Origin of the sequence: Vibrio sp. Vb1166, assembly GCF_033338695.1 — a bacterium.
GTDB classification, from domain to species: domain Bacteria; phylum Pseudomonadota; class Gammaproteobacteria; order Enterobacterales; family Vibrionaceae; genus Vibrio; species Vibrio alginolyticus.
Genome location: NZ_JAWOTE010000003.1, coordinates 141,291 through 256,633, shown reverse-complemented (window position 1 = coordinate 256,633; position 115,343 = coordinate 141,291). Strand labels below are relative to the sequence as shown.

The window sequence follows — 115,343 nt, the reverse complement described above, 5'->3', positions numbered from 1 at the left end:
CTCATTTAGCTCACCGTTCTTAGCCTTCTCGTTCAGCTCACGGTAGGAATACATAACAATTTCTACTTTACTGCCAACACTCGCCAAACGATTAGAAATAGCCCGCGCACAGCGACGCAATGCGGTATAGTTATATCCTGCTATCGTAATGTGTTTAGGTAACTTAAGCGGCTCACTGAACGGACGGAGCACTGGCTTCCAACCTGGTAGCAGGTTATAAGCGGGTATACTCCCAAACACAATATTCTCGCGGCGCATCACTTCGGCCAAGTGCTCAGGTTGAATTAGCTCACTAATATAACGGCGCTGCGCTAAAGAGAGTTTGTGCTTAGCGTGCTGATTAAATAAGGTGAATAAGCAACCATCTTCTATTCGGCTACGCTTGCTCGCCGATGAGTTTTCTCGGTTTTGCGTCGACATATAGTGTCCACACAAATCCTCCTCGGGCGAAGCATCCCTTTGCAACGTATTTGCTGCCAATGACGGGTTCTCCATTTGCTCGTCATTAACAATCCAGATAGTCACCAAATCCGTTAGAACTCTACATGCGTAGTAACCATTAAATGCTTGCAGTTTTAAACGACTTTCATTGTGCTCGACAACAGAGAATGGGCCACTTCCGACCACCAGCTTGTTATTCGCTACGTTAACTTGGCTTACTGGTTGAATGCCGTATTTCACCCCAGAAATAAGTCCAGCAAAGCCCAAGTCAGCTCGATTAAGCTTAAAAACAACTTTCAATGGCGTTGGCGCAGTGATGTTAGCGACATGTGCCAATTCTTTTTCGTAATACTGTAGTGAACTCAATTTTGCAAACAAGCTAACCACTGTTTCTGCATCAATGGAATTACCATTATGAAAAGTCAGACCTGGACGAAGGTAGAAAGTCCATTCGTAGGTGTCTTCGTCATAACGCCAGTGATGTGCGAGTTCTGGTTGCACTTTCCCATTGTGATCACTCGAAACTAAGCAACAATAGATTTGCCTTAATAAGAAACGTTCGCTGCTACGCTGAAGTTGATGTGGAACGACGCGCTCAAACATTCGCTTATAGGTTAATTGAATATTGAGCTGTCCTTCTTGAACAGAAGCACCAGACGTTGTTTTTAACAAACGGCCAAATGCCATTTCGTCTTCATCTAATATCGCCAGTGCTTTTTCATACTTGCCTAACTTGATACGTTCAAGAGCCAAGCTCTCTTTTAAAACGTCTAACTCCATATTCAGAATAAGAGTCGATCGTTGGTTCCGCCCAGCTTTCGGGTGCCAGCTCAACCACGCCTTCTGCTGCATCTGCGTTAGCAGGCTACGAGCATGCCGAGAAGAAGTGAACATGATGTCGGCAATGTCCTGTAACGTGGTTTTTGTTTCATCACCAACGCTAAACGAGAGTAATCGTTGGTAATAGCGAAACAAATTGAGATCAGACACTGAATCAACCTTAGATCTGTGAAGTTTGTGGATAGGAATAGTTTACTTAAGTTGGCGGTAATAAAATAAGAAAACTTCCTAATTATCTGTTCCCCTTTTCCACAATTAACCTCCAAATTCGGCTTTAAAGCCCCATATATTTACGTTATTAGGAAAAAAGCCAACAAAAGCACTCTCTTTTTTATATCCCCTTTTATACACATAATTTACTCGTCAGCGTAAAGGAGGAAGAAATGAAGAAGCCAATGATGGCGTACTTTTTTCAGCAACGCCTAGCTCAATCGAGTAATAAAATAGAAGTGATGACTCTGGTTTATCTTAACGATATGTTCCAGTGGTCATAGCCTAACCTCAAGCAGAACTTAGCTCCTGATACTACACCCCCACTTCGTTGTATCTTAAGTTCTGCTTTTTCATCTTTTGCACTCTACTACCTTATTGCAGGTTACTAAAAGTTAACTAGTTGAAACACAGCAAAACAGAGTCTACATTGAAGTCTCATCCCCCAATCGCTTTGTTGAGAAAGGGGCATTCATGGATATACACCACCAATTCGGGAGTCAATATGGCAACTTCAGTGAAACTTAAAGCGGGCGACAGCTTCCCTCATCTTCAAGCCACTTTGCTAGATGGTTCAAGCGTAACGTTGGGTCAGCCGCAAGGTGATGCGACTTGGCAAGCAGTATTCGTTTATCGTGGTAAACACTGCCCTCTTTGTACTAAGTACCTCAACGAGCTTGAGAGTTACAAACAGGCTTTCGCTGATGCTGGCGTCGATATTCTTGCCGTTTCTGGCGATTCAAAAGCACAGCTAGAGGGGCATCTAGAGAAACTCGAAATCAGCTTCCCTATCGCTTACGGCCTGACCGAAGAACAAATGAAAACGCTAGGCTTGTATGTATCTATTCCTCGATCTGAACAGGAAACCGATCATAATTTCGCAGAACCAGGTCTGTTTGTGGTGAATGAACACGGCGACTTACACGTGGTGGATATTTCAAACAACCCGTTTGTTCGCCCTGAGCTTGGCGCGCTATCACGCGGATTGGCATGGATTCGCGATCCAAACAATAACTACCCTATCCGTGGCACATTGGATTACTAATATCTTCTACACCCAAGTAAACTTTCTATCCTTAAATAAGCTAAGATTCTTGCCTTAGTGAGAATAACTTGGAATGCATATCAGATCCGTGAGATCTGATATGTATCAACAAGTTGGAAATAGAGTCCTTGTTCATTATACAACGCCTTGATGAAAAACAAGATCAGTGAAGCCCAGGCTCCCCTCAAACAACGTTAGTTATTTACTTCTAAGTCACTTTCGCGATAAATACATGAAATTAAGACTAAAAACTTAGACTTAACGGATATATAAATCATAACGGTACCTACACAAGTAGTTGGCTAGCGATTATTATCCTATTGCAACTCACAATTGTGCAAATCTAATAATTCATACCATAAATGAAAACATAGATACCGTAAGAGACAAAATAAAAGCAAACGATTAAATTACCAATAAAACACCGTTCAATTAAAATAAAAAACATTTCACTTTATAAAAATGTAATTAATCGTTATTTGCAATCACACATCTTAATTGAGAAATACAGTATGAATAAAATCTCTTTGCTTTATATGGCCGTTTGTATCGGATTAGTTGGATGCGGTTCAGGAGGAAGCGACAACGATCCAGCAAAAGATATACATCCCACCATTTCAAATCCGGAACAAGTCAACGCAATGACGGTGGACAAAGGTCATTTCTATTGTTCTGTAAACCAACAAAAACTGGAACACGGAGGGACATCTGCAACTATGTCCTACCTGATTGAAAAGAAAAGAAATTCTACGGTTGTCGACGATTATGAATGTACCGAATACGGTTTAAAGAAAGGTGAGTCAATTATCGTCACTAAAAGTGCAATTGAAAACTTTTCATACTCAAAACATTATAAAAGCACGAAGAAGAATGACATTAATAGGTTTAAAATCATCTACCCTACAGGGCTTACGACTCCGATTAATAAAGATTATGAAAAAATTACGATCACGTATAATACGGAGAGACCTGACGTTAACATTAAGATAATTCAATATTTTGACGAAAAGTCTAAATTATATACCATCAAAAAATATGAAAGCCACGTTAACGACAACTCACCAATAGGTTTAGTTGAGAAAGAGGAATTCGATAAATATTCCGATTTTGAAAAGAAACTGGAATTAAATAGTGCTTTTTTAAATTCAACTGAAGTGAGTGATTTATTCTACAACTTATTAAGCATGATAAAATAATAACTAAAAATCAAAAATTTAAAAAGTACGATTATGCTCAAGTAGCTTCGATATGCCTGACTAGAAAGAGTACGTTGTTTTACGAAACAAATTACGATTTGAATAAAGCACATCTAAGTTACTTGGGTATAAACGGCGATGTATTGTTAATCAGCTTTCAAAAGAGAGTGACGTTTGCGATTAACTACTTTGGTCTTAACGAAGCTCAATTTGATGCTTTTCAGACCAAATTCGCAAATCATCAAGAATCTTAAGTGCGGTACGGCCGAACTCTGTTAGCTCATAGCTGACTGCAATTGGGCGATCGCTGATCACTTTGCGTACCACCATACCTTCCGCTTCTAGCTCTTTGAGGCGCTGGTCGATCATCTTTTTGCTTGCGCCGCCTAGCATGCGTGCTAAGTCATTGAAACGAACTGGGCCGTCTTTCAAATGAAAAATCAAAGAGCCTTTCCATTTACCACCAATTAGACGCATCCCTTTCTCGATAGCACATGGCTCCGCACATACGTTCGCCACTGACTTACGACCTTTGCTATCTACACTGATTCTGCTTTCCACAATACACCTCAAGATACGCACCTAATCTAGGTAACGAAAAGTAAGCTAGATACATTTAGTGCTTTAGAGTAATAAAAACGTCACCTCGCCGCAAACAAATAAAAATGGACCGCATGCAGCAGTCCATCTCAATTCATCATTCAGTTCGCACTATGTTTCTAAAAGGATTAGAAGTTTTCGTTAATGTGCGCTTCGAAACGAACAAAATCGTTTTCGATATCTGCGTTCTTCATCACGTCGTAACAAGCGAATGTAGGCAGTGCTGACATACCAAAGAAGCGGAAGTTAGCGTGCATGTGGAACATCAAATCGTCCACGCCTTTACCTTGGAATAGGTATTCGTTCTCATCATCAAACGATTCTTCTGGCGCGTTGAATGTCAGTGACAGCATGTATTTGCTGTTGGTTTGAGTGCCGCCTGTACCATAGTTTTTCTTTGGTTCTTCTGCGCTACGGCCATCGAATGCACACAGTGCGCCGCCCATACCCGCAGTAAACACGTCGTCCATGTATTTTTTGAATGACCAAGGCACAGACATCCAGTTGATTGGGCTTTGGATGATCACGCGATCAGCCCATTCAAAGTGTGCGAGTTGCTCATCTACGTTGATCTCATCTTGCATTGTCACAACGCGAACCTCATGGCCTTTTGCTTGCAGAAGCGTCTGTGCTTTGTCGACAAGAGAAGCGTTTAGACGACCTTCTGAGTATGGTGATGGTTCGTGTGCATTGATGATCAGTACGTTGCTCATGGGATTACCTTTAAATAAGTTCACAAGATGACGCAATAACCATTGTGCGTCGGATGTGGTTTATTATGGTAACCTAGAAATATAGTGCAATTAGTTAACTTTTAGTAACCTACTTGAATTTTGATTATATTACTGTTTTTAAAAGAGATATTTTTTCAACTTTTTATTCATCGTTATTTTCCGATTAATTTTTTCATCGATTTGTTGCATCTTCCACAGAGCAGGCGTACACTTTATCGCAATTCGACGATTAACTATTAAGGCCAGCGAATGAGTGATAAGTGCAACGACACGTGCGAAGTTGTTTTTCAGACAACACAACAACAGCTCGAGAAAGAACAAACTCTAGCAGCACAAGCAAAAGCTTTGTCACATCCAGCACGTTTGCGCATTCTGCATATCCTGCACACTCTCGATACCATGGGCGGTTGTTTGAACAGTGATTTGGTTTCTGAACTCGGTCTTGCGCAATCTACTGTTTCCGAGCACTTGCGTATTCTAAAGCAAGCTGGCTTTATCAGCGCCGAGCCAAACCCACCTAAGGTGTGTTACCGCATTCAACGCGACGCGTTTGATCAGTTCAATCTAGGATTTTCCAAGTTATTTGATTAATTCCCTTTGCACGCTGGTCAGGCGTGCACAGATAAACTATACCTTTAACTATCGCCTTTCGACGATAAACGAATAAGAGAACACTATGACTACTCAAGTTTTAAATAGTGCCAGCGACAAAATGAGCTTCTTGGACCGTTACCTAACGGTGTGGATTTTTGTTGCAATGGCAATCGGTGTAGGTATTGGCGCAGCATTCCCTCAAGTTGCTGAGTGGAACGAGTCAATGTCAGTTGGTAGCACAAACGTACCGCTAGCGATTGGTTTGATTTTGATGATGTACCCGCCACTCGCAAAGGTGAACTACAACCTGCTAGGTACAGTGACGAAAGATAAAAAAGCGATCACGCTGTCTTTGGTCATGAACTGGATTGTCGGCCCTATTTTGATGTTCATCCTTGCATTGACTTTCCTAGGTGATCATCCGGGTTACATGGTTGGTATCATTTTGATCGGTCTTGCTCGTTGTATTGCGATGGTGCTTGTATGGAACGATATCGGTGGCGGTAACAAAGAATACGGCGCAGCCCTAGTTGCACTAAACAGCGCTTTCCAAATCGTGACTTACAGTGTGATGGCATGGTTGTTCATCACTGTGTTGCCACCAGTCTTTGGTTACGAAGGTTTCGTGGTTGATATCTCGATGATGGACATCGCGGAAAGTGTTCTGATTTACCTTGGTATTCCATTCCTAGCGGGCTTCCTAAGCCGCAAATGGCTGGTCGCTGCGAAAGGTGAACAATGGTACAACGACGTGTTCATCCCACGCATTTCACCAATTACGCTTATCGCCCTGCTTGCGACCATCGTACTGATGTTCAGCTTGAAAGGTGAAATGATTCTTGAACTGCCAATGGATGTATTCCGTGTAGCAATTCCACTGGCTATCTACTTTGTGTTGATGTTCTTTGTCAGCTTCTTCGTTGGTAAGAAAATGGGCATCGACTACGACAAAAATGCATCGATTGCTTTCACGGCAACAGGCAACAACTTTGAATTGGCAATTGCGGTTTCTATCGCGGTGTTTGGCCTAAACTCAGACCAAGCTTTTGCTGGTGTCATTGGCCCGCTGATCGAAGTGCCTGTGTTGATTGCTTTGGTGAATGTAGCATTGCGAATGAAAGCCAAATATTATGGCTAACCTAAAAAGCACAAAAAATACAAAAGCGGTAAAACATTAACTCACTACCGTTTTAATATACTCGCTGGGCGTTAGGCCGAACTTACTTTTAAAGCGTTGGCTAAAACGCCCCTCTGACTGATAACCACACAACTGTGCGAGCATAGCAACGTTATACGAGCCATTTTGCATCAAGTAAAGTGCGTGATTTAAGCGCACTTCCGCCAATACTTCACGATACTGGGTACCTTCTTGTTTCAGTTTGCGTATCAATGTTGCTCGGCTCATAGCAAAGTGCCCCGCGACCATGTCTAATGGATGCTCCTCCCCTGGAGAGCGCGATAAGTAACGACTAAGTTTCTGACTAAAAGAGATATGTGAACTCGAGAACAACCGATGCAATAACCCTCTCTCAGCTAGCTGCTGATATAGGCCCATAATCCAATAGCGTTGTGTCGCTTCACTTAAGCTTTCCCGCTCAAACGAAAACAAAGCATTTAACGTCGCTTTCAATGCTTTATCTGTCTCAACAACGGGTACATAGTTTCCTAATGCGTTGCTCATGCTTAGCTCCAACATTTCATCGCTAGGCACACAGTGAAAACTGAACATTCGAGAAAGAAATCGCCCTTGTAGAGGAAGGTTTTCAAAATTTAGGGATGCATTTGCTTCACAAAGCATGATATTTGGATCATGGATGTCGAGTACTTCATCTTTCCAGAAAAGATGTTTACTCCCCTTAACAATCTGAATAAGGCTTGGGGAGTGAATCCTGACATTACGAAGCTTCTGCTGCTGCTCCGCACGAAACAGCGTAACCTGATATTGGTGACCCATTCTCTCCCCTTATATTCAATTATCGCGTGTAAGTCGTGGTTAATGTCGCTTTACCCAAAGCAACACTATTCAAAGTAAACCCTACAATGGCTGGAGGCGTGTTTTCAGCCAAATTCAGTTCTTCAGTTGGCAATGACCACACCGTAAACTGGTAACGATGCATCCCATCATTCTTTGGAGGACACGCGCCGCCGAACCCCGTTGTGCCGTAGTCAATACGAGATTCTTTGCCGCCTAACTTGTTCATATCAATGCCTCGAGGCAGCTCGCTAACGGTGGATGGAATATTAAACGCTATCCAATGCCAAAAACCACTGCCTGTTGGCGCATCGGGGTCATACACGGTGATCGCAAAACTTTTTGTGCCCTTTGGAGCTTCTTTCCACATCAATTGTGGTGATTGATTCCCGCCATCACATCCCCAACCAGAGTATTCAAATGTCTTCGCCATCGGGTGGCCTTCTTGAATATCTCTACTCACGAGTTCAAATGCATGGGCAGAACCGACCGCAAAAACACTCAATGCCAAAACTGATTTGTAGATCGCTTTCATGTTTTTCTTCCTTTCAATGAATTCAACACTAGTGTAAGTACCCAGCAGTCCGAACCCTTGTCAGTAAGTATCAAAAAACACAAAATAATCTATAATTTTGACACTTTAAGATTCTAACACAAATTTCTTACTCTCTTAATTGCACTTGGTTTATGCTAATTAATCGCTCACGGAACAAGGAAGGAAAATGGAATTGGATATCTACGTGGTGGACGCCTTCACCGATACGCAATTCAAAGGCAACTCAGCAGCGGTGATACCATTAGAGGAATGGCTAGCCCCAGAATTGATGCAAAATATCGCGACAGAAAACAACTTATCAGAGACGGCTTTCCTAAAGTCCATTGGCGCAAACCAATATGAGATTCGTTGGTTCTCTCCGATTACTGAAATCGATTTCTGTGGACACGCAACACTGGCCTCTTCGTTAGTTCTGTTTGATGAGTTTGGCATTAATGGCACGATTGAATTTCATACTCTGGAAGTAGGGACCCTCACCGTAGAGAAGAATGCGCAAGGTAAGATCGAGATGACGTTCCCTGCTCGTCCTCCAAAAGCCGTTTCTGATATTCCCTCGGCATTGATTGAAGGCCTAAGTTGCGATGTGGAACGCGTACTGCTTAGCCCTCAAGCGTATTTCGTGGTGGTCGGCAACCAGCAGGAGGTACTTGAGGTTCAATACCGTTCAGAGCACCTCAAGACACTCGCTCCTTACGATGTGGTCGTTACCGCAAAAGGCGATCAACAAGACTTTGTATCTCGTTACTTTTGGCCTGCAAATGGTGGTGACGAAGACCCCGTAACTGGCTCGATTCACGCTGGGTTAGCACCGTTCTGGGCAGAAGCGTTAGGCAAAACATCACTGGTCGCTTACCAAGCTTCTCAGCGCGGAGGCATTTTGCACTGTGAAGTTACTGGCGAACAAGTAAGAGTATCTGGCGACGGCGTGCTCTACATGAAAGGCAAGATTTTTGTTTAAATGATTTTCATGTAATCAACTTAAAAGAGCCAAGTAAAGCACGGCTTCCGCAGGATCAAGCCAGCTTCAATAATTAATCAATTGATGAATATTGAAGGAATTAACTTCCTAGCCGGACAAAACTGACTCACGTTACACTGAATGCAGTCCCATACTCTTCTATAGCTTGATACGAGTTCGAGCTCACCTTCTTAGAGGAAGCGTCGCATGATGAAGCGAATCATTCTTGGCACCCTAGCCCTGACTCTTTTAACTGCCTGTTCCAAAGATGACGGACAGCAAGCCCTTGGCACATTAGAACGTGACCGCGTAACCTTCACTGCCACCTCTAGCGAGATAATTCGTGCCCTACCCATTAAGGAAGGCGGCCAAGTCACCGAAGGAGAAGTGCTGGTTCAGCTCGATACAAAGAACCAAGAAGCCGTTTTAGCTCACGCAGTTGCCGAACAAGCCAAGGCTGACGCCTATCTTTTGAAATTGACCAATGGTGAGCGACCAGAAGACATTGCCGCAGCGCAAGCACGCGTTGCCAGAGCGGAAGCTCAATTGGTTGAAGCGCAAAAGAACTACCAACGTAAAGCGGAGTTAGTCCGCAAGAAACTCATCAGCCAATCAGAAAAAGACACCGCTTTAGCAGCCAGAGATTCTGCCCGCGCTGAATTGGACTCCTCACAAGAAGAGTTCAGTAAACTGACGGCTGGCTCTCGCCCTGAAGATATTGAACAAGCGAAAGCCGCACTCATGGCTGCAAAAGCCGATGTAGCACTGCAAGAACAAAAGCTGGCAGAACTCACCATCACGGCCACGCGAGATGGCTTGTTAGATAACCTACCGTTTAACCTTGGTGAACGCGTTCCTGTTAATGGTATTGTTGCCGTAATTCAAGCCAGCCGCGTCCCATACGCTCGCGTTTATGTTCCTGCTAACTATCGAGTCGACTTTGTGCCGGGTAAAACGGTTAACGTGCATGTAGATGGCGTTGAGCAACCGTATAGCGGTACCGTTCGTTGGGTAGCAACTGAGCCTTCATTCACGCCTTATTTCGCGCTTACCGAGGAAGAACGTTCGCGTTTGATGTACTTAGCAGAAGTCGACCTTCAAGACTCCGCACAATCCTTGCCTTCAGGTATCCCAGCGCAAGTGGATTTGGTGGAGTAAGCCAATGACCGAATACGCGATTCAAGCTGAAAATGTAGTGAAAAAGTTTGGTGACTTCACCGCCATCAACAACATCACGCTTAATGTGCCCAAAGGCAGTATTTATGGTTTTCTTGGCCCCAACGGTTGCGGTAAATCGACAACCATTCGTGTGTTGACGGGCTTGCTTAGCCCAAGCGAGGGCAATGTCGATGTACTCGGGCTAGAGATCCCAAAACAATCTGAGCTTCTGCGCCTCAAGATTGGCTACATGACACAAAAGTTTTCCCTCTATGATGACCTGACGGTTCAAGAGAATCTTGAGTTTATTGGACAAATCTTTGGTATGGAAACCAAGACTCTGAAAGCTCGCATCGAAGAACAACTAGCCACCTACGGGCTCGACCAACTGCGTAAACAGCGCGTCGGCGGAATGAGTGGCGGCCAGAAACAACGCTTGTCTCTCGCCGCAGCCACTATGCACAAACCAGAGCTATTGTTTCTCGATGAACCCACATCTGCGGTTGACCCAGAAAACCGACGCGATTTCTGGGAGCAATTGTTTGATCTCTCTGACCAAGGTACGACGATTTTGGTCACTACGCACTACATGGATGAAGCAGAACGCTGCCATCGTCTGGCGATTATGGAAGCGGGCGAAATCCGCGCCGATGGTGAGCCAGAAGAACTCATGGCGCAAATGGGCGTTAACATCGTCGAAGTCAAAGCGGATAATTTACGCGAGCTAAAAGAGAAAGTCATTCGACGCGAAGAAGTACGCTCAGCCGCACAGCTCGGCATTCGCTTACGCATTTTAATCCACCAGCACATCGAAGAACCGATCGAATGGTTAACCCAGACCTTTCCTGAGCTTGATGGCTGCGAGATGAACATTGCTCGTCCTAGCTTGGAAGATGTGTTTGTCAGCGTTACGGGAGAAGGTCGCCAATGATGAAATCTATTGCCCGTATGAAAGCGGTAATGATCAAAGAGATCCGTCAGCTTTCACGTGACCGCATTACCTTTGGCATGGTCGTGATGATCCCGTTGATTCAGCTCCTGCTGTTCGGCTTTGCCATAAATACCGATATTCGCAACATTCCCGTTGGCGTCGTCGATCAAAGTGGCAGTACTGCCGGGCGTGTGATCACCGAGTCCGTCAAAGTCACGCAAGTGGTCGATGTGGTCGAAACCTTCGCTACCGCTTCAGAAGCCGAGCAAGCCATTCAAGACGGTTTGGTGCGAGCGGCTTTAATTCTGCCTAGCGACTTAACCCAACGTATGGTGCAAGGCAGAGAGCTTGGGCAGTGGATTGTGGATGGTTCAGACACCATGATCAGTTCTGCGATTCTCTCACTACAAACCATGCCGTTAACGGATTTTGATTTTGAGATACGCCCTGCCCCAACCAAAACCTTTGAAGTTGCGCTGTATTACAACCCGAGTCGGCGCTCGGCGGTAAACATTGTCCCTGGTTTGTTGGGTGTGATTCTGACCATGACGATGATCTTGTTCACCAGTGCAGCCATTGTCCGAGAACGAGAACGTGGCAATTTAGAGTTACTGATTACCACACCCATCCACTCCATCGAACTCATGGTGGCGAAGATCATTCCCTACATCTTTGTTGGTCTGATACAGGTGTTTATCATTTTAGGCTTGGGTCACTGGATATTTGGCGTGCCGATAAACGGCGCCATTAGTCAGATACTGTTTGGCACACTGTTGTTTATCGCCGCGAGTTTAACCTTAGGTTTGGTGATATCCACCATTGCAACGACACAGCTTCAGGCCATGCAGATGACGGTGTTTATTCTTTTGCCGTCGATTCTTCTGTCCGGATTTATGTTCCCTTATGAAGGAATGCCCGTCGCGGCACAATGGATATCAGAAGCCCTCCCAGCCACTCACTTTATGCGCATTATTCGTGGTGTGGTACTGCGCGGTGCAGATTTAATGGAGCTATGGCGAGATACAGTCTGGTTACTTGGATTCACTGTTATCGGCCTTATTGTCGCTTCATTTCGCTTCAAAAAATCACTCGACTAATCCCACGATATTGCGTTCATTCCTTAAAAACAAAAATAGCCCCAACGAAGGGCTATTTTTTGTTTGTGTATTCATACACTGTGCTATCGAGCTCAACTCTCAGACAATATTAATAGTACTCACCGTAGGAACAATCTCGTAAATCGGAAATATTGTAGTTTTTCAAAGAGTTTATTTTAAAGTTGAACACTACCTGTTTACAGACAACGCCTTCGCGATCCGTGTACGTGATAATACCTTCACTGTACGCTCGCTGACCATCAGAGGATGTCACGTCAGCAACAAGTTCCAAATGGCCCTTATGCGCGTCTACGCGATTCATCATCTCAAACACATCTACCCACTCTTCGCGATTTGCCATTTGTATTAGCATCGATTTCGCCTGTGTTTCCAACTGCTGGGGGTATACATAATAACGGTTGTAACCAAAGTATGCGCACATAAGTAATAAAACGAGTGCAAATGAGGTTGTTCTTGTCATACAAGCTTCCTCTTGTTGTTATAAAAATCTTGCTTCGTTAATTCAGTATAGGAAGCGAGCAAAGTTTAGGTTATAGAACTTGCCCAAATAACAGGGGACAGTCAGAGACAGTCAATTCTATGACAAGCTCAACAACAAACTTTATTGCACTCTCATCATGGGCTTGAACAAAAATACGCCACAGAGACAGCAAGAAGTAAGAAGTAAGAAGTAAGAAGTAAGAAGTAAGAAAGGAAAACTAACCGGAGCGCGGTGATAACAGAAAAGTAAAAGGAGTTTGAAGAAAAAGACAATCCGAGTGAATGTAGTGAGAGCGGAAATCAAGAGTAGATTATCCGCCCATCAACTAGGCTCAAATTGTCAGTGCCCACAACAACGTGACTCGCCGAATTTAAACGTGTTGGTAACTATCTTCGAGAGACTCTGTCTGCGTTGTCTTTTCGCTCACTTCCACTTTAACCGCAGCGACCTTGAACTCAGGGATCTTCGCATGCGGGTCAGTCGCCGTTGTCGTTAAACGGTTCACCGGCGATTCAACAAAGTGGAATGGAATGAACACCACTCCTTTTTGAATACGCTTAGTCACAAAAGCATCAATCTCAATGCTGCCGCGACGTGTAGACACCGTCAGACGCTGACCATTACTGATGCCAAGCGCTTCTGCGTCTTCCACGCTCACCATCGCACGAGGGCCAGCAAGATTATCCAACCCTTTGGTTTTGCGCGTCATGGTGCCGGTGTGGAACTGCTCAAGCACACGACCAGTCGTTAACACAAGCGGATACTCCTCATCTGGCAGTTCAGCCGCATAACGGAACGGTACGCCCACCATTTGCCCTTTACCACGAGTAAACTGGGTTTGGTGCATGATGCGAGTACCGGCAGGGTTGTTCTTGTTGCTCGGCCATTGCACACCGTTTGGCGTAATGGCATCCCAACGAAGACCCGCGTATTGAGGCGTCACTCGTGCGATTTCATTGGTGATATCAGACACGCAATGGTAATCCCAATCACTGCCCATGGCATTGGCGATTTCTTGAATAATCCACCAATCCTCTTTCGCTTCACCCGGCGCCGTTACGACCGGATTCACACGCTGAACACGACGCTCCGTATTGGTGAAGTGGCCCGCTTTCTCTGCAAACGAGCAAGAAGGCAGAACTACATCCGCGTATTGCGCAGTTTCCGTTAGGAAGATGTCTTGAACCACCAAGAAATCGAGTGCTTCTAAACCTTCAATCACATGCGCTTGGTTCGGGTCGCTCAATACTGGGTTCTCACCCATGATGTACATACCACGAACGTCACGATGGCAAGCCGCATCAATGATTTCTGTCAGGGTTAGACCTTGTTCAGAAGGCAGATTTGGTGCGTTCCATTCAATCGCAAACTTCTGACGCACAATTGGGTTATATACCTTTTGGTAGCCCGGGAAGCTGTTTGGCAAAGCACCCATATCACACGCGCCTTGCACGTTTGATTGACCACGCAACGGGTTGATACCACCACCTTCAATACCGATGTTGCCACACAGTAATTGCAGGTTAGCGATAGAACGCACGTTGTCATGACCTGTCGTATGCTGAGTGATACCCATCGAATAGTAAACAGCCGTACGATCTGCCGTACCGATCATGCGCGCCATTGCTTGAATGTCTTCGGCTTTTACGCCCGTAACCAACTCCACTTTATCGAGGTTGTAAGCTGGCGACATCACCTCTTGCAACAAGGTATCAAAGCCGTCGACACGTTCTTCGATGTACTCTTGATCGTACCAACCGTTCTTGATGATCTGCTGCATGACACCATTTAGGAGCATCACATCCGTACCCGGGCGGTGCGCCATATACAGCTCTGCATGCTCTGCCATATCGACACGTTTCGGGTCAGCCACAATCAAACGAGCGCCGTGGTGACGAATTGCTTGTTTGATATGTGAAGCGATAATCGGGTGCGCCGATGTGGTATCCGAACCAATAATAAAGATCACATCAGAGTGCTTAATGCTTGGAATGTCGTTGGTCATTGCACCACTACCCAGTGACGCCTCAAGACCGGTTACACTCGATGCGTGACACAAACGCGCACAGTGGTCGACGTTGTTAGTGCCCAGTTCACGACGGACAAATTTTTGGAACGCGTAGTTGTCTTCGTTGGTGGTTTTCGCTGAAGAGAAACCCGCTAATGCGTTGCTGCCAAAATCTTGCTTGATGCCAGAGAACTTGCTCGCAATCAGTTGAATCGCCTCTTCCCAGCTTGCAGGCTGCAACCAACCGTCTTTGCGGATCAAAGGCGTGGTAAGACGCTCTTCACTGCCTATGAAATCAAAACCAAAGCGCCCTTTCACACACAGCATGCCTTGGTTCACTGGCGAGTCACCGCCTTTCACGTAACGAATCGTATTGGTTGCTTCGTCCACGAACATAGTCAACTTACAACCCACACCACAGTACGTACAAATGGTGTCGACCGCTTTCAGATCTTCAGTACGACCTTGTGAACGGTCACGACTATCGACCATCGCGCCCGTTGGACACACTTGAACGCACGCGCCACATTGCACGCAGTTCGAATCGCTCATTAGGGTTAAGCCATTCTTGTTACTTCCAAAGTGTGGACGGTCGTCAGGACGTAATGCAGGACGACCTTGTTTGTCGCACACAAAGTTCAGTACGCCGTGCACGGCTTTGTCACGACACGCTTGGATGCACTGACCACAACTAATACAGCGGTTGGCATCAAACTCAATAAACTCAGAGCTACGGTCAACTTCGTACTTATGACGCAAGTCTTTCGCACGAAGATCTAACCAATCTTGATGCGATTTAATCTGCAAGGAGAAGTCAAAGCTTTGCTGAGCTTCATATTCGGTGGAGTAATCACGCAGCGCACAATCGGTATTTGCCTGACAGCCACATTCTAGACAGCGCGCGGCTTCCTTCATTGCTTCTTCGTTATCAAAACCCAACTCCACTTCAGCGAAGCTTTGCTCGCGTTGTGCTGGAGTCAGCTCAGGCATGATAGAGCGAGCGACTTTCTGGATGTTCTCGAAGTGAAGCGGATCGACTTGAGAGAGCTTCTTCTCTTTACGCGAGTTGAACGCTGCCTTTGGCATATCCGCCATATCGCCATTCAAAAATAGATCAATGGCTTTTGCCGCAACGCGGCCATCACCCACCGCTTCAACTGCCGTTGCTGGACCACGGCGGAAATCACCAATACTGAAGATGTTGCCCGTGCCGGTGTGCATGGTCTTTTCATCTGCATCAGAGGTATTCCAGCGCGTAAGTGGAATCGACAAATCTTCGCCCTCTAGGAAGCTCAGATCTGGCTTTTGCGATACTGCCGCAATCACGGTGTCGAACTCTTCGGTAAAGAACTCGCCGGTTGGTTTAGGGCTTCGACGACCAGATGCATCCGGCTCACCCAACGCCATGCGTTCTAGACGAATCGCATTCACGCGTCCGGTTTCATCGGCAAGGTTTTCTGCAGGGTTGGTCAAGAAGTGGAATTTCACCCCTTCGTGTTCCGCTTCGACAATCTCGTAGTCTTCTGCCGGCATTTCGTCACGGGTACGACGATAAATCAACGTGGTGTCTGCACCGGCACGACGCGCAGTACGAGCACAGTCAATTGCTGTGTTACCACCACCGATCACCGCGACTTTATGACCCGTTACATAGTTTTGCTCAGTAACGTAATCTTTAAGGTAATCAACGCCTAAGTAGCAACCTTCAAGGTCGCTGCCTGTGTAATGCATTTCAACCGCTTGAGACGCGCCAACAGCCAAACACACTGCGTCGTATTCTTCACTCAATTGAGAAAGCGTGAAATCCACACCCAGCTTTTGATTGGTGTGAACTTGCATGCCATTGCGGCACATCAGTTCGATTTCTTTATCGAGAATGTCTTTTGGTAAACGGTATTCTGGAATGCCATAACGCAACCAACCGCCCGCTTTTGGCATGGATTCAAAGACCGTAACGTCATAGCCTTCGTTCGATAGGTAGTAGCCAGCCGTTAGACCACCAGGACCACTGCCGACGACGGCAATGTTCAAACCTTTACTTGGTTTCTTTTCTGGCACGTAGGCTTCATGCGCAGACAAATCCGCATCCGCGGCATGACGTTTTAGCTGACGAATTGCAATAGGCTCATCGACTAGCGAACGGCGACATTCGCTCTCACAAAATGCAGGGCATACGCGGCCAATCGATAACGGCATAGGAAGCGTACGCTTAATCACTTCAATCGCTTTTTGATGATCGTTCTGTGCGATGTGATAAAGGTACGATTGGATATCCACGCCCGCAGGACACGCGGTTTTACATGGCGCTTCACAATCGGCGTAATGGTCCGTCATGATGCGGTTAAGTGCTTTTCTGCGGTGCTCGCTTAATTGTTCTGATTGCGTGACCACATTAAGGCCGCGGTAAACTTCGAGTTCACACGCACGCTTAGTACCGCCACTTTCGACTTCAACTACACACAAGTCACACGGTACTTTTTCATTACTTTTGTTCATTCCGCACAGCGATGGGATCTCGACCCCACACACTTTTGCTGCTTCTAAAAGGGTTAGACCCTCTTCTACAATTCTATATTTTCCATCGATGACAATTTCTATCATGCAACCCCCGCAGCAAAGCAAATCCAAATCTGCACAATTAAAACCATGCATTCTATAAGGATAATCATTTGTAAGACAAGTTAGTGTGATGTAAAACTTATAAACCACATTTTTCACGTGTCATAAAAAGCGAGGGCTTCTTTCGCTAACTTTCAACACTCGGTGTTTAACAAACGTTTTACTCCCTCGAAAGTGCGAAAACTGAAGGGTTGGACTATTTTGATAATAAGAGTAATAAATGATTGACCTTACCCTTAGGTTAACCTTTAGAATCGAAGGGTTTTCATCATTTTCATCATTTTCATCAAGCACATGGGAAAGGGTATGCACTTAAAATCGCTGCATACAATCTGGTTAACTCTCTTCACGACGCTAGTGCTATTGGTATCTAGTGTGGCGAACAGTGAGCCGTTGATGAATATTCAAATGATGTCTACAGGCATGGCTCACCATCCTTCCATGATGAGTGACAGCGAACACTGCGGTATGCCTGGCATGATGGACGTCTCCATGACAGACGCTTCTATGTCCGAAGATGGCAATGCAAGAAAAACCAGCATGAACTGTGGTGGAGGCTCCGGCATGGTTCATACCTGCTGTACTGCCGCGTGTACGATAGTTTTCGTCCCCCTACCGAATCCTGTCAATAGCCCGATGCCCGTCGTCTATCGCGCAACTATTACTCCTGAAGTTGCTTCCCCAGTCGTACACGTCAGCCGCGACCTGTACCGACCTCCTATAGCCTAAATCCGTCCTAGCATTCGACCCTGCACATGTATCGCAGGTTGTTTTAATGCGCCTGAACGATGAGGTAACAAGGCTTTACTGTTCCCGCAATAAAATCCGCACCTCCATCGATCCGGCGAACACTGGATTTAGATTATGGATATCAAACCATACCGCTTAGCTGCACCTATTTTTATGATGGCTCTGGTCGCTGCGCCTACCTTGGTAAACGCCGCAGGAAAAGAGACGCACGCAGCGCAAAATTCCGCATCAAGTGAGCGAGCTTCAACGACCAAGCTTGCCCAACTGATCAACGTCGCTTTGAGTAACGATGGCAATCGTAAGCAATACTCAGCGCAATCTGCTGCCATGCGTGAAACGGGCGTCGCGAGTGCGACCTTGATGGACCCAAAACTAAAAGTAGGTTTTGGTGGCTTGCCTGTCGACAGCTTCAAATTCGATGAAGACCCAATGACCAACATCTCCGTTGGTTTAATGCAACAGTTTGAGCGTGGCTCTACGCTTGATTTACAGCAGAAGAAAGCCAATCAACAAGCCGACGGCCTTGGGCTTCAAGTGCATGCTCGTGAGCTTGAGGTAGCCAACAGCATGACTCAACTTTGGTTAGAGCTTGGTTACCAGCAACGCGCTGAGCAAATCATGCTTGAGAATCGCAAGTTGATGAAAGAAATGGAAAGCTTTATTCAAACCAACTATTCGATTGGTAAGAGTGAAGCGCAAGATCTGCTCAACGCCCAACTTCAAGTCAGTAAATTGGATGAGAAACTGCAAGCCAACGCACAAATGCAACGTCGTCTTATCTCTCAACTCTCCGAATGGTTGGGATCAGACTGGTTGGCAAACGAAGAGGCTCTGCAAGCGAGCAATCAACTTAATTGGGACACACTGAACAGCAAACTTGCTGCCAGTCAGGGTTCCACCAAACATTATCAGCAACTCAGCCAACACCCGATGGTTAAGATGGCAGACGTCAGCATTTCTGCCAATAAAACGCAGGTGGAAATTGCTGAGCAAGCCTACAACCCACAATTTGGCGTCGAAGTAATGTACGCCTACCGCCAAGCCGACAACATGATGGGTGAGCCCGCCTCTGATTTGGTTAGCGCTTACCTCACCATGGACATTCCGCTGTTCACAGGTGACCGCCAAGATCGCAATCTTGCTGCCGCTCAATACCAAGTTGGCGCGGCACAATCGCAAAAAGACACCTTACTAACGCAGATGAATGCCAAGGTGAACACTTTGCTGGTTGATCGCGGCAACTTAACCCAACGCTTAGAACGTTATCAATCCACCTTATTGCCTCAAGCGAAAGCGCGCATTCAAGCCGTTGAGCGAGGTTATCAAAACAACACAGCGCAGTTTAACGATGTGATTTCTGCCACCACAGACGAGTTGGCTCTGCAATTAGAGCAACAACGTCTGCTGACCGATCTCAACATCGCAAACAGCAATTTAGCCACCCTACTCGGTGGTTTCGACTACCAAGTGGCTTCACCGGAAGCTCGCTCTATTTCGACATATTAATTTGTGATTCCCCAAGACAGTTGGGGCTACAGCTAGGCGGCAAACGAGAGAATCCCATGAGCACTTTCCCTAACAAACTAAGGGATCCTCTATGTGATTTGGGTGAACGAGAGCAGGCAACAACGCTGTAGCGTCAAATGTGAAGGGGAAAATAAGGTAAAACAATGAAAACATTAAAAATTGCAACTATCGCGCTGATTGTTGGTGGTGCTTTAGGGTTTGGTGCTAATCATTTTCTTGCGGGCTCGACTCACGACATGAGTGCGATGGGTGGCGAATCTGCTGCAAGCTCTAATGATCCGCTTTACTGGGTTGCCCCAATGGATCCGAATTACAAACGCGACAAGCCGGGTAAATCCCCAATGGGCATGGATTTGATTCCGGTTTACGCAGAAGACCTATCCGGCGAACAGGACGCACCTGGTACGGTGACTATTGACCCTTCAGTAGAAAACAACCTCGGGGTTAAAACCGCAAACGCGACACTGCAACAGCTATCACCACGCATCGAAACGGTTGGCTATATTGCCTTTGATGAAAGTCTGTTATGGCAAACCAACGTTCGTGTGGCGGGTTGGGTAGAAAAACTCTACATCAATGCCGTGGGCGAGAAAGTGAAGAAAGGCGATGTGCTTTTCACGCTTTACTCTCCAGAACTGGTTAAAGCACAAGAAGAATTGCTGAATGCGTACCGCACTGGCCGCAAAGGTCTTGTAAAAGGCGCGACCGAACGCTTGGTAACGCTTGGTGTTGACCGCGCTCAAATCAAATCCATTACTCGTAGTGGTAAAGCATCGCAAACCATTGAAATCAAAGCGCCTGCTGATGGCGTTATCGCGAGCTTAAACGTGCGTGAAGGTGGCTATTTGTCTCCTGCTCAAGCGGTGATCAGTGCAGGTCCTTTGGACAATGTATGGGTTGATGCGGAAGTCTTTGAGCGTCAAGCGCACTGGATGAAAGCGGGTTCTCAAGCCACGATGACCCTTGACGCGATTCCGGGCAATGAATGGCAAGGTGTCGTAGATTACGTGTACCCAATCCTCGATCCGAAAACACGTACGTTGCGTGTGCGCCTTAAATTCCCTAACCCAGATGGCGCATTGAAGCCAAACATGTTCGCCAATATTGCCTTGCAGCCTGTTACTGACCACGCAGTATTAACGATTCCTAAATCATCTGTTATTCGCTCTGGCGGTATGACTCGCGTTGTTCTGGCTGAGGGCGAAGGCAAATACCGCTCAGCTCGAATTGAAGTTGGCCGTGAAGCTGGCGAACAAATCGAAGTATTACAAGGACTTAAACAAGGCGATAAGATCGTTACTTCATCTCACTTCATGCTCGATTCTGAATCAAGCCAGTCGGCGGATCTGTCTCGCATCAATGGTGTAGAAGCAGCGGCAGAAACGGCATGGGCCAAAGGTGAGATCACGGATGTGATGAAAGATCACCGCATGCTGACCATCAACCACCAGCCTGTACCAGAATGGGATTGGCCGGGCATGGTAATGAACTTCACTTTCGCAGATGGCGTTGAAATGGGTGACTTGAAAAAAGGTCAGGCTATCGAATTTGAAATGCAAAAGACGGAGTCCGGTCAGTACCAAATCATCGACTATAAGGCAGACAACAGCGTCATTGCCGCAGAAGTTTGGCTAACTGGTGACATTAGCATGCTGATGACTGATTTTGGCATGATCACCTTAAACCACCTACCGGTTGCAGAATGGAACTGGGATGCTGGCGAGATGAACTTCTCTGTGGGTGAAGATGTTGATCTATCGGGTTTTGAAGAAGGACAGAAAGTTCGGTTTCTAGTTGAAAAACAAGGATCTGACTATGTTCTTAAACAGCTAGTTCCTGCAACAATAGCCGTCGAGGGTTAATTATGATCAATGCAATTATTCGTTGGTCACTGAGCAACCGATTCCTAGTGTTGGTCGCGACCTTAGCCCTTGTATTAGGCGGACTTTACAGTGTAAAGAATACGCCTGTTGATGCGATTCCGGATCTTTCTGATGTGCAAGTGATCATCAAGACAAGCTATCCGGGTCAGGCTCCTCAAGTCGTCGAGGATCAAGTCACTTACCCACTCACCACCGCCATGCTTGCCGTGCCAGGCGCTGAGACAGTTCGTGGCTACTCCTTCTTTGGTGACTCTTACGTTTATATCATTTTCAACGATGATACCGACATGTACTGGGCACGTTCACGCGTGTTGGAGTACTTAAGCCAAGTAGCACCAAAGCTGCCACCGAACGCAAAACCAACGCTAGGTCCTGATGCAACGGGTGTGGGCTGGGTTTACAGCTACGTATTACAGGACAAAACCGGCAAGCATGATTTGGCGGATCTTCGCAGCCTGCAAGACTGGTTCTTGAAATACGAATTGCAAACCGTGGATGGCGTTTCTGAAGTCGCGACCGTGGGCGGTATGGTGAAGCAGTATCAAGTGCAGATTGATCCTGCCAAGCTGCGTGCGTACAACCTCACTTTGCAACAAGTGAACATGGCAATCCAAAACGGCAACCAAGAAACCGGCGCGTCCGTTATCGAAGTTGCGGAAGCCGAACACATGGTTCGTACCACGGGTTACCTAACCAGCATTGAAGACATCAAGTCACTGCCGCTAAAAGTCACTGAGAAAGGCACGCCGTTGCTATTAGGTGATATCGCAGACATTAACCTTGGTCCACAAATGCGCCGTGGTATCTCAGAGCTGAATGGCGAAGGTGAAGCGGTCGGTGGCGTTATCGTGATGCGCTTTGGTGAAAACGCCAGTGAAGTGATTGCGAAAGTCAAAGACAAACTCGCAGACCTACAACGCAGCCTGCCAGAAGGCGTGGAAATTGTGGCAACCTACGACCGCTCTACCCTTATCGATTCAGCGGTAGAAAACCTATGGAAGAAGCTTGCAGAAGAGTTCATCGTCGTTGCGATTGTGTGTGCGTTGTTCCTATTCCACATTCGTTCTTCGTTGGTTATCGCTCTGAGCCTACCGGTTGGTATTCTTAGTGCGTTTATCGTAATGCATTGGCAAGGCATCAATGCCAACATCATGTCTTTGGGTGGTATTGCGATTGCCATCGGTGCCATGGTGGATGGTGCAATCGTGATGATTGAAAACGTTCACAAGCACATTGAACGAACGCCACTGACCGATAAAAACCGCTGGCAAGTGATTGGTAAAGCCGCAGAAGAGGTTGGCGCACCGCTGTTCTTCTCGTTGCTGATCATCACTCTTAGCTTCGTACCGGTGTTCGCCTTAGAAGGCCAAGAAGGCAAGATGTTCTCGCCACTTGCCTTCACTAAGACGTACGCCATGGCAGCGGCAGCAGGTTTGGCAATCACGCTCGTGCCTGTGCTTATGGGCTACTTCATTCGCGGTAAGGTGTTACCGGAGCACAAAAACCCAGTTAACCGTGGCTTGGTCGCATTATACCGTCCGCTGTTGAACACCAGCTTAAAATACCCTAAGACCATGATTGTTATCGCATTAGGTCTGATGGCATCGGCTTACTACCCAACCAGTAAACTGGGTAGCGAGTTCATCCCGCCGCTGGATGAAGGCGACTTGATGTACATGCCAACGACCTATCCGGGTATCTCAATTGGTAAGGCGCGTGAGCTTCTACAGCAAACCAACAAACTGATCAAAACCGTTCCAGAGGTGAAAACCGTATGGGGCAAGATTGGCCGAGCTGAGACCGCAACCGATCCAGCGCCACTCACCATGATTGAAACCGTGATTCAGTTGAAGCCACGCGATCAATGGCGTGAAGGGGTAACAACCGAGTCACTGCGCAAAGAGTTCGACAAGCTGGTTCAGTTCCCTGGTCTTACTAACGCTTGGGTAATGCCGATCAAAACGCGTATCGACATGCTGGCAACGGGCATCAAAACCCCTATCGGCATTAAGATCGCCGGACCTGACCTGAAAGTGATTGAGAAGATCGGTTCTCAGTTGGAGCCAATTCTTAATGGCGTACAAGGCACCGCATCGGTTTACGCTGAGCGTGTAGCAGGTGGTCGTTATGTCACGATCGACATTAAACGTCGTGCCGCAGCGCGTTATGGCTTAAGCATCAAAGACGTTCAGCAAGTGATCTCCACTGCGGTGGGTGGCATGAATGTGGGTGAAACCATTGAAGGCTTGGAGCGTTACCCAATCAACGTTCGTTACCCACAAGACTACCGTGATTCAGTGGTTAAACTGCAAAACCTACCTTTGGTGACACCAAATGGCGCCCGTATTGCGCTGGCTGATGTAGCGGACATTCGTTACGAAGACGGCCCTCCGATGATCAAAACGGAAAACGCGCGTCCAAACGGCTGGGTATTTGTCGACATCGATGGTCGTGACCTTGGCTCTTACGTCGTAGAAGCGCAACAGGTTGTTGCTGATCAATTGGAACTTCCTGCGGGTTACTCGCTGGCTTGGTCTGGTCAATACGAATACATGGAGCGTGCGAAAGACCGCTTGAGTGTCGTGGTACCAATCACCATCGCCATCATTATGCTACTGCTTTACTTCAGCTTCCGTCGCGTTGGCGAAGTGATGATCATCATGCTTACCCTACCGCTCGCTATGGTCGGTGGTTTATGGCTCATGCATATCCTCAACTACAACTTCTCGATTGCCGTTGGGGTCGGCTTTATTGCCCTAGCAGGCGTCGCGGTTGAAATTGGGGTCATCATGCTCGTCTACCTCAACCAAGCATGGCACTACAAAAAGCTGGATGCGGAAGAGAGCCAACAGAAGCTTGAAGCGAAAGACCTAACTGATGCCATTCGTGAAGGTGCAGGCCTGCGTGTTCGCCCAGTAATGATGACGGTACTGACGGTCATTATTGGTCTGATTCCGATCATGTACGGCGAAGGTACAGGATCAGAAGTAATGCAACGTATCGCCGCGCCAATGATTGGCGGTATGGCATCGGCACTGCTGCTGACACTGTTGGTACTTCCAGCCATCTTCAAGCTGTGGAAACAACGCGAGTTGCGCCAAAGCAATGCAACTAATCACCAAGCTGGCACACAAGCTAGTGATGTAAACAACAACGCTTAATCCCTACCTTTCCCTCAAACATGTCGTTTTGAGGGGAAGCAACCAAGTTATTAATGAATTAAAACAAGGATATGAAAATGAAAAAGACACTAATCACGCTTGCTCTAGCTCTAACAACAACGACTGCGTTTGCCCAAATGGATCATTCAAACATGGACCACGCAAACATGGATCATAGCAACATGAAGCATGAAAATATGGACCACGGCAGCATGAAGATGGACCACAGTAAAATGGACCATTCAAATATGATGGATATGCCGGGCATGTCGGCAGTAGGTATGCCAGCGAAAGGGGCAAAGCCAGACAAGGTGGTACACGTAATCTTGGGTGATGACATGACCATCAAGTTCAAGAAAGACGTCAAGATTGAGCCAAACGATGTGGTGCAGTTTGTAGTCATGAACACAGGTAAGATCAACCACGAGTTCACGATTGGTTCTGCCAAAGAGCAGTTAGAACATCGCGAAATGATGAAGACAATGAGCGGCGATCACATGCATGACTCAGGCAACGCAGTTACGGTAGAACCAGGTAAAGCGAAGCAATTACTGTGGCACTTCCACGGTGACAACAAGGTTGAGTTCGCGTGCAACATTCCGGGCCATGCAGAATCGGGCATGGTTAAAAAGATTGAACTGTAAGTAATTATCCAACTAGACAAAGGAGCTGATGATTCAGCTCCTTTTATTTCTCTGGATCAAACTATTCGTTAGCTCATGATAAGAAATTCTGAGCCAGTGTCTCACGCTAAGATATTTTTATGACCGAATCACCGACGTAATATATAAGCCAAACTACAGGCCTTGATAGCAACACTCTTCTCCCCATATTGAGACCGTTTAAGCGTATTGCAAAGAATCCTACATAAAATAGACATAGATTTAACAGTGTTTAGAGTATTGGCTCGTTATAGTTTACGTGACATCGCTACGGTGCGAACTAAAACTAAAATTGAAGAACACGATCCATGAAAAAGTTATTTTTGTTGGCTGGGCTAATGGTTTGCTCAACCCTAAGTTACGCGTCCCAACTGAATGAGGACATTTCTCTCCTCGAGCAACAAACCTCAAGCAGAATTGGGGTGTCAGTTTGGGATACCCAAGCAGACGAGCGTTGGGATTACCGTGGCGATGAACGCTTCCCACTCATGAGCACATTCAAAACCCTAGCTTGTGCCAAAATGCTAAGTGATATGGACAGCGGTAAGCTAAGTAAAAATGCGACCGCAAAAGTCGATGAGCGCAGTATCGTTGTATGGTCTCCAGTGATGGATAAGCTCGCAGGCCAAAACACACGCATAGAGCACGCGTGTGAAGCCGCTATGTTAATGAGTGATAATACTGCAGCCAACTTGGTATTAAATGAAATTGGCGGCCCTAAAGCCGTAACAATGTTTCTGCGAACAATTGGAGATAAAGCAACGCGCCTAGACAGAATAGAACCTCGCTTGAACGAAGCCACACCAGGCGACAGCCGCGATACAACCACACCTAACGCCATACTAAACACTCTGCGAACCTTGATCGAAGGCGAAACGTTGTCTTATGAGTCTCGTGTACAATTAAAAATCTGGATGCAAGACAACAAAGTTTCAGACTCGTTAATGCGTTCTGTATTACCAACAGGTTGGTCTATTGCAGACCGTTCTGGTGCGGGTGGTCATGGTTCGCGTGGCATTAACGCGATTATATGGAAGGAAAATCATCGACCTGTTTACATTAGTATTTATGTCACAGAAACCGAGCTCTCACTTCAAGCTAGGGACCAGCTCGTTGCGCAGATAAGTCAGTTGATTTTACAAAAGTACAAAGACAATTAAGTCTCTACTCACCTGACCCCATTTGTATCCTTTTCTAGCCCTTCTCTTCCAGAAGGGCTCATTCTGTACTTCCATCTTAAAAACATCACTTATTGAGTAATGACTTACTTATAAATAGGTATAAGATTTACTTATTTAGGGTGAGTTAACGCCCACATTAAGCAACCAAATGCACACAAACGGCGATAATTAAACCATACTCTTACCAAGAAGCACATTTTCTACAAAATAGCTTCACGTAATTTATTGTTGGTATTTGCAACATTGCCAAGGAGATGTCTATTGAGACTTGAAAGAACTTTTAACCCTGATGACTTATCGATGCAAAACATGGAAAGTCCGATATGTATGCCGATAGGGTTTGTTCACTTTTTAGCTCAATCGGAAACACTACAGCAAGTACTTGATACGGTGGCAGAATGGATAAATCGTATATTTAATTCTGACCGTGCGAGTATCACACTTTATGAAAACAATGATCATCTAAAGGTCTACTCTTTCTCTGGTAGTAAAGCGATTCCCGCTGAATTTTTAGTGCCCATTCATCAAGCGTTTGTTGGCCGAGTGTTCAAAAAGCAACAACTGATGATCTGCGATGATGTTACGCAATCTGATGAGATCGATTGTATGATGCTCGCATCCAATGGTATGGGTACGTGTATGGACGCGCCTTTAATGCACGGTAAAGTCTGCCTAGGAACGCTTAATGTTGCGCATCATCAAACGCACATTTACACAAACGAACAAGCGGCACAGCTTCAGTGCATCGCTAATTGGATTGCTTTAAACATTGCCCTTCATATACAGATTATGAAGATGGAGCACCTCGCCACGACGGATGATCTAACAGGTATTCCAAACCGCAGAGAGTTCATGCGACAAATCGAAAGCCGCCTAAATGAATACCGAACCCAGGGCATTGACTTCCATGTTGCTATTTTAGATCTCGACAATTTTAAAAGCCTCAATGACCGATTTGGTCATGACGCAGGCGATAAATCACTGATCCATGCAGTTAATACTATTAAAAGTCATCTACTTGATTGTGACTTACTTGCCAGAGTTGGCGGTGAAGAGTTTGCCATCGTATTAAGAAGTCGCTCATCACAGCAAGCTCTAGACACATTAGAAACGATTCGTAATGCACTAGAAACGACGACCGTTCAACATTCAGGTTGTGATATGAGCTTCACCGCGAGTATTGGGGTAACTCAAGTCTGTCGTCTCGACGACTCATTTGAACCATTAGTTAAACGCGCCGACTTAGCACTTTACAAGGCAAAAGAAACTGGAAGAAATCGCGTTGAGTTTCATATTGGTGAAGAAAGGTAGAAAAAATAAAAAAAGGTAGCGACTCATTGCGCTACCTTTTATCGATTCTAACCCGCTTAAAATAACTAATACGAACTTTAAGCCAGTTAAAAATAAGAATGAGCAAATTTAATTATGCTTTCTTAAGATCTTTAGCTGGGTAAGTTAGTGTTTTTTCGCCTGCTTTTACATGTGTGTAAAAACCGCCACTGCTTAAACCTGTAACAACCATTTCGCCAAGATCGATACCTTTAGTCGCTACTACTACGTCACCGATTGAAAACATATTGAATACCTTGTTTGTTTAGATTAAGACACTAAGTCGTTGCGCGGTATTTAATACGATATTAGGCAAAGCACCTAATCGAGTTTTTTATCGTAAAGATTAATTTATATTTGTCGTGAACTCTAAGTTTCCACATTGAAAATCACAGGATATTTTCCAAAAAAAGATGCGCTATTCTTGTGAAATACGGTAATATTTTCTAGCATCAAGTGCGGAGGTATTCTCCGCCCTCATTGGAGAAAAATGATGAAGAAAGGCCTAAAAATGCGTGCATTAGAGCGTTCTGATTTGCGCTTTATTCATGAACTGAATAACAACCGAAATATCATGGCCTACTGGTTCGAAGAACCTTACGAGTCTTATGACGAGCTCGAAGAACTTTATCGAAAACATATACATGATGACGCTGAAAGGCGTTTTGTCGTCGAAGATGAAGACGGCATCGTAATTGGCTTAGTTGAGCTGATCGAGATTAACTACATTCACCGCAGCGCGGAATTTCAGATAATCATCGCCCCAGAGCATCAAGGCCGAGGTTATGCGACAGAGATGATTAATCGTGCGTTAGATTACTCATTCTCAATTCTTAATCTACGTAAAATCTACTTATTAGTCGCAGTGGATAACGAAGTCGCTATTCACTTATACAAAAAGTGCGGCTTTATCGAAGAAGGTCACCTTGTAGAAGAATACTTTATTAACGGCGCTTACAGCGATGTTAAGCGCATGTATATATTAAAACACCAGTACCAGAAAAAGATCGAAGAAAACAACTCAATTCACTAGTTCATTCTATCAAAGTAAAAACGCAGCTATTTGGGCTGCGTTTTTATTTATTCAAATTGATATTGATATGATAACACGATGCGCTTGTCTGCTTCATCCAAATAGGTGTTGTTGTCCATGACAAACGTCATTACGTTAAAAGAGTGGCGTTTGCTCACGAGGTAACCAAGACCAATACCACCAAAGAAGCCTTTGTAGTTCTCTCCTTCACTGTTTTCTGAGCCGTAAGTGCCTGCTGCGAAGCTGATTAACGTCAGCTCTTTGGTAAACAATTTCAGCGCAAATGCACCAACGTAACCGCTACTGCCTGAAGAGCTCATCATGTTGAAGCCATTCTCTGCACTTGGCGTCCCCGTAAAGTTAGGCTCGCTACAGAGACTACTTTCTGCACCGTCACAAACAGGAACATCACCAGTGTTGTACGTATAGCCTGCCATTGGGAAAATTTGGAAGCCTGCTGGCTCAATCCCGAAATAACTTAGCGGCATAAAGGTACCAACGCTGTAGTTGGTTTGATCCGCGCCGTTTACGTATTCATTTTTACCGAAGTTGAAGTTCACGATACCGACCGGAAACAACCACGAGCCACCAATACGCCACTCGCTCGCATCATCATTGATACGCAGGTTAATTTTGCGCGCTTGGTCAAGCGCAAGTGAGCCCGAGAATGAGATGTTTTGATCATCAAAATCGTAGTTGTTTGCGTACGACGCGCCAAATTTCGTGATGACTTTTGTTGGGTCATCCGCCAACTTGTTTTTATTGTCTTTTACTCGATGCTCGGCACCATGAGCCAGCGTACTAACCAACAAAGTCGTACACACTAACGCTAGTTTATTTTTCATTTTTTAGTCCTTTGAGATGTTGAATACCCGCACTTAGCTGCGCAGATACTTTTTGAATCATCACTCACTGGATGTGACAGAAGCGCCCTAACTACCTTAGATGGTGTGACAGCATCCAGTGCAGGTAGTTAGGGTAGAATGGCCTGTAAGGAAGGCGTTTTAGCGATTAGGAATGATTAGTTTTTCCAGTTGTAGCTCATGCTCATGAAGTACAGCGCAGGCTCATCAAAACCAGCTTGTAAGCGTGGCGTTTTTGACGATTCCATCAAGATCGCTTCAAACGCGAAACCAATTGAGTTTTCTGAATCCAATTTGTAATCAATGCCTGTACCAATGCGGTACGCCTTGCCAGTAGGAACGGTAATGTCACCGTTTGATTGACTTTCATACATGCTGGTATCGAATGCAAAACCTGCATTCCACATCATTTTTTCATTCAGTTTGTACTGAGTACCCAATGCGATTTGGTAAGTGTCTTGTGTCTCTACGTTCAGCGTGGTTGTGTATTCGCTCCAGTCTTGCCAGTTCACGTTCCACATCACCGCTAGGTCATCATTCACTTCGTGGTAAGCACTGAAGATCAGTTGTTGCGGAGCAATGGAGTTACTATTGTCGAATTCAAATTCGGTTTCAGAAGAGTAAGACAGACCAAGACGCGTGCCTGGTGTTGCTTCATAAAGCACACCTACTCGGCCGTTGAGCTGAGTATCTTGGTCTTCGTCATTGAAGTTCAAGGCTCCCTTCGTTTCCACTTCATACATACCGTACTGAATGCCAAGCGCCGCACCCACAGACCAGTGATCATTGATGCGGTAAGAAGCGGAAGGTTGAATGGTCAACGCTTGTGTCGTTGCTGTAGGAATATCTAAATGATTATCCAAAAGACCTTCGTACTCTAGGCCAAGACCGTAGTTGCCATACAGACCAATACCCAGCGTCCATTTGTCGTTCACTTGTTGGCTGTAAAATGCCGACGCCATAGGAACAAAACCAATCACGTTGCCCGCATCGCCAGTCATCGTGTCTAGTTGCGCGTCACCGTAAAGGCCAATCAGGTTACCAGAGAAAGATTTACCAGAAACATTCGCCAGACCAGCCGGGTTTGCTGCCATTACTGAGGCATCTTGCGCACGAGCCGCCATACCAGCGGATGCCAAACCAATATCCGATGCTGTAGTTTCGTAAAGGTATAACCCACCCGCTTGCGCAGCAGCACAAGTCAGTAGAGAGCTCGCTACGACGATTTTTGAAAGATTTTTCATGTTAAAACCTATTATTGTTAGGGGAACCCACGCTGCGACGGTGGTTGTATATCAATGAAAGGCATTGGCCAATCGCACACAGCGTGGGGGTGTTGTGGAGTCAGTCAGTTGAAATCAGCGTTATTGCTCGCTCACCTCAAGTTCAGTGGGTTTCTTTCGCTTAAACTTCTCGCACAGAGATTGCATCATCACGAAGAACACTGGCGTCAGTAACGTGCCAACAAACGTAGAGAGAATCATGCCGCCGAATACCGCAAAGCCCAGTGAGTGACGAGATGCCGCACCGGCACCCGATGCAATCACCAACGGGAATACCCCCCAGATGAAGGCAAATGCGGTCATCTGTACTGCTCGGAAACGGATTCGAGCAGCTTCTTTGGCAGCATCAATGATGGATAAGCCCTTTTCTTCTCGCAGAACTTTGGCAAATTCCACGATAAGAATCGCCACTTTGGCGGACATACCGATCAAGATGACCACACCAATCTGCACATACAAATCGAACGGTTGTCCCACCAGCAGTAGCGTGCCCATTGCGCCGAGAATCGCGACTGGAACCGCCATCATTACCGCAGCAGGAATGGTCCAACTTTCGTACTGAGCCACCAAGAACAAGTAGGTGAACAGCAAAGACAATGCGAACGCGATTGGTGCCATGTTGCCTGCTTTCATCTCTTGGTAAGTCATGCCTGACCACTCGTACGAGTAACCACTTGGCAAAGATTCTGCAGCCAGTTTTTCAATGGCTTTTACAACATCACCCGAGCTGTAGCCTGGCGCTGGCGCACCGTTCACGGTTGCAGAACTGAACATGTTGTAGTTCGACAAGGTATCAGGGCCGAAGATCGGCTTCACTTTCACTAGCGTTGCCAGTGACACCATTTTTCCAGAGCTAGAACGAACAAACAGATGGTCGATGTCGTCGATGTTGTCACGATATTGCTCTTCTGCTTGCACTTTCACTTGGTACGAACGACCAAACAAGTTGAAGTCAGAAATGTAGGCACCGCCCAACTGCGCTTGCAGTGTGCTGAAGATTTCATTCAACGGTACGCCCATCGAAATCGCTTTATCGCGGTCAATATCGATGTAACGTTGCGGAATGTTGGCACGGAAAATCGAGAACGCACGCGCCACTTCAGGCAGTTGGTTGATTTGGGCAACAAAATCAGCGGTTGTTTTTGCCAACTCTTGTGGAGAACGGCCCAAGTTGTCTTGCAGCACAAGGTTGAAACCATCTACCGCACCCATACCTTTGATTGCCGGCGTCGCGAAAACGAACGAAGCGGCATCTGGTGTTGAGTTCAGCATTTGGTTAACTTTATTCATCAATGCGCGTTGGTGTAGCTCAGGGTCTTTACGTTTGCTCCAGTTATCCAGTTTGATGATCAACATGCCCGAGTTTGGAATCGACGCCATGTTAATTACCGAGAAGCCCGCAACCGAAACCACGTTCTCCACACCTTCCATCTGTTTTAGTTCATCAACGTACTTCTTCATTAATGGTGCAGTACGCTGCAATGCTGCTGCGTCTGGCAAACGCATTTCGACCATGAACACGCCTTTGTCTTCGTTCGGTACGAAAGAGGAAGGTACGGTCATGAACGCAAATGCCAGCACCGCAATAAGCGCGCCATACACACCGATACTCAGCACAATACGACGGCTCAAGAAGCCAACTAAACCTTGGTATTTGCGCGTTATTGCTTCAAAACCTCGATTAAACGCACGCAAAGGCGCAATAGGTTGCGAGTGAGTTGATTTCAACATCAACGCACAAAGCGCTGGCGTTAACGTTAATGCGTTGATCGCAGAGATCAGCACCGACACACAGATGGTGACTGCGAACTGGTTGAACATTCGACCGGAAATACCCGGCAATAGCGCAACCGGTACGAATACCGCCAACAAAATAAGCGTTGTTGCCAATACTGGCCCCGTCACTTCTTTCATAGCTTGGATCGTGGCCGGAATCGAGTCTAAATGCTCTTCATGGATAACCCGCTCCACGTTCTCTACCACGATGATCGCATCGTCCACCACGATACCGATGGCGAGGATCAAGCCAAACAACGAGATCGTGTTAATGGTCATGCCAATCACGCCCATGATTGCGAACGTCGCAATGATGGAAACCGGAATCGCAAAGGTTGGAATGATGGTCGCTCGCCAGTTCTGCAAGAAAACATACACAACGAAGGTGACAAGAAGTACCGCAATCACCAACGTCTCGTACACTTCATCAATCGATGTCTCTACGTATTCGGTAGAGTCATAAGCGATGTCGTAAACCAAATCATCTGGGAACGATTTCTCGTACTCTTTCATTGCCTCTTTCACGCGTTCCATCACGTCTAGCGCGTTCGCTGTCGGCAACTGGTACAATGCCAGAACGGCGGCTGGTTCGTTATTCATACGACCATCAGCTTCGTAACCTTGTGCGCCAACTTCCACACGAGCCACATCTTTCAAGCGAATCAAAGAACCTTTCTTGCTCGCGCGGATGATGATGTTCTCGAACTCTTCCGCAGAAGTAAGGCGGCCTTTGGTTTGCAAAACATATTGATATTGCTGGTCACCCGGAGCTGGCATACCACCGATCTTACCCGCCGCCACTTGGATGTTTTGCGTTTTAATTGCGCCAATAACATCGCTAGCAGAAAGCTTCAAGGTAGCCAGTTTATTTGGGTTCAACCAAATACGCATTGAGTAGTCTTTCTTACCCAGCAGCGTAATGTCACTCATACCTTCGATACGTTTTAGACGCTCGACAATATTGAGATCCGCGTAGTTAGAAAGGTAGATACTGTCGTGAGACTGTTTCGGAGAACGCAGTGTGATAACGCCCAGCATGTCGGAAGATTTCTTCTTAACCGTCACACCGATTTGGTTTACTTCTTGTGGTAGAGACGACGTCGCCTGTGCCACCAAGTTGTTCACACGAACCTGCGCCATATCGCCATCTGCGCCCACTCGGAAGTAAATACGCAATGTGTATGAGCCATCGTTACCAATCACAGAAGACATGTAAATCATGTCTTCAACGCCGTTGACTTTGGCTTCTATCGGTTGTGCTACGGTCTTTTTAACCACGTCCGCGTTTGCCCCCGGATACATGGTGCTCACCGTAATTACCGTTGGAGAGATTTGAGGATACTCAGAAATTGGCAAGACTTTCAGGGCGATCATGCCCATCAATGTCATAGCCAGTGAGATCACCAAAGCAAACTTCGGCCGGTGAATGAAAAATTTACTTAACATCAGTACTCACTCAGCCTTGTTCACTCTGTAGCTCAACGTCTTTCACCGTTGCACCCGGACGCACTTTTTGTAGACCATTGACGATGACTTTTTCGTTAGCCGCCAAACCAGTCAGCACAGCACGTTTCACACCGTAGGTCTGACCGAGTTCAACGTTACGACGAGACACCACGTGATCATCACCAACCACCATGACGTAGTCACCCGCTTGGTCTTGTTGAACAGCCGCCGATGGGATAAGCAAACCATCAATGGTTTTGTTGCGCAGCTTGATGGTCAAGTTGCCATATTCACCCGGCATAAGCGCGTAAGTTGGGTTATCGAATTGTGCTTCTGCTCGAATTGAGCCTGTTTCTAAATCGATCTTGTTGCCAACGGCGTAGATCTTGCCATCAAGTGGATACAATGAGCCGTCTGAAAGCGTCAGTGTTAAATCAACATCCAGTTTGTCATCGTTACGATGAACCACATCAATGGCACTTCTTACTCGGCGGTAGAGCTTCTCATCCACATCAAAGCCAAAGCGAATTGGGTCGATTTGAGTGATCGAAACAAGAGGAACGAGTTGAATTTTCGAAATACGGTCACCCACTCGGAAGTTGCTGAAACCCACGCGGCCAGAGAAAGGAGCACGCACAGAGCTAAACTCAAGATCGAGCCTTGCTGAAACCAGCGTCGCTTTCGCCTCTTCTACCGAAGCAATCGCTGCGGCGTGCGCGGCAATGGCGTCATCGTATTGCTGCTCACTGATGCTTTTATCTTTGATGAGTTTCTTCACACGTTCTGCATCACGCGTAGTTTGAACGAGTTGTGCTTTTGCTTTTTGCAACGACGCTTTTGCATACGCCAGTGCCGCTTTGTAAGGACGGTCGTCGATTTCAAACAGCAATTGGCCTTTTTCGACCATATCGCCATCTTTAAAATGAATCGCGGTTAATTCGCCACCGACTCGAGGCATAATATCAACGTCATTTACCGCTTCAGTTCGACCGATAAAAGTATGATAAGGAGTGATTTTTGTTTCGGTTAGGGTAACGGTTTCAACAGAGGGTGCTTGGGCTGTTTTCGTTGCGATATCGCCAGTTTTGCATCCTGATAGTAATGCAGAAGATATAGCAATAGATACCAACGCAAATTTATATTTGGCTTTCATGATAAACCTACTTTATTTAGAAAGTGCCCTAGCCTAAATATTTAAATATATGGATAAACACACTTTCTATTCTGGAAATAAACGAGGGAGTTAGAATTGGTAGTTAAATTCGATACGGTGATCACCATCACCGAAATTAACGTGCTCATTCCAGTTTGCAAAGTAACGAATATTTGCGCGAGGATTAATTTGATAAGACAACGCAAACTCATGAGTCAAGATATTATCTTCACCCGCGTAATAAGTATCTTTATATTGACTAGACCCTGACAACGTATGCATATACATTGGGTTGTAGTTAATCCAGATTTTATCGGTTAATTCAATTTTTGAGTACATACCCACAACAGTGAAAGTACCTGGAATTTCATAACCTTTGTCATCACCACTAAAATCATTAGCAATAGTGACACCCGCACCAGCTAAAGGAAATAGCTGCAACATACCAAACTTAGGTAGACCTTGAATAAAGCTATAAGATGCATCTAATTTATCGTTATCAACGTCGTAGTTTACATCTAATTGACGGCCTAGACCTTTTGCGACTTCTACTTGGAAATTACGTAGTCGGAAAGAGTCAATGCTGTCATCAACGTTGGCATATATTGGATCGTCATTGTCGCGAATGCCAAATAGCTCACCACCAATGCCTTTCATTTCAATGATGTTCATCGCCATGGTACCAGGCTGGCTAGATTGGTAAGTTTGACCGATTTTGATGTTCGCGCCTTTATCAGTAATACCAAAGCCAGCTTGGGTGTATACCGCAAGTGGGTCAGACATATCTTGTAGTTCTTCGCTATTGTTTGTTTGCGCATAGGCAGAAGACGCGAGTTGTAGGGCTGCAACCACAATGGCAACAGACGGTTTCACTAAATTCATAAAACTGTATCCATTTTAATGATTATAAAATTATTCACGTCATGAGGTCATCATAAATAGCAAGCAACACAACTCGCTTTGGATAACATAAATTATCAAAGCAAATTCAATAATGACGAAACATTCGACGTTTTAATTAAAATAAAATAAAGCATCGTAAAAGTTCAATCACCGCTACTTATATCTTATATAACTTGAAATTTGGTAATACTAATGAAGAAGGAAATATTAAAAATTATGAAAATTCAATTATCATTAGAACAAATGATTAATTAATTTTACCATATAAATAGAGAGTGCAATGGATTTAGGTGATCGCGATCAATGTTTCATTTCGATCGTACCACACTCTTCAGATTAATTAGAACATTATAATAATGTAAAAAACCTTAGTTTGATTAGCCTAGCATCAGATTAGAATAGTAGGCCTATAATAAATAAAAAGGAATCACTCTCTGTGATTCCCTTTTATTATCGAGCGATAAAGCGCCGATGCGTTTCGATAACTAAAACGCAAACAATTCGCACTATTGCAGTTTCTCTATTCCCATATTGAACAGTGCAAAACTATAAATATCTGCATTTGTCTCAATTATTTTACGCGTTGGTGTGCCTGCACCATGTCCTGCATTGGTTTCGATGCGAATTAAAGTCGGATTTGAACCCGCTTGCTTCGATTGCAACTCAGCAGCAAATTTGTATGAGTGAGCAGGAACAACACGGTCATCATGATCACCGGTTGTAATCAATGTTGCTGGGTATTCCACCCCCGCTTTTACATTGTGCACTGGCGAATAACCTTTCAGATATTGGAACATCTCTTTACTTTGCTCTGCCGTACCGTAGTCATACGCCCAACCAGCACCTGCGGTAAAAGTATGGTAACGCAGCATATCCAGTACGCCGACTGCTGGCAGCGCCACTTTAAACAGATCTGGACGTTGCGTCATAACTGCCCCCACTAACAAGCCACCATTCGATCCACCGTTAATGGCTAACTTGTTTGATGACGTTACCTTTTCATCCATTAGGAATTCAGCCGCCGCAATAAAGTCATCAAACACATTTTGCTTTTGCATTTGAATGCCAGCGTTGTGCCACTCTTTACCATACTCCCCACCGCCACGAATGTTCGCTACCGCGTAAACACCACCAAGCTCCAACCAAGCTGCACGTGTCGGGCTAAAAGATGGTGTGAGGCTAATGTTGAAACCGCCATAACCATATAGGATGGTTGGTGCACTGCCGTCCATCGGTGTCCCTTTTTTATAGGTGATGATCATCGGCACTTTTGTTCCGTCTTTTGAGGTGTAAAACACCTGGCGAGAGTCATACAAAGCTGGATCAAATGGCGCTTTAGATTTGTAGTACACCTCGCTATCACCATCTTTGATGTTCAGACGATACGTAGTGCTTGGCATCTTGTAGTTGGTGAAAGAATAGTAGACTTCGGTTTCTTCTTTTTTACCCGAGAAACCGTATGCACTGCCAATATCAGGCAATTTGATTTCTCGGATGAGTTTGCCGTTCATGTCGTATTGCTTCACCATCGAGATCGCATCAACAATATAACTCGCAAACAAATTGCCACCCGCGGTAGAAACGCGTAACACATTCTTTGTTTCAGGGATCAAATCTTTCCAGTTTTTGGGCTGCGGCTGACTCGCATCCACCGTCACGACGCGTTTGTTCGGCGCGTTAAGGTTCGTAACCAAGTACAGCTTCGTGCCTTGGTTGTCTATTACCCAAGTATCAGAACTGGTGTTATCTAAAATGGTTTTAAGTGGGCTGTTTGGCTTACTCAGATCTTTAAAGAACAGTTTGTTACCCGATGTCGATACGCTGGCTGAGATAAACAAGTAGCGTTCATCATCCGACGTATAGCCGCCAACATAACGGTATTTCTCTTCCTCAAACCCGCCGAAAATCAGTTGGTCTTCACTTTGTTTCGTCCCAAGCTTATGAAAGTAGAGCTTGTGTTGATCTGTCTTCGCGGAGAGTTCACTCCCCTGTGGCTTGTCATAACTTGAGTAATAGAAACCTTGATTGCCGAGCCAACTGATGCCGCTGAACTTAATATCCACCAGCGTTTCACCGACTGGCTTTTTGGTTTCTGTGTCTAACACAATGACTTTGCGCCAATCGCTACCGCCTTCCGAAATGCTGTATGCAACCAAAGATCCATCTCGTGAAAAGCTCACTCCCGCTAACGATGTGGTGCCATCTTCACTAAAAGTATTTGGATCGAGGAAAATTTCTGCTTCGCCATCACCTAACTGCCGATAAAGCACATCTTGGTTTTGTAGCCCGTCATTTTTGTAGAAATAAGTGAACTTACCCTCTTTGAACGGTTGGCTTTGCTTTTCGTAGTCCATGAGCTTAGTGATGCGCTCTTCAATCTGCTCGCGGTAAGGGATTTTCGACAGATAATCAAACGTCACTGCATTTTGTGCCTTAACCCATTCTGCGGTTTCTGGGCTGAGATCGTCTTCCAACCAGCGATAAGGATCACTCACTTTTGTACCAAAGTAGTCATCGACAACATCCACTTTTTGTGTGGTTGGATACGTGATGGCTTTGGGGCTTACCTGTTCAACCGACGATTGCGCCGCTTCATTTGCATACGCCACAGACAACACACTTCCGAGTACGAGAGCCGTTGTGAGTGCTAGGGTATTCTTTTTCATGAAATTCCTTTTTATTTTTCTGTTGTCTTTTTGTGCAATACATCAGAACTCTACTATATATCGACAAAATGAATCTAATTTCATTAAACGAGTTGTGAAAGCCATCCTAACTCCCTCATTTCCTTCCAGTTCTACAAACTAGTAAGTGGCGGTGTAGAACTTGGGAACAATACTGAAGAGCTACGATGGCGTTTACTCTCTTTCGTCTAAGTCAGCTCGATTTGGCGCAAAACCCCAGACTCAGAAGCGAAATCTTGGTCGTGACTGATCAGAACAAATCCACCTTTGTATGTATTTAACGCCTGACTAAGCATTATTTTTGACTCGAGGTCGAGATGGTTATCTGGTTCATCAAGCAGCAGCAAAGGCTGAGAATTTTGGTGGCTGACTATCAGCATCGCGAGCTTCATCTTCTCGCCACCGCTCAGTAGGCGCCCCAATCGAAACACTGCATCTCGACGAAAACCGATCCCGGCCAATAAGGTCCTCGCTTCACTTTCCGTCATCTCTTGGCAGCTCTCCATTACGTTCTCAAGTAACGAAAGATTTGGATTCACTGCACCAAAATGTTGGTCGAGATAATACAAAGGCGTATTCACTTTCAGCTCACCACTCTGCAACGATAACTCGCCAAGCAACGTCTTTAACAAGGTTGATTTTCCGCAGCCATTTTTCCCTTTGAGATGGACTTTGTCGTTCGCAAAAATCTGCAACGTGATAGGTGTAGAATTCCCAAAAGGTAATATACCTTCTTGTATCGACAATACTTTTCGCGAACGGTTCGGATTATCTGTAAGATAAAGCTTTTGCGCCTTGAGTTGCTCATGTCGCAATTGCAACGCCTGTTCTTTGGCTTGTAAATGCGCTTGTCTGAGTTGCTCATTCTTATTGCGATTTGAGGCGCTGGCGGTCGCACTATCCTTTTTTCCATCAAGCAAAATTTTGGGCTGACTGCCTTCTTTGCGCAGTTTGTTCCCTTGCGCGGCGCGTTGGTCTGCTTTTTCGCGATTTTTCTGGGCTTGCTCGGCTAACCGTTTTTTCTGTTTATCGACTTGCGCTAACTGCCTCTCGATCGCTTGCAGTTCAGTGCGTTTTTTCTCGGCGTACACATCGTAATTTCCACCAAAAACTTGTAAGCCTAGGCCCGAGAGTTCCCAAATTTCCTCCATCTCTCGCAGCAGCTCACGATCGTGACTGATGAGTAAAATCGCGCCGCTGAAATGCGTCATAGACTCTATCAGCCATTGTTTCGCCTGGGTATCGAGGTGATTGGATGGTTCATCGAGAATCAAAAGCTCCGTTTCGTTTTCAAACAACTGCCATAGCTGCAAACGTGCCAACTGACCACCACTGAGCCGAGCACAAGAGAAATCAGGGTCTTGCGGTAATCCCATCGCAGCGAGCTGCTGTTTGAGTTTTAATTCAATATCCCACTGCTCACCAACCAGTTCGAACCAATGTTCAGAAACATCACCTTGTTCAATCTGCTTTAAAGCATGCAAGACCGCATCTTTGCCCAGAAACTGGGCGATCGATTGCTGACCTGAAAGCAGATCAGACGGCTGCTGGCGATACATCATGAAAGAAGAGGGAGCAGTCACAACACCGCTGGCAGGCTGAGTTTCTCCCGCTAAAATGGAAGCCAAAAGCGACTTGCCGATGCCATTGCGCCCAACCAAACCAACACGTCGTTTAGTCATGGAACAAGAAATAGACTGGAATAGCGTATCGCCATTATCAAACTGATGGCTAACATTAAAAGCTTGTAAAACTGGCATAATTTGCCTCCTGTATGACAGGGACAACAGCCGTAGCTATGATTTGAAATGGCAACAAAACGCGTGCACAAACGCATTAAGCTCTATGTAAAGCTCGACGATATACGTCAAATCAAAAAGTCGTCTTGTTGCAAAGAAATATCGGAAAGTGAGCTACGCCTACTAACCCTGCAGATCCAAAAAATAAGTAAAAATATGGATGACAGGTTTAGTTCTTCATGTTGGCGTAATCTCCTAGAGAAATGATGCACAGAGTGTAGCCGCTTTTTTGTTCAAAAAGCAAGCTTTCTAACCAAATGTGAACAAAAAGAAAGTTTCACAGTAAGTTGTTATATCACATTAACTTTTTAACAAGTCTTTGAACAATTTCGAGATCTTAGCAACACAATTTTTATCCAAGCCATACTATGCTTAGGGTAAAGATAATCCACATAAGGGCGTGGTTATGAAATACAAACATATCCTTGTTGCACTCGAACTGTCAGATGAAAGCACCGTGCTTATCGACAGAGCGGTATCAATGGCAAACTATCTCGACTCCGATATCTCCTTTATTCATATTGATGGTACGCACGGAGAAATCTATCGTGAGCTTGTAGACATTAAAGAAAACCCGGATCAAAGGCCGTTGAATGAGCATTCAATGGAATGTTTAAAAACATTTAGTGATTACATGGATTACCCACTTAAACATTTCTTCGTAGGTACTGGCGACTTAGCTGATAAATTAGAGGTCACCATTAAAGAGCAAGAAGTGGATCTTCTGATTTGTGGCCACCACCAAGATTTCTGGAGCAAGATTATTTCTTACTCCAGACACTTAATTAACAAGTCACCGGTGGATATTCTAGTCGTCCCTATTCATGATTAGTAAAACGTAACACTTCCCAAAACCACCAATTTATTTGGTGGTTTTTTTATTGATATTGAAACAGCTTAAACAGTTTTCCAAACTAGCTTGGCGATCATTTATGAGTTACATTTTCTAACCAACCCGCGCTCCTACTGGGCATGGTTATTTAGATAGCAAGGATCCCTATGGCAAATAAAAAAGTACTCATTCTCTTTGCTCATCCTTCCCAGCATCGTTCAGAAGTGAATACTCCACTTTTCAAAGAAGCTCAAAAAATTGAAGGCGTGACATGTGTTGATCTCTATGGCGAATACCCTCGTTTCGATATTAATATCGACCGTGAGCAGCAACGCTTACGTGAGCATGACGTGGTGATTTTCCAATTCCCACTATATTGGTATTCAACGCCTGCGATTTTAAAAGAGTGGCAAGATCTGGTTTTGGAATATGGCTTTGCTTACGGTACAGATGGCACAGCACTGCAAGGCAAGACCATGCTTTGTGTGCTGTCTGCAGGGGGCAAAGAAGAAGCTTATAAGGCAGAGGGCTACAACCACTTTACGATTCGTCAACTGCTTGCGCCTATTGAACAAATGTCCGCACTGACCGGCATGAACTACATTGCCCCTCTCGCGATGTTTGGCGCACGTACAGCAGATGAAGAAGGGCGAATCCCTCGTCATGTTGAGCGGTACAAGAGCCTGCTAACAGCTTTAGTCGAAGATAGGTTGGATGTTGAAGCTGCGGCGTCATTAATCAAGCTTAACAGCGCATTGCCAGAGCTCATTAAGGAGGCTTCATGACAGGGATATTCTTACAAGCCTTCGTATATTTGATTGCTGCTGTAATTGCAGTCCCACTTGCTAAGCGTTTGGGACTTGGGTCCGTTTTAGGCTATCTCATCGCAGGTGTGGTCATTGGCCCAATTATCGGTTTAGTCGGTGAAGAAACAACAACAATACAGCACTTTGCCGAGTTTGGCGTGGTGATGATGCTGTTTCTCGTCGGTTTAGAGCTCGAACCCAAAATGTTGTGGGCGATGCGCAATCGCTTAATGGGTTTAGGAGGTCTGCAAGTCGGTGGTACCGTCGCGGCGATTATGGGTATTGCCTTGTACTTTGACCAGCCTTGGACCATAGCCTTAGCCATAGGTTTGATCTTCGCCCTCTCTTCTACTGCGATTGTTTTGCAAACTTTTAGCGAAAAAGGATTAACGAAGACGGAAGGTGGACAAAACGCTTTCTCCGTGTTGCTTTTTCAAGATATTGCAGTGATACCAATGTTGGCGTTCATTCCTCTATTGGCCTTACCTGAATTAATTGAACAGGCACAGTCCGCGGCTCAAACAGCCGCAGCGCACCATGAAGAATTAAGCCTCGTTGCGGGGTTGCCCGGCTGGGCATACGGCATCGTAATCACAGCATCGATTGCAATCGTCGTCGTTGGTGGACACTTTTTAAGTCGACCTCTGCTCAATTATGTGGCTAGCTCTGGTTTGCGAGAAATCTTTACCGCAACTGCACTAATGCTGGTCATTGGTATCGCTGCGCTGATGAGCTTAGTGGGCTTATCTCCTGCCTTAGGAACCTTCTTGGCTGGCGTTGTATTGGCGAACAGTGAATTCCGCCACGAGTTAGAATCCAACATCGAACCATTTAAAGGCTTATTGTTAGGTCTGTTCTTTATTACCGTTGGCGCAGGGATCAACTTCTCGGTCCTTTTTGGTGATTTCTGGTTGGTCATGGCATTGACCATTGGCGTGATGGTTTTGAAAGCCTTGGTGCTGTTTATTCTTGCACTGATATTTAGGGTGAAAGGCAGCAACCGCTGGCTGTTTACCCTAAGCTTGGCTCAAGCAGGTGAATTCGGCTTTGTGCTTCTAAGCTTTTCAGTGCAAAACCACGTCATCCCATTTGAACTTTCACAAACTCTTGCGTTAGTGGTTGCGATTTCGATGTTCCTGACACCAGGTTTGTTTATTCTGTTTGATAGAGTGATTCTGCCGCGCTTTGAAAGCCAGTCAAATGAACGCGAAAGCGATACGATTGAGGAAACAGGCACGGTGATCATCGCCGGCATCGGCCGCTTTGGACAAATAGTGAATCGCCTATTGGTATCAAACGGCGTGACTACCGTGGTACTTGACCATCAATCTGACCAAGTCGATAACATGCGCCAGATTGGCACTCGCGCCTATTTTGGCGACGCGACTCGACCAGATATGCTACATACAGCCGGCATTGAGCACGCCGCTGCGTTGGTTGTGGCGATTGATAACCAAGAATCGAGTGTAGAACTGGTGAAGTACGTTAAGCACACGTACCCAAAAGTAACAGTGATTGCACGTGCCTTTGACCGTGGACATGGCTATCTTTTGCGTCAAGCGGGAGCTGATATTATTGAATCAGAGACCTACCATTCTGCATTGGAGATGGGCGGTCACACAATGAAAGCACTTGGCATTCACCCCTTCTTTGTTGAACAACAGAAGGCGACATATAAGCGTGTTGAAGCACGTAAGTCAGAAATACTCTACAAAGCTTGGGAAGATGATTCTGAAGGTGAACGCTATGACAACAATTTCCGACAACTGTTTATTCAGTTAGAGGAGAAAATGGCGGAAGAGATGCAAAAAGATCGTCATGACAAACTATCGCGGTCAGAACGAGGTTGGACACCGCCACCTAAAGGTTACGCCGATGACTTTAATGAAGATAATGTCCAAGAGCTAACACCACCAAGAGAAGAGCCTATCCAACGATAACGCACTCCATATTAAAAACCTCCCACTTGGGAGGTTTTTATTTTTTCAGTACAGAGCCACACGCCGTGCAGGATAAAATGATCTTCTCGATATTACATAAGATCATTCATTAAAATCTCATACTCTTCGTTTGCTTCTTCCACTAAATGAGAAAGCTCTAACGCATCAGTAACTGCAAGATTGAACTGCCACGGAGTTGTGTCTTCTTTACCACAGATTCGAGTTTCACACCCACGACTCTCAAAAGACAAATCATCAAACTCTGTGGTGTGGCGCTCTTGAAGTTCAACAATCTCAACTTCTAATTTACCGACAGGATTGACTTTAACGTGGGCATGTAACTCCGAACTGTTAGACAAACAATAATCTCTATGAACCGCAATCATGGCCGCCTCCTTGGTCTGCCAACTGACAACTCAACATTGAGTGTAGACGAGGGATTTTGAACGTGGCGTGAAATAATAATGAAGATTGATCTGTCTCATTAGAACAGACAATTGTTGTCATGAAGGCAGAGCCAGTATGAATCTCATCTGATTTAAATTGTTCTGAGATCGTAATAGTTGGCATTTACCGAGACTTTCCCTATTATCGAAACAAAATTACTGTGGTCATTCTTTAGAGGTCAGTATGGAGCTTGAAGCCGTTGCTAAAGCACTAAAAGAGTTAGGGCATCCGACTCGTTTAAGTATTTACAAAGAAGTCGTCAAAGCGGGATACAAAGGTATCGCGGTAGGCGGCGTACAAGAAAAGCTTGGCATTCCAGCATCCACTCTCTCTCATCATATCTCGAGCCTTGCTTCAGCTGGTCTTCTCACCCAGCGCCGCGAGGGTAGAACCCTTTTTTGTGTTGCAGAGTATCAGTGCTTAGATGACGTAATTGGTTTTTTAAAAGCAGAATGTTGCGTTAACGAGTGCTCATAAATTTCTAGCAAAAACGAGAGAGTTTGAGTTTCTATTGAACTTCAGCAGAACGTGAATGACGATGAAAAACATACACACCGAAGTTGCTAAGCTCGGTGTGTACATCTTCTAGTTCGCGACAAGTAACATCGACGACTTAGATGGTACGATTAACTTACCGTCAGTTGGAATGATTTGTTCTGTCATCAAATCAACCCAATTGCCATCCGTTTTTAATGTCAAAGACTGTTGACGCTGTGATTTATTAAGCACCACAATACCTTTGTCACCTCGCTTAAGTACGAGCATGCCATCGTTACCTTCAAGAACACTCATCGGCTCGCCATGCGTCATATTATGGAACTGGATCATTTTTGCCATTCTCGGATCGCTCCATGCACCTTGCCACCTTGGCTGACCATTTTTACCTTTAATACCGCTGGTGTTTAAGTCGGTATAAATCAACGGCACACCGCCATCTCGGCCTAGAATATAGGCATAAGCTAACCATTCGTTTTCCTCGTCCATGATGAGATCAAGAAAGACATCATTGTTAGGAATATCATGTGTGATAGCAAATGTAATCGCACGACCGGGGGACAAAGCCTGACCAAAACAATAGGGATCAATCAGAGACTTGAAGCTGCCCTTTTTAGCAAACGCCTTAAACATGGTTGAGAACAAAGGGAAATCGTACGCACCTAGGCGAGTTTCCTGTAGATACGGCTCAAGAAACAGCTGATACTCTTCTTCCGTCGCACCGCCATCGGTAATAATTTCACCAAATATATGCACATCCCGCGTGATGTCGTCTGTCCAAACACGCTTAAGATGCTCTAACGTCATGTGTTTCGCAGCGTCAATACGAAAACCTTTCACACCAATAGCTTTCAGCGCCTTTAGGTACGCTCGCTGCTGCTCAACGACATGGTCACAAACACGAAGAGTTGGCAAGCCAGGATCGGTTGGCCCACCTGTGATACGTCCGTTTTGAACCTGCCACTTATCTTTCCAGTCTTTGATGCCGAATGCTTCAACAAAGTCCTCTTCATCAAAAAGTGGTTGAGATAGATCGCCAAACAACGCTAGCGACTGATATTTCTGTTTGTTGTTCTGGTATTCCTCCAAGACCTCTTGTCTTGGGTACTGAAGGTCTCTGCGAAGGTGGGCCTCATTTGCCATATGGTTAAACACTACGTCGGCATAAACCCACACACCAACTTGCTCCAGTTCACGAACCATATGAATAAAATCTTTGGTATCACCCAAAGCATTATCGATAACACGATAATCTTGTGGTTGATAACGCTGCCACCAGCGCTCATCGTGTGCGCTTTTCATTGGTGGCGAAACCAACACAGAGCCATAACCAAGCTCGCGGATTTCTTTTGCTCGTTGGGCAATGTCAGCATACTTCCAATCAAACGCATGTAAGATAACGTTTGCACCGAATGATTGTGTTTCCTGTGAGCCACTCATGTTGTTCTCCTGCTCGTTTCCACTCACGATTACTTGTTTGCATTTTTTTGTGAGTGAATTCAATAATCGAAATTATAAAAGCTATTCATCAGAGGCACTCACCCTTTTAGCACTAACTCAAGGCTGAAATCGAAGGCGTAGCGACTCATCCATTGCACAGCGATAAATCGTTCTGAGTGAATAACGGGCACACGACATACAACCCGAACAGACCAACATAAAACTAAGGCATTGTTTTGATTAACAAAAACTTAAATTTAAAAAGATAGAACATAAGACCTATGTACGCCCTAAAATAGGCCCAAAGGATAAAAATAGCCAAGCCAACCCGTTGAGTAATCAATTGTTAATAAAACGAAACTGGCAGATGGATCACGTTTGGCGCGTTTCAAAAATCCAGTAAATCACCATACCTAGCGTTAAAAGACTAAAGATTTCTGTTTGTATCTGTCCCGAAATGACTTCAAAATGCGAAACTTAGCTTATCTCTATGGGGTATGCTCTACCTTGGAGGATAATAATGAATATCAAAGAATTTTCTGACCTCGTCGGGCTATCTGCTCATACACTTCGATACTATGAAAAAATCGGTTTACTTAAACATGTCCATAGAAACGCGAGTGGACATCGAATGTATAGTTCGAAAGATCTAAACTGGATAAGCTTTGTTAAGCGTTTAAAAGAAACTGCAATGCCACTTGAAGAGATTCTAGAGTATGCCAAATTAAGGGAAGTCGGCTCTCAATCTGTACCACAACGTCAAGCCCTGTTAGAACAACACCAAGAAAACCTCAAACGCCACATTGAGCAACAGAAAAAGCACTTATCGGCTCTAGAAGAAAAAATTGCCTTGTATACAAGTGGAAAAGTTCGTTGACTTAGAGTTAACTCTAACGATTAAGGTGTGTTTACATTTATTCACTAGGAACATACCGATGGAACAATCGCGCTTTAACAAAGGATTAGAACTACTCTCTCAAATTGATGGCGACGCTGGTCATAATGTCATCGAAAGCTTACAAGATATTTGTCCAGATTTAGCTCAGTACACCATTGAGTATCCGTTTGGCGATATTTATGCTCGCCCGGGCTTAGACCTAAAATCGAGAGAAATCGCAACCGTCGCCGCGCTAACGGCAATGGGGAATTGCGCGCCGCAACTAAAAGTGCACTTAAATGCAGCGCTGAATGTAGGCTGTAGCGAGGATGAGATTAAAGAGATCATTTTGCAGATGTCCGTCTACGCAGGGTTTCCCACGGCATTAAACGGCATGTTTGCATTCAAAGAAGTGCTAGCGGAAAGAGCAGAGTAATAACAACGTTGAAATCAATTTAACCGCAATTAAAAACGGCCCTTGGGGATCGGGCCGTGATTAAAACAACGAGTGAATTAGCGCTCAGGAGTTTCAAGCAGTTTAACTGCGCAATCTACCGCGTTGTTAATGCCTTGACTGCTCTCCAACTTACCTGAACTTGCAGGACCAAGGGCACAAGAATACAAAGCCAGCTGCTTATCGAACGGCAGATCCAACTGTTCATAGAGATTTTGTCGGATTCTTGCATGTTGTTCTGGTTCTTGGTTAGCAAGGCTAATCAACGTTTCATAAATAAGCGTTTTCATGTCTTTCCCTTTTCACTTTATTGCACGGGGTGCATATATATTGTATCCATTTGGGAAGCACAAATCAGAAGCTAGGTCACAGAACGCATCGCTAAAAAAGTTTATGTACGCGGTAAATTGCAATACAAACCTAAAGCCGTTTAGAAAAAGGGCAACTGATAACTCGATAAACCAGCCGATTAACTAGCATTCGCCGCTGTTTGTTCATAATCGTGTCCGATATAAACAAAAACGCCGCTGTATCAGCGACGTTTTATCTCGACTTTAGTTAATCGAATTTTTAGTTGAAGTGCACTAGCATTTCAACGTCATCGCCTTGCTCTGGAGCCTGAAGAGCGAAGTGCACGTACCCTACTTCAGTAACAGGAATCGCAAGGTATTCATTGCTGCCTGCATAGTTGGACGCATACTCGTGCTGCTCTACTGTAGGCCAATGCTCCCTACTCGCGTATAGATCGACATTACCAGTTTGAGAGTGGGCCGTTAGCCATACACGAACCTCTTCAACACCTTCAGGCACATAAACTGCTGCATAACGCTGCTTGTGAACGGTAAGCATTTTGGCTTCACCAGACTCTAATACCACAGGTGCTAAATCATCTTGCACTTGGGTTGGCGGTGTTTGCGCTTCCACTTCTAACGCAGCCACAAGATTCACTGAGTCATAGCTATCACGTCCAGTTAAGCTGATGTAGTAACGACCCGCTTTAACGTAACCATCTTGCTCTGGTTCAAACACAATCTCTTCATTGCTGCCATCAGCATATTGACTCATTTCGAAATCATAGTAATGCGCGACTTTGTTGTAGCTCATGTAAAGATCCGCATCACCCGCACCCTCAATAGATACATTGAAGTTAACGGTGTTGGCTGGAACATCAACGTAGAACAGTTTTTCGCTGTATGCTTCGCCACTGAGCTGAAGGCTTTGGTTCGCCGTCAATTCAGTCACTTGTGCTTCAGGGCTTGTTGGTTCTGTTGGCTCCTCTGGGTCTGTATCAGGTTGCTCAGGTTCCACTTTTAATGTGTCCAACCAACGTTCAAACTCAGCATCGTATTGTTGACCTAAAGACGTCACCTGCTGTGCCCATTGTTCGAACTGGCCAGAGCGCGACAATGCCAACAAGCTTTCGACGTCTTGTGGATGATTTTCTAACATGAATCGAACAGCTAGATAACCCCAACGATAGATACGATTGGTATCGTGAGAGTACGTGGTATCAAACACAGTGGAAAGGCTCAGTTTACCATCTGCAATCAGCTCAATCGCAGCTTGGTAACCTTGCTTGTAATGCATATATTCAGCAAAACCTTCTAGCCACCAAACAATATGACCATGAGCCAAGTTATCGCTGAACGAACCGTATTGGTTAAATCGTGCATCTAAATAGTGCGTGTATTCATGTTCTAGGTTCAAGATAGAGAGATCTTCATCATTCGCGTAGCGATAAGCGACGAAACGGGCAGTATTGTCCGCTTTTGAAGGGTCACCTTCTAGGTACTGACCACCGTTGTCCGTTGTATTACCAAATAGGAATGAAGAGTAATCAACGTAACTAGCGTTACTCGCGAATACCGCCACTTCAACACGATCATTCAAATCATCAGCGACAGGTTGATTACCCGTATTCGCAACTCGATGGAAGTCGGCTTCTTTTGCCGCTAGCACTTCACACGCTTTCGCTGCTTGAGCATCAGTCAGATCTTCAGAGCGAATAATGGCAGGTCCCTGACATTCAAAACGATTTGGCATTACACGTGCAGCTAAATCTTGCTTGGCTTGCTCAATATTCAGACCATTTAGGCCTTCTGGTGCGTAGTAGCTCATCATTTCAACGGCAGCAAGCCATAGTTTGTCATGCTCACTACCCAGTGGATAACGCTGCATCACCTGTTGCATTACTGCCAATGCTTTGCGTTTGGTCTCCTGATCTGGGCTCGCGAGCAAACGACCAGTTTCACGTAATGCATTGAAAACGATAAAGCTTGCATCCGTATCTAATGCCCAAGCATTATCAGATGCGAATTTCACCAACGTATCAATATGGTGTGTATTGTTTGCCATGTATCGGTAGAACGCATCGTTCGCCGCATGGCCTGCCATAGAGCGGAACAAGTTGTTTAAACCATCGACCCATTGCGTGTCCTGCGCGGTTTCACGATTAAAGTGCATCAACGCGGCCATCATGCTATCCATGGTCAGCGGCAACTGCTTAACGTTATCAACCATCAAAGTCAGGCTCTTCATTGCACCAACTTGTTCACGACCTTGATCCAAAGCATGAGGGTTGTTTAGGAATAGGTTCGTCGACTGAGCAAAACGCTGACTCAACGCTTGCGAAAACTCAGGTGTACCAGTACCAGCGTTGTAGCGAACGTAGTAGGCCGCTCGAATAAATTCGCCTAGGTTCTCTAGAATACGAGCTTGATCTGCTTCACCACGATAGCGAGCGATTTCTTGATCCAGCGCGACTTGGATACGGCTTAGGCTCGCTTCACTATAGATATCATTCAGCGTTTCTGAAGGTGCTGAAAACCAAGCGTGGTAGCAATCATACTCAGCACCAGAAACGGCAGTAGCCAGATCTCGCGATTGTTGTAAATCAGCAACAGCACACTGATTTTGTGCAAAAGAGAAGCCAGACACACTCGCTAGCATACAAGCAAGCGCCAAACGATGGCGCGGGAAAAAACGGATATGAGACATAACAACACTCATTGATTATTAACATACATTGAGTGGGGGTTTATATTCTTTACAGCTCAAACAGTGAAATCAGTGTCATAAAATTTATGAAACCGCTCCCAAAAATAGGTCTTTTACTCTAATTAAATGGGAGCAATCCCACTCCCCAAAAACTCACAATTATCAATAAAAACATTAATTTACCTTTTTCTAAATAACGACTTTATGAGGAAAATTGCCCTTAAACGCCCCCCTTAACTCTTCCAGATAGAGTTCACGACAATCAAAGGTTCTAAATTAAATTTTGATGCTTGATACCATCTATTTTTATTTGTGACTCATTCCCAATAAGTCATCGAGTGCATATCAAAAGGTTGGCATTAATGGTAAATTCTCCGCCAAATCAAACACATTTACTCCTCGAGTCATTGATGAGTGAATAAAGCAGATATTTGGCTAGGGATAATACATGTCACTTTGGGGATTTTTGGGAACGGGGATTGCCTACTTCATGACAACGTTTGCCTTTGTTTTTGGCGGCATTTTTTGGTTATGTTCTGAAGGTAATACATTAAGAGAAACAAAGCGCCAATCATCAATAATGTCCGGGGTTATTGCTTGTACTATTGGAACTTGGGTGCTTGCTTTTGGTGTTTACGTTTACGGTTACTTTTGGGATAACTCTTCTCACTATTATTTTTATTTGCTCGCTCCATGGGGACTTGCCATTTTTGGGGTAAAACTTCGTAACCGCTGGGTTAAGCAATACGCGCGTGTAAAACACGCAAAAGAAGAACAGTGGCAAAAGCACTGGCGAGAATTATTAGGGGAAGATACTGAAGAGCTTCCACCATATACACATGATTACGAGCTCTACTCGGGCATTTGGCAAGCCAATGAAGCGCTCCAAGAACAGTGTTTTGCAGCCCTTCCTCACGGGAAAGCAGTCTACGAGAGAGTGAAAGCCTTCCAAACGATGGCCTCCCCCGCTGGTGACATAAACAATCAAGTTTTGCTGAGTAAACTCGATCAACTAGAGGATGAAATCATTCAAGTTCTTGAGCAACACTCACAAAAGAAAGTAAGCATTGAAACTGGCGCAGGTACTTTACGCAAAGAGTCAAAACGCAATGTTTATCACCATGAGAATGGCCCAACAGAAGAGCAACTGTACGACTCAATCAACCTCCAACATGATTTGGATCGAGAGCTACGCTACATTATCTATGATCGGCTCGGTTACGATGGCGAAGATGAGTACTTTTTCCTCCAAGCGCCACTCGAAGAGCTTACCGAGAATGAAACCGCAATCAACTGGATGCTCTGGGGGTTAGTAAGCGACCATTTTGCTGTTGACCCATACCAAACGGCGTTGGATCTCAGCCTAATGAATGCGGAACCAAGATGGGAGCAAAATGAACGGTTTGTAATGATTACGGCTCAATAAACGCAAGTACTAAGTCTAACTTTAATACAACCTATTCTGAGACCACCCTCGCGTTGGTTAACTTAGCCAGTAAGCGGCCAACGCGATCGCGCATTTCACGTCTATCGACAATCATATCTAGCGCACCATGCGCTAGTAAAAATTCACTTCGCTGAAACTCGTCTGGTAGCTTTTCACGTACCGTTTGCTCAATGACCCGTCTTCCCGCAAAGCCAATACTTGCTTTAGGTTCACCAATATTGATGTCTCCTAACATGGCTAAACTCGCCGAGACGCCACCATAAGTTTGGTCCGTCAATACTGAGATATAGGGTAATCTGTGCTCAGATAAGTGGTTTAACGCGGCGCTGGTTTTTGACATTTGCATGAGTGCCACCAAAGACTCTTGCATGCGCGCCCCTCCGCAAGCGGAAAAACATACTAACCCAGATTTTGTATTAATTGCGCTTTCAACTGCTCGGACAAACTTCTCGCCAACCACTGCGCCCATCGAGCCTGCCATGAAAGAGAATTCGAATGCACACGCAACAACAGGCAGACCCAATAACTTGCCCTCCATCACCACCAACGCATCTTTTTCTCCAGTCGTTTTCTGTGCTAAAGCAATTCGCTCTTTATATCGCTTTAAGTCTTTAAAACCCAAAATATCTTGTGGCTCCAACTCACTTGCCAACTCTTGTTGTGTTCCATGGTCCAGAAAAGAGATCAACCTTTGACGCGCAGCCATTCTCATGTGATATGAGCATTTAGGGCATACTTCCAAATTTTCTTTTAACGCGGCACTATAAAGTATTTGTTCACACTCAGGACACTTTGTCCAAACGCCCTCAGGGATAGACGCTTTGCGCGAACCTATTATATTTTTATTCTCAAATAACCGTTCTAACCAGCTCATAAATTCACCACTATTGATTACGTTCTAGCGCGATATCTCGTTGTTTGTTCGCTTAAACTTGTAAATAAAATTGTATGTAACTTAGTACAGGGATAAAGTGCGATATGCTGGCTTGATAATCCAATAAAGTGGGATAATGAAATGTTTGATAACGTTGACCAAATCTGGTTAAAAAGTTTTCACTGTGTTTATGAGAACAACAGCTTTAAGCGAGCCGCTGAGTGTTTGAATATACCAACATCAAATATCAGCCGACACATTGCCCTGCTTGAAGAAAAGTTAAACATTAGGTTGTTCAATAGAACAACAAGGCGAATGACGCCTACCGAGGCTGGAGAAGAGCTCTATAGCAGCACTCGTCCGTTATTGGAGCAACTCAACGCCGCACTAGAAACGGTAACGCGCCACTCGCACACGGTAACAGGGGAACTGCGAATTCTTATGCCAGACACACCTGTACTGGCCAAAGCGGTTGTCACCTTTTGCACGCAATACCCGTCAATCTCTTTGTCTTGCGATACAACGCTAAACCCTAAAGATGATGTTATTGACAGCCTTGATGTCATTTTGAGTTTTCATAGAGGGACTTTGTCAGACAGTAACTGGGTGGCGAGAGAGATAAAACGCTGGCCCAGTGCCATTTTAGCCGCGCCTCAACTAATTGAGAAATACGCCACCCCTTACAAAATTACGGATCTAAGTCATGTTCCCTGCATCACGACGCTTACCGCAGTAAATGGTGCACCATGGGTATTCAGAAACCCTGTTGGAGGCCATATTACTCAAACTGTGCAATCTTCATTCAAAGTAAACAGCGGTCATCTCGCCAGATATGGCGCGTTATTAGGGCTTGGATACGCAATATTGCCAATTGAGTCATGCCAAAATGAGATCAAAAATGGTGAGCTAGAAATCGTCACTCTAGAGTACGAACCTGAGGATTTAGTGCTTTACGCCTTTTACTCGTCTAGAAAACATGTAGCGAAGAAAATATCTATGTTTGTTGAACATTTAAAGCAAAACGCAAAACTTAACGCCTAGCTAAGCTTTACTCAACTAATTTATCGTATTCTGTTTTATCGTCTAGAAAGGACAGACACCGCTAAGCGATTTGAGACTCGATTTTTTCAAATAAAAAAGCCAGCAATTAACATTTACTGGCTTTTATTAAAGAGGGTCAGTTGGCGTTTAGATTCTAAACGCTCCTACGTGACGATCGAGTGTTCGCGATAGCTCCGCGAGTTGTTGACTTGATTCTTCTAGTTGCTCACTCGCTGTTAGCGCACTTTTCACTGAGTGGCTGACGGTATCCATGTTCATATTAATTTCGTTTGCTACCGTTGATTGCTGTTCTGTTGCGGTTGCTACTTGAGTATTGATATCTGAAATAGTCGTCACTTGTGCAGCTATTGCTTCTAAAGCCTGTCGAGCTAACTCGGTTTCTGCCGTTCCTTCTTCAATAAGAGTCTTACTATTGCTCATTGAATTCACCGCACTTTGAGCTTCAGTTTGTAGCTGGTGAATCATGTTGTCAATTTCATCGGTAGAATGAGCCGTTTTAGTCGCTAGGTTGCGAACTTCATCAGCTACGACTGCAAAACCTCGGCCGGCATCACCAGCGCGTGCAGCTTCGATAGCCGCATTGAGAGCCAATAGATTGGTTTGCTCCGAAATACCTCTAATCACCTCTAGAATACTACCAATCGACTGAGTATTTTCAGCAAGACTCACGATAATGTTGGAAGTGCTGTTCATCTCGTTTTCAAGATTAGTCATCGCCGTTTTGGTTCTTTCTAGCGTCGTGTAGCCATCTTGCGCTTCATTACTTGCTGCACTCGCAGCATTTGCCGCTCCGGCAGCATTGGAGGCAATTTCATTGACCGTCGCAATCATTTCGTTCATGGATGTGACAACCAGCATGGTTTGCTCGTTCTGCTCTTGCCCTCTTGTGAGCGCTTGTTGAGATTGCCCACGCAAAGCGACAGCTGAACTATTAAGCTCCACACCAGTATTTACAACTTGTGTAATAATCTCATGTACTTTCCCAACAAAAACGTTGAAAGCAGAAGAAATTTGCGCGACTTCGTCATTACCTTTCGCTGGCAAACGAACGGTTAAGTCTCCGTCTCCTTTTGAGATGTCTTGTAGAGCGTCTTTAAGCGAAGAAAGCGGTCTCATCAGCTTATTTAGCAGAAGTGACAGAATCAAAACACACATAACGAAGATCGCCACCATAGAGATCAACTGGTAAGTAATAATTCCATTCGTCGCTTGGCTCACTTCGGTAATAGGAATACCAATATCAAAAGTACCGTATAACTGACCATCTACATAAATTGGTGCCATGATGTCAAACACCCATACTTTCTGGACATCGGCATACCACTTTGAGTACTGTTGAACACCTCTCGTCGCGCCTTCAACAGTATATTCATCATTATAGGTTTTGTTCAGCTTGTGCTTATCACTGTGGGCTACTGCCGTTACGTTACGGTCAATTACAACGGCATAACTCACGTCTGAACGTTGTTTCAGCCCCTCAACAAGCGATTGTAAATCTTGCATTGGATTGGCTGAGTTCTCCAAAATATAACTCGCATTTCCCGCTAGAAACTCAGCTTGAACTTGGGATTTGTTTAAGATGATGTCATCGATTTTCTGACTCGAAATTAGGTACGTTGATGCCATACTCGCCACGACAGCAATACCAAACATGGCGCAGACTGCTAATAAGATGATTCTTTTCATTATAATTGTCTCAATACAATTCAATTGATGCTCATTAATCGAGCGCTAAGCCTTTCTTCTCCAAAACCAACCAAACTGCATTTTGGGTCTGTTTGGCAGAGCAAGACATAACTTTATAACTATGTATCTGCTTGGTTCCCGATTACTTTAGACAGAAGGAAAAAAGTCTTCAAAACGTCACATTTCTACGAGGTTTGGCGAAGGGACGAGTACGCAAAAAGGAAACGTTTACATAGTTAAATTTAACTATGCGACCAAATTGGTATCGAACATTAAAGAAAAGAGTTCTAATTAGCGTTTTGACTATCGGGATCGCTTTGGTCAGTGCTCCCGTTTTATCATTTAGTATCTCAGATTCGAATATTAGAGCCACAATCGCAGCGGTTGTAATACGAGATGCTTGATGAAGCGAGAATGACTTGGTTTGTAGATATGGCAGCGATGTCAGATCGAGTGATTATCAATCAAAAATCGGCAGAAAAATAGGCAAACCAAGGCATTAAGCCATTACCAATGCAAAAAGAAAGAAAAAGAATCTTTACCACAGAGTTTAACTCGTCAGCGATATGTATCCATGCATACCCATGTATAAACCAACTGCACTGATCAAGACGCCCGATAAGTAAGGAGCTCGACGTGCAACATCATTCAAACCGCTCCATTTAGATGTCGCTTTTTGCACGCCCACTGCTGCCACAACGCCAACAGCAACCAGAGTCAAGGCTAAGCCAATACTGAATGACACAACTAAAGTCGCACCAAGAGTCATTGCCTTAAGCTGCAAACAGATAAGCAAAACCGTTACCGCAGCAGGGCATGGAATCAAACCGCCCGTTAATCCAAACAGCAGAATTTGCCCATTCGTCACGTCTCGATTCTCAAAGCGTTTTTGAATGTCTAAAGCGTGAGCGCGTTCGTGAGCATCTTGATATTCCTTATCTTCGTTTTCTAAATGAGAACCAGGACGAAAATGTACATCAAAGTCATGGGTATGATCATGGTGCCCGATGATCAAAGTGACAGAAAGTCCATTAGAGACTTCAATGCAAGACGCCGATTCCAAGTATCCATCACGCTCTATAAAGTGATAAATATCAGCAGGTTGATAACCATCACTCGATACCGAAACCTTGATACCTTCAGCAGTTAAAGGTTTACCGCTGAGTGTTCGCAACTGGAAACGGTGATGCTCCCCTTCCTCTGTAATCGAAAGCGAAACATGCCCATGTCCTGTATCCACAACTTGCGTCGTCCAGTCGCGAGCATGATCCTGAGCTTTGTTCCAAGCTCGCTCATCGCTCCATGTCCGCCAAAACATCCATACGCCGGTTGTCACGATAATGACCCCAGAGATAAGTTGCATCCATGGTTCAGCCGCTTCAGCGGTGAATTTCTGGCTAATATACATCCCGCCAACAGCGATTAACCATACAATTATAGTGTGAGAAAGTGTGGCAGCTAAACCCAGCATCACGGCTTGTTTGACCGTTCCTTTCACCGCGACAATGAACGCCGCCATCATCGTTTTAGAGTGCCCAGGTTCTAAACCATGCAAGGCGCCAAGCAAAATGGCACTGGGAATAAAGAACCACCCATTACCTTGTTGTAGTAACGCGACAAAATCCATTGTTGTTCTCTGTTGTTGATTCTAATTTATCGCAAACTATACTCCCCCCTAGTATTAAATACTACCCCCCAGTATAAATTGAGTGCTACATTATCAGTTAGAATAACTCGGCCCGTAACTTAAAGAAGATAAGACATGTCGCATACAACCAGAGATCAAAAGAAGCTCAACACTCGAGTCAGTAAAATACAGGGTCAGGTGAATGGACTTAAAAAAATGCTGGAAGAAGAGCATGAATGCCAAGATGTGTTGCAGCAGATTGCCGCTATTCGGGGAGCAGTAAATGGTTTGATGCGAGAAGTAATTAAAGGTCACTTACTTGAACACGTCGTACTTGAGGAAGACAAAACTCAACGTGAAAAAGATATGGAAGTCGTATTAAAAGTACTGGACTCTTATATAAAGTAACCCTACTTCGCTAGAGTAAAATCACTAGAGTTAAACTCGAATATATCCTTTATAGGTAATCGCTTACTAAGCGGGAAATAACAATTCCATTTCATATTGATTAAGTTGAAAACGGAACCTATATCGGTTCAAGTTAAATAGTTTATTTATAAGAACTAAAACGGCCCAAACATAGGGCCGTTCATACTATTAACAATCTCTAAACCATCTGATAAAAATACATGTTGTGATAGGTTTTTACTTTATGGAAGAGTACAAGTAAACCTTTATACCTCTTGTAATTCGACGTGCTTAGCGCTGTAAGATTTTGTAAATGCAACACACCCCAAAAGTACAGCAAGTGGTAACACGGGATCAAAGATTGAACCATGAGTTCCGAAGAATAAGTTAAGAATCATGACTAATGAACCACCAATAGCCCAAGCAATGGTTGTTGGAATAGTCCAAATAATGAGTTGTTTCTTAACCTCAGTCACCCCCATTAATCGATTAACAATATGGAATAGCGAGTCATTAAAGTAGCCAGCAAATAGAGATCCCATCGTAGCTGCCGTCGCTGCGAATAAAAGGTTCACGTCAGGAATATTCACTAAAACTGGGGCAGATATAGAAGCAGCGGTTATCATGGAGACTGTACCAGAGCCCTGAATAATACGAACTAACGTCGCAATAATAAATGGAATCATAACCGCAGAAATAGGAAGCCCTGCAACTTGGTTAGCAATCTCTGCGCCCGCACCCGTTTCACGCAATACGGCACCTAACGCGCCACCAGCTCCTGTTACTAGCAAAATGATGCCACAAGTGGAGATTCCTTGTTCCATCTTTTCATTCGCTTCTTCTTTGGTAAGGTTATTACCCAATGTGTAAACCGCTAGTAACGTCGCTATTGATAGTGCAATAGTAGGGCTGCCGATAAAAGCGATAAATTGACCAAATGTTGTTGCAGTCAGCCCTTCGAAACCGAAAGTCCCCTCTAATAAACCCATCACTGATTTCGCAAGTATAAGTAAAATAGGGATAATAATTGGAGCGATAGATTTACTTAAAGATGGTAGGTCTTTCGCTTCTTTACTTGCAATGTACTCTTTGTGATCATTAATCAGTTGCTCACTAGACTTCGAGAAATGTTCGGTTGGAATGAATTCAGGAAACTGCTTTTCTAACCATCTTGCATACCAAACAATACCCATGACACAAGGCGCTGCGATCATCAAACCAAAACCTAACATGCTGGCGAGATCGACACCAAAGATACCAGCAACGCCCAAAGGCCCTGGAGTCGGCGGAATAGCGTGATGTGCTACGACCAAGCCGCCCGCCAGAGCAACCGTAAGCGTTAAAATCGAGCGATTGGACGTTTTTGACAAAGACTTCGCAATTGGATAAAGAATGATAAGCGCGCTATCCACAAAGATTGGGATGCTAACAATATAGCCAGTTACAGCAAGAGCGGCCTCTTCTTTCTTTTTTCCTAACCACTTTATAAAATTATAGGCAATACTTTCTCCTGCTCCAGAAGCCTCTAAAATAGCCCCCATCATAACGCCGAGACCGATGACAATCCCTATACCGCCTAATGTTCCACCAAATCCTTTGCTAACGGTCGCAATCGTGTCGTCAACACTTAACCCACCAATAATACCTGCGATACATGCCGCAATTAACATCGCAATTAACACATGTACTTTTGTACGTAATACAAGAAAAACAAGGACTGATACGGCTACTATTAGTCCAATTACTGAGGTTGGTAACATTAGACAATCTCCATATTGTTAACAGAAATAAATTGTTGTAATACATCCTTGAAATTACTGTCTGCTTTAAATCCAAGCTCCAGTTCTTTAGTACAATCAATTTTTTGTGGCCAACTACTCACAATACGATCAATACCCGCATCATGCTCATAAGTAATATAATTAGAAAGTTGTTTACCCATTAGAGTGTCCATTGTTTGAATCATCTCAGCTGGTGTAGTTTGAATACCAGGTAAATTAAGCGTTCTATAGGACAGATTATTTAACTGCTCATAAGGCATTAGCCCTGCATATTGAATATTGTCCACCACTCTAGACGGACTCGATATCCAAAGTTTTAGCGTAGGGTCTACAGGACAATTTGATTCTTGAGCATTCAAAGGCTCACGAATAATTCCGCTTACGAAAGAGCTAGCGGCAAGGTTTGGTTTCCCAGGGCGAATACAAATAGTCGGTAAACGTACGGATACAGCTTTAACAAAGCCTTTACGGGCATAGTCGTTAACCAATAACTCACCTATGGCTTTTTGCGTCCCGTAGGATGACTGAGGATGAAGTGCTGTTATTGGTGTAATCGTTTCCGGAAGATCACCACCAAAGACAGCTAAAGATGAAGCAAACGTAAAACGAATATTAGGGTTTACTTTACGGCAACGCTCAAGCAATAACTGTGTGGTCGTCAGGTTTACAGCTACGCCTAAATCAAAATCTTGCTCAGCATGGCTCGATACAATTGCCGCTAAATGAAAAATGTGTGTCGTTTCGGCAGTAATAACTTGGTCTATATTTTCTCGCTTTGTCATATCCATGACTAAAGAAACGACTCGGTCATCAATGCCCTCTAAGCGCGACTTTTGAATGTCGACAATAGTAATACTTTCAGCTTTGTTTTCTTTTAGTAGTGATTTGGCAAGTAGGGTTCCGAGAAAACCCGCCCCTCCAGTTATGATAATATTCATAGTCACGACCCTTTGTTTTTGTAATTGGTTTCAAGTTATTTATGGATAGAAATTAAAATTGTTATAGGTATGGTTTAACCCAACTAAGGCCCAGCTGCGTGCTATGCCTTGGGTTGTATTCACAACCGATCCAGCCTTGGTAACCAGAGTCATCCAAAACATTGAATAGGTGTGGGTAATTCAGTTCGCCTTCCGATGGTTCGTGCCTTTCAGGCACAGAAGCAATTTGAATATGGCCTGTGTATGGCGCCACATCGCGAATCAACGTACTCAGATCACCGTCCATAATTTGTGCGTGATAGAGATCGAGCTGCAATTTCACGTTTGGACGAGCCACTTGTTTGATGAGTTCCACCGCTTCACGTTGATGTGCAACAAAGTAGTTCGGTACATCGCGATTGTTGAGTGGCTCAATCATCAGCTCAACACCATGTTCGGCAAACTTATCCGCTGCATAACGAATGTTTGAGATAAAGGTTTCAATATGCTGATCACGAGTGAAGCGTGAATCAACAATGCCAGACATAGCGTGAACCTTTTTACAGTTCAGTGCCTTGGCGTACATCAACGCAGTCTCGACGCTCGTTTTAAATTCATCCTCACGCCCCGGAATAGCTGCAAAACCTCGTTCACCTGCATCCCAATCACCTGGAGGCATGTTGAATAACGCTTGCTCAAAACCAAACTGCTGTATCTTGCTTGCTAGTTCTTGCGCTTCGAATGCGTATGGAAAAAGGTATTCCACCGCTTTGAAGCCCGCTTGGTGTGCTTTTTCGAAACGATCTAGAAAAGGAACTTCTGTGAATAACATTGTCAGATTTGCCGCGAATTTAGCCATTACTTACCTCTCCCTTTTAGGTCTTGAATCTCAGTATCCGTTAAATAGCGGATGTTGCTTTCTTTAAGAATGAACGCTAGCTTCGCTGTCTCTTCTAGCTCTTCTGCGTTATCCACTGCATCTTCAAAGTCCGTACCCGTGATCACTGGACCATGGTTCGCCAGGAGGAAAGCTCGGTAGTCACTAGCCCGCTGCGCAAGTTCTTCAGCAATCTGAGGGTCGCCCGGGCGCAGGTACGGAATCACTGGCAGTTCGCCAATGCGCATTACAAAGTAAGGTGTAAAAGCTTTGATGGCATTCTCGCGATCTAGACCTTCAAGACAAGAAAGCGCCGTCAAGTAAGTAGAATGCAGATGCACAATCGCATTACACTTTGAGTTATTTCGATAAATCGCCAGATGAAAAGCCACTTCTTTTGATGGCTTTTCACCAGAGATATGGTTCCCATCAATATCCACAACCGAAAGCTCTTCAGCAATCAAGCGGCCGAACGAAGAACCAGTTGGCGTTGCCAGAAAGTGTCCATTAGGCAGTTTTAGAGAAAGGTTGCCAGCGCCGCCAGTCGCATAGCCACGTTCAAACATAGAGCGCGCCATAGTGACCATTTGCTCTCGCAGTTGTTGTTCTGTCATCAATTCTTTATTCATCACAACCTCACCTATTCAAAAAACGACTGTGCTTTGGCAAAGAAGTGTTCATCGCCGAAGTTGCCCGATTTCAGAGCCAAAGAAAGCTCGCCTTCAAGTGACTTCACCCAAGGTACACCTGGTGCGATTTGAGGACCGATATGAAAACCTTTTACGGCTAGGCTTTGGGTTACAACCCCTGAGGTTTCCCCACCCGCAACGATGAAATTTTTCACACCGTGCTGCTGAAGTTTGATTGCAAGTTGGCTAAAGAATTGTTCAACCGCGTGACTTGAAGCATGCGCGCCAAACTCTTGTTGAATCGCTTTTAACGCCGCTGCATCTGCGGTTGCGTAAACCAGTGGTGCGAACTCGCTTTCGATGTTGGTCATGACCCAATCAAACACTTGATTTGAGTAATCTTCTTCCGTCAAACACGCCTTCACATCAATAGCAAAGTGTGGCGCTTTTTCTTTGTAAACAGCGACCTGTTGGTTGGTCATGACAGAACAAGATCCAGATAACACAACGGTTGGTGCCTTTTTAGGGTTCCCCTCTTGCTTCGCATCACTTTGATCTTCAAGGTTCTCTATCCAGTTCTTAGCAATACCCGCAGCCAAACCAGAACCACCAGTTACCAGTTTTAGAGACTTCGCCGCTTTGCCAAGTGTGACAAGATGCTCTGCATTGAATGCATCAACCACTGCATAGCGGTTGCCTTGTACTTTTAGCTCTTCAAAGCGCTCAATTACCGCTTTTGGACCTTGTTCAATTATTTGGAAGTTCACCAGGCCAGATTTGCCTTGAGATTGAGCATCCATCATACGAACTAGGCTTGAATCAGTCATTGGGGTCACAGGGTGATTACGCATACCTGAGTCGCTTAGCAAGTCTTGGAATACAAATAGATGGCCGTTGTAAACTGTGCGACCATTCACTGGTAATGATGGGCATACAATGGTGAACGCTTCACCTAGCTCTGCAAGCAGTGCATCCGTTACAGGACCAATGTTACCTTCTGCTGTGCTGTCAAACGTTGAGCAGTACTTGAAGTAAAACTGCTGACAGCCATTTGCTTGCAGCCACTTAAGCGCAGCTACTGAATCCTCGATTGCCTCATCTACAGGACAGGAACGAGATTTAAGACTGATCACGACCGCATCTGCGTTTACATCAATCTCTTCTTTTGGAATACCGTTAAGCTGAACTGTGCGCATGCCGTTTTCTACAAGAAAACCTGCGATGTCTGTTGCGCCAGTAAAGTCGTCTGCGATAACGCCTAATAACATCATTTTTTCTCCGTTTTACGTGCGCTTACTTCTGTTTGTTTTCTACACCTGGAAGCTCAATACCATCAAAAATCTTGATAACGGCACTGTCGTCTTCCTGGCCAAAACCAGCATTGCTTGCACTCAAAAACATGTTTAGTGCTGTGCTTGATAGAGGAAGTGGAAATTTGAGATCTTTTGCTGTGTCCGATACGAGGTTTAGATCTTTCACAAAGATGTCGACCATAGATTTAGGGGAGTAGTCACCATCAACTACATGCTTCATGCGGTTCTCAAACATCCAAGAGTTACCCGCTGCATTCGTCACCACGTCGTACATCAGGTCAAGAGGAATGTTTGCACGTGCCGCTAATGCCATTGCTTCAGCACCAGCTGCGATATGAACACCTGCTAGCAATTGGTGGATAATCTTCACAGTTGCGCCTAGGCCAATCGCTTCACCGATGTTGTAGACTTTAGCTGCCGTTGCGTTGAGTACTGGTTCAAGTGCATCAAATGTGCTTTGCGCTCCCGACGCCATAATAGTCATCTCACCTAATTCTGCTTTTGCAGCACCACCAGATACCGGTGCATCAAGCATCACAAGATTGTGTTCTGCCAATTTCGCTTCAATTTGTTTTGCGTCTTCTGCTGAGATGGTTGCTGAAACCATTACTGGCGTATTCGGCTTAAGCGCTGTAGCAAGACCGGTTTTGAACAAGACCGTGTTAACTTGAGCTACGTTCACAACAAGAACTAGAACCGAATCAAGCTTATCTGCAAACTCAACTGCATTTGTAGAAACAGCTTTTGCACCGAATGAACCTAACTCTTCAAGCGCTTGAGAATTTAAATCGAAACCATAGACATCTAGGCCTGCACGCACACATGACTTTGCGGCGCCCATTCCCATAGAGCCTAAACCGATAACACCTACAGATTGAACTTCACTCATAAAAACAATGCCTTCTGGTCTATTAAACTTTGTTAATTCTTGTTTGGTTGATGTGATTATATGTGAAGATTAATACTAAGACCTCGCTTTTAATCACATTTTTTCACACAAATTAACAATGTCGTGATATATACCTCTTTATGGGCAGAGATATTCCGAGCAGTTAACACAAGCGAAGGCTGTTCTTACAACGTTGAGAACATAATTCACAGATATTCACAACAAATGAAAAGATTGGTAGGATACTGAAAAACAAGAATATAGAAGTGAAACTATGATCCCAGCAGAACGTCAAAGAACCATATTATCCCTGTTATCACATCAAGAAGTGTTAAGCATTTCAGATTTAACCGACCACCTTGGCGTATCACATATGACCATTCGTCGTGATATCGTGAAGCTTGAATCCTCAGGTAAAGTCGTTTCTGTTTCTGGTGGAGTGCAACTCGCTCAAGCTCTACATTCCGAACTTTCCCATGATGCGAAGGTCGAGCAACAAGCGGATGAAAAAATTCAAATTGGTAAGCTGGCGGCTACGTTAATTGGTCAAGACACTACGATTTACTTGGATGCGGGAACAACCTCTCTAGAAATCGCCCATCAAATAGCAAATCGTAATGATCTTTTAGTGATCACCAATGACTTCTCTATTGCTGCTTTCCTTATGACGCACAGTGAATGTGAGCTTTACCACACTGGGGGAAAAATTGACCGCGAGAACCAATCCACCATTGGAGGAAAAGTCGCAGAGTTCTTGAATGGGCTAAATATTGATATCGCCTTTATTTCGACTTCATCTTGGAGCTTGAAAGGCTTATCAACACCTAATGAAAATAAAGTCCTCGTTAAAAAAGCAATCATCAAGGCGGCACAAACCAATTATCTGATCTCAGACTCAACTAAATACGGTCAGATAGCGAGCTTTCATGCATTAGACATCGAGCAATTGGACGGAATTATTACCGATCGAAACCTATCCGAAGTGGTCACTAAAGAATTAACGGATAAAGGATTACGTGTGTATAAAGAGTAACACTACCTAAACATCTGAGTTCGCGTAACTTTTATACTCGTTAATTTATAGGTGCTTCCAATATACATAGACCGTGCTGTGTACTTTCTGGCAGAAAACACATCCTCTTGTTTTCTAAATTACCAAATTACTGATTACATCTGGGATATGGAAGCTCACTTCACTTTATCGCTGCTCGTCACTTGTCATCAAAAATCAAATTCACCGCAATTGCCATCAAAACTAAGCCTGAAATTGGCAGCAAAACACCTAATGGTGAGCGCTCTATGTAAGGCAAGTTTTCCGCAATCAATAAGCCCCACTCAGGTTCTGGCGGCTTAACGCCAAGTCCGATAAAACTCAGAGACGTCAGGCTGAGCGTAATGTATGGCAAACGCAGAAACGCGTGACGAATCAATGGCGGCAGCACATAAGGCAACAAGTAGTAACGGAGTACTCGCCACTGACTGGTTCCCCAAATAGGCGCAAGATGCGTGTAAGGCTGCGCTTTGGCTTCCATCAACAAACTTGCACAGTGCGCCGCTAATGGTGCCCATGACACCATAACAATCGCAATCAAGGCACTGTTTGGGTTCATCCCCGTTAGACCAGCAATCAGCAGACCCGCCACAATGTATGGCACACCTTTGGTGATCTCAATTAAGCCTTGGCTATAACGAGTCACGAAGCCGAGCAACAAACCAATCACCAAACTTAGGAACGTTGCGATGATGCCCATTTTGATTGTCGACATCATACCGCCGCCAACGCGAGCAAGCAGATCTCGCCCGACCGCATCGGCACCAAACGGTGCTGCTAAGCTTGGCGATTCAAGGCGGGTAAATTGGATAGTGTAAGGATCGCGCATTAACGCCCATCCCGCACAACCAATCAGCAAGGCAAAGATTGTCGCACTGACAATACGTTTGGTGGTGCTTTGGGTAAAACGGAACGTGCTGTGACTGCTGATCAGCTTGCCACTTGTGACACTGTGCCCGAGTAACCAACGTTGCAATAAGATGCTCGCACTGCTGATCAACATCGAGAACACCAGCAACACCAACAAGCCACCTTGCAGCATCGGCAGATCTTGTGACTTCGCCGCGCCTAAAATTAGTCGTCCGATACCTGGAATGGAGAACACCTGTTCCACAGCAACCGCACCGCCGGTTAAACCAATCACCGTCATTGCGATTTGAGGAATCAAGTTACTAACGGCACGCCACAAGGCAAAGCGTAAGATTTGAAACTGACTGACGTTCGCCGATAGCCAAGTGATCACCCAAGGCTCATCTAGTACACGCTTGAGGCTGTCATTGAGCAAGCGCCCGAACAAGCCAGCAGCAGGCAATGCCATTGCCAAACTGGGTAGCCAGAGGTTTTGCACACCTTGCCAACCATAAGGCGGGAACCAGCCCAACCAGATGGAAAACACCATGATCAGCAACGAAGCAATCACGTATTCAGGCAATGAAACCAACACCGAACTGAGCGTGTCATGATGCTTATCTAAACGATTCTGTTGCCAACGACGCACAGTGTAAAGCACACTCGCCATGCACATTACAAATGCCATGCCTAGCGCTGTAAGCATCAGTAATAGCGACGTTTTTGCGGTTTGTTGAACGCTCTCCATGACGGATGCCCCGCTCACCCAAGAGACACCTAAGTCACCTTGCATGGCAAGCGTCAACCAATCCCACAGTCGCTCAGCAGCGCTGCGGTCAAGTTGAAGATCTTCTCGAATTGCTTGCAGAGCTTCCGCCGTCAGCAATTGTTGAGCACCCGCACGGGCACGCAGGATTGATTGGCTTGGGTCAATACCTGCAATATCCGGCATCAAACCCACCAGCACAACCACTACCCCGAGTGACAGGAAGCGCGACAAAAAACGCGTAAACCATTCAGGCATACAAGCGCTCCAACGAGAGCGCATGTTGGCAACAGACGACATCGAGTTAGTTCACCTCAGTAAACTGGTCGATCAGGCGACGCTCACGTGGGTCACGTTGTGCATTCTTCACACGATCACTCTCACCTTGGATTACACGCTCGTGAAGCAGTGGAATCACAGCGTATTGCTCAAGGATTTTGCTTTCTGCTTCGATGATCGCTTGTTGGCGTTTCTCACCCAACGGCTGACGATCAGCGTGTTTCAATGCTGCGTCCACTTCTTCAGAGCAGAACTGACCTAGGTTGTAAGAACCTTTACAGCTAAAGTCACTTTGCATGTACGCCACTGGATCACCAGAATCCAGCACCGTTGCACGTGACAACAAGAACGCATCGAACTTACCTGCTAGTGCATCGTTTTCGATTTGTGCGTATTCACGAACGTCTAGCTCAACCACAAAGCCAGCCGCTTCAAGTTGTTGCTTTAGCAGCACCGCTACTTCTGGCAACTCAGCACGGTCGGTAAATGTACCGATGGTGATCTTCTCACCGTTCGCGTGGCGCATTTCCATGGTTTCCATACGAGGGTTCGCATCACGAATTGGTTGAGCCCATGCCAATGCTGGACCTAACAGACCTTTCGCTGAATCGGCGTGGTTCTCGTAAACCGTTTTGATGATTTGCTCACGGTTAACCGCTTGAGCCGCTGCTTTACGCAAACCGAACTGGCTAAACACATCTGATTTGTTGTTTAGGTAAAGCGTGTTGGTACGTGGCATTGCAACTTCGTGCAGCTGTGAAGATTCCATCATCGCGATTTGCGAAACAGGAACCGCTTCAACTACATCCGCCTCACCGGTACGCAGCGCTGCAGCACGAGCAAAACCGTTTGGTACGTATTCAGCAAAAATGCTATCTACTTTCGCTTTTTCACCCCAGTAACCGTCAAAACGCTTCAGTTTCGCGCTGGTTGTACCGTTGATTTCTGTCAGAACGAATGGACCGGTACCCGCATTGATTGGCACAACACGACCGTTTTCTTGGTATGCAGCACCAGAAAGGATCGCTAGCTGTGGGCTAGATAGACGGCTTGGCAACAATGGATCGTTAAAGGTCGTTTTGATTTCAACAGTGAAGTCGTCCAATGCGCGAACTTGCCATTCGATACCATCCAAAATGCGTGGCTTTGGTGCGGCATCTAATGCTTTTTGTAGAGAGTTCACAACCGCGTTGGCATCAAGGTCAGAACCATCGTGGAATTTCACGCCCTTACGTACCGTAAATTGCCACGTCATCGGGTCAACTTGTTCCCACTCTGTTGCCAGCATAGGCTCTGCTACCGACTGATCGTTTAGGTTCACTAGCGTTTCTGCCGTGCTCCAACGTGACAGTTTGAACGCGTCATCTGAAAGTGGCGACAAACCTGTGCGTGGTGGTTGCATCATGGCAACGCGAATTTCCGTCGCTTGCGGTGCTGCTGCTTTTTCCGCTTCTGGCTTGCTTTCGCCAGAGTCAAAACAACCCGTCAGCAGTGCGCTTAAAGCCAGCGACAAAGCTAACTTGGGAGTACTAAGGTGCATAAGAAACCTCTCCAATGGTTTTTGTGAATTCATTACTTTTGTGTTGAGCGCTCATTAAGGCTCTCGTGATCAAGTGTGATGGGTTATTTGTCACGTTTTGTGCTGTGCCGTGCTCGACAACACGTCCTTTGTCTACCACTAGGATTTCATCGCATAGAGTTTGTGCCGCATCGAGGTCATGCGTCACCAAAATTAGGCGCATCTGACGACTATTTTGAATGCCTGCCAACAGGTCAAGAATCTGTTTACGACTGACGGGGTCTAGGCTGCTGGTTGGCTCATCGGCAACCAACACGCAAGGCTCGACAATCAAAGCTCTGGCGATAGCCACACGTTGGGCTTGCCCAACTGATAATTGCTGCGGGTTACGATCCAACAATGTGAGATCCAAACCGACATCCGCCAAGACCTTTTCCACCTTCTCGTTAAGCTCTTGCGTTAAACCAATGTTGCTTAGCGGCTCCAGTAAGATCTGGCGAACGGTGTAATACGGATTCAAGCTAGACTGCGGCTCTTGCGGAATCAGTTGAATGTGCTGACACAACTCTTGTCGCTGCTTAGCCGAGCTACGCGATAGCGGATAGCCACACACATACACTTCACCAGATGTGGGCTTACGAAGACCGAACAAAAGCTCAATCAAAGTCGATTTACCCGCACCAGAAGGACCAACAATCGCAATGTTCTTTGTGTCGATGGCAAGATCCAATTGTTCGAGCGCTTTGAACGGTTTGCCCCCTAACCAACTTGGTTTGGAGTAATAGTGAACACTGGCTTGCTCAAAGCGAACTTCCGCCGATTTAGGCTGCGTGTGCCCGCTCAAGTTGTGCTTAGTCAAAATAGGCTCCAGAGATGAGGTTAAAGCAGCAGTTGCGCAAGTTGTTGGCAGAAAGGATGCGAACTTTGCTGAATGGCTTGCCATGGTGCGCCATAAGCCACCATGGTGTTGTCCGCAATCACCAAGACTTTGTCACACGCCAAAGCCGCAGACAGATCGTGCGTGATCAACAAACCACTGATGTTGCGTTGCTGAACACTGCTGCGGAACAACTCAAGGATCTCCGCTTCGGTGATTGGATCGAGCGCACTGGTGGGCTCATCAGCGATGATCAAGTTGGCACTACCAAGCAATGCAATGGCAATACAAATACGCTGGCGCTGACCACCAGATAGCTGACTTGGATGCTGCGCTAATGCTGCTTTTGGATCCGCAAATCCGAGTTGAGACAACAAGGTCGTCACCGTATCTCGGTTTGTTGAGGACAAGCGCGTTTTGTTGCCCGTCAATGCCAAACAGAGTTGTTGTTCGACAGACGCCAATGGATTCAGTGCTTTGAGTGCATCTTGGAAAATGACCGCGGGACGCTGCGATTGACTACGTTGCCGCATGACAGTTTGTGCGACTTCACTGCTGTTAAGCTGGATACTTCCGTCTACCCAAATATCAGACGGCAAAAAACCTGCGACGGCTTTCGACAACATGGATTTACCAATGCCGGAAGGTCCCATAATGGCAAGAACTTCACCTTGAAACAGCTCAAAAGAAATGTCTTTGAAGAGTGTGCGTTCTGAGTCTGTAAGGCTGAGATTATTAACGGAGAGTATTGGTTGAGAAATCACGACATCAAACTAAATGTAACAATATAACATAACGATAGTATCACGCAGGTCTGAGCAAGAAAACAACTCAGAGGGGTTATTTCATCACCTTTTTCACGCTTTTATCAGCAAGGGCAGATGGCTCCGCCCTTGCGATAAAGAATCGAAATAAAACCGATTGTAAAAGCGTGAATTACTGACACTTTTGTTTTACTTGATCGAGGTACGGGAACAAGAAGACAAAGCGCCCAACGTAGAACAAAGTGAATGCCAGCCATAAACCGTGGTTACCCCAATATTGCACCGCAATAAATTGAGTCACTAAGAACAACACCATGGTTAGGAAGGTAGAGTTACGAACTGGTCGCGTCGTCCCTGTGCCAGTAAAGATGCCGTAAAACGTCAGACCAAAACCAGCAACCAACGGGAATGCCAATAACCAAGGGCTCATGTCTAGATACAGCTCAACAAGGTTTGGCAAAGTGGTAAACAACGTCACTAATTGGTGTTTGAACAGCACCAACAGCAAGGTCAATACAACAACGAACGCCGCGGTCCATTGCGTGTTTAGCTTAATCACGTTATCAAGCAATGTCGGATTCTTCTGCCCTACCGCTTTACCTGCAAAGACGCTCGACGCATTCGCTACACCATCGAACATGTAGCTGACGATGAAGGTCACTTGCATCAAGATTGCGTTCGCCGCAAGCACATCAGAACCAAGCTGAGAGCCTACACGCGCCATCATGTTGAAGAACACCAATAGACACACAGTACGAAGCAGCAGATCCATATTGGAAGACGCGATAACTTTGAGATCTTTACGCGTCATTTTCGCGGTCTGAATGTAATCAAACAGCGGGAAGCGGCAGGTTTTCAACACCAGCACCGCACCAATAACAAACGTCGAGATTTGTGCGATAAGTGTCGCTACCGCAACGCCAGCAATCCCCATATCGAAGTACAACACAAATACGATATCCAGCACGATGTTCAGCACGTTACCAAACACTTGCGTGAACAAGGTTTCTTTGGCTTTCGCCTGCCCCATCAACCAACCAATCACGGTGTAGTTCAGCAGTACAAACGGCGCACCAAAGATCATGATATCGAAGTAAATCTTAGCGTTTTCAGCCACGACAGCATCAGGGGAGATAATCAGCTCTGCCCCCATCCAAATCACGGACTGCAACGCAATAAAAATCAAGCCAAGGCAGAGCGAAAGCACGAAAGGACGGAATAAGCTACTCGCTTGATCTTCTGGGCTATTTTTACCTAATGCGATTGCACTTTGCCCAGTAGTACTGACGCGGAAAAAGCCAAACAGCCAATACAAGGTATTCATGATGACGGTGCCGATCGCCACACCACCAATCATCTCAGCCACACCGAGTTTTCCGATCACCGCGGTGTCCACCGCCCCCAATAATGGCTGGGTAACAGTAGAAACGATGAAAGGAAATGCGATTTTAAAATAGTCTTTATGAGTCAGGGACATCTTAAATTATGAACAGGATTAATTTTTATAAGGTCGCTATCATATGCGAATGGCGCCCGAACATGAACCAAAGTTCGCCAGCAAGGAATAGCATTGATAATTGATACAACCGGCAAACGTATCCTCATATCAAAGCTTGAAATAGAATAACGACTTATGAGAAAAGCCAAGTTAACTGCATATAAATGAGTTTCTAGTTTGGAAAGATTGGCGTTTGGTGGAGCATGGCAGATCAGAATGTATCTGCCATGTCATAACGGTAGTGATTGGTGAAAAGAGACCGTACAGATGATATTTAATGCTTGTGGGTTTCATCTGACAATGTTTAGGTCGATACCAAGCCTTATGTTCTGTAAAGCACCTTTACAACATGCCAACCGAACTTGGTTTTAACTAGATGCGGCGTTAACACTTCGCCAGAAAAGCACACTTTGTCGAATTGAGGTACCATTTGACCACGGCGGAATTCACCAAGGTCACCACCGCGTTTGCCTGACGGGCAAGTTGAATACTTCTTCGCTAATGTCTGAAACTTTGCGCCTTTTTTCAGTTGCTTGATTATGTCTTCCGCTTGCTCTTTGTGCTTCACAAGAATATGTAATGCGGCTGCTGTATTTGCCATTGATCTATCTCTCACTATTCTGGTCGCGCAAGTGTACCCAATCCTTTTTAACAGACCAAACATTTCTTAATAATAGCTCAGCGGTAAAGGCCCAAATACACGAGGAATATAAAATCGTCTACATAATGAGTTTAAAATACAAACAAGTTTTGCTCAGTTAATCACTATTCTCTAAAAGATTGTCTAAAAAGCTCACATTTGTCTCTCCGATGGTTGAAGCCTTCGTCTGATAAGATTAGATTAGACACAATTCGGTGGTATTTATAAGGTTATTTTCATGGCAAAAGTCGTTAGCAAAGCGAATCAGTCTCAGGGCATGTTGATGTTTAAGCTCACCCTGCAACAGAGTTTCGCTATCGGTACGCTAAAAGTCCGTGAAATCGTCCCGTACATGCCAACGACAAAGATCCCTTACTCGCATCATCACGTCATTGGAACCGTTACGATACGTAACTTAACAGTACCAGTGATCGATATGTCAGCGGCTGTTGGCTTTCGTCCTATTAGTGAAGAAGAATATAAAAGCTGCTACTTGATCGTGACAGATTGCTTGCGAACCGTGGTTGCGTTTATGGTTCGTAGTATAGAGAAGATCATTGAGTGCGATTGGAAAGCTATTGAAACGCCACCTCCGAGCGCTGGAAAAAATATTTTCGTGACTGGAATTACTCGCTATGAGGACAAAACTGTTCAAATGCTGGATGTGGAGCTGCTACTTTCCAAAATTTATCCGCAGTACGAGAATTCAAAGATCCCAATGCTGACAGATATTGAGCGAGAACGCCTAAAAGCACTCAGTATTCTATTGGTGGATGACTCTTCCATCGCTCGTAAACAGCTGTGTGACGCACTCGATAGCATCAATATTGGGTATCAAATCTGTAAAAATGGTTTAGATGCATTGGAACTGATGAAAAGTGACGCTGCGGCTCATCGCCCAATTGATATTCTGGTCAGCGATATTGAAATGCCCGGATTAGACGGTTATGAATTAGCATTTGAAGTTCAGAATAATTCCTCTCTGAACCATTCATACCGCATTTTACATACATCGTTATCGAGCGAAATCTGTGTAGACAGAGCTCACCAAGTTGGCGCGCATGAGGCACTTGAGAAATTCAATGCAGGAGAACTAATCGAAGCGATGCTTCGCGGAGCAAAAGAGCTAGAAGCCAAAGCTATGACTTCTTAACTCTTATTGGACGAGTTGATTTGAGAATATAATGCAGTACTTGTCCTATCCCTGATGCTCACATCCGCTAATTTCTCAGCTCACTTCTTTGGCATCGCGTAACTACGAGAAACGAATTCCGTCTCTTTGACTTGGTGAGCATGATTAATATAAGAAGCTAGGCTGTAAAGTACATTCGCTAATAAGTTCGCGTAACGAAACAAAATAGGTGCGGGCTGCTTCTTACCTGTATGTTCAACGGCAACTAATGCTCGTACCGTTTTTTTAGCTTGGCAACGGCACAAATGCAATTGACTGGCTGCCGGGTGCCCTCCGGGTAGAACAAAGCCTTTGAAGCCGCCATCAATACGTTGCTTGAGCAAAGCATAATCGGCCTTTAACTCTTCAACTTCCGTCTCTGTAATCGCTAATTTTCCGCGAACCGAACCATTTAGATGATAAACATTAGGCTGCATTCTTGTCAGTATATCGCGGCTAAACTCGTCCAACTCCATAGCGAGAACAAGGCCAATACGACTACAAAGTTCATCTGCTGTAATTTCAAAGTCACAAACCGGACTGTCCTCGTAAATAAACGGATAGCAAATCTCGCTCAATTCCTTGCTTACAGGTTTCATGCTTTTGTTCCAATATAAAAAAGGGAGTCAGTATAACCTAACTCCCTTTAAACGTTCATTATGCCAAATGATCGACATTCATATGATCGGTTTACAATCAGGCACTTTCGACTTTCTTGTGACCTTCTTGAAGGTGAACAAAATCTACTAAATCATCACCAGACACTTGATACGCCTGACCAAAACCTTTAACAAATAGCCCCGATTCTGGCTTTAAGTTAAACAAAACGAAATCCTCTAGCTGGCTTAGACCATCAATAATCTCACCAAAACGCTCTTTCATTTGTTCAACAACTTGTTGCCACATCTCTGTGTCTCGCTCAACTACATTTGCTACCGCATCAAAAGTTAAGCGCTTACGAGCAAACAGCTGCTTTGAAGACTCTTCATCTTCGATCATCATCAATGAAACATTTGGATTTTCTAAAAGGTTACGGGCATGACGAGCGATTTTAGAAATGAGAACGAAATAACCTTCCTGGTTTTGGACATAAGGCGCGTAGCTTACATTCGGGCGACCTTCTGCATCGACAGTTGCAAGCTGAAGTGTACGGCGCTCCTGACGAAACTCTTTGATCTCTGGCCCTAAACGACCTTGCAAACGCTCTTGTTTAACTTGTTGATCCATATTGATACCTGACTTTACTAATTAGTATTCGAGTTAAGCCTCGATTATGTTTGTGATTACTTTTTTAATTCGGCTTGTAGGGCGCGAAATGCGGTTACTTGTTCTTCAATCAACTCGCGCTTTTCGTTACGGCCTAAATAAACCTTGAAAATATTGCTTCCGCACTCCGAGAAAAAACCAAAATAGTGACTCTCTCTACCCATAAACGGTTTACTGACTAATGCGACATTTTTAACGTTATCTAATTTAAGGTGGCCGTGCAGTTCACCTTCTCTACCCATTAAATTGTAATAGCCACGCGCCACTTTTCCTTTTGGAAACGGCGCTTTAACTTCAAAGATAGAACCAAAAGAGTGGACGATGGTCGTCACCGGGCCAAAACCAACCAAACTTTCTAGGATGCTTTGCGCTTGCTCTCCTGGTGCAATAGCCACCATTTCCTGAGGTAGAGCCGCAACAACCTCAAACTCGGAAATGCCAAGACGCTCTGCCATCGCAGCTGGCAATAATTGTGGTTCTTGCTCTAGTAATACTTCAACTTGTTGCTTGATTGATTCCATTGTGTCTTCCGTTTTTGTTCAATTTGTTTTCATTAATTATTGGATGCTTTCGGTACCGTTTCGTTCATCTCTGACGTGAGTACCTGAATACAACTTTGAGCCAATGACACTGCCCAGAAGCTGCCTGCAAGAGTAAGGACTGCGCTACGTTCATGTAGCTGTACTAAGCCTTTCGCTTGCCACACTTTAAATAGAGGCAATAAAAACACGAACGCGTCCCCTCCCATAAATGATGGAAGTTGGTTTGCTTGAACAATGCCACGGTCAAACGCAGATTTGAGTGCAGAAAAAAGTGGTTCTAGAGGGCTTTGTTTCATCATCATCGCGATGGTGCATTGACCTTCTTTGACCGCTTTAATATAGGTCTCTAGTGTGCGGTGTTGCATCATCCCGTAGCCACCGATATTACCTCCAGCACCACAGCCAATTGGCAATACCTCTGCATAAGTCTTGGCTAAACTATTGTATAAACTACGCTCGCGGTTATCGATTGCCCAATGGTTCACGCTAAGTTGCTTCATATGGTGTTTGGCCATAAAGCTCACACCGAGCTCATACATTCCCGCTTTTTCTGGTGTGGTCGCAGGTGGCGGGATTTTTCCCTTTTCTACGAGGTTGAGCATGGGAGCTGACCCACCAACCACTAACTGATACAAATCCAGTCCGTGTGCGCCAGTCGAGAGGAAATCATTTAAATCTTGCTCTAACACTTCTTTGGTTTGATAAGGTAAGCCATAGAGTAAATCGATAATGACCGGAATTTTGTCTTCTTTGGCGATCTCGCTCACTCGTTTGAGGACATCTTCCCTATCATCTAAACGTTTTGCGCTGCGGCGCACTTGTGTATTAAAACTTTGCACACCAAAAGAGAAACGATTAAACCCACCCTCTAAAGCGCCTTGATACAACTCATCAGAAAAACGATTGATGCGACCTTCTAAGGTGATTTCGCAGTCTGCAGCCAAAGGAAAGTGGTCTCGGATAGCCTGGCCTAACACACGAACCTGTACTGGAGATAAATCCGTTGGCGTTCCGCCCCCGATATATACGGCGTGAAAAATACCATTTTGTGTCCAAGGTAATGCCGCTTTCTCTCTAAGCTCCTGCATTAATGCTTCAAAGTACTCATCAACCAGTGTGCGACTTGCAGCATTTTGAAAGAAGTTACAAAAAGTGCAACGAACGCGACAAAACGGAACATGAATATAAAGACAGCGTTTATTGGTCGCTTTAATTGAGTTAGCCGTAATACTCGAAAAAATCGCCTGTTGTTGAGACGAGGGCACAGGTACGCTCGCTCCCCCGGCATGTGCAGAATGCTTCTTAACAAAAGCAAATCGCAATGGATCAGGACTATCACTGCCCAACACTGATTCATCAAGCTTATCGATATCGACGCTCATATATACTCGCTTAACTCCCATCATGTAAGGGATGGAAGCTGATCTTAAAAATTCTGCAAGAATCATAATTTGAGCGTAATGATAATGCAATTGATAATTGATCTTATTTCCATTGTAAGTAATAATCTGCCCAAGTTTTCATAGTTTCCCGAGATATTCCGTGAACGTACAAAGATATGTCATTGCAGGAGGTGCTTCCCTTGCCATCCATGCCGCACTTCTTTTTGTTTCTCAAGAGACAAAGGTGTTCGCGATGCCGGCTGGAAACCCAGCAAGTTCGGTAAGTCTAAATCTTGTGTCTGCTCCTCCCGCTGTCGAAAAATCTACACCAGAAAATGTAGCGCCACCAAAAGAGCAGCCTCAAGACCAACCTGAACCAGAAAAGAAGATTGTAAAAAAACAGGTCGTCAAGAAAGACGCTGTTAAGAAGAAGGTAGTAGAGAAAAAACCAGAACCGGTTAAACAATCTAAACCTAAAACGGTCGAGCCCACCAAAACCGTAACAAAGCAAAAGGTTCAGCCCGAAGCGAAACCAAAGAAAAAAACGGAACCGGTGAAGAAAGAGACGGTAGCTCAACAATCCGCACCTGCGAGCCAATCCAAAGGGGCAACGTCTCAGCCTGTCTTGGTCGACAAACCAACGTTTGTGAGTCAACCAACACAACCCCGTTACCCAAGGTCTGCACAAAGACGCGGTATCGAAGGTGTAGCCTTGTATGAGATATGGCTAGATGAGAATGGTAACCAGATTAAACAGGTTTTGATTGAGTCTTCCGGCACAGAGTCGCTAGATGCCTCAGCACTTCGTGCGATCAAACAGTGGCAATTTACACCACATATTTCAGGTGGGCTAAAAGTCGCTCACCGAGTACAAGTACCTGTTCGTTTTAAGTTGGATGGATAATGGAACAACTACAAGAATTACAAACTCAATTTGGGCTGATGACATGGCCTTTGATCATTTGCTCAGCTCTAACCGTGATGATCATCGCCGAGCGATTATTCCATGTGTTAATTAGCCTTGGTGTAGGAAAGCGAGCCATTCGCCAAAAGCTCACAGGATTAGACCCAACAAATGGAAGCGAGCTTGAAGCACTTGCTGAAGAGTTGTCGAATAAGCGGCCGCTTCTGTACCGTGGTGTTGCGATGTTGCTTGCTCATCATTCTTTCTCGAAATCTTTAAGAGAAGATGCCGCAGGTATTTGGCTGCAAGAAAAACGCCATCAGCTGCATTCCGGCCTTCGTTTGCTGACGCTGATTGGTGTCATCAGTCCTTTAATTGGCTTGCTTGGTACAGTACTTGGCTTAATTGACATGTTCAAAGGCATCGCGGTTTCAACGGGGAATATCACTCCGAATGATTTGGCTGACGGCCTAGGTCTTGCTATGCGCACCACTGCCGCAGGTCTCATTATAGCACTTCCTGCCATTTCAGGAGCGCAGATCATTGGTTTGTGGGCGGATCGTGTAATCGCCAAGCTTGAGCACACTTTAAACTACGTCAACTTATGGCTTGAAGGTATCTCGTTACAGCATGTCTCGCCAGACCACTCAAAGGTAACACTGCGCTCTTCTGAGAAGATTGAGGCTGCAACTCAATGATTAAAACACCACAAGAAAATAGTCGTAACGGTTTAACCCCCGATTTAACACCGCTGTTAGACATTATTTTTATCGTCATGGTTTTCCTGATGTTAACCGCAGCGGTCAAACTCGATTCATTAGACGTCAATTTACCGAGCACAGAATCTCAGGCTGTTGCAGATGTCGATAAGCAATCCATCACGGTAAATATTCTTAAAGACGAGCCTTACTGGGCTATTAACGGCAAGACATATATCGATTGGGACAACTTTACCCTCGCGCTGTTAGAAGAGAGTAAGTCAAGCGATAAACCGATTGTAATTGGAGCAGAAAAAACCGCGAATATTCAGTCGCTAGTACAACTTCTCGGCTTTTTACAAGAAAACGGAATTCAAGCAACTCAGTTACTCACTGAAGAGCCATCATAAAAATAAGTAAGATAGAGATCCTTTCAAAATGAAGAACACACGCATCACTATTCATGCTGTTGTCACGGCAGCTATTTCCCTACTCGCGAGTAGTCAACTTTTTGCCAATGAAACGCCATCCTCAGAGCGCGTTGTTAGCGCAGGCAGCGCCGTCACTGAACTCTTGCTTGAACTCGACGCTAAAGATAGCTTGGTTGCTATCGACGTCACCAGTCAATTACCAAAAGGCATGGAACTGCCTAAAGTGGGCTACCATCGTCGTCTTTCAGCGGAGGGGTTGCTCGCCTTACGTCCGACAAAAGTCATTGGTTCTGATGAGATGGGGCCGAAAACAACATTGAGCCAATTGAAATCGGCTGGCGTAGAGGTAGAAATCGTTAATACTGATGCAAATGTCGAGGGCCTTTATCAACGTATTGATCAAATTGCGAACCTTATGGATCGCAAAGATCAAGCTGAAAGCTTAAAGCAAGATGTCCAGGCGCAAGTACAAACACTCAATGCAAACCAGCCTGATCAAGCAAAGAAAAAGAAAGTGCTCTTTCTGCTGATCCATGAAGGGCGACCTGCAAATGTGGCGGGCTCACAAACGACACCCGATGCAATTATTCAACTCGCCGGCGGACAAAACCCAGCCGCTACACAACTCTCGTCTTACAAGCCTCTATCCACAGAAGCGATGGTAGAGATGCAGCCTGACGTGATTCTTGTTAGTGGTCGCAGCTATGAAACGTTGGGTGGTGCCGATGCAATTTTAAAAGCAATGCCGCTTCTTGCTGCAACACCCGCTGGAAAGAACAAAGACATCATAACGATTGATGGTCATGCTCTGGTAGGTGGTTTGGGCCTTAAAAGCCTTGCAGAAGCTAAACGCTTGAATGCACTGCTTTACCCATAGAGACATGACATGTTGTTAAGACGCATCCCCCTTTCAACGACGTTATCAGTGCTTAGTGGATTTTTAGCATTTATTGCTATCGCCTCTATTACCGTTGGCCCAATGAACATTAGCTTTGCTGACAGTTTGCGTAGCCTAACGGGAGGCAGTTCTGATCTCGCTCCTCACATTCAGTTGGTCATTAACGAAATCCGATTGCCTCGCACCATTTTGTGTATGTTCATCGGCGCCATTTTAGCAATTTGTGGTGTGGTTATGCAGGGCTTGTTCCGTAACCCATTAGCCGAGCCTGGTATCATTGGTGTGTCTGCTGGCGCTGCTCTTGGTGGTGCATTCGCTATTGTTGTATTTGCTGAATTTAGCCAAAACTATCCGCAACTAATGAACTTAGCGGCTCTGCCTCTTTTTGCTTTCCTTGGCGGTGCACTAACGACTATTCTCGTTTATAAACTCGGCACAAGTAAGTTTGGTACCTCAGTTACAATTATGTTGTTAGCCGGCGTTGCCATCAGCGCGCTCTCGGGGGCTGCGATTGGCTACATGAACTTTATCGCAGATGATCAGATGCTGCGAGATTTGACGCTTTGGTCGATGGGCTCATTAGCTGGTGCAAATTGGTCAGGGATTGCTCTATCTGCTATAACACTCGTCATCCTATTGCTCTGGTTTCAGAAGAAGTCGATGGCGCTGAATGCTCTGTTGTTAGGGGAATCAGAAGCAAGACACTTAGGAGTTCCGGTTCAAAAACTCAAACGTCAGCTTATTTTACTTTCTGCACTGGGTGTTGGTATTACGGTGAGCATCAGTGGTGCAATTGGCTTTATTGGGCTCGTGATTCCTCACTTAGGGCGCATGCTCGCTGGGCCTGACCATCGAACGCTATTACCAATATCTGCCTTAATGGGAGCACTGCTTCTTACTGCCGCAGATATGTTTGCTCGTGTTGCCGTGGCACCAGCTGAATTACCAGTTGGAATCGTGACCGCATTGATTGGCGCGCCCTTTTTCATCTACTTATTGTTCCAGCAAAAAGGGAAGATTTTGTAATGAACCAGATCGTTTTATCGGGGAAAAACATTTCGATGACGTATGGCAACCGTGTGGTGCTCGATGACATCAACATTGATATCCGAGCTGGTGAAGTGACCGCCCTACTCGGCCCCAATGGCGCAGGTAAAAGTACTTTACTCAAGCTTCTATGCGGTGAGATCTCTTCGAATCATCACATCACCTACTTCGGTAAACAAAAGCATGATTGGGAGCCTGAAAAAAGCGCCAAACATATTGCAATGCTCCCGCAGCACAGCACCTTAACCTTCCCATTTCTAGCCAGAGAAGTAGTAGAGCTGGGGGCAATACCGCTATCACTGTCCAATAAAGAAACCACTAAACTGGCTTTACATTACATGGAACAAACCGACGTATTGCATTTAGCAGAAAGCCTGTACCCGTCTTTATCTGGTGGAGAAAAGCAACGACTGCATCTAGCACGAGTGATGACACAACTACATCAATCTGGCGAAAAACGAATCTTAATGCTTGATGAACCTACCTCAGCGTTGGATCTCGCCCATCAACACAACACGTTAAAAATTGCTCGTGAAACGGCAAAAGCACAGAACGCTGCGGTGGTTGTGGTGTTACATGACTTGAATCTAGCCTCTCAGTACGCAGACCGCCTTGTACTCTTGCATAACGGGAAACTAGTTTGTGATGACACGCCATGGAATGCACTAACGTCAGAGCGCATTGAGCAAGTTTATGGCTATCGATCTATTGTGACAAAACATCCGACGCTAGACTTCCCTCAAGTGCATGCCGCAGCATAAAGCGTATCTCCTCTAAGCCGTCTCTAAAACACTTTGATACGACAAAGGCCCGCAATATGAGAATTGCGGGCCTTTGCTTTGATAGTGGCAGAATTTGGGGCTTTAAAGGCTATTACTTGCTCATTTGGATCAATGATCGACCAATCAACCACTCAAGCTCTTTGTCACCACCCGCACCAAACTGGCTTTCAACCATTTTGTATAAGCGGTCAATACCATTAGCAGCAAATTCTTGCGCATTTTCAGCGGTGACAATGTGATGGAATAGCAGTCGTAAAATCGCGAGAAACTCAGCATCTTCCAGCGCTTTAATCCAACTTTGTGAAAATGCATTTAATCCTTTATCAAACTCTAAGTGTTCAATAAACATTTTAAAGATACGGCCATCCAGTGCGGCGGTGAAGTCCGTTTTCTTAGGGAAGTGATGGCTAATACCGGTACGCGATATACCTGTCTGCTGGCTTAGCGTCGTGTACGACATTTTGTCGTAACCTAATCTGAGTAGCTGATCAATAACGGCATCCATGATCTTTTGGATAGTGATTTCGGTATCTTCTTTACTACGCTTTGGCATATTTTAAGCTCTTCTCTTTGTAAATCCATCTAACTCACTATTAAATGAGGCCAGAATGAAATCATTCTTAGCATTATACCCGGCTCGCCGATGCGGTTCGATTAGCGAAAACCTAGAAATCAGGTTGCTAAGCACTGCACTTGAAAGCGCTTTGGGTATATGTATTGCGACTATTTAATATCATGTCGAGTTCCAAACCATAACGTCTTTACACTGCGTAATGTGTAATTTTCAGTTATGTTTTTGTCAATACATGCTACTCAAAATAAGGCGAAAAGTTAGTCTCATCAAAACCTTGCGCCAATTATTCATCGAAACTATTCAAAGACCAAGAATGATAATTATTAAAAATAATCAATCAAGAAATAGTCTTATAAATTAACCATTAGTTCAACTGGACTGAGCAAAATCTCGTCACTATGTTCGTTAATTGATTTTAAATGTTGATATATATCACATTAACGTTCTTGATGATTTAGTAATCCAATCTTTAACCCTTACTTAACAAGTGCCTACTCTGTTCCTTTTTTACGCAAAAGTCGTCATTTTTGTAGATACAGATCAAATACCTGATAGAATACCCTTAGTATTTACAAGAGGATTCGTTATGAGTGTCGAATTAGAAAAAAACCAAGTATGTGAGGCCTGCGGCTGTGCTGGCGAGATAGGCTTTATCATCAAAGAAGGTGACGAAGTTGCCGACGTAACGGTTTTCGCACAGACAAAAACAGAGCTAGAGTCTGAACTACAAAAATACATCGAGCTCGCTAAATCAGTATGTGCTGATGTTGAATACAATGTTTCAGAAATAACCGAAGAATCGAACCAAGCGACGGCTCGATTCAAATTTGAAGTAAGTGCTGAAAAACTTATCTTTGAATTAAAAACTCGCTCACTCGCGCGTTAATGAAAAAAGCGAGCATGATGCTCGCTTTTTATTTTTCCAATCTCTTAATCTTAAACCGCTCTAAATGAAACAGACAACTTCGGCGCGTTTATTTATCTTTTTTGAACACGACCCACTTTAACGAGCCATTGGTTTCAAAATCGTTCTCAGCGGTACACATCAGTAATACGCCTTCAACATTAATCACGGCCCCTGTGGTGTAGGCTTTATCATCGTAGTAACAGATACGCTGACCTACCTTACCGTCAGCAACTATTAGCGCTTTGTTTTCTGGTGTACTGTATGATTTAGCAAAAACGGAACCCGACAGCAGTACTGCAAAAACACCAGCGGTAAAAATAGATACACTTTTTAACTTCATGAAAATCTCCCTCAAACCTCAATAATACTAACAAGGACCCTTGTGAAGTTCTTGGAAGAATCTCATATTATTCAAATATCTACTGATATTTTTCTCACCTCTACACTTGGGTCTGCTTCACATTCAATCATTTAATTTATCTCATTTTAGTAAGCTTGAAGTTACTTAGCGCAGTAAAGAAGCGCACACTTTTAGCGTGCATCTCTAATTTGAATATTTAAGTTATGAATCAAAAACTGTAAGCAAAAAATGCATAATAGGTTTATTTAAGTATAAGATAAGTACCTGTTGATCTCGGTATTTAACTAAATCTTTGACTATGCGTTTTGTTTCCCTATGCCTTACTTCAATCCTGCTCTGCTCGTCTCCTTTGGCATATGAGCTAGATTACTATTCTAAGTTTGGTCACATCGATAATTACGGCAATCTTGATCTTAGAAACAAGCCTTACACCCAACTACCCTCTGGCCTAGTGGTAAAGGGCAACTTAAACATCTCACAAACCCCTATCAAAGCCTTGCCTAAAGGGCTTGATGTTGAAGGCAGTCTGGAAGCAACTAACAGCGCACTCAAATTTATTCGCTCAGGAACAAAGATAAAAGGCTATGCAAACCTACTAGGTAGTAAGATCGAAAACTGGCCTAAAGGTATCAAACTAGGCGGTTACCTAAATCTGACGGATACACCGTTAAAATCGCTTCCAGCTAAACTTCGAGTAAAAGGTGATCTAAGTGTTATTCGCACTCCCATTTCTGATCTTCCTGAAGGATTGGTGGTTGATGGTAATCTCTATATTGGAGGATCAGCGCTGAAAGTATTTCCAGACACAATGACGGTGAAAGGGAATATCTATTTAGGTGGTAACAGGATCACAAAATGGCCCAGCAATTTAACCCTTGGTGGTGCCGTCGCACCTTAAAGAGCAGATAAACAAAAGCCCCGGCAGACCGAGGCTTTAAGGCATTCTGAATCAACGAGTTCAGTGACGAAGATTACTCTTGGTTATTCACAGGATTAGCATAGCTCGCCACCAAATAAGGTCTTGCGCCTTCAGGTAGCTGATCCAACTTATCCGCGAGATGACGCTTAACCGCTTCCGTAATGATGCTCGAATCTTCATGCCCAGCAGCTAACAAGTTGATTGGGTACAACTTGTAGTTGTTGTGAATTTGGCGGTCGATTTCACCAGCAAGAGATTCCGGCGTTTCAAACTCTTGCTCAATCACATCACCAAACGCAACATGTACACGGCCTTTATAGCCAACGATACCTTGAATGATGCTTTCGATATCTTCAAATTCGCCTTTTTCATAGCGGCCATTTTCTGCTTTTTCGTACAGCTCTTTTGCTTTGGCAATGTCACATGGATCATTTTCATAGGCAATCGAGACAGGAACGATTTTCAGAGAACGCGTGTACTCACCAAAGCTGATCTTTTGTTTACGACCTTCAACATGGAACATTTTTAAAATCGCAGGATCAGTAAAGTCGTTTCCATCTTTAGCACGGCCTTCCTTTTGGGCAATCCAAATTGAATTGCCAGTATCAAGCGAATGTTTGATATAGCTTGACAGTTGTCCCAATGCTTTCATCATTTCTCTAGGCGCTTTAGCAGAGCGCTTAACGATGAAGCTCTTATTGAGTCGCATCAATTCTGTCGCACATGGCTTCTTCAGCAGGTTATCGCCAATCGCTATACGAACTGTACGGTGCCCACTTTGGTACAAGCCATAATTTACGAGCGCAGGGTCCATCGCAATATCACGGTGGTTAGAAACGAATAGGTATGACGTGTTTTTATCCAGCTTATCCAAACCAGAAAAAGTGACGCCATCCGTTGTCTTATGCAATGTATCTTTCAGATACTTCTTCACTTCAATCTGAATTGCTTCGACAGAATCAAGCTTGCTCCACTTGGCTTTCAGGTAGATGCGCAGGATCGGGCTCATTAGCGTTTTGAACCACGCTGCTTTATTAGCAAAGCGATGTTCTAGGATAGCAGTGATAAATTCATCATCTTGGATTAGACGATCCAGCGCTGCTGGAATTTCTTCGTCGTTGTAAGGACGAATTTCAATATAAGGATCGGTATTGGCTGTCATTGTTCATTACATATCAAAAAAAGCTGGCACATTTTACGCATAGTTTTGCTGACAAGCAGCATTTCAACCCATACTTTTAACATGGTCATACCAGTTAAGCCACCATTTATCATGCTAAAAAATTCTCTCAGCAGGTTGGAATCGTATGGGTTTAACGTTACCCTTAGCGCCAAAAAACACTGGTACTCATAATGAACTACGCAATTGAATTTCACGACGCTAAATACCCCTTCCTTGATGTAGCTGCGCGTAAAAAAGCACTGAAGCACAGTCTACTGTCTGTCATCGAAGGGTTAGCCGTCATTAAATTGGGTAAGCAGGAGTATGCCATTGAACCAGGCCAATATTTTTGGATTCCTCAAGGATGTTTGAGCTCCCTCACCTTTTTACCTAATTCTCGTGTATATCGTTGTGATTTTTCTGTGCGTTTAAATGACGACTTCTCACAACAGGCGGGCTTTGTGAAGCCTTCACCGCTACTAAAAGCGCTCGTCGAGAAGCTAGCAACAACTGCCGAACGCTCGGATCTGCAAACCGATCTACTGACAGTAGTAAGACATGAAGTATTGACGCTGTCTCCTAAACTAGCGCACTCAACGTTAACGAGAACCATCAATCAATGGACTCCTGGCTGTGACATGAATATTTCTAAAGAGCTTTGCTTGGTACTAACACTACGTGAAGCAAGAAAAATGAAACTGTCGGGGAAGAAGGAAGAGCAAATTGTTGACTCTCTTTTTGCTGGTAACACCGAAGAATATGAACAGCTTTGCTTTTTAGTCTTTGGAGAAGCGCTATAACTTGCTCTTTAACAAGCTACGTTTTCAGCATTACGTAGAGTTACGGATACAGAAAGTAGATTAAAACAAAAAGGGCGTACATTGATAATGTACGCCCTTTTTTCATTTGCTTGAGATGCCTAGAAAGGTACTTCTATCTGCATCATCCAGTCAGCGTCATAATATTCGTGCCAACGATAATCAAACCGCATTCTTGGCTGTCCGTCGGATTTATCACCAAAACCAACGCTGAACATCAACCCGTGACTACGAAGCCACTCTTCTGTATCCATTTTACTCTCTTCGTCTCGAAGCTCTTCCGGCATCCAAAAACCAAGACCAAAGTAATTCTTTTCTAAGTTTTGAGTTAGAAGTGGGGTGTCTTCCGGCTTAATCGCCCACTCCTCCCAATAGTTTTCTGTTGGTCCTTCAAGCTTCGCTTCCGCTGCATACCAAATCAATGCTTCAGTACTTAACACGCCGATGGAATCTAAAATTTCTTCACAGATTGGAAGCGTGTTATCTTCAAACACCACGGAACGATCAGAAAAATAGTTACACGCGGAATGAGCTTGTGTCACCACAAGCAGCGCACATGCACTAAATAAAACTACTCTGACCATGAAAATCTGACCTCTCAGTTCCCAGACAATGTTTCTCTGTATAAGCCTTTACTAAGTAATAAATCACGTACGGAAGGTGTTGTATAGGCGCCGATCTCTTCACCCTCGGCCAATGCTTTGCGAATATCTGTGCTTCTGACTTTTACTTTTTCAGGACATGCCATAACAGTCCAACGTTCCGTAATCTCTTCAGCTCTACTAAATTTAGCAAATTTGAAGAAATTATCAGGACCAATGACAAAAGTTATATCGGCAGTTGGGTAAATTTCTTGAATTTTTTCTAACAACGCATAGGTCGTCACACTTTGTCCAGGTTGGTATAAAGCTTGCTCTGCATCAGAACGCTGAACATTAGAAAGCCCCATATCCTTGATGAACGCATCAACCATTTTGCACCGAGTTGGGTAATCAAGCATGTTCTTGCCCCAAGCGTGTGCAATGCTTGGCTCAAGTAGCACAAGATCAAAGTGGCTCAATGACTCAATAACACTTTTATGCCCTAAACTAGGTGGGTTAAATGCACTACCAAAAATGGCGATTTTTTTCATATCCGGTGATTACCTGGTTGAAGAGAGTTTTCTAATCTGATGAATTCGGTATGATACTACTAATCTTTACAGCTTTTGACCCTAAAGTCGCGTTTAATGAGCCTCAACTGTATGGTTTATCACCATTTGAGCAAATGTGCTTTAGAGTCTGAAATATTTGCAGGAAAAGGAACCCTAAATGGAACAATCCATCCGTGACGAAATGCGCGTACTCCCTTCAATTGATCCGCATTTTGAAATTGAACGCCGTGTCGCTTTTATTAAGCGTAAATTGCAAGAAGCGGGCTGTAAGTCTCTTGTTCTTGGCATCAGCGGTGGCGTTGACTCAACGACATGCGGTCGTTTAGCTCAGTTGGCTGTAGACCAACTGAACGAAGAAGCGGGCAACAACAGCTACCAATTTATCGCAGTTCGCCTGCCTTATGGGGAGCAAAAAGATGAAGATGAGGCTCAGCTCGCTCTGTCTTTTATCCAGCCAACCCATTCTGTATCGGTAAACATCAAACCAGGTGTTGATGGGCTTCATTCGGCTTCTCACGTTGCATTAGAAGGTACAGGTCTTTTACCAACTGATGCAGCAAAAGTCGACTTCGTAAAAGGCAATGTAAAAGCGCGTGCTCGCATGGTTGCTCAATACGAGATCGCGGGCTACGTAGGCGGCCTTGTTCTTGGTACTGATCACTCAGCAGAAAACATCACTGGTTTCTACACTAAATTTGGTGATGGCGCTTGTGACATGGCACCATTGTTCGGATTAAGTAAACGCCAAGTTCGTGAAGTGGCTGCTACATTGGGTGCACCTGAGCAACTAGTGAAGAAAGTGCCAACAGCAGACTTAGAAGAGCTTGCTCCACAGAAAGCAGACGAAGATGCCCTAAGCCTAACTTACGAGCAAATCGACGACTTCTTAGAGGGCAAACCTGTTCCACAGCAAGTGAGTGACCGTCTGGTAGCGATTTACAAAGCAACGCAGCACAAACGCCAGCCAATCCCGACGATTTACGACTAAGCGATATTTTCAGCTCTCTTTAAAACTCAAAACGCTGCTAAAAATAGCAGCGTTTTTTGTCTAGGAACAGTTTTTGTCGAAGGACAAAAGGGCTCTCGCCTAGTTGGTTACTGTTACATCCGTCTCTGGCACAGCACAACACGCCAATACGATTCCCATTGCACGTTCCTCATCAGTCAACGCGGGCACGTCCGGATGATGTACTTGACCCGACGTAAGCTGAACCTTACACGCGCCGCATAAGCCAGCACGACAGCTATTACTAACAACCTTCCCTGCATCTTCGAGCTGATCTAACAACGTTTTTTGGTTGTTGCCTACGAATTTAGTTCCATTAAAGTCAATAGCGAGACTTTTCTCTGGCTTTGACGTAAGAGAAGAAACTCCAAACGCTTCTTGATGGTAGTTTTCCTCTGGCAGCCCTTTTCTTAGTAGAAGACTTTTTGCTTTATCCATAAAGCCATCCGGGCCACACACAAACACCTGCCGCTGTTCAACATCTTTGATTTGCTTAATGTGTGACAAACTTAAACGCCCTTTCAAACCAAACCAATCAACAGCAGGTTGCGTTAAACAGACTTTTACTTCTAGCCCTGGGTGCTCACGCTTTAACTGCTCCAACTCTGAGCGACAAGGAATATCATTCTCGGTGCGACATTGATGGTAGAAAACCACATTATCCAACTGATTGTGATCCGCTAAGTAACGCACCATTGATAACATTGGTGTTACTCCGCTACCCGCAGAGAGTAACAGCAGAGGCTGCGCTTCATGCGTTTTAAGGTGGAACTGACCGTCAGGTTGTTCTGCCTCTAAAACATCACCGACTTGTAAGTTGTCTAAGAGTGAGTTAGAGACTCTTCCACCCGCGATACGCTTTACAGAAATAGCATAACGACCCGGGCGAGAAGGACTGGATGATAAGGTATAGCGTCGACCCACTTTCTTACCATCAATATTCACCTCTATTGGCAGGTGTTGTCCTGGCAAGTAATTAGGCAACGAACCTTTGTTTGGCTCTAACCATAAGGTCACAAAGTCTTGGGCAATTTCTTCACGCTCAACACATGTAAGCTTCATGCGCACTGGCGAGTTATCTGCGTAAAACTCCGGCTCTTTGTACTCCAATACTTCAACTTTATCGCCTTGACGAATAATGCCTTCATTTCGCGCGACAAGATTCTGGCCAAAGAACACACCACCGACATCGTTTGCACGGAACTGTTGCAAGGTTTTGAGCGGCTCTTTGCTCTCACGGAATGTGCCTCTTTGGGGATTCACCGTAGTCAGGATACAGCGCTCGCAAGGTTTGAGAGACTCAAACTCTACCTCACCGATTCGTATGCGCTTCCATGAATCTTCTTCAAATGGCTTAGTATCAGAGACAACTAAGTTAGTACGAAACTGATCCATTGAGTGTAGCTCTGAACTTCTTCGGTTCAGCTCATCAAGTGAAGCTTGGCTGATCACTAAAACCGGATAACCATCAGCAAAACTGACGTTTTGACCTAGCTTTTCACGGACACGATTCGATTGCTCACCACTAAACAACAACTCAACGCGTTGCCCCAACACACGACTAAACCAGTCATCTGCATCATCTGTCGTGGTATAGGCAGTAAATGTATCTTTCCAAACTGTTGCAGGTGTCTCCTGCATTTTGAAATCTTGGTAACGGATTTTAAGTGGCTCCATACCCAAACTACTAAACACCACTCCATCGGACAATAAGGCAGACTTAATGGTTACCATTTGCGGATACTTTCGCGCAGTGATCATCGAGCCATCAGCTTTCGCAATCATAAAGCGACGATCGAAGCTCAATCCTTGCTTCTCAACCCATACGGACGACAGCGATAATCCGCCAACTGACTTAACCGGAAAAACATTAATTTGGGATAAAACGGGTTGCGACATAGCCTTCTTCCTACGGGTGTTTTTTATTTGTTGCGGTATTGTATACTCAAATCACATTAAGTTGCAGAGTCTACTGCCTCTTCATCCATTTCAACTTTCTCGAAACCATATTCTTATAAATTTGGTTTTAGTGACAAGTATTTACTACACTCAATATTCGCGTTTTTTAACACCGTTCTGACCAAATACCGTTTGATAAAGTGTGATACGACACACATAATTCACCCAAGTTATCACTACTCCCATTTATCGATTTGGAGCTTAATTATGGATACAAGAAAACTGGTTCTGATTTTGTTATGTATCTTTCTTCCGCCTGTCGCGGTGTTTATGGAGAAAGGTCTAAATAAAGACTTTTTGATTAATCTAATATTGACGTGTTTCTTCTTTCTACCAGGTACGATCCACGCGCTTTGGTTAACAATGAAGTAACCACTTACACTCTCACTCTTTATAAAATTGAAAAATGGGATGAAATATGAGGGCAATTCCTCTATCATCCTGTCGCCTAAGCGCAAGCGTTTGCTCAAAAGCAAATACGGCGCTTAGGCTCCAATCAGACAACTTTTCAATGGTGGGAGCAATTAATGACAACACTGACTATCACTCGTCCTGACGACTGGCACGTTCACTTACGCGATGGGGAAGTTCTTAAAGACACCGTTCGCGACATCAGCCGCTACAATGGCCGTGCGCTGATTATGCCAAATACCGTCCCACCTGTTACTACAACTGAGCTCGCCCTAGCCTACCGTGACCGAATTCTCAAAGAGCAACATGGCGAACAGTTTGAGCCTTTAATGGCGCTTTACCTTACAGATAACACGACACCAGACGAAATACGTAAGGCTAAAGCAACCGGACACATTGTTGCTGCCAAGCTCTATCCTGCTGGCGCCACAACAAACTCAGATTCCGGTGTGACCAATGCGAAAAACATTTATCACGTTTTAGAAGCAATGGAAGAAGTAGGAATGTTACTTTTGGTTCATGGGGAGGTAACACATCACGATGTTGATATATTCGACCGAGAAAAAGAATTCCTTGATACCGTCCTCGCTCCTATCGTCAATGATTTCCCTAATCTTAAAATCGTACTAGAACATATCACCACCGCCGACGCAGCAAACTTCGTTAACAATGCCTCAGACAACGTAGCGGCTACCATCACTGCCCACCACCTTCTTTTCAACCGTAACCACATGCTTGTGGGTGGTATTAAACCTCATTTCTACTGTTTGCCAATTCTTAAGCGCGGAACCCACCAGCAAGCGCTGATCGAAGCAGCAACTAGTGGTAGCAAGAAGTTTTTCCTAGGTACAGACTCAGCGCCACATGCGAAAGGGGCAAAAGAATCGGCTTGCGGTTGTGCTGGTTCTTACACTGCACACGCTGCGCTAGAGCTTTATGCAGAAGTCTTCGAAAAAGAAGGCAAGTTGGAAAACTTGGAAGCTTTCGCAAGCTTCAACGGTCCTGATTTTTACTGCATTGCACGTAACACAGATACGGTAACGTTAGAAAAATCCGCTTGGGATGTGCCAGAAACGATGCCATTTGGCAATGATATCGTTGTGCCTATTCGAGCAAATGAACAGATCGAGTGGAAAGTGAAGTAAGTACTTTACTGACATTTCACCTATAAAACAGGGTCATGCTTTTTGTAAAAAGAAGTCATGACCCTTGTTATTATCGTCTCATGTTTTAGATGTGATTATTGACCACGAAGCTTTTCAACCATCGTCCATACCGCAACCACAACCAACCCCGCCACAAAGCCGATAATACCGTTCAGTAAAATAGGCAAAATGGCTGTAGCAACCGAATGACCACTAAAGTTCATAATAATCGGCTCTACAAAGTGATGAATGGCTGGCACGTTGTGCACCACAATTCCTCCACCCACCAAAAACATCGCAGCAGTTCCTACAATGGTTAACAACTTCATCAACTTTGGTGCAAAAGCGACCAAGGCCCCTCCGACTTTCGCTACCCAACCTTTACCGTTTGAGCGACTTTCAAGGTAAAGGCCTAAATCATCTAGCTTCACAATCCCAGCGACTAGTCCATAAACTCCAACCGTCATAATCACTGCAATTAAACTGACAACTAAAATTTGCGTAACAAGACTGGCTCCTGTCACGGTACCTAACGCAATCACGATGATCTCTGCTGAAAGGATAAAGTCTGTTCGAATCGCACCAGAAACTTTACGCTTTTCATACTCTTCTATCGACTCTCCAGTATTAACTAGCTCCTCTTTTTCTTCGTGCGGATGCGAGTGAGGAAACACTTTCTCAAGTACTTTCTCTGCCCCTTCAAAGCAGAGAAATAAGCCGCCAATTAGCAATAATGGCATAATAAGCCATGGAATAATCGCGCTAATAAGTAAAGCTGAAGGAACTAAAATCAATTTATTTTTGAATGAGCCTTTTGCAACCGCCCAAACCACTGGAATCTCTCGCTCAGATGCAACACCAGACACTTGTTGAGCGTTTAACGCTAGATCATCTCCCAATACACCTGCGGTTTTCTTTGCCGCCATTTTTGACATTAAGGCGACATCATCAAGCACCGTGGCAATATCGTCCAACAGTGTGAGTAAACTTGCTCCAGCCATTTTTTGTCTCTTATATGAAATTGAGTAAGTAACAAAATGTAACACCAATGAATCACTCATCAAAGTGATGATTTTGCAAAGAATACCACCCCAAATGGTGTTTTATATTGCCGTAAAGATAAGACAGGTCTAGTCTTGTGATACCTTTCAGCAGTCAAAAGAAAAAGTATAGATGAAAAGTGGATACATTTACCCGATCGGTACTCCTGGCCAACCTTGGAACGAAGAAGAACGTAAAGCTTGGTTAGCAACGCAAGAAGTAAAACGTAGCTACCAAGATGAAGTCGTCAGTAAAATCGATGCCCTACGCGAGCGTTTTGATGTTGAACAATATGGTGCGCTCTCATACAACGAGGCACGCTTCCCTCTGTTTTGTATCAAAACACGCAATTGGGATTCAACTAAACCTGCTGTGTTGGTCACAGGCGGCGTGCACGGTTACGAAACCAGCGGTGTACATGGCGCATTAAAGTTTGTAGAAACAGAAGCAGAGCGCTATGCAGAGCATTTCAATATTGTCGTTGCACCCTGCGTAAGCCCTTGGGGTTACGAGGTGATCAACCGCTGGAATCCAAACGCGATTGATCCAAACCGCTCTTTCTATAAGGATAGCCCTGCCGAAGAGTCCGCTAACCTCATGAAGCTCGTTGCAACTTTAGGCGATGTGTTAATGCACATTGATCTACATGAAACGACAGATTCTGACGAAACTGAGTTCCGTCCAGCCTTAGCTGCTCGTGATGGTATTGAGTACATTGAAGGTATGATCCCAGATGGCTTTTACACGGTGGGAGATAGTGAAAACCCTCAGCCTGACTTCCAAAAAGCGGTCATTGAGTCAGTTGCAAAAGTGACTCACATTGCACCAGCAGATGAAAACGGCGAAATCATCGGTTCACCCGTCGTACAGTTTGGCGTTATCAACTACCCAATGGTAAAACTGGGCCTGTGTGGCGGCGTAACAAATTGCGTTTACGGCACGACAACGGAAGTGTACCCAGACAGCCCAACGGTGACCGACGAAGAATGTAACGATGCACAGGTTGCAGCCGTGGTGGGTGGTTTGAATTACGTACTAAGTAAGCTCGAATAACACAGGTTAACAATAAAGCAACTGACGATGTCTTTGAATTGTGAATCAGCTTTACTTTGCTCCAAAAGCAAGTTGAGACATTAATCCGCTAGTTTATTAGAAATTACCGCATTAACATCGCTAACACTGAAGATGCGAAGCATCACGACTTTATGACGCTATTTTAATGCGGTATCTAATAAATCCTAAAATACAAACGACATCTAGACATCATCGTCACTACTAACTCCTCTTCCTGAACAAACTATCGTCATACCATTTAAATCAAACCTCAACCAACGAGCTTCTGAAGCGAAAAACATCCTTAAACAATAAGAAAGCTTAATGCTCTTTGGCTTTATTTTTTAATCACTTACCCAAAAGCACATGCATTAGCCATTGCCTTGTTTTTTATACGCGATTGATCTTTTTAGAGAAACATATATGAACCTCATTGCTTAACCGAAAAAACAAAGATATAATGAAAATAATTATCATTTGCATTTTAAATCGAGAACCTATTTCTCTTTGCATTGAAAGCGGCACTTTTCTTTTGCTAGTTAATCCAGTTTTAAAGCCAAATCAGCACGTTGAATTTTTAGGTATGGCCTAGTGATACTTTGAGGGCTGGATTGTGACCTTAATGTTTATAAAAAATAACTTGGTTATGTTTTGTTGGAATTTAGAACCTATATGCGAATAGATATTCATTATTCGTATTCCATCCCCAAGTCATAAGTTAAGAGAAACTCATTTTATTTTGGGGCAGATTCTGTATGAGTATTCACGTAGTAAGCCTGTTTTTTATACTGTGCTTAACTTCAATTTTCGTCGGCGCAAACCAACTAGATTGGTCGTTATTGCTGACCATGGATGACAAAGCTTGGCTACCGATTACTGCTAGCAGATTACCAAGGCTAATCGCACTAATTCTTACCGGATCTGGTCTCGCAATATGTGGTGTTATTCTTCAACATATTGTTAGAAATCGTTTTGTTGAGCCGGGCACCACAGGCGGTATCGATGCGGCAAAGCTCGGTATTTTGGTATCTATCGTCATGCTTCCATCCTCAGACAAGCTTGAACGTATGCTCTTCGCCGTACTATTTTGCTTCGCCGCTGGCCTTATCTACATTGCCATCGTACGAAAAATTAAATTCAGTAACTCTGCGTTAATACCTGTGATTGGGCTTATGTTTGGTAGTGTACTAAGTGCTATAGCGGAGTTTTATGCTTATCAAAACAACATCTTACAGAGTATGTCCGGTTGGTTAATGGGAGATTTCTCCAAAGTGGTCCAAGAACACTATGAAATAATTTTCTTGATTTTACCCATCACCCTACTGACTTACTTATATGCACATAAGTTTACTGTGATGGGAATGGGCGAAGATGTTGCGTCCAACTTAGGAATTAATATTGCGTTCACTGCCGCCTTGGGTCTAATGCTAGTTTCCGTGACAGTTGCTATAACAGTGGTGACCGTAGGTGCCATTCATTTTATCGGTTTAGTCATACCTAACCTAGTCGCACTAAAATATGGCGATCACCTTAAAAACACCCTACCAATCGTTGCACTAGGCGGCGCTTCGTTACTTATTTTTTGCGATGTCATAGGCAGAGTTGTTGCCTTTCCTTTTGAAGTCCCAATGGGATTAACAGCCAGTGCTATCGGGGGAGTCATGTTTCTTGTGTTTCTTTTGAAAGGAGCACGAGTATGAGATCACATTACTCAAACATGCTAGTGAGCATTATACTCGTTTGCATACTGTCTATCGCCTTTATCTTTACAAACTCTGGGTGGGATTTTGATTACGTCATCCCCAAGAGGCTGATTAAACTTGGTGCCATAGTTATTGGGGGCAGCTGCGTGGCCATCTCTGCTGTTATTTTCCAAGCTTTAGCTGGTAATCGTATTCTTACGCCATCCATTATGGGATATGAGTCGGTTTATCTGGTTTGGCAAACCCTACTCTTATTACTAGCGGGCACTTCTGGCATTGCTACATTAGGCGTTGTCGGTAATTTCGCTGTCTCTGCAATACTCATTCTGTTGTATTCCTTAGCGATTCAATCTTGGGTACTCAATAGATTTAAACATGACATGCACCAAGTTCTGCTGATTGGCTTTGTATTGACAATGGTGCTGACAACTCTTGCTCAATTTATCCAGCTCAGAATAAGCCCTGGAGAATTCTCTATCCTTCAAGGGCTCAGCTATACCTCGTTTGAGCGAGCGAAACCTTCTACGTTACTTTTTTCCAGTATTGCGTTAAGTGTTTTGGCACTCTTTGCTAACAGATGGTCACGCGAGCTAGATGTGATAGGTCTAGGTCGAGACCAAGCGATGTCATTAGGACTAAATGATAAGCAATATGTACCAAAGTTCTTTGCTGTAATCGCCATTTTGGTAGCAATTTCGACGAGCTTGATTGGCCCAACGGCTTTTATGGGAATTTTTATTGCCAATATTGCTTATTCCGTTACTAGCGCACCGAACTACAGACACACATTGCTCGTTGCTTGTGCTATTGCAATTGTCATGTTCTTGTCTGGTCAACTTCTGGTAGAGCACTTATTTAACTTTAAAACCACCGTCTCTATTTTGGTGAATGTCCTTTGTGGGGGATATTTCCTAGCCATCACGATAAGAGCAAGAAGCCAAATATGAAAACTGTTACTCGCCTGTTTAAAGACAACTCACTGACAAAAAGGAAATACCCCATGTTTAAGAGCCCCCTACGTTTGAGTATCGCGCTTGCTTGCTGCGCTCTAGGAACCTTATCAGGTTGCGAGCCGGAAATAACTAAAATTGAAGATACTCAGCCATTAGAAAAGCTCATCGTGATTGAACACAATCTCGGAGCAACTACTATTTCTCATCGCCCTCAACGAGTGGCAGCATTAGATATGAACGAAGTGGACTTTTTAGATCAGCTAAATGTTCCAATCTCAGGAATGGTGAAAGACTTTGTTCCTCACTTTCTAGCGAAATACAAAGACACACCTGAGATAGCGGATCTTGGCGCGATAGTTCAGCCTAATATGGAAAAGATCTATGCCCTAAAACCAGATCTCGTATTGATGACTCCGCTACATGCTAATCAGTATGAAGAACTCTCTCAACTCGCTCCGACTTTACATTTTGACATCAGCTACCGTAATAGTCGTGACCATCACGTCGATACCATTAAGAAACACCTTGTAGAGCTTGGTGAGATCTTTGAAAAGCAGGAGCTAGCCCAACAGAAAGTTGCCGAAATCGATGCAAAAGTCGCAGAAGTGCGCGCTGTTACGAAAGAGCGTTCAGAAAAAGCTTTGGTTGTCATGCATAACAATGGTGCTTTCAGCTCATTTGGCGTTGAGTCTCGTTATGGCTTCGTTTTCGATGTTCTGGGGGTAAAAGCAGCGAGTGAAAAAGTGGAGACAGGTTTGCATGGTCAGCCAATTTCTAGCGAGTTCATTAGCCAAGCTGATCCAGACATTCTTTACATCATTGATCGAACAGCAGTAATGGAAGGAAAGCCTGTCATTGATGCGGAACACTTAGCAAACCCGCTACTCCGTCAAACCAAAGCATGGAAAAACGACAACGTCGTTTTTGTTGATGCCGATGCTTGGTACATCACTTCAGCAAGCATCACATCTCTGAAAATCATAATTGATGACATCCTAAAAGGTTACCAAAGCTAAATCTAATAACAATGAGTTGGATCTTAAGTAATTCAACACTCAACCGACGTCAGAACGGATGTGAGCTAGCCCAAACAAAGAAAAGGAATCTATAATGACTCATGACTATCATCAGATAGCGATGGACTCTTCACAGAAAAACAAACCAAGCCCGTGTCATATCGCCCTCTTTATTTCACTTCAATTTAGTACTTTTGTCGTACCAATTAGTATCGCTCAAGCTGAAGAAGTCGTAGATGAATCAATGACAGTTTATGGTGAAGCAAACAGAGTTTATGCCGCTGGCAAAGTTTCTCACGCGAGTAATATGGGAATGCTTGGCGACAAAAACTTCATGGAAACGCCTTTCAATACGATTGGATACACAGAAAAACACATTCAAGACCAACAAGCACGCGATATCTCAGATGTAATCTCAGCTTCTGATCCCTCTGTTTTCACCAGCGGTGAAACCGGCTTAAACAAAGAAAGTTTCAAAGTAAGAGGTTTCAACTCAGACATTAGCGACGTTATGTTTAATGGATTGTATGGTATCGCTCCTTATTACCGAACCTCTCCTGAAATGTATCAACGTATTGATGTACTTAAAGGTCCTGCTTCTTTGCTCAACGGTATGCCACCGAATGGATCTGTTGGTGGCACCATCAACTTAGTGACAAAAAGAGCACAAGAAACACCAATCACATCTTTCACCGGCAGCTACTTATCGGACACTCAATTCGGAGGACATATCGATATTGGACGTCGCTTTGGTACAAATGAAGAATTTGGTATTCGTTTCAACGGTGCATTTAAAGATGGAGACACCGCGATAAACAACCAAAGCAAAAAAACTCAACTTGCATCATTAAGCCTTGATTGGCGTAATGACATTGCTTTCCTTGAAGCAGATTTTTACTACAGTACAGAGCGAGTTGAAGGTGCAAACCGTGGGTTAAGCATCGCTTCTGGTCTCAAAATCCCATCACCTCCTCCATCTGACACATTATTGACGCCAAGTTGGGCCTACAATGATAGCGAAGATAAAGGGATGATGATTCGCGGGGAGCTAAACGTTAGTGACTCTGTAACTGTATACAGCGCATTGGGTGGTAGCCGTACAGATTTTCATTCAAATGTACCGCAACGAATCAAAATCATCGATAACGAGGGTAACCTAGAGGTATCTCTCGGATCAGTTAAGCTTGAGAACAAACGAACTTCAGGTGAGATAGGTGTTCGTAGCAACTTTGACATTGGCCCAGTAGAACACCACCTTGTACTGAATAGTACTTACTTTAGAGAAGATAAAAATGATTCTCCAACAGGTAATAATAATCCAGCCCCTTGGAACTCGAATATTTATGATCCTGTTTGGGGACCAGAAAATTCAGTTTACGACAACTACTATGGTTTACCTGTCGATTCAACTCAGGTCAGCTATGGCATTGCCGATACGTTATCTTTTGTTGATGGGAAATATCAAATCACGCTCGGCTTGCGTTACCAGAGCATTGATTATGAATCTGGAATAATAATGAACGGAATGTCGCTTCCTACCACCAAGTTTAAGGAAAGTACTTACACTCCCGCACTTGCAGCATTATACAAAGTTTCGAGCTCAGTTTCGCTTTATGGTAACTACACCGAAGGCTTAACGAATGGGAAAACAGCAGGCTCTAGCGCCGCAAACGCAGGAGAGGCTTTTGAACCCCAAAAAACCAAACAGACTGAAGCAGGCGTGAAGCTTGACCTGGACGGCTTTGCTCATACGTTCAGTTTATTTGAGATTAAAAAGCCAAATGGGTACCAAGATCCGGATACCAACATTTTTTCTTTCGGTGGTGAACAGCGCAATCGCGGTATTGAATGGGGGTTCTACGGCACACTATCAAAGGACTATACGCTCATCGGTGGTATCGCCTATACAGATGCAGAGATTACAAAAGCAACAGATGTGACAGAGGAGGGGAAACAAGCAACTAAGCTACCCGATTTACAAGCTAAACTCGCATTAGAATGGAACCTCCCTGCGATGCGTGATCTCACGCTTATCGGCCAAGCGAACTATATGTCTGAACAGTACATTGATGCACAAAACACTCAGGCATTACCTGCACAGACTATTCTTGATCTTGGCGCACGCTACAACTCAAAAATTGCTGAAACAAGCGTGGTTTGGCGCCTTAGCGTAAACAATGTACTGGATGAAGATTACTGGACAACCACCCACTATGCGGACCTAGCTCTTGGCGCACCACGTACAGTGATGCTGTCAGCTACTGCGGATTTCTAATCCCTCCACCTCCCCTTTAGCCTGCCTTCTAAGGGGGACTTACTCCCATTTGGCTGTTCATGAAAATTCACAACAAATCAAAGGAAGTACTCATCTTCAACATTCAAGCAGACAAAGAGCTCGCAACACCTACGGCCAAAGTTAATTCAAAACATAATCCATCAACGTCCACTTCCATAGGCTTTATATGAAAAACGATAAGAGCTCAATATGCTCTACCACGTTCTCCTTATTTTCGCTTGATAGGCTAGATAAGGTGACAATATGATAAGTAAAATCAGCCAACATTACGTTACGCCTAGCTTAATGCCAGCCTTAAAGCCATCGATTAAGAAGCTTGCTTTGGGAACGTTTTGTGAAGCACTTGCCGCTGTGGCAAAAGTTGGTGCACTGCTATGCTTGATAAACCTTATCGATAAATTTGCAAACCAATGGATTTACGGTGCCATAGGACTTTGGGCGGCTAGCGCACTTGCCTCATCAGTGGGCTCGTGGTTAGTTCATGATGCCGAGTCGCAGTTTTCCACTCGATTACGTCGCCAAGTTGCTCAGCACTTGACGCGCTTGCCAAGCAAGACCATCTCTCAATATGGTGATAATCAACTGCGTCGCATAGTTTCCGAAGACATCAGCACGCTTCACCACATGGTTGCGCATTTGCCTTCAGAACTCGTGACATTCATTGTCGTTCCCGCAACTTCTATTTTTATCATGTTGAATCTCACAGGTCCGGTAGCGATGCTTACTCTGCTCCCTGGTCTAATTGCATCATTGTACTACCTACTCTTTTTACCTAGGTTCGCCGCTAAACATGGCAAAGAGCGCATGACAATAATGGGTGATATCGTTACCGCAGTAAACGACTACACAAGAGGTATCCGAGTAAATCGAATTTACGGCACGCAAGCAGGAGCACTCGACAGCTATAATGATGCCACAAGACGCTTTACTCACGGCATAGTGAAATGGGTTGGTAGCGTTGCCCTTCCAGCAGCAATTGCTACCGCATTACTTCAAGCGGTTTCGACTTTCGCAATGGCCTATACCATTGGCTATGAATTAAGTCCCGTGGCAATGGCGTCGCTATTCTTTTTTGGTTTGGCCGTCGTATCACCCGCACTGAAGCTTGGCCATGGATTGGACTACGTTAACGCAGGAAAGAATGCTGCAAAGAACATCAGCGACTTTTTACAGCAACCACAAATAGAAAGTGGCAGTTTGAGCGCGGGAGAAAAACCGCTATCACTACAAGCATCAAATATCGTAGTGGCTAATGGAACTGTTAATATTATTGATAACTTCTCCCACTACTTCCCACGGGGTTCATTTACAGCCATCATGGGGCCTAGCGGAGCAGGCAAAAGTACGTTACTACGTCTATTAGCAGGTCAAGAAACACCTCTTTCAGGCTTCGTTACCTTAGGAGGCAATCAACTGTCTAAACTCTCTGAGATATCCCGATACTCCGCCATACGCTATGTGCCCCAAGATATCGGTGTACTCAAAACTACCATTAGGCAGAATTTGAAACTATCAACGCCAAGTTCAAGTGACGACGAGCTGAACCAAGCTTTGCAACAAGCTCAATTAAAGATTGACCTCAATTCTGATGCAAGCGTGCTTTCAGGAGGCGAGCAACAACGTGTCGCAATAGCTAACACATTTCTAACTCAAGCCAACGTTCTATTACTGGATGAACCAACCAGTGCTCTCGATAAAAATACGGCCTTCACTGTGATCAGAAATCTCGCGAAGTTTGCTAAAGCACAAGACAAGATATTGATCATAATTACTCACGACTCAGAACTCGCGAAACTTGCAGACACTACATTGATGCTCAACAGAAAGGCTCAACGACAGGATGAAGAAGTATGACGGCTCACAATACCCTCTATTCCAATTCGACAATTCCACAAAGTGCAAAGCACCGTCTATATCGAGTCGCTATAGGTTGGGGACTAGTTGCATTATTTGAGGCAACGGCTTACACATTTCTTGCAATATCTATTGTCGAACAAGCTTCACCATTGAACGTCATAATAGCTGCTGTTCTAACTGTGATAGTTACCGTTATTGTAACTCGTTCTGGATTTCTCTCTGGTGCGAAACTGGCTGGGGATCTTTATTCATCAGTAGGTCATTCGCTCAGTAAAGCAAAGTTAGCTTGGTTTAATGATCAGCATAGAACTCAGCTCACTCAACTAGCAGAACGAGGAATACCTGGCTTTATGGCCATTCCTGCTCATCAGCTACAAACATTTTTGCACGCTCCAATGTTACCCATATTTTTAATTATCGGTATTGGGGTCGTTGGAGGAGGTGAAATTGCACTACTCAGTGCCGTATTGTTACTAGTTGCACTGCTCGTTCAGTACAAGGCGCAAAGATACCTAAGTCGCTCAGATAGCGACCGACATGACGCAGAGCTTCAAGCGACTAAATCAACACTTGAGCTCATAGATCACCTTGAGTTACTTCGCTCAACAGCGGGGCCTGAGCGCTCAATCGAGCGTATTGAACAGAGTTGGCACGCACAAGAAGAAGCTCATTCAACTATTAATCGTAACGCTTCTATCGCAACCTTAGTATCAGGATTGGCAACGATTTTACCCCTTGCAGGTATCGCCATCTATCTCGTCTTAGAGCCGATTACTCAACCCTTATTAGCCTTGGCTTTATTGATATTGATTACCCGTGCAGCTGCACCTTTGGGTGAACTCGCGTTGGCAGGCTTTGCGATTAACGACGTAAAATCCTCAATTAAAAATTACGCTCAGTTAACGAATGTCCCTGTTCTGCCTGAGCCTAATCCTCAATTTGCAACCTCCCCCAAAAACCATAAGTTCGAACTGAACCTTGTGGGCCATTTAGATCTCTTTGAAGATGCTAGCACGGAGATCAAACAAGGTGATACCGTCGTCATCAATGGAGTCAGTGGCAGTGGGAAAAGCACTTTACTGGGCCTGTTTCTAAGGTTTGATGATCCTGACCAAGGTCTTATTTCGCTCGGAGGGATAGATCTAAAGAATATCCCTTATGACGTGCTCACCCAGCATATAGCCTATGTTGCTCAGGAACCGGTCATTTTTACTGGCACATTGGCGGATAACATTCGGTTAGGTAATCCCAATGCAAGTGATTATGAAGTTGAGAGCTTTGCAAGACACGCACAATTGGACAAACTTATTGACTCATCTCCTAAAGGAATACATCAAACAGTAGGACAAAGAGGCTCAGGGTTGTCAGGAGGTGAAAGACAGAGAGTTGCAATTGCGCGAGCTCTCATTAAAAAGGCGCCAATCCTCATTTTCGACGAAGCGACGGCAGCATTAGACGAAGCAACCGAAAAAAGTATTGCTCAACATATTCAAACATTGAACTCGACCGTGATTATTGTGACGCATCGCGATCAGAATATATGGTCACCCACATTGGAACTCACGATTGAGGGTAGAAGAGTTATAGTTGCACAGTACAACTCTACTTCCTTGAAAAGTAGGGACAAATTGGCGGCTGAAGAAACTAATAACAATCAATACTTAAATCTAAGCGGTGTCAATTGAGTTTTTTGTCACTTTAGCACATTGTATCATCTAAAGAATCTTACAGGCATGTTGTAAAGCAATGATAATAAAGCGAATTCTCAAGGTTATAATTCTGACTCAATCTGACACAAGATAGACGTAGGTCTTTCCAATACCATCAGCTTTTCGAGTCGGTCATCATACAGCGCATTGTCAATTTTTTTAAAATAGACTCTACACTTTTACAACAATCGATTCTTGTATTGCTCCGGTGTCATGCCGGAGTATTTCTTGAACATCGCGATAAAAGGGCTAGCTTGGTTATAACCTAACGTCAGAGCGACTTCTTTTACGGTCTGCCCTTTACGCAGCAACTCCATAGAATGTAAATATCGCACACGTAAGCGCCACTCAGTAAAGCTCATTCCTAACTCACTCTGGCAATGTCTCGCTAACGTGCGTTCTGTGGTATGCACTTTTGCCGCCCACTCCGCCAAACTGATCTCATCCGTCGGCGATTCTTCTACTGCTTTTAAAATCGGTTCAAGATACTTATTGTCGGTAGTCGGTAAAAAGTGATGTTCGACTTCTTGCTTTGCAAGCTGGTCCAATAACACTTGTACCAAGCGCTTGTCTTCATCAGTTTGCGCCACGTTAATGTCTCGCTGACGAAAGTCCTCAATAATAGATGACACGATTGGAGTCACTTTGATCAAGCTCGTTTTAGTTGGAAAATGCGCCGTCAATTCAGGGGCAATATTCAAAGAACAATATTCGATTGGCTTACGGTTGTAGCTAGTGTGACGAATTCCGGCGGGAACCCAAATAGCAAGATGTGGAGGTGCTAGAAATCTTGTGTCTTCTGCATCCATCTCCAGAATCCCACCGCTGATCAGTTGCACTTGCCCCCAAGGGTGGCTATGAATTCGTGTTTCTGTATTAGAGAGAAACGCTTCGAAATTCATAAATACATCTGATGGCGCACGATCGATTGATAAGGAGGGGTGAAGATTTCTGGCGCTCTTTTTCAAAATTGTCTTCCTATCGCTTACGATGTCTTTTAAGAGATACTTTTTATTATAAAGACCTGCCAGACTAGCGCCATCAATAATTGTGCTATAGGGTTCTCATGATTTATTTACTTCCGTTTTTCACCGTTATGATTTGGGGTGGTAACTCAATTGTGAACAAGATGGCTGCGAGCGCCATTGAACCAAGTGCGATGAGTTTCTACCGTTGGTTTGTCGCAATGGTACTCCTAACGCCATTTTGCCTGCCTGCAATCATCAAACAACGACACATTATTCGACCTCACTTAGCTAAGTTGGCGTTTCTTGCGTTACTTGGTATGGTTCTCAACCAGTCACTTGGATACTATGCCGGTTTAACAACAACGGCCTCTAATATGGCCCTGATCACCTCTTTAGTTCCTTTGATCAGTGTGTTTTTAAGTGTCCCATTGCTCGGTAAATCTATATCAATGTTAAGTATCGTCGGTGGTGTCATTTCGCTCGGCGGCTTGGCATTTATGCTTGGTCACGGTGATATCACTTACTTTTTACATCAAGACTTAACGCAAGGTGACAGCTTAATGCTCGTTGCTGCCATGGTATACGCGGCTTATTGTGTTCTGCTAAAACGCTGGAAAATGCCATTCAGTAGTCTGACTCTGGTTTACATGCAGGGCTTCTTTTCTGTTTTGATGCTCACACCACTTTGGCTCTCTAGTGAGCAACTGTTACCAAGCCAAGATGCGCTGCCGTTAATCGCTTATGCTGGTATTGCTGCTTCCATTTTCGCGCCGCTGATGTGGGTAAAAGCGATTGATTCAATTGGTGCTGATTCAAGTGCTATGTTCATGAACCTAATGCCTGTGGTTTCCGTCATACTTGCTTCAACACTAATTGGTGAGAAAATTTACGCTTACCACATTATTGGTGGGTTGTTAGTCATCTCTGGCGTTATCCTGTCGCAAGTAAAAGTAAGACAGAGAAAACCATTATCCAATTCTGAGATTGCCTCTACCGCCAATTAACATCTACACCCCAAGCCACAGAACTACGCTGTGGCTTGTCACTTCCAGCGTTCGAATAAAAGTTAAAATTTTGTTTCATTCGCTATTCCCGAAAATTCATCTTGCTGCTAAATTGGGAAAACAATAACCCATCAAGGAAAGACAGATGAGCAGTGGTCAAAGAGACATTACCCTTCGCTTTTTAGCAGAACCCAGCGACGTAAATTTTGGCGGAAAAGTGCACGGCGGCGCCGTAATGAAATGGATCGACTTGGCAGCGTACGCCTGCTCTGCAGCGTGGAGTGGTAAATATTGCATTACCGCATATGCTGGCGGCATTCGGTTTGTTGCGCCGATTCATGTCGGCAACTTAGTCGAAGTTAGCGCGAAAGTCATTTATACCGGACGAAGCTCAATGCACATTGCGATTGACGTGCAAGCCAGTGATCCAAAGCAAATGAAAAACAGACTCACCACTCACTGTATCGTTATCATGGTTGCTGTAGATGAAAACGGAAAACCAACCGATGTACCGAAATGGATTCCAGAGTCAGATGAAGACAAAGCCTTAGAGCAATCCGCTATCCGTCTTATGAACATGCGTAAAGAGATTGGGGAAGAAATGGAAGCACACGTTAAATATCTCAAGTAACTGGCATCCGTTAAGAACGCTATTAAGTACCTCAACGTTACCTAGACCCAGAGTGTGGAGCTACATCATGGTTTTGCCATTTGTTTCACGCTCGCCCTTCTCTGTCATAAATCCTTCACCTAGCTTTGCTTAAATCCATCCATTATTTTAGAGTTGGATAGAGTTTGGATCTTGAGACTAAAAGAAACGACCTTAAGTGAAGAGACGTTGACCAATTTAAAAGCGGTCGAGTACCAGTGGGTGAGAACCATGTACGTCGAGGGGTATAACGAAACAGAAATTAATCATTACATTCAAACTTGCTTTGGCGGCGACGTTACCTTTGCTAATCTATTTCGTCGCGTCGCACTGCAGCAAGAAAGTTTGTACACGCTGCTTCAATACGTTGGATGCGCACCTTCCAGCCGAGAGTTTTAATCTCTTCCTTCCCTACCTCAATTTAGCTTTTTACTAAGCTCTAGTTATTTATGTGAAGTGCTACGCAGGGCATTATTCAAGCCCTGTGTAATCCATTGCAAAGCCGCTAATCTCTATCTACTTATTGCAAAATTGCCTTTAACAGGCATAAAAAAACCTGAGTCTAAACTCAGGTTATGGTTACAAAAACTGTTAGTGATTGAATCGTAAGGAACTAAGCTAACAGCCAGCTATGCGTAACGCCAATAAAAGCCAAGATATTACTGATCGGCGGCCAAACCAAAATTGTAATATCCGTGCTAAGTATAAGGGCGACCATGTGGTCGCCCTTTTCTAGTTATTCTTATCAATCTCAGACCACAAGAGATTATCCTTTCACACCACCAGCGGTTAGACCACCAACCAACCAGCGCTGCGCAAGTAAGAATACGGCAGTGATTGGCACTGCTGAAAGTACAGCAGCTGCGGCAAAGTCACCCCACAAGTAGTTTTGTGGATATAGGTATTGCTGCATACCCACTGCAAGTGTGTACGAGTCTACATCAGAAAGCAGTAGTGACGCTACAGGAACTTCACCAATTACCATGATGAACGACAAGATGAAGACTACCGCTAGGATTGGCACAGACAGTGGCAGCAATACCAAACGGAATGCTTGCCATGGTGTAGCACCATCAAGAGCCGCCGCTTCTTCTAGAGACGAGTCAATACTTTCGAAGTAGCCTTTAATGGTCCAAACGTGCAGTGCGATACCACCTAAGTAAGCGAAGATCAGACCGCCATGCGTGTTCAGGCCAAGGAAAGGAATGTACTGACCCAGTTTGTCGAACAACGCGTACAGAGCAACCAGTGCCAACACCGCAGGGAACATCTGGAAGATCATCATCGCTTTAAGAATGGTGTTCTTACCTTTGAACTTCATACGAGCAAACGCGTAAGCCGATGTGGTTGATAGCGCCACGATTAGGATTGCAGAAATACCACCCACTTTTACAGAGTTCCACAGCCATGTCATTACTGGGAATGGTGGCGGTGTAACTGTACCGTCTGGATTAGTCACCGAGAAACCTAATGCCAATTTCCAGTGATCAAGTGTTGGGTTGTCTGGGATCAGGCTACCCGTTGCAAAGTTACCTTCACGGAATGAAATCGCGATGATCATCAGCAAAGGGAAAATAATCAGTGCCAAGAATGCCCACATTGCAATATGAGTAGCCCAAACACGATACTTTAATGACTTACCTTGTACCATTGCCATTGTAATTTCTCCTTAGTCCTGAGCTACTTTAGTTACGCGTAGGTTGATAAGTGCCAATGCGCCAACCAATAGGAAGATAAGCGTTGCTACTGCACTTGCTAGACCGAAGTCTTGACCACCAGCACCTTCGAATGCGATTCGGTAGGTGTAACTTACTAGCAGGTCGGTGTAACCCGCAGGCTCTGATGTACCAATCATGTTTGGACCACCGCCAGTCAACAACTGGATAAGTACGAAGTTGTTGAAGTTAAATGCAAAACTCGCGATCAACAATGGTGTTAACGGCTTCAACATCATTGGTAGTGTGATACGTGTGAAGTTCGTGACAAAGTTCGCACCATCAATGGCTGATGCTTCATATAAATCGTCTGGAATCGCTTTTAGTAAGCCCATACACAAAATCATCATGTAAGGGAAACCAAGCCAAGTATTAACAATTAAGATCATGGTTTTCGCCATGAACGGATCAGAGAACCAAGCCGGGCTAATGCCGAATAAGCCTTCCAACAACATGTTGATCTCACCAAAGCTTTGGTTAAACAAACCTTTAAAGATCAAGATAGAAATAAACGCCGGAACTGCATAAGGCAGGATTAGCAACAAACGGTAAACTGAGCGACCTTTAAGTGCTTCCCACTGAACCACACTGGCAAGGACAAGACCAATAACAAGCGTAAACAATACGGTTAGCGCAGAGAAAACAATGGTCCAGATAAAGATACTGATAAACGGCTCTTTGATACCATCATCTTTCCAAACACGCTCAAAGTTGTGGGTACCAATGTTCACCACGAAACCTGGTGACACTGTGCTGCCAACAAATTGACCGTTTTCATCGACAGGCTGGTAGTAACCTACTTCCATATTTGGACGTAGCGTTTCTTCAGTCCGGTTGTTGTAAAGCGTTTCACCATCTTCTTGTAATGTGTACAAAGGCACAACTGCAGCAAATTTGCGCAGCCCACTCATACGGATATCATCACCGCTTGGCAAATGTAAATCGACACTGCTCAACGCACTGCGGTTCTTAACAATCGCCTTGATTGATTCTTTTTCACCCGTCACTTCTTCAATTGGTGAAAGATCAAACTCCGATGCTGAAAGGTTATCAAGCTGAAAAGTCGGGCTTGCAAGTAGCTCACCATCTTTTTCAACCACAAGTTGATGGCCTTGCTCCGTTTTATACAAAGTGAACGGGTAGCTATCACCACTTTGGTAAGTTCGGTCCAAAAGTACGTTCTGAGCGCGATCAAAAGAGAGTTGGTTCTTCGCGCTATAGTTGGTAAACGCCAAACCTATGGTGTACGCCAAAGGAAAAAGAATGAAAAGGATCATCCCTGCTATACCAGGGTAGATGTAACGGTGTGCGTACGTCTTTTTACTACCAAAGATGAACAACGCTAAAGCGGTAAGAATGAGCGTAAGTAGTGCAAACGCAATCTCACCGCGAGAATACATAAGGATTGTTGCGTAGCCATTGATGATGCCGACTGTGCCTAAAAGTGACCATTTCATGAACACTTTTTTGCTGCTCGGAAGGCTGGCTTCTGGTGCTGTCATAGCATTTGTACCTTGAACTGACTGCATAGGGAACCTGCTAGCGAATATAGAATAAATATAGAAAAGTAAGGAGGAGTTGCCTCCTCCTTAAAAAGGTCTTACTTAATTATTTAGTCATTTGTTTTTCTGCATCTGCAAGAGCTGCATCGACAGTTTGACGACCGTCAACTACGTTGATGATTGCGTTCTTAGCCGCACCCCAGAATGCGTTCATTTGAGGGATATTTGGCATGATTTCGCCGTTCATCGCATTGTCCATTGTTGCAGCGATACGAGTATCTGAATCTAGCTCACGTTGGAACGAGTTAAGCGCTACCGCACCTAGAGGCTTATCGTTGTTAACCATACGTAGGCCATCGTTTGTTAGTAGGTAGTTCTCAATGAACTCAACTGCTAGGTCTTTGTTTGGAGACGCAGTGCTGATACCAGCTGTTAGAACACCAACGAATGGCTTAGAAGATTGACCTTGGAACTTAGGTAGCGTAGTCACGCCGTAGTTAACGCCTGACTTCTCAATGTTGCCCCAAGACCATGGACCGTTGATCGTCATCGCTGTTTTGCCTTGGTTGAACGCAGACTCAGACACGGAGTAATCCATATCCGCAGAGATTACGCCTTTATCAACTAAGCCTTTTACGAAGCTCATTGCGTCTTTAACGCCTTCTTTCGCGATACCAGCGTCTTTAACATCGTAACCTTCAGAAGTGTATTTGAACGCGTAGCCGCCATCAGCCGCCATTAGTGGCCAAGTGAAGTACGGTTCTTTTAGGTTCCACATGATTGCAGACTTGCCGTCTTTTTTAAGTTTTGCATCTAATGCTGCAACCTCTTCCCAAGACTTTGGTGGGTTTGGAACTAAGTCTTTATTGTAGATTAGAGATAGAGACTCAACCGCAACTGGATAGCCGATCAATTTGCCGTCGTAACGTACTGCATCCCAAGCGAAATCAACGATACCTTCTTGAATATTCTTAGAAGGTTTAATTTCTGCTAGCAGGCCAGCTTCTGCGTAACCACCGAAACGGTCGTGAGCCCAGAATACGATATCAGGACCGTCGCCAGTCGCTGCAGTTTGAGGGAATTTGTCTTGAAGGCCATCTGGGTGAGCCACAGTCACTTTAATGCCTGTGTCTTCTTCAAATTTCTTACCAACTTCAGCAAGGCCGTTGTAGCCTTTATCACCGTTGATCCAGATAGTAAGTTGTCCTTCTTCGATGGCAGCATTAGCACCAAAAGAACCCAAAGCAACAAGAGTACCTAGTGCTACAGCGCTTAACTTTTTCATGTTCGTATCCTTTTTATATTTTTGATGTAGGGCTAGTCCATTGAGGTTCAGCCGTATTTCGACATATATCATCTGAAATAATCCAATATGTCTCATCCTCCTAATCCCTACGCCCTTACAATTATGACGTATTTTCGTGATCTAAATCGCCAAGGGTAAGAGACTCAAATCACAAAATGGATAGTTCCTGTGATCGGTTTCAACTTTAGGTGGTGCAATAATGTGATTTCCGACCAACTGCTTTCTTCCTCCTCCTTTTTTACTCCTCCCTTTCTACTCCCCCTACAATTATTTCTATTAGGAGGATGTCGCACTACGCACAATCTTAGAAACTGCAGTCATCCAAGAGTGGATGGTAAGAACCCTTTCCCAGCAGTGCCTACGTATTAGGAAAAAGATTTGCTGGTTTTGCATTGCCAGACGAGTGGAATGTCATTATTAGTGTTGTTTGTGGTAATTATTTCACGGGGGAGACAATACGAATAATGTGGGGGAGAGAAACTCGTACTTGGCTATGATGGGTAGCACTTCTATTCAGGACATTTTATTGAAGTGCTACCCTACTTTTCTTACCAACCGCAAGAACTTACCGATTCCTACTGTTACTGCTCGCTAGATAATTCATATAATGATGAGCGGTGAATAATAAAAAATTGATCGAGGACGAGCTACATGGCGAGTGTCACGTTAAAAAATGTTTGTAAAGCGTATGGCGACGTACTGATTTCTAAGAACGTAGACCTAACAATCAACGAAGGTGAATTTGTTGTTTTTGTAGGTCCATCAGGTTGTGGTAAATCTACCCTTTTACGTTGTATTGCCGGTCTTGAAGACATTACTTCAGGTGATTTGTATATTGGTGACCAGCGCATGAATGACGTCGAACCATCCAAACGTGGTGTTGGTATGGTATTCCAGTCTTACGCTCTTTACCCGCACCTTAACTTATATGACAACATGTCATTTGGCTTGAAACTAGCAAAAGCAGACAAAGCAGAAATCGACAAGCGTGTTGAACAAGCAGCAGAAATCCTACAACTAGGCCACTTGCTTGAGCGCCAACCAAAAGCACTTTCTGGTGGACAGCGTCAACGTGTGGCGATTGGCCGAACATTGGTATCGCAGCCAAATGTATTCCTTCTAGACGAGCCACTATCAAACTTGGATGCGGCACTGCGTGTAAACATGCGTGCACAAATCACGAAACTTCAGCGCCAACTTGGTTGTACCATGATCTACGTAACGCACGATCAGGTAGAAGCGATGACAATGGCAGATAAAATCGTTGTACTAGACGGCGGTTATGTATCGCAAGTTGGTAAGCCGCTTGAGCTTTACCATTACCCACAAAACCGCTTTGTAGCTGGCTTTATCGGTTCTCCGAAAATGAACTTCATGAGCGTATTCATTGATGAAGTAGAAGCAGAGCGCGTCAAAGTTCAACTATCTAACGGCGTATCTTTCTGGATTCCGGTGGATGGTACAACCGTTAACCGCGGCGACCGAATGTCTTTAGGCATTCGCCCTGAGCACCTATTATCCGCTTCTGAAGCTGATGCAAGTATTCACGGTGAAGTGATGATTGTTGAGAAGCTAGGTAACGAAACTCAAGTATACCTAAATCTAGAAGGCGCGGACGCCGACGTTATTTTCCGTCAGCCGGACACGCTTGCAGTCGACACTGGCGATAAAATCGAGATCGGTATTCCAGCTCATCGTTGTCACCTGTTCCACAGTGATGGTCGCGCATGCCGCCGCCTATACAAAGAAAACGGCGTAGAAGTCGAATAGTTCATTCGTCCTTACTCAAAAAAATCCCTCTCAAGTGAGAGGGATTTTTTTATCTTAATAAATATCAGCAATTCGATACTAAATCATTAATCGTGAACGAATCAAATCACCCGTTTCTTCTACCCTCACATAAACCATTGTCTTTGTACTGATACTTCATTTTTAATACTTTTCCTCATTCCTCATAAGTAAGTACCAGCTTTTTCCTAACCCGCCAAACTTAGCCAAAGGGCTAAATATCATTCTTATTTCCACTTACCTCAACAAAGCAAATTTTTACACTTATCAACGAAATTACACGTGACAAAAAACTCAGCAGCATTCCACAGAATGCTCTGTGCACTAACTACTAATAACGTTCACGACACGGCAATTGGGGAAGACACCCAAGGGCGGTAGCGTGTCAGAAGGGAAACTGAGTCATGAAACAAAAAGGACTTATCCGCTCTCATGAGATGGAGTTCGCTTTTTTATATCGCATCTCAGATCTTGCTGTCATCGTCTCTTTTATGCTGCTTTTAGTGTTCAAAGACATGAATACTGCGATGGGGAAAGATTACGTCATATTGGCTTTCGTTGGAGGCATCTCCTTTCTATTTATGGCAGAAAGCGGCAATCTTTATCGCTCTTGGCGAACCAGTTCGTTTAAAGAGCAGATGTTTATTGTCTGTGTTGCTTGGGCGGTGACTTCTGCACTTATCTTTATTGTGCTGTATTTTTCTGAAGTCCATACCTTATTTGATAACACAATTTTAGCGCTGTGGTTTGCGATTACGCCCGCTCTGCTTTTAGCATGGCGAGTAACATTCCGTACCGGATTAGCCTATTTGAGAAAAAAAGGATTCAACACTCGCACTGCGATCATCATCGGCCAAACTCCTCACGGCATTACCCTAGCTAACGAAATTCAAAACCACACAGAACACGGCGTGCTTTTTGATGGCTTTTACGACGAACGATCTTCCGACAGACTGCCAAATTCTGATTATCCTATTAAAGGAGCTGTTGACCACGCCCTTGAGCGAGCTAAAAAAGGGGAAGTAGATTACGTCTATATCGCGATGCCAATGCACGCAAAAGAGCGCATTGCGTCACTTCTTAACCAATTCTCAGATACCACCGCAAATACGTATCTGATTCCCGACTTCTTCACTTATAACCTTTTACATTCTCGTTGGGCGCAGATCGGCCAAGTTCAAACACTAAGTGTCTTTGATACACCTTTTGCTGGAATTTCTTCTTGGGTAAAACGGTTTGAAGACATCTTGTTTTCGAGCATTATTTTGGTCTTAATCGCCCCTATTCTATTCGTCATTGCGATTGGCATTAAGGCAACGTCTAAAGGCCCTGTCATCTTTAAACAACATCGTTACGGTCTTGATGGACGCAAGATTGAAGTCTGGAAGTTCCGTTCAATGACAACCATGGATCAAGGTTCCAACGTGAAACAGGCGACAAAGAACGATCCTCGTATTACGCCTTTTGGCGGATTTCTACGTCGCACCTCTTTGGACGAACTGCCTCAATTTATCAATGTACTGCAAGGGACCATGTCTATTGTTGGTCCACGCCCTCATGCCGTGGCGCACAATGAAGAGTATCGCCAGATTGTTGACCGATACATGCTACGTCACAAAGTAAAACCAGGCATTACTGGCTGGGCGCAAATTAATGGCTATCGCGGCGAAACAGACACCTTAGAAAAAATGGAAAAGAGAGTCGAGTTTGATTTGGATTACATCCACCACTGGTCGGTTTGGATGGACATCAAAATCATCTTTATGACCGTTTTCAAAGGCTTCACTGGTGCTAACGCTTACTAAGGTTAAGATTATGAAGAAACTGACAATGGCAATAACATTGAGTCTGTTTTCTACTGACTTGCTCGCAGAATCGATGGCTTACCAAACCGAGTCTGGTATAGAGTTGATTCCCCTCGTAAAAACTTTCTACGAGGGAGATGACAACATCAATAAAGCGGAAAAATCCGGCAATGTAGAATCGGTCAATATTTGGGGTATAGAACCAAGCTTACTAGCACGTATAGAACGGAATCGCTATCGCGCAGATATTTTATATAAGTTAAAAGCTGGCTTTTCATCTGACGATCGCAACGACTTCGACGACCACACTTTTCAGTTTTCCAACTTTTTCGAATTTAATCATCGTCATCGTTTAGTGGTTGATTACCGTTTTCGCGCCCAGCATGAAGTTCGAGGAGAAGATATTACCGAAGGTAATGGTAGCGCAATCGACTCACCAATAGAGTTCAACCGTAACGATGTAAAAACCAATTATGTCTTTGGATCTAACGGTGCCAAAGGCAGACT

Annotated in this window: 101 protein-coding genes (2 of these 101 cut by a window edge); 52 read left to right on the top strand and 49 right to left on the bottom strand. The window is 44.5% G+C overall.

Translation table 11 applies throughout. The features are described from left to right. On the bottom strand, nucleotides 1–1,431 hold the 5' portion of the coding sequence (locus R7E51_RS05530; protein ID WP_017821618.1) for an SgrR family transcriptional regulator. Its footprint begins 327 nt before the window's first position; only the first 1,431 of its 1,758 coding nucleotides appear in the window; the start codon lies at nucleotides 1,429–1,431; its stop codon lies beyond the left edge, outside the window. A 565-nt stretch (nucleotides 1,432–1,996) separates the two neighbouring features. Between R7E51_RS05530 and R7E51_RS05525 the strand changes: the two genes are divergently transcribed. Together R7E51_RS05525 and R7E51_RS05520 are read left to right on the top strand one after the other, a co-directional pair. Then, complete coding sequence (locus R7E51_RS05525; protein WP_005385152.1) at nucleotides 1,997–2,536, top strand: redoxin domain-containing protein; 540 nt, start codon at nucleotides 1,997–1,999, stop codon at nucleotides 2,534–2,536. Between the two features lie 512 nt (nucleotides 2,537–3,048). Next, the gene (locus R7E51_RS05520) at nucleotides 3,049–3,732 is read left to right on the top strand and encodes a hypothetical protein (protein ID WP_017821619.1); all 684 of its coding nucleotides are present in this window, start codon (nucleotides 3,049–3,051) and stop codon (nucleotides 3,730–3,732) included. A gap of 195 nt (nucleotides 3,733–3,927) precedes the next feature. On the opposite strand, the gene R7E51_RS05515 is transcribed toward R7E51_RS05520, so the two are convergent. After that, nucleotides 3,928–4,293: a winged helix-turn-helix transcriptional regulator gene (locus tag R7E51_RS05515; RefSeq protein ID WP_017821620.1), complete on the bottom strand. Its 366-nt coding sequence runs from the start codon at nucleotides 4,291–4,293 to the stop codon at nucleotides 3,928–3,930. A gap of 167 nt (nucleotides 4,294–4,460) precedes the next feature. Then, nucleotides 4,461–5,045 (bottom strand): NAD(P)H-dependent oxidoreductase, encoded by a 585-nt coding sequence (locus R7E51_RS05510; RefSeq protein WP_005375454.1) that lies wholly within the window; start codon nucleotides 5,043–5,045, stop codon nucleotides 4,461–4,463. A gap of 270 nt (nucleotides 5,046–5,315) precedes the next feature. On the opposite strand from R7E51_RS05510, the gene R7E51_RS05505 reads away from it, so the two are divergent. Both R7E51_RS05505 and arsB read left to right on the top strand, forming a co-directional pair. Further along, complete coding sequence (locus R7E51_RS05505; protein ID WP_009706198.1) at nucleotides 5,316–5,657, top strand: ArsR/SmtB family transcription factor; 342 nt, start codon at nucleotides 5,316–5,318, stop codon at nucleotides 5,655–5,657. A gap of 85 nt (nucleotides 5,658–5,742) precedes the next feature. Continuing rightward, nucleotides 5,743–6,798: an ACR3 family arsenite efflux transporter gene (arsB, locus tag R7E51_RS05500; protein ID WP_005385145.1), complete on the top strand. Its 1,056-nt coding sequence runs from the start codon at nucleotides 5,743–5,745 to the stop codon at nucleotides 6,796–6,798. A gap of 36 nt (nucleotides 6,799–6,834) precedes the next feature. Here the strand turns inward: arsB and R7E51_RS05495 are convergent, their stop codons facing one another. Both R7E51_RS05495 and R7E51_RS05490 read right to left on the bottom strand, forming a co-directional pair. After that, nucleotides 6,835–7,614 carry an AraC family transcriptional regulator gene (locus R7E51_RS05495; protein ID WP_017635229.1) on the bottom strand — a complete coding sequence of 260 codons (780 nt, stop codon included), beginning with the start codon at nucleotides 7,612–7,614 and terminating at the stop codon, nucleotides 6,835–6,837. A 19-nt stretch (nucleotides 7,615–7,633) separates the two neighbouring features. After that, nucleotides 7,634–8,167, bottom strand: a complete 534-nt coding sequence (locus R7E51_RS05490) for a YbhB/YbcL family Raf kinase inhibitor-like protein (protein ID WP_017821511.1) — start codon at nucleotides 8,165–8,167, stop codon at nucleotides 7,634–7,636. Between the two features lie 187 nt (nucleotides 8,168–8,354). Here R7E51_RS05490 and R7E51_RS05485 point away from each other — a divergent pair, with 187 nt between their 5' ends. The 4 genes from R7E51_RS05485 to R7E51_RS05470 all read left to right on the top strand — a co-directional run bounded on the left by R7E51_RS05485 (nucleotide 8,355) and on the right by R7E51_RS05470 (nucleotide 12,332). Then, nucleotides 8,355–9,146, top strand: coding sequence for a PhzF family phenazine biosynthesis protein (locus R7E51_RS05485; protein WP_017821512.1), 792 nt, complete (start codon nucleotides 8,355–8,357; stop codon nucleotides 9,144–9,146). A 207-nt stretch (nucleotides 9,147–9,353) separates the two neighbouring features. After that, on the top strand, nucleotides 9,354–10,304 hold the full coding sequence (locus tag R7E51_RS05480) for an HlyD family secretion protein (RefSeq protein ID WP_439334140.1): 951 nt from the start codon (nucleotides 9,354–9,356) through the stop codon (nucleotides 10,302–10,304). A 4-nt stretch (nucleotides 10,305–10,308) separates the two neighbouring features. Beyond that, the gene (locus tag R7E51_RS05475) at nucleotides 10,309–11,235 is read left to right on the top strand and encodes an ABC transporter ATP-binding protein (RefSeq protein ID WP_054701300.1); all 927 of its coding nucleotides are present in this window, start codon (nucleotides 10,309–10,311) and stop codon (nucleotides 11,233–11,235) included. After that, nucleotides 11,235–12,332, top strand: a complete 1,098-nt coding sequence (locus tag R7E51_RS05470) for an ABC transporter permease (protein WP_017635233.1) — start codon at nucleotides 11,235–11,237, stop codon at nucleotides 12,330–12,332. The genes R7E51_RS05475 and R7E51_RS05470 overlap by 1 nt, the downstream gene beginning before the upstream one ends. Before the next feature lie 109 nt (nucleotides 12,333–12,441). Here the strand turns inward: R7E51_RS05470 and R7E51_RS05465 are convergent, their stop codons facing one another. Next, nucleotides 12,442–12,813 carry a hypothetical protein gene (locus R7E51_RS05465; RefSeq protein WP_005375433.1) on the bottom strand — a complete coding sequence of 124 codons (372 nt, stop codon included), beginning with the start codon at nucleotides 12,811–12,813 and terminating at the stop codon, nucleotides 12,442–12,444. A gap of 391 nt (nucleotides 12,814–13,204) precedes the next feature. Then, the gene (gene fdhF, locus R7E51_RS05460; protein WP_206957801.1) at nucleotides 13,205–17,443 is read right to left on the bottom strand and encodes a formate dehydrogenase subunit alpha; all 4,239 of its coding nucleotides are present in this window, start codon (nucleotides 17,441–17,443) and stop codon (nucleotides 13,205–13,207) included. 324 nt (nucleotides 17,444–17,767) lie between these two features. Here fdhF and R7E51_RS05455 point away from each other — a divergent pair, with 324 nt between their 5' ends. The 7 genes from R7E51_RS05455 (at nucleotide 17,768) to R7E51_RS05425 (ending at nucleotide 27,936) form a co-directional block, all read left to right on the top strand. Beyond that, nucleotides 17,768–18,190, top strand: coding sequence for a hypothetical protein (locus tag R7E51_RS05455; RefSeq protein WP_203345634.1), 423 nt, complete (start codon nucleotides 17,768–17,770; stop codon nucleotides 18,188–18,190). Between the two features lie 135 nt (nucleotides 18,191–18,325). Next, entirely contained in the window at nucleotides 18,326–19,717 is a 1,392-nt protein-coding gene (locus R7E51_RS05450; protein WP_206957803.1) for a TolC family protein, read from the top strand. 164 nt (nucleotides 19,718–19,881) lie between these two features. Further along, nucleotides 19,882–21,600, top strand: coding sequence for an efflux RND transporter periplasmic adaptor subunit (locus tag R7E51_RS05445; RefSeq protein WP_017821517.1), 1,719 nt, complete (start codon nucleotides 19,882–19,884; stop codon nucleotides 21,598–21,600). A gap of 2 nt (nucleotides 21,601–21,602) precedes the next feature. Then, nucleotides 21,603–24,782 (top strand): efflux RND transporter permease subunit, encoded by a 3,180-nt coding sequence (locus R7E51_RS05440; protein ID WP_017821518.1) that lies wholly within the window; start codon nucleotides 21,603–21,605, stop codon nucleotides 24,780–24,782. 77 nt (nucleotides 24,783–24,859) lie between these two features. After that, entirely contained in the window at nucleotides 24,860–25,426 is a 567-nt protein-coding gene (gene copI / locus R7E51_RS05435; RefSeq protein ID WP_017821519.1) for a copper-resistant cuproprotein CopI, read from the top strand. Nucleotides 25,427–25,752: 326 nt separating this feature from the next. Then, nucleotides 25,753–26,604, top strand: a complete 852-nt coding sequence (locus R7E51_RS05430) for a carbenicillin-hydrolyzing class A beta-lactamase CARB-56 (RefSeq protein ID WP_017821520.1) — start codon at nucleotides 25,753–25,755, stop codon at nucleotides 26,602–26,604. Between the two features lie 282 nt (nucleotides 26,605–26,886). Beyond that, the gene (locus R7E51_RS05425; RefSeq protein WP_021707655.1) at nucleotides 26,887–27,936 is read left to right on the top strand and encodes a sensor domain-containing diguanylate cyclase; all 1,050 of its coding nucleotides are present in this window, start codon (nucleotides 26,887–26,889) and stop codon (nucleotides 27,934–27,936) included. A gap of 112 nt (nucleotides 27,937–28,048) precedes the next feature. On the opposite strand, the gene R7E51_RS05420 is transcribed toward R7E51_RS05425, so the two are convergent. After that, nucleotides 28,049–28,201 (bottom strand): hypothetical protein, encoded by a 153-nt coding sequence (locus R7E51_RS05420; protein WP_005375418.1) that lies wholly within the window; start codon nucleotides 28,199–28,201, stop codon nucleotides 28,049–28,051. A 246-nt stretch (nucleotides 28,202–28,447) separates the two neighbouring features. Between R7E51_RS05420 and speG the strand changes: the two genes are divergently transcribed. Next, nucleotides 28,448–28,987 (top strand): spermidine N1-acetyltransferase, encoded by a 540-nt coding sequence (speG, locus tag R7E51_RS05415; RefSeq protein WP_005375417.1) that lies wholly within the window; start codon nucleotides 28,448–28,450, stop codon nucleotides 28,985–28,987. Between the two features lie 47 nt (nucleotides 28,988–29,034). Here speG and R7E51_RS05410 read toward each other — a convergent pair whose 3' ends face one another. From R7E51_RS05410 to R7E51_RS05380, 7 genes are all read right to left on the bottom strand, one after another. Beyond that, entirely contained in the window at nucleotides 29,035–29,832 is a 798-nt protein-coding gene (locus R7E51_RS05410) for a hypothetical protein (RefSeq protein WP_017821522.1), read from the bottom strand. Nucleotides 29,833–30,008: 176 nt separating this feature from the next. Beyond that, nucleotides 30,009–31,094 (bottom strand): OmpP1/FadL family transporter, encoded by a 1,086-nt coding sequence (locus tag R7E51_RS05405; RefSeq protein ID WP_017821523.1) that lies wholly within the window; start codon nucleotides 31,092–31,094, stop codon nucleotides 30,009–30,011. A gap of 120 nt (nucleotides 31,095–31,214) precedes the next feature. After that, nucleotides 31,215–34,355: an efflux RND transporter permease subunit VmeQ gene (vmeQ, locus tag R7E51_RS05400; protein WP_206957804.1), complete on the bottom strand. Its 3,141-nt coding sequence runs from the start codon at nucleotides 34,353–34,355 to the stop codon at nucleotides 31,215–31,217. A gap of 10 nt (nucleotides 34,356–34,365) precedes the next feature. Beyond that, entirely contained in the window at nucleotides 34,366–35,508 is a 1,143-nt protein-coding gene (vmeP, locus tag R7E51_RS05395; protein ID WP_206957805.1) for an efflux RND transporter periplasmic adaptor subunit VmeP, read from the bottom strand. 90 nt (nucleotides 35,509–35,598) lie between these two features. Then, nucleotides 35,599–36,390, bottom strand: a complete 792-nt coding sequence (locus R7E51_RS05390; protein WP_017821525.1) for a hypothetical protein — start codon at nucleotides 36,388–36,390, stop codon at nucleotides 35,599–35,601. 527 nt (nucleotides 36,391–36,917) lie between these two features. Next, nucleotides 36,918–39,077, bottom strand: coding sequence for a prolyl oligopeptidase family serine peptidase (locus R7E51_RS05385; RefSeq protein ID WP_017821526.1), 2,160 nt, complete (start codon nucleotides 39,075–39,077; stop codon nucleotides 36,918–36,920). A 206-nt stretch (nucleotides 39,078–39,283) separates the two neighbouring features. Continuing rightward, nucleotides 39,284–40,855: an ATP-binding cassette domain-containing protein gene (locus tag R7E51_RS05380; RefSeq protein ID WP_017821527.1), complete on the bottom strand. Its 1,572-nt coding sequence runs from the start codon at nucleotides 40,853–40,855 to the stop codon at nucleotides 39,284–39,286. A 445-nt stretch (nucleotides 40,856–41,300) separates the two neighbouring features. On the opposite strand from R7E51_RS05380, the gene R7E51_RS05375 reads away from it, so the two are divergent. The 3 genes from R7E51_RS05375 to R7E51_RS05365 all read left to right on the top strand — a co-directional run bounded on the left by R7E51_RS05375 (nucleotide 41,301) and on the right by R7E51_RS05365 (nucleotide 44,472). Next, the gene (locus tag R7E51_RS05375; RefSeq protein WP_005375398.1) at nucleotides 41,301–41,726 is read left to right on the top strand and encodes a universal stress protein; all 426 of its coding nucleotides are present in this window, start codon (nucleotides 41,301–41,303) and stop codon (nucleotides 41,724–41,726) included. 167 nt (nucleotides 41,727–41,893) lie between these two features. Next, nucleotides 41,894–42,511: an NAD(P)H-dependent oxidoreductase gene (locus tag R7E51_RS05370; RefSeq protein WP_005375391.1), complete on the top strand. Its 618-nt coding sequence runs from the start codon at nucleotides 41,894–41,896 to the stop codon at nucleotides 42,509–42,511. Beyond that, a complete protein-coding gene (locus R7E51_RS05365) occupies nucleotides 42,508–44,472 on the top strand; it encodes a monovalent cation:proton antiporter-2 (CPA2) family protein (protein WP_005375390.1) in 1,965 nt (654 codons plus the stop codon). The genes R7E51_RS05370 and R7E51_RS05365 overlap by 4 nt, the downstream gene beginning before the upstream one ends. Nucleotides 44,473–44,564: 92 nt before the next feature. On the opposite strand, the gene R7E51_RS05360 is transcribed toward R7E51_RS05365, so the two are convergent. After that, entirely contained in the window at nucleotides 44,565–44,858 is a 294-nt protein-coding gene (locus R7E51_RS05360; protein WP_005375389.1) for a hypothetical protein, read from the bottom strand. A 244-nt stretch (nucleotides 44,859–45,102) separates the two neighbouring features. On the opposite strand from R7E51_RS05360, the gene R7E51_RS05355 reads away from it, so the two are divergent. Next, entirely contained in the window at nucleotides 45,103–45,396 is a 294-nt protein-coding gene (locus R7E51_RS05355) for an ArsR/SmtB family transcription factor (protein ID WP_005375388.1), read from the top strand. Between the two features lie 108 nt (nucleotides 45,397–45,504). Here the strand turns inward: R7E51_RS05355 and R7E51_RS05350 are convergent, their stop codons facing one another. Then, nucleotides 45,505–46,854, bottom strand: coding sequence for an alpha-amylase family protein (locus R7E51_RS05350; protein WP_017821529.1), 1,350 nt, complete (start codon nucleotides 46,852–46,854; stop codon nucleotides 45,505–45,507). 520 nt (nucleotides 46,855–47,374) lie between these two features. Here R7E51_RS05350 and R7E51_RS05345 point away from each other — a divergent pair. Continuing rightward, complete coding sequence (locus R7E51_RS05345) at nucleotides 47,375–47,731, top strand: MerR family transcriptional regulator (RefSeq protein WP_017821530.1); 357 nt, start codon at nucleotides 47,375–47,377, stop codon at nucleotides 47,729–47,731. A 58-nt stretch (nucleotides 47,732–47,789) separates the two neighbouring features. After that, complete coding sequence (locus R7E51_RS05340) at nucleotides 47,790–48,167, top strand: carboxymuconolactone decarboxylase family protein (protein WP_017821531.1); 378 nt, start codon at nucleotides 47,790–47,792, stop codon at nucleotides 48,165–48,167. Nucleotides 48,168–48,244: 77 nt separating this feature from the next. On the opposite strand, the gene R7E51_RS05335 is transcribed toward R7E51_RS05340, so the two are convergent. Continuing rightward, the gene (locus tag R7E51_RS05335; RefSeq protein ID WP_005375384.1) at nucleotides 48,245–48,475 is read right to left on the bottom strand and encodes a PAS factor family protein; all 231 of its coding nucleotides are present in this window, start codon (nucleotides 48,473–48,475) and stop codon (nucleotides 48,245–48,247) included. Nucleotides 48,476–48,755: 280 nt separating this feature from the next. After that, nucleotides 48,756–51,182 (bottom strand): M9 family metallopeptidase, encoded by a 2,427-nt coding sequence (locus tag R7E51_RS05330; RefSeq protein WP_017821532.1) that lies wholly within the window; start codon nucleotides 51,180–51,182, stop codon nucleotides 48,756–48,758. 448 nt (nucleotides 51,183–51,630) lie between these two features. On the opposite strand from R7E51_RS05330, the gene R7E51_RS05325 reads away from it, so the two are divergent. Then, nucleotides 51,631–52,608, top strand: coding sequence for a hypothetical protein (locus R7E51_RS05325; RefSeq protein ID WP_017821533.1), 978 nt, complete (start codon nucleotides 51,631–51,633; stop codon nucleotides 52,606–52,608). 31 nt (nucleotides 52,609–52,639) lie between these two features. On the opposite strand, the gene accD is transcribed toward R7E51_RS05325, so the two are convergent. Next, nucleotides 52,640–53,503 (bottom strand): acetyl-CoA carboxylase, carboxyltransferase subunit beta, encoded by an 864-nt coding sequence (gene accD / locus R7E51_RS05320; protein ID WP_064354563.1) that lies wholly within the window; start codon nucleotides 53,501–53,503, stop codon nucleotides 52,640–52,642. A 141-nt stretch (nucleotides 53,504–53,644) separates the two neighbouring features. On the opposite strand from accD, the gene R7E51_RS05315 reads away from it, so the two are divergent. After that, a complete protein-coding gene (locus R7E51_RS05315; RefSeq protein ID WP_206957806.1) occupies nucleotides 53,645–54,544 on the top strand; it encodes a LysR family transcriptional regulator in 900 nt (299 codons plus the stop codon). 147 nt (nucleotides 54,545–54,691) lie between these two features. Here R7E51_RS05315 and R7E51_RS05310 read toward each other — a convergent pair whose 3' ends face one another. Continuing rightward, nucleotides 54,692–56,251, bottom strand: coding sequence for a methyl-accepting chemotaxis protein (locus R7E51_RS05310; protein ID WP_065275420.1), 1,560 nt, complete (start codon nucleotides 56,249–56,251; stop codon nucleotides 54,692–54,694). 550 nt (nucleotides 56,252–56,801) lie between these two features. Beyond that, a complete protein-coding gene (locus R7E51_RS05305) occupies nucleotides 56,802–57,878 on the bottom strand; it encodes a nickel/cobalt efflux protein RcnA (RefSeq protein WP_206957807.1) in 1,077 nt (358 codons plus the stop codon). Between the two features lie 135 nt (nucleotides 57,879–58,013). On the opposite strand from R7E51_RS05305, the gene rcnR reads away from it, so the two are divergent. Beyond that, nucleotides 58,014–58,286, top strand: a complete 273-nt coding sequence (rcnR, locus tag R7E51_RS05300) for a Ni(II)/Co(II)-binding transcriptional repressor RcnR (protein ID WP_005375370.1) — start codon at nucleotides 58,014–58,016, stop codon at nucleotides 58,284–58,286. Between the two features lie 266 nt (nucleotides 58,287–58,552). Here rcnR and R7E51_RS05295 read toward each other — a convergent pair whose 3' ends face one another. The 6 genes from R7E51_RS05295 to ltnD all read right to left on the bottom strand — a co-directional run bounded on the left by R7E51_RS05295 (nucleotide 58,553) and on the right by ltnD (nucleotide 64,692). Next, on the bottom strand, nucleotides 58,553–60,046 hold the full coding sequence (locus R7E51_RS05295) for a GntP family permease (RefSeq protein ID WP_053307868.1): 1,494 nt from the start codon (nucleotides 60,044–60,046) through the stop codon (nucleotides 58,553–58,555). Beyond that, complete coding sequence (gene denD, locus R7E51_RS05290; protein WP_017635260.1) at nucleotides 60,046–61,005, bottom strand: D-erythronate dehydrogenase; 960 nt, start codon at nucleotides 61,003–61,005, stop codon at nucleotides 60,046–60,048. The genes R7E51_RS05295 and denD overlap by 1 nt, the downstream gene beginning before the upstream one ends. A gap of 61 nt (nucleotides 61,006–61,066) precedes the next feature. After that, nucleotides 61,067–61,843, bottom strand: a complete 777-nt coding sequence (gene otnI, locus R7E51_RS05285; protein WP_005375365.1) for a 2-oxo-tetronate isomerase — start codon at nucleotides 61,841–61,843, stop codon at nucleotides 61,067–61,069. Further along, nucleotides 61,843–62,490, bottom strand: coding sequence for a 3-oxo-tetronate 4-phosphate decarboxylase (gene otnC, locus R7E51_RS05280; RefSeq protein ID WP_195723059.1), 648 nt, complete (start codon nucleotides 62,488–62,490; stop codon nucleotides 61,843–61,845). Before otnC ends, otnI begins: the two co-directional genes overlap by 1 nt. A gap of 11 nt (nucleotides 62,491–62,501) precedes the next feature. Continuing rightward, entirely contained in the window at nucleotides 62,502–63,758 is a 1,257-nt protein-coding gene (gene otnK / locus R7E51_RS05275) for a 3-oxo-tetronate kinase (RefSeq protein ID WP_053308085.1), read from the bottom strand. Nucleotides 63,759–63,783: 25 nt separating this feature from the next. Further along, nucleotides 63,784–64,692: an L-threonate dehydrogenase gene (gene ltnD, locus R7E51_RS05270; RefSeq protein WP_033906788.1), complete on the bottom strand. Its 909-nt coding sequence runs from the start codon at nucleotides 64,690–64,692 to the stop codon at nucleotides 63,784–63,786. A 274-nt stretch (nucleotides 64,693–64,966) separates the two neighbouring features. Here ltnD and R7E51_RS05265 point away from each other — a divergent pair, with 274 nt between their 5' ends. Beyond that, entirely contained in the window at nucleotides 64,967–65,725 is a 759-nt protein-coding gene (locus R7E51_RS05265; protein ID WP_206957808.1) for a DeoR/GlpR family DNA-binding transcription regulator, read from the top strand. A 178-nt stretch (nucleotides 65,726–65,903) separates the two neighbouring features. On the opposite strand, the gene R7E51_RS05260 is transcribed toward R7E51_RS05265, so the two are convergent. The 6 genes from R7E51_RS05260 to ppiC form a co-directional block, all read right to left on the bottom strand. After that, on the bottom strand, nucleotides 65,904–67,658 hold the full coding sequence (locus R7E51_RS05260; RefSeq protein ID WP_081107500.1) for an ABC transporter permease subunit: 1,755 nt from the start codon (nucleotides 67,656–67,658) through the stop codon (nucleotides 65,904–65,906). Between the two features lie 4 nt (nucleotides 67,659–67,662). Beyond that, nucleotides 67,663–69,177, bottom strand: a complete 1,515-nt coding sequence (locus R7E51_RS05255) for an ABC transporter substrate-binding protein (protein WP_005441857.1) — start codon at nucleotides 69,175–69,177, stop codon at nucleotides 67,663–67,665. Next, a complete protein-coding gene (locus R7E51_RS05250) occupies nucleotides 69,167–70,015 on the bottom strand; it encodes an ABC transporter ATP-binding protein (RefSeq protein WP_206957809.1) in 849 nt (282 codons plus the stop codon). The genes R7E51_RS05255 and R7E51_RS05250 overlap by 11 nt, the downstream gene beginning before the upstream one ends. Nucleotides 70,016–70,035: 20 nt before the next feature. Continuing rightward, nucleotides 70,036–70,797, bottom strand: a complete 762-nt coding sequence (locus tag R7E51_RS05245; RefSeq protein WP_206957810.1) for an ATP-binding cassette domain-containing protein — start codon at nucleotides 70,795–70,797, stop codon at nucleotides 70,036–70,038. Nucleotides 70,798–70,969: 172 nt separating this feature from the next. Continuing rightward, on the bottom strand, nucleotides 70,970–72,274 hold the full coding sequence (locus tag R7E51_RS05240) for an MATE family efflux transporter (protein WP_132936323.1): 1,305 nt from the start codon (nucleotides 72,272–72,274) through the stop codon (nucleotides 70,970–70,972). A gap of 343 nt (nucleotides 72,275–72,617) precedes the next feature. Further along, the gene (gene ppiC / locus R7E51_RS05235; RefSeq protein WP_080276970.1) at nucleotides 72,618–72,959 is read right to left on the bottom strand and encodes a peptidylprolyl isomerase PpiC; all 342 of its coding nucleotides are present in this window, start codon (nucleotides 72,957–72,959) and stop codon (nucleotides 72,618–72,620) included. A gap of 214 nt (nucleotides 72,960–73,173) precedes the next feature. Here ppiC and R7E51_RS05230 point away from each other — a divergent pair, with 214 nt between their 5' ends. Beyond that, nucleotides 73,174–74,088, top strand: a complete 915-nt coding sequence (locus tag R7E51_RS05230) for a chemotaxis protein (protein ID WP_005385059.1) — start codon at nucleotides 73,174–73,176, stop codon at nucleotides 74,086–74,088. An 80-nt stretch (nucleotides 74,089–74,168) separates the two neighbouring features. Here the strand turns inward: R7E51_RS05230 and R7E51_RS05225 are convergent, their stop codons facing one another. From R7E51_RS05225 to hutW, 4 genes are all read right to left on the bottom strand, one after another. Beyond that, entirely contained in the window at nucleotides 74,169–74,705 is a 537-nt protein-coding gene (locus tag R7E51_RS05225; RefSeq protein ID WP_005375333.1) for an ATP:cob(I)alamin adenosyltransferase, read from the bottom strand. A gap of 97 nt (nucleotides 74,706–74,802) precedes the next feature. Then, nucleotides 74,803–75,333: a heme utilization protein HutZ gene (gene hutZ, locus R7E51_RS05220; protein WP_017635270.1), complete on the bottom strand. Its 531-nt coding sequence runs from the start codon at nucleotides 75,331–75,333 to the stop codon at nucleotides 74,803–74,805. A 56-nt stretch (nucleotides 75,334–75,389) separates the two neighbouring features. Next, a complete protein-coding gene (gene hutX, locus R7E51_RS05215) occupies nucleotides 75,390–75,893 on the bottom strand; it encodes a heme utilization cystosolic carrier protein HutX (RefSeq protein WP_005385051.1) in 504 nt (167 codons plus the stop codon). Between the two features lie 32 nt (nucleotides 75,894–75,925). Continuing rightward, entirely contained in the window at nucleotides 75,926–77,296 is a 1,371-nt protein-coding gene (hutW, locus tag R7E51_RS05210) for a heme anaerobic degradation radical SAM methyltransferase ChuW/HutW (protein WP_206957812.1), read from the bottom strand. 160 nt (nucleotides 77,297–77,456) lie between these two features. Here hutW and R7E51_RS05205 point away from each other — a divergent pair, with 160 nt between their 5' ends. Genes R7E51_RS05205 through R7E51_RS05180 form a run of 6 tightly spaced genes read left to right on the top strand, consistent with a single transcriptional unit; the run spans nucleotide 77,457 to nucleotide 82,035 of the window. Further along, nucleotides 77,457–78,200 carry an energy transducer TonB gene (locus R7E51_RS05205; RefSeq protein WP_021707650.1) on the top strand — a complete coding sequence of 248 codons (744 nt, stop codon included), beginning with the start codon at nucleotides 77,457–77,459 and terminating at the stop codon, nucleotides 78,198–78,200. Then, a complete protein-coding gene (locus tag R7E51_RS05200) occupies nucleotides 78,200–78,898 on the top strand; it encodes a MotA/TolQ/ExbB proton channel family protein (RefSeq protein ID WP_005385044.1) in 699 nt (232 codons plus the stop codon). The genes R7E51_RS05205 and R7E51_RS05200 overlap by 1 nt, the downstream gene beginning before the upstream one ends. Then, nucleotides 78,895–79,308: an ExbD/TolR family protein gene (locus tag R7E51_RS05195; RefSeq protein ID WP_005375322.1), complete on the top strand. Its 414-nt coding sequence runs from the start codon at nucleotides 78,895–78,897 to the stop codon at nucleotides 79,306–79,308. The genes R7E51_RS05200 and R7E51_RS05195 overlap by 4 nt, the downstream gene beginning before the upstream one ends. Nucleotides 79,309–79,336: 28 nt before the next feature. Next, on the top strand, nucleotides 79,337–80,206 hold the full coding sequence (locus tag R7E51_RS05190) for a heme/hemin ABC transporter substrate-binding protein (protein WP_206957813.1): 870 nt from the start codon (nucleotides 79,337–79,339) through the stop codon (nucleotides 80,204–80,206). Nucleotides 80,207–80,215: 9 nt separating this feature from the next. Beyond that, complete coding sequence (locus R7E51_RS05185) at nucleotides 80,216–81,253, top strand: FecCD family ABC transporter permease (protein ID WP_053350537.1); 1,038 nt, start codon at nucleotides 80,216–80,218, stop codon at nucleotides 81,251–81,253. Further along, complete coding sequence (locus R7E51_RS05180; protein WP_005385036.1) at nucleotides 81,253–82,035, top strand: heme ABC transporter ATP-binding protein; 783 nt, start codon at nucleotides 81,253–81,255, stop codon at nucleotides 82,033–82,035. Before R7E51_RS05185 ends, R7E51_RS05180 begins: the two co-directional genes overlap by 1 nt. A gap of 112 nt (nucleotides 82,036–82,147) precedes the next feature. Here R7E51_RS05180 and R7E51_RS05175 read toward each other — a convergent pair whose 3' ends face one another. Continuing rightward, nucleotides 82,148–82,609, bottom strand: coding sequence for a TetR/AcrR family transcriptional regulator (locus R7E51_RS05175; protein WP_005385033.1), 462 nt, complete (start codon nucleotides 82,607–82,609; stop codon nucleotides 82,148–82,150). Nucleotides 82,610–83,216: 607 nt separating this feature from the next. Here R7E51_RS05175 and R7E51_RS05170 point away from each other — a divergent pair. Beyond that, the gene (locus tag R7E51_RS05170) at nucleotides 83,217–83,516 is read left to right on the top strand and encodes a YfcZ/YiiS family protein (RefSeq protein WP_005375307.1); all 300 of its coding nucleotides are present in this window, start codon (nucleotides 83,217–83,219) and stop codon (nucleotides 83,514–83,516) included. A gap of 88 nt (nucleotides 83,517–83,604) precedes the next feature. On the opposite strand, the gene R7E51_RS05165 is transcribed toward R7E51_RS05170, so the two are convergent. Further along, entirely contained in the window at nucleotides 83,605–83,877 is a 273-nt protein-coding gene (locus R7E51_RS05165; protein WP_005375306.1) for a YnjH family protein, read from the bottom strand. Nucleotides 83,878–84,196: 319 nt separating this feature from the next. Between R7E51_RS05165 and R7E51_RS05160 the strand changes: the two genes are divergently transcribed. Continuing rightward, nucleotides 84,197–84,796, top strand: a complete 600-nt coding sequence (locus tag R7E51_RS05160; RefSeq protein WP_047101745.1) for a hypothetical protein — start codon at nucleotides 84,197–84,199, stop codon at nucleotides 84,794–84,796. 73 nt (nucleotides 84,797–84,869) lie between these two features. Here R7E51_RS05160 and R7E51_RS05155 read toward each other — a convergent pair whose 3' ends face one another. After that, a complete protein-coding gene (locus tag R7E51_RS05155) occupies nucleotides 84,870–85,979 on the bottom strand; it encodes a 1-acyl-sn-glycerol-3-phosphate acyltransferase (RefSeq protein ID WP_206957815.1) in 1,110 nt (369 codons plus the stop codon). Nucleotides 85,980–86,170: 191 nt separating this feature from the next. Here R7E51_RS05155 and R7E51_RS05150 point away from each other — a divergent pair, with 191 nt between their 5' ends. After that, nucleotides 86,171–86,779, top strand: coding sequence for a hypothetical protein (locus tag R7E51_RS05150; protein ID WP_005375302.1), 609 nt, complete (start codon nucleotides 86,171–86,173; stop codon nucleotides 86,777–86,779). A gap of 119 nt (nucleotides 86,780–86,898) precedes the next feature. Here the strand turns inward: R7E51_RS05150 and R7E51_RS05145 are convergent, their stop codons facing one another. Further along, nucleotides 86,899–87,381: a hypothetical protein gene (locus R7E51_RS05145; RefSeq protein ID WP_017635276.1), complete on the bottom strand. Its 483-nt coding sequence runs from the start codon at nucleotides 87,379–87,381 to the stop codon at nucleotides 86,899–86,901. 14 nt (nucleotides 87,382–87,395) lie between these two features. After that, on the bottom strand, nucleotides 87,396–87,929 hold the full coding sequence (locus tag R7E51_RS05140; protein ID WP_005375300.1) for a nicotinate-nicotinamide nucleotide adenylyltransferase: 534 nt from the start codon (nucleotides 87,927–87,929) through the stop codon (nucleotides 87,396–87,398). Between the two features lie 178 nt (nucleotides 87,930–88,107). Between R7E51_RS05140 and nadE the strand changes: the two genes are divergently transcribed. Continuing rightward, entirely contained in the window at nucleotides 88,108–88,938 is an 831-nt protein-coding gene (nadE, locus tag R7E51_RS05135; protein WP_017821239.1) for an ammonia-dependent NAD(+) synthetase, read from the top strand. Nucleotides 88,939–89,037: 99 nt separating this feature from the next. Here nadE and R7E51_RS05130 read toward each other — a convergent pair whose 3' ends face one another. Further along, nucleotides 89,038–90,855 (bottom strand): hybrid-cluster NAD(P)-dependent oxidoreductase, encoded by a 1,818-nt coding sequence (locus R7E51_RS05130; protein ID WP_206957817.1) that lies wholly within the window; start codon nucleotides 90,853–90,855, stop codon nucleotides 89,038–89,040. Nucleotides 90,856–91,122: 267 nt separating this feature from the next. On the opposite strand from R7E51_RS05130, the gene R7E51_RS05125 reads away from it, so the two are divergent. Both R7E51_RS05125 and pyrC read left to right on the top strand, forming a co-directional pair. Continuing rightward, nucleotides 91,123–91,287 carry a YqaE/Pmp3 family membrane protein gene (locus R7E51_RS05125; RefSeq protein ID WP_005375297.1) on the top strand — a complete coding sequence of 55 codons (165 nt, stop codon included), beginning with the start codon at nucleotides 91,123–91,125 and terminating at the stop codon, nucleotides 91,285–91,287. 155 nt (nucleotides 91,288–91,442) lie between these two features. Beyond that, nucleotides 91,443–92,471, top strand: a complete 1,029-nt coding sequence (gene pyrC / locus R7E51_RS05120; protein WP_017821241.1) for a dihydroorotase — start codon at nucleotides 91,443–91,445, stop codon at nucleotides 92,469–92,471. 95 nt (nucleotides 92,472–92,566) lie between these two features. On the opposite strand, the gene R7E51_RS05115 is transcribed toward pyrC, so the two are convergent. Further along, nucleotides 92,567–93,472, bottom strand: coding sequence for a DUF808 domain-containing protein (locus R7E51_RS05115; protein ID WP_017821242.1), 906 nt, complete (start codon nucleotides 93,470–93,472; stop codon nucleotides 92,567–92,569). A gap of 172 nt (nucleotides 93,473–93,644) precedes the next feature. On the opposite strand from R7E51_RS05115, the gene R7E51_RS05110 reads away from it, so the two are divergent. The 7 genes from R7E51_RS05110 to R7E51_RS05080 all read left to right on the top strand — a co-directional run bounded on the left by R7E51_RS05110 (nucleotide 93,645) and on the right by R7E51_RS05080 (nucleotide 104,075). Continuing rightward, complete coding sequence (locus tag R7E51_RS05110; protein ID WP_017821243.1) at nucleotides 93,645–94,565, top strand: M14 family metallopeptidase; 921 nt, start codon at nucleotides 93,645–93,647, stop codon at nucleotides 94,563–94,565. Between the two features lie 755 nt (nucleotides 94,566–95,320). After that, nucleotides 95,321–96,265 carry an ABC transporter permease gene (locus R7E51_RS05105; protein WP_017821244.1) on the top strand — a complete coding sequence of 315 codons (945 nt, stop codon included), beginning with the start codon at nucleotides 95,321–95,323 and terminating at the stop codon, nucleotides 96,263–96,265. Next, the gene (locus R7E51_RS05100) at nucleotides 96,262–97,215 is read left to right on the top strand and encodes an iron chelate uptake ABC transporter family permease subunit (protein WP_017821245.1); all 954 of its coding nucleotides are present in this window, start codon (nucleotides 96,262–96,264) and stop codon (nucleotides 97,213–97,215) included. Before R7E51_RS05105 ends, R7E51_RS05100 begins: the two co-directional genes overlap by 4 nt. A gap of 53 nt (nucleotides 97,216–97,268) precedes the next feature. Then, on the top strand, nucleotides 97,269–98,237 hold the full coding sequence (locus R7E51_RS05095) for a siderophore ABC transporter substrate-binding protein (protein ID WP_017821246.1): 969 nt from the start codon (nucleotides 97,269–97,271) through the stop codon (nucleotides 98,235–98,237). 94 nt (nucleotides 98,238–98,331) lie between these two features. Beyond that, on the top strand, nucleotides 98,332–100,512 hold the full coding sequence (locus R7E51_RS05090) for a TonB-dependent receptor (protein WP_005375288.1): 2,181 nt from the start codon (nucleotides 98,332–98,334) through the stop codon (nucleotides 100,510–100,512). Nucleotides 100,513–100,776: 264 nt separating this feature from the next. Continuing rightward, on the top strand, nucleotides 100,777–102,387 hold the full coding sequence (locus R7E51_RS05085) for an ATP-binding cassette domain-containing protein (RefSeq protein ID WP_206957819.1): 1,611 nt from the start codon (nucleotides 100,777–100,779) through the stop codon (nucleotides 102,385–102,387). After that, entirely contained in the window at nucleotides 102,384–104,075 is a 1,692-nt protein-coding gene (locus R7E51_RS05080; RefSeq protein WP_017821247.1) for an ATP-binding cassette domain-containing protein, read from the top strand. The genes R7E51_RS05085 and R7E51_RS05080 overlap by 4 nt, the downstream gene beginning before the upstream one ends. Before the next feature lie 203 nt (nucleotides 104,076–104,278). Here the strand turns inward: R7E51_RS05080 and R7E51_RS05075 are convergent, their stop codons facing one another. Continuing rightward, a complete protein-coding gene (locus R7E51_RS05075; RefSeq protein ID WP_005385013.1) occupies nucleotides 104,279–105,067 on the bottom strand; it encodes an AraC family transcriptional regulator in 789 nt (262 codons plus the stop codon). Nucleotides 105,068–105,165: 98 nt separating this feature from the next. On the opposite strand from R7E51_RS05075, the gene R7E51_RS05070 reads away from it, so the two are divergent. From R7E51_RS05070 to R7E51_RS05060, 3 genes are all read left to right on the top strand, one after another. After that, complete coding sequence (locus R7E51_RS05070; RefSeq protein ID WP_172563905.1) at nucleotides 105,166–106,071, top strand: DMT family transporter; 906 nt, start codon at nucleotides 105,166–105,168, stop codon at nucleotides 106,069–106,071. A gap of 145 nt (nucleotides 106,072–106,216) precedes the next feature. Continuing rightward, a complete protein-coding gene (locus R7E51_RS05065; protein ID WP_005375279.1) occupies nucleotides 106,217–106,702 on the top strand; it encodes an acyl-CoA thioesterase in 486 nt (161 codons plus the stop codon). 171 nt (nucleotides 106,703–106,873) lie between these two features. After that, the gene (locus tag R7E51_RS05060; RefSeq protein ID WP_005375277.1) at nucleotides 106,874–107,119 is read left to right on the top strand and encodes a hypothetical protein; all 246 of its coding nucleotides are present in this window, start codon (nucleotides 106,874–106,876) and stop codon (nucleotides 107,117–107,119) included. Nucleotides 107,120–107,486: 367 nt separating this feature from the next. Here R7E51_RS05060 and malG read toward each other — a convergent pair whose 3' ends face one another. The 3 genes from malG to malE all read right to left on the bottom strand — a co-directional run bounded on the left by malG (nucleotide 107,487) and on the right by malE (nucleotide 111,222). Then, on the bottom strand, nucleotides 107,487–108,377 hold the full coding sequence (gene malG, locus R7E51_RS05055; protein WP_005375275.1) for a maltose ABC transporter permease MalG: 891 nt from the start codon (nucleotides 108,375–108,377) through the stop codon (nucleotides 107,487–107,489). Nucleotides 108,378–108,389: 12 nt separating this feature from the next. Next, entirely contained in the window at nucleotides 108,390–109,964 is a 1,575-nt protein-coding gene (malF, locus tag R7E51_RS05050; protein ID WP_005375273.1) for a maltose ABC transporter permease MalF, read from the bottom strand. 79 nt (nucleotides 109,965–110,043) lie between these two features. Further along, nucleotides 110,044–111,222 carry a maltose/maltodextrin ABC transporter substrate-binding protein MalE gene (gene malE, locus R7E51_RS05045; RefSeq protein WP_005375272.1) on the bottom strand — a complete coding sequence of 393 codons (1,179 nt, stop codon included), beginning with the start codon at nucleotides 111,220–111,222 and terminating at the stop codon, nucleotides 110,044–110,046. A 672-nt stretch (nucleotides 111,223–111,894) separates the two neighbouring features. On the opposite strand from malE, the gene malK reads away from it, so the two are divergent. The 3 genes from malK to R7E51_RS05030 form a co-directional block, all read left to right on the top strand. Further along, nucleotides 111,895–113,013 carry a maltose/maltodextrin ABC transporter ATP-binding protein MalK gene (malK, locus tag R7E51_RS05040; protein WP_005375271.1) on the top strand — a complete coding sequence of 373 codons (1,119 nt, stop codon included), beginning with the start codon at nucleotides 111,895–111,897 and terminating at the stop codon, nucleotides 113,011–113,013. Nucleotides 113,014–113,435: 422 nt separating this feature from the next. Beyond that, a complete protein-coding gene (locus R7E51_RS05035) occupies nucleotides 113,436–114,836 on the top strand; it encodes an undecaprenyl-phosphate glucose phosphotransferase (RefSeq protein ID WP_033906767.1) in 1,401 nt (466 codons plus the stop codon). A 10-nt stretch (nucleotides 114,837–114,846) separates the two neighbouring features. After that, on the top strand, nucleotides 114,847–115,343 hold the start of the coding sequence (locus R7E51_RS05030) for an outer membrane beta-barrel protein (RefSeq protein WP_206957822.1). The gene runs 709 nt beyond the window's last position; only the first 497 of its 1,206 coding nucleotides appear in the window; the start codon lies at nucleotides 114,847–114,849; its stop codon lies beyond the right edge, outside the window.

What these genes read in the sequence shown, in the direction of transcription:
- R7E51_RS05340 (WP_017821531.1), top strand. Translation starts at nt 47,790, where the DNA reads ATGGAACAATCGCGCTTTAACAAAGGATTAGAACTACTCTCTCAAATT.
- R7E51_RS05065 (WP_005375279.1), top strand. Translation starts at nt 106,217, where the DNA reads ATGAGCAGTGGTCAAAGAGACATTACCCTTCGCTTTTTAGCAGAACCC.
- R7E51_RS05350 (WP_017821529.1), bottom strand. Translation starts at nt 46,854, where the DNA reads ATGAGTGGCTCACAGGAAACACAATCATTCGGTGCAAACGTTATCTTA.
- R7E51_RS05365 (WP_005375390.1), top strand. Translation starts at nt 42,508, where the DNA reads ATGACAGGGATATTCTTACAAGCCTTCGTATATTTGATTGCTGCTGTA.
- R7E51_RS05185 (WP_053350537.1), top strand. Translation starts at nt 80,216, where the DNA reads ATGTTGTTAAGACGCATCCCCCTTTCAACGACGTTATCAGTGCTTAGT.
- R7E51_RS05175 (WP_005385033.1), bottom strand. Translation starts at nt 82,609, where the DNA reads ATGCCAAAGCGTAGTAAAGAAGATACCGAAATCACTATCCAAAAGATC.
- R7E51_RS05115 (WP_017821242.1), bottom strand. Translation starts at nt 93,472, where the DNA reads ATGGCTGGAGCAAGTTTACTCACACTGTTGGACGATATTGCCACGGTG.
- R7E51_RS05160 (WP_047101745.1), top strand. Translation starts at nt 84,197, where the DNA reads ATGCGTTTTGTTTCCCTATGCCTTACTTCAATCCTGCTCTGCTCGTCT.
- R7E51_RS05125 (WP_005375297.1), top strand. Translation starts at nt 91,123, where the DNA reads ATGGATACAAGAAAACTGGTTCTGATTTTGTTATGTATCTTTCTTCCG.
- R7E51_RS05390 (WP_017821525.1), bottom strand. Translation starts at nt 36,390, where the DNA reads ATGAATTTAGTGAAACCGTCTGTTGCCATTGTGGTTGCAGCCCTACAA.
- R7E51_RS05510 (WP_005375454.1), bottom strand. Translation starts at nt 5,045, where the DNA reads ATGAGCAACGTACTGATCATCAATGCACACGAACCATCACCATACTCA.
- R7E51_RS05150 (WP_005375302.1), top strand. Translation starts at nt 86,171, where the DNA reads ATGAACTACGCAATTGAATTTCACGACGCTAAATACCCCTTCCTTGAT.
- R7E51_RS05240 (WP_132936323.1), bottom strand. Translation starts at nt 72,274, where the DNA reads ATGTCCCTGACTCATAAAGACTATTTTAAAATCGCATTTCCTTTCATC.
- ppiC (WP_080276970.1), bottom strand. Translation starts at nt 72,959, where the DNA reads ATGTTTGGTCTGTTAAAAAGGATTGGGTACACTTGCGCGACCAGAATA.
- R7E51_RS05430 (WP_017821520.1), top strand. Translation starts at nt 25,753, where the DNA reads ATGAAAAAGTTATTTTTGTTGGCTGGGCTAATGGTTTGCTCAACCCTA.
- R7E51_RS05490 (WP_017821511.1), bottom strand. Translation starts at nt 8,167, where the DNA reads ATGAAAGCGATCTACAAATCAGTTTTGGCATTGAGTGTTTTTGCGGTC.
- malK (WP_005375271.1), top strand. Translation starts at nt 111,895, where the DNA reads ATGGCGAGTGTCACGTTAAAAAATGTTTGTAAAGCGTATGGCGACGTA.
- otnC (WP_195723059.1), bottom strand. Translation starts at nt 62,490, where the DNA reads ATGAATAAAGAATTGATGACAGAACAACAACTGCGAGAGCAAATGGTC.
- accD (WP_064354563.1), bottom strand. Translation starts at nt 53,503, where the DNA reads ATGAGCTGGTTAGAACGGTTATTTGAGAATAAAAATATAATAGGTTCG.
- speG (WP_005375417.1), top strand. Translation starts at nt 28,448, where the DNA reads ATGAAGAAAGGCCTAAAAATGCGTGCATTAGAGCGTTCTGATTTGCGC.
- otnI (WP_005375365.1), bottom strand. Translation starts at nt 61,843, where the DNA reads ATGGCTAAATTCGCGGCAAATCTGACAATGTTATTCACAGAAGTTCCT.
- R7E51_RS05480 (WP_439334140.1), top strand. Translation starts at nt 9,354, where the DNA reads ATGATGAAGCGAATCATTCTTGGCACCCTAGCCCTGACTCTTTTAACT.
- vmeP (WP_206957805.1), bottom strand. Translation starts at nt 35,508, where the DNA reads ATGAAAGCCAAATATAAATTTGCGTTGGTATCTATTGCTATATCTTCT.
- vmeQ (WP_206957804.1), bottom strand. Translation starts at nt 34,355, where the DNA reads ATGTTAAGTAAATTTTTCATTCACCGGCCGAAGTTTGCTTTGGTGATC.
- R7E51_RS05130 (WP_206957817.1), bottom strand. Translation starts at nt 90,855, where the DNA reads ATGTCGCAACCCGTTTTATCCCAAATTAATGTTTTTCCGGTTAAGTCA.
- R7E51_RS05375 (WP_005375398.1), top strand. Translation starts at nt 41,301, where the DNA reads ATGAAATACAAACATATCCTTGTTGCACTCGAACTGTCAGATGAAAGC.
- malG (WP_005375275.1), bottom strand. Translation starts at nt 108,377, where the DNA reads ATGGCAATGGTACAAGGTAAGTCATTAAAGTATCGTGTTTGGGCTACT.
- R7E51_RS05440 (WP_017821518.1), top strand. Translation starts at nt 21,603, where the DNA reads ATGATCAATGCAATTATTCGTTGGTCACTGAGCAACCGATTCCTAGTG.
- R7E51_RS05095 (WP_017821246.1), top strand. Translation starts at nt 97,269, where the DNA reads ATGTTTAAGAGCCCCCTACGTTTGAGTATCGCGCTTGCTTGCTGCGCT.
- hutZ (WP_017635270.1), bottom strand. Translation starts at nt 75,333, where the DNA reads ATGGATCAACAAGTTAAACAAGAGCGTTTGCAAGGTCGTTTAGGGCCA.
- R7E51_RS05450 (WP_206957803.1), top strand. Translation starts at nt 18,326, where the DNA reads ATGGATATCAAACCATACCGCTTAGCTGCACCTATTTTTATGATGGCT.
- R7E51_RS05190 (WP_206957813.1), top strand. Translation starts at nt 79,337, where the DNA reads ATGAAGAACACACGCATCACTATTCATGCTGTTGTCACGGCAGCTATT.
- R7E51_RS05085 (WP_206957819.1), top strand. Translation starts at nt 100,777, where the DNA reads ATGATAAGTAAAATCAGCCAACATTACGTTACGCCTAGCTTAATGCCA.
- R7E51_RS05355 (WP_005375388.1), top strand. Translation starts at nt 45,103, where the DNA reads ATGGAGCTTGAAGCCGTTGCTAAAGCACTAAAAGAGTTAGGGCATCCG.
- R7E51_RS05445 (WP_017821517.1), top strand. Translation starts at nt 19,882, where the DNA reads ATGAAAACATTAAAAATTGCAACTATCGCGCTGATTGTTGGTGGTGCT.
- R7E51_RS05455 (WP_203345634.1), top strand. Translation starts at nt 17,768, where the DNA reads ATGCACTTAAAATCGCTGCATACAATCTGGTTAACTCTCTTCACGACG.
- R7E51_RS05310 (WP_065275420.1), bottom strand. Translation starts at nt 56,251, where the DNA reads ATGAAAAGAATCATCTTATTAGCAGTCTGCGCCATGTTTGGTATTGCT.
- pyrC (WP_017821241.1), top strand. Translation starts at nt 91,443, where the DNA reads ATGACAACACTGACTATCACTCGTCCTGACGACTGGCACGTTCACTTA.
- R7E51_RS05230 (WP_005385059.1), top strand. Translation starts at nt 73,174, where the DNA reads ATGGCAAAAGTCGTTAGCAAAGCGAATCAGTCTCAGGGCATGTTGATG.
- R7E51_RS05035 (WP_033906767.1), top strand. Translation starts at nt 113,436, where the DNA reads ATGAAACAAAAAGGACTTATCCGCTCTCATGAGATGGAGTTCGCTTTT.
- R7E51_RS05265 (WP_206957808.1), top strand. Translation starts at nt 64,967, where the DNA reads ATGATCCCAGCAGAACGTCAAAGAACCATATTATCCCTGTTATCACAT.
- R7E51_RS05385 (WP_017821526.1), bottom strand. Translation starts at nt 39,077, where the DNA reads ATGAAAAAGAATACCCTAGCACTCACAACGGCTCTCGTACTCGGAAGT.
- R7E51_RS05180 (WP_005385036.1), top strand. Translation starts at nt 81,253, where the DNA reads ATGAACCAGATCGTTTTATCGGGGAAAAACATTTCGATGACGTATGGC.
- arsB (WP_005385145.1), top strand. Translation starts at nt 5,743, where the DNA reads ATGACTACTCAAGTTTTAAATAGTGCCAGCGACAAAATGAGCTTCTTG.
- R7E51_RS05505 (WP_009706198.1), top strand. Translation starts at nt 5,316, where the DNA reads ATGAGTGATAAGTGCAACGACACGTGCGAAGTTGTTTTTCAGACAACA.
- R7E51_RS05485 (WP_017821512.1), top strand. Translation starts at nt 8,355, where the DNA reads ATGGAATTGGATATCTACGTGGTGGACGCCTTCACCGATACGCAATTC.
- R7E51_RS05170 (WP_005375307.1), top strand. Translation starts at nt 83,217, where the DNA reads ATGAGTGTCGAATTAGAAAAAAACCAAGTATGTGAGGCCTGCGGCTGT.
- R7E51_RS05195 (WP_005375322.1), top strand. Translation starts at nt 78,895, where the DNA reads ATGATTAAAACACCACAAGAAAATAGTCGTAACGGTTTAACCCCCGAT.
- R7E51_RS05200 (WP_005385044.1), top strand. Translation starts at nt 78,200, where the DNA reads ATGGAACAACTACAAGAATTACAAACTCAATTTGGGCTGATGACATGG.
- R7E51_RS05410 (WP_017821522.1), bottom strand. Translation starts at nt 29,832, where the DNA reads ATGAAAAATAAACTAGCGTTAGTGTGTACGACTTTGTTGGTTAGTACG.
- R7E51_RS05405 (WP_017821523.1), bottom strand. Translation starts at nt 31,094, where the DNA reads ATGAAAAATCTTTCAAAAATCGTCGTAGCGAGCTCTCTACTGACTTGT.
- hutW (WP_206957812.1), bottom strand. Translation starts at nt 77,296, where the DNA reads ATGAGCGTCGATATCGATAAGCTTGATGAATCAGTGTTGGGCAGTGAT.
- R7E51_RS05325 (WP_017821533.1), top strand. Translation starts at nt 51,631, where the DNA reads ATGTCACTTTGGGGATTTTTGGGAACGGGGATTGCCTACTTCATGACA.
- R7E51_RS05370 (WP_005375391.1), top strand. Translation starts at nt 41,894, where the DNA reads ATGGCAAATAAAAAAGTACTCATTCTCTTTGCTCATCCTTCCCAGCAT.
- R7E51_RS05335 (WP_005375384.1), bottom strand. Translation starts at nt 48,475, where the DNA reads ATGAAAACGCTTATTTATGAAACGTTGATTAGCCTTGCTAACCAAGAA.
- R7E51_RS05080 (WP_017821247.1), top strand. Translation starts at nt 102,384, where the DNA reads ATGACGGCTCACAATACCCTCTATTCCAATTCGACAATTCCACAAAGT.
- R7E51_RS05520 (WP_017821619.1), top strand. Translation starts at nt 3,049, where the DNA reads ATGAATAAAATCTCTTTGCTTTATATGGCCGTTTGTATCGGATTAGTT.
- fdhF (WP_206957801.1), bottom strand. Translation starts at nt 17,443, where the DNA reads ATGATAGAAATTGTCATCGATGGAAAATATAGAATTGTAGAAGAGGGT.
- R7E51_RS05225 (WP_005375333.1), bottom strand. Translation starts at nt 74,705, where the DNA reads ATGAAACCTGTAAGCAAGGAATTGAGCGAGATTTGCTATCCGTTTATT.
- R7E51_RS05380 (WP_017821527.1), bottom strand. Translation starts at nt 40,855, where the DNA reads ATGCCAGTTTTACAAGCTTTTAATGTTAGCCATCAGTTTGATAATGGC.
- R7E51_RS05525 (WP_005385152.1), top strand. Translation starts at nt 1,997, where the DNA reads ATGGCAACTTCAGTGAAACTTAAAGCGGGCGACAGCTTCCCTCATCTT.
- R7E51_RS05260 (WP_081107500.1), bottom strand. Translation starts at nt 67,658, where the DNA reads ATGTCGTCTGTTGCCAACATGCGCTCTCGTTGGAGCGCTTGTATGCCT.
- R7E51_RS05090 (WP_005375288.1), top strand. Translation starts at nt 98,332, where the DNA reads ATGACTCATGACTATCATCAGATAGCGATGGACTCTTCACAGAAAAAC.
- otnK (WP_053308085.1), bottom strand. Translation starts at nt 63,758, where the DNA reads ATGTTATTAGGCGTTATCGCAGACGACTTTACTGGCGCAACAGACATC.
- R7E51_RS05145 (WP_017635276.1), bottom strand. Translation starts at nt 87,381, where the DNA reads ATGGTCAGAGTAGTTTTATTTAGTGCATGTGCGCTGCTTGTGGTGACA.
- rcnR (WP_005375370.1), top strand. Translation starts at nt 58,014, where the DNA reads ATGTCGCATACAACCAGAGATCAAAAGAAGCTCAACACTCGAGTCAGT.
- R7E51_RS05165 (WP_005375306.1), bottom strand. Translation starts at nt 83,877, where the DNA reads ATGAAGTTAAAAAGTGTATCTATTTTTACCGCTGGTGTTTTTGCAGTA.
- malE (WP_005375272.1), bottom strand. Translation starts at nt 111,222, where the DNA reads ATGAAAAAGTTAAGCGCTGTAGCACTAGGTACTCTTGTTGCTTTGGGT.
- R7E51_RS05495 (WP_017635229.1), bottom strand. Translation starts at nt 7,614, where the DNA reads ATGGGTCACCAATATCAGGTTACGCTGTTTCGTGCGGAGCAGCAGCAG.
- R7E51_RS05100 (WP_017821245.1), top strand. Translation starts at nt 96,262, where the DNA reads ATGAGATCACATTACTCAAACATGCTAGTGAGCATTATACTCGTTTGC.
- R7E51_RS05255 (WP_005441857.1), bottom strand. Translation starts at nt 69,177, where the DNA reads ATGCACCTTAGTACTCCCAAGTTAGCTTTGTCGCTGGCTTTAAGCGCA.
- R7E51_RS05305 (WP_206957807.1), bottom strand. Translation starts at nt 57,878, where the DNA reads ATGGATTTTGTCGCGTTACTACAACAAGGTAATGGGTGGTTCTTTATT.
- ltnD (WP_033906788.1), bottom strand. Translation starts at nt 64,692, where the DNA reads ATGAGTGAAGTTCAATCTGTAGGTGTTATCGGTTTAGGCTCTATGGGA.
- R7E51_RS05315 (WP_206957806.1), top strand. Translation starts at nt 53,645, where the DNA reads ATGTTTGATAACGTTGACCAAATCTGGTTAAAAAGTTTTCACTGTGTT.
- R7E51_RS05345 (WP_017821530.1), top strand. Translation starts at nt 47,375, where the DNA reads ATGAATATCAAAGAATTTTCTGACCTCGTCGGGCTATCTGCTCATACA.
- R7E51_RS05420 (WP_005375418.1), bottom strand. Translation starts at nt 28,201, where the DNA reads ATGTTTTCAATCGGTGACGTAGTAGTAGCGACTAAAGGTATCGATCTT.
- R7E51_RS05465 (WP_005375433.1), bottom strand. Translation starts at nt 12,813, where the DNA reads ATGACAAGAACAACCTCATTTGCACTCGTTTTATTACTTATGTGCGCA.
- R7E51_RS05110 (WP_017821243.1), top strand. Translation starts at nt 93,645, where the DNA reads ATGAAAAGTGGATACATTTACCCGATCGGTACTCCTGGCCAACCTTGG.
- R7E51_RS05295 (WP_053307868.1), bottom strand. Translation starts at nt 60,046, where the DNA reads ATGTTACCAACCTCAGTAATTGGACTAATAGTAGCCGTATCAGTCCTT.
- denD (WP_017635260.1), bottom strand. Translation starts at nt 61,005, where the DNA reads ATGAATATTATCATAACTGGAGGGGCGGGTTTTCTCGGAACCCTACTT.
- R7E51_RS05105 (WP_017821244.1), top strand. Translation starts at nt 95,321, where the DNA reads ATGAGTATTCACGTAGTAAGCCTGTTTTTTATACTGTGCTTAACTTCA.
- R7E51_RS05475 (WP_054701300.1), top strand. Translation starts at nt 10,309, where the DNA reads ATGACCGAATACGCGATTCAAGCTGAAAATGTAGTGAAAAAGTTTGGT.
- R7E51_RS05470 (WP_017635233.1), top strand. Translation starts at nt 11,235, where the DNA reads ATGAAATCTATTGCCCGTATGAAAGCGGTAATGATCAAAGAGATCCGT.
- hutX (WP_005385051.1), bottom strand. Translation starts at nt 75,893, where the DNA reads ATGGAATCAATCAAGCAACAAGTTGAAGTATTACTAGAGCAAGAACCA.
- R7E51_RS05155 (WP_206957815.1), bottom strand. Translation starts at nt 85,979, where the DNA reads ATGACAGCCAATACCGATCCTTATATTGAAATTCGTCCTTACAACGAC.
- copI (WP_017821519.1), top strand. Translation starts at nt 24,860, where the DNA reads ATGAAAAAGACACTAATCACGCTTGCTCTAGCTCTAACAACAACGACT.
- R7E51_RS05140 (WP_005375300.1), bottom strand. Translation starts at nt 87,929, where the DNA reads ATGAAAAAAATCGCCATTTTTGGTAGTGCATTTAACCCACCTAGTTTA.
- malF (WP_005375273.1), bottom strand. Translation starts at nt 109,964, where the DNA reads ATGCAGTCAGTTCAAGGTACAAATGCTATGACAGCACCAGAAGCCAGC.
- R7E51_RS05070 (WP_172563905.1), top strand. Translation starts at nt 105,166, where the DNA reads ATGATTTATTTACTTCCGTTTTTCACCGTTATGATTTGGGGTGGTAAC.
- R7E51_RS05330 (WP_017821532.1), bottom strand. Translation starts at nt 51,182, where the DNA reads ATGTCTCATATCCGTTTTTTCCCGCGCCATCGTTTGGCGCTTGCTTGT.
- nadE (WP_017821239.1), top strand. Translation starts at nt 88,108, where the DNA reads ATGGAACAATCCATCCGTGACGAAATGCGCGTACTCCCTTCAATTGAT.
- R7E51_RS05360 (WP_005375389.1), bottom strand. Translation starts at nt 44,858, where the DNA reads ATGATTGCGGTTCATAGAGATTATTGTTTGTCTAACAGTTCGGAGTTA.